Source organism: Comamonas sp. FG99, assembly GCF_057808605.1.
Window position 1 is genome coordinate 1 of record NZ_JBMDII010000020.1, and the last position, 100829, is coordinate 100829.

97 protein-coding genes, 1 tRNA gene, 3 pseudogenes and 1 riboswitch are annotated in these 100829 nt (G+C 67.6%); of the genes and pseudogenes, 31 read left to right on the forward strand and 70 right to left on the reverse strand.

The window, feature by feature from the left end; genetic code table 11:
- From ACODRX_RS14515 to aceE, 3 genes are all read right to left on the reverse strand, one after another.
- Window positions 1–292 (reverse strand): biotin/lipoyl-containing protein (locus ACODRX_RS14515; RefSeq protein WP_488872232.1); only part of this gene is annotated, 292 nt, incomplete at its 3' end.
- A 13-nt stretch (window positions 293–305) separates the two neighbouring features.
- Window positions 306–1955, reverse strand: coding sequence for a dihydrolipoyllysine-residue acetyltransferase (gene aceF / locus ACODRX_RS14520; RefSeq protein WP_488872233.1), 1650 nt, complete (start codon window positions 1953–1955; stop codon window positions 306–308).
- An 18-nt stretch (window positions 1956–1973) separates the two neighbouring features.
- Window positions 1974–4679, reverse strand: coding sequence for a pyruvate dehydrogenase (acetyl-transferring), homodimeric type (aceE, locus tag ACODRX_RS14525; protein ID WP_488872234.1), 2706 nt, complete (start codon window positions 4677–4679; stop codon window positions 1974–1976).
- Window positions 4680–4878: 199 nt separating this feature from the next.
- Between aceE and ACODRX_RS14530 the strand changes: the two genes are divergently transcribed.
- The 5 genes from ACODRX_RS14530 (at window position 4879) to ACODRX_RS14550 (ending at window position 12160) form a co-directional block, all read left to right on the forward strand.
- Window positions 4879–7371: a PAS domain S-box protein gene (locus tag ACODRX_RS14530; protein WP_488872235.1), complete on the forward strand. Its 2493-nt coding sequence runs from the start codon at window positions 4879–4881 to the stop codon at window positions 7369–7371.
- Window positions 7372–7387: 16 nt separating this feature from the next.
- On the forward strand, window positions 7388–8014 hold the full coding sequence (locus ACODRX_RS14535) for a response regulator transcription factor (protein WP_488872236.1): 627 nt from the start codon (window positions 7388–7390) through the stop codon (window positions 8012–8014).
- 81 nt (window positions 8015–8095) lie between these two features.
- On the forward strand, window positions 8096–8947 hold the full coding sequence (gene folD / locus ACODRX_RS14540) for a bifunctional methylenetetrahydrofolate dehydrogenase/methenyltetrahydrofolate cyclohydrolase FolD (RefSeq protein ID WP_488872237.1): 852 nt from the start codon (window positions 8096–8098) through the stop codon (window positions 8945–8947).
- Window positions 8948–9125: 178 nt separating this feature from the next.
- Entirely contained in the window at window positions 9126–11225 is a 2100-nt protein-coding gene (locus ACODRX_RS14545) for a M3 family metallopeptidase (RefSeq protein ID WP_488872238.1), read from the forward strand.
- A 2-nt stretch (window positions 11226–11227) separates the two neighbouring features.
- Complete coding sequence (locus ACODRX_RS14550; protein WP_488872239.1) at window positions 11228–12160, forward strand: 5'-methylthioadenosine/S-adenosylhomocysteine nucleosidase; 933 nt, start codon at window positions 11228–11230, stop codon at window positions 12158–12160.
- A gap of 112 nt (window positions 12161–12272) precedes the next feature.
- Here ACODRX_RS14550 and rpiA read toward each other — a convergent pair whose 3' ends face one another.
- The gene (gene rpiA, locus ACODRX_RS14555; RefSeq protein WP_488872240.1) at window positions 12273–12944 is read right to left on the reverse strand and encodes a ribose-5-phosphate isomerase RpiA; all 672 of its coding nucleotides are present in this window, start codon (window positions 12942–12944) and stop codon (window positions 12273–12275) included.
- A gap of 46 nt (window positions 12945–12990) precedes the next feature.
- On the opposite strand from rpiA, the gene ACODRX_RS14560 reads away from it, so the two are divergent.
- The gene (locus tag ACODRX_RS14560; protein WP_488872241.1) at window positions 12991–14040 is read left to right on the forward strand and encodes a quinone-dependent dihydroorotate dehydrogenase; all 1050 of its coding nucleotides are present in this window, start codon (window positions 12991–12993) and stop codon (window positions 14038–14040) included.
- A 6-nt stretch (window positions 14041–14046) separates the two neighbouring features.
- On the opposite strand, the gene bioB is transcribed toward ACODRX_RS14560, so the two are convergent.
- The 5 genes from bioB to ACODRX_RS14585 form a co-directional block, all read right to left on the reverse strand.
- Window positions 14047–15033, reverse strand: coding sequence for a biotin synthase BioB (bioB, locus tag ACODRX_RS14565; protein WP_488872242.1), 987 nt, complete (start codon window positions 15031–15033; stop codon window positions 14047–14049).
- Between the two features lie 83 nt (window positions 15034–15116).
- Entirely contained in the window at window positions 15117–15503 is a 387-nt protein-coding gene (locus ACODRX_RS14570) for a glyoxalase superfamily protein (protein ID WP_488872243.1), read from the reverse strand.
- 3 nt (window positions 15504–15506) lie between these two features.
- The gene (locus tag ACODRX_RS14575) at window positions 15507–15977 is read right to left on the reverse strand and encodes a VOC family protein (protein ID WP_488872244.1); all 471 of its coding nucleotides are present in this window, start codon (window positions 15975–15977) and stop codon (window positions 15507–15509) included.
- 86 nt (window positions 15978–16063) lie between these two features.
- Complete coding sequence (locus ACODRX_RS14580; RefSeq protein WP_488872245.1) at window positions 16064–18463, reverse strand: YgiQ family radical SAM protein; 2400 nt, start codon at window positions 18461–18463, stop codon at window positions 16064–16066.
- Window positions 18464–18661: 198 nt separating this feature from the next.
- Window positions 18662–18844 carry a hypothetical protein gene (locus ACODRX_RS14585; RefSeq protein WP_488872246.1) on the reverse strand — a complete coding sequence of 61 codons (183 nt, stop codon included), beginning with the start codon at window positions 18842–18844 and terminating at the stop codon, window positions 18662–18664.
- Window positions 18845–19040: 196 nt separating this feature from the next.
- Here ACODRX_RS14585 and ACODRX_RS14590 point away from each other — a divergent pair, with 196 nt between their 5' ends.
- Window positions 19041–19640: an IMPACT family protein gene (locus ACODRX_RS14590; RefSeq protein ID WP_488872247.1), complete on the forward strand. Its 600-nt coding sequence runs from the start codon at window positions 19041–19043 to the stop codon at window positions 19638–19640.
- A gap of 27 nt (window positions 19641–19667) precedes the next feature.
- On the opposite strand, the gene ACODRX_RS14595 is transcribed toward ACODRX_RS14590, so the two are convergent.
- A complete protein-coding gene (locus ACODRX_RS14595; RefSeq protein ID WP_488872318.1) occupies window positions 19668–20297 on the reverse strand; it encodes a Bug family tripartite tricarboxylate transporter substrate binding protein in 630 nt (209 codons plus the stop codon).
- A 257-nt stretch (window positions 20298–20554) separates the two neighbouring features.
- Window positions 20555–20896 (reverse strand): tripartite tricarboxylate transporter substrate-binding protein, encoded by a 342-nt coding sequence (locus tag ACODRX_RS14600; RefSeq protein WP_488872248.1) that lies wholly within the window; start codon window positions 20894–20896, stop codon window positions 20555–20557.
- A gap of 266 nt (window positions 20897–21162) precedes the next feature.
- Here ACODRX_RS14600 and ACODRX_RS14605 point away from each other — a divergent pair, with 266 nt between their 5' ends.
- From ACODRX_RS14605 to otnI, 7 genes are all read left to right on the forward strand, one after another.
- Window positions 21163–21930 (forward strand): FadR/GntR family transcriptional regulator, encoded by a 768-nt coding sequence (locus ACODRX_RS14605; RefSeq protein WP_488872249.1) that lies wholly within the window; start codon window positions 21163–21165, stop codon window positions 21928–21930.
- A 197-nt stretch (window positions 21931–22127) separates the two neighbouring features.
- Window positions 22128–23456: an MFS transporter gene (locus ACODRX_RS14610; protein WP_488872250.1), complete on the forward strand. Its 1329-nt coding sequence runs from the start codon at window positions 22128–22130 to the stop codon at window positions 23454–23456.
- A gap of 31 nt (window positions 23457–23487) precedes the next feature.
- Window positions 23488–24468, forward strand: a complete 981-nt coding sequence (denD, locus tag ACODRX_RS14615; RefSeq protein ID WP_488872251.1) for a D-erythronate dehydrogenase — start codon at window positions 23488–23490, stop codon at window positions 24466–24468.
- Window positions 24465–25373, forward strand: coding sequence for an L-threonate dehydrogenase (ltnD, locus tag ACODRX_RS14620; RefSeq protein WP_488872252.1), 909 nt, complete (start codon window positions 24465–24467; stop codon window positions 25371–25373). Before denD ends, ltnD begins: the two co-directional genes overlap by 4 nt.
- Window positions 25370–26650, forward strand: coding sequence for a 3-oxo-tetronate kinase (gene otnK / locus ACODRX_RS14625; protein ID WP_488872253.1), 1281 nt, complete (start codon window positions 25370–25372; stop codon window positions 26648–26650). The genes ltnD and otnK overlap by 4 nt, the downstream gene beginning before the upstream one ends.
- 8 nt (window positions 26651–26658) lie before the next feature.
- Window positions 26659–27321: a class II aldolase/adducin family protein gene (locus ACODRX_RS14630; RefSeq protein ID WP_488872254.1), complete on the forward strand. Its 663-nt coding sequence runs from the start codon at window positions 26659–26661 to the stop codon at window positions 27319–27321.
- A gap of 24 nt (window positions 27322–27345) precedes the next feature.
- Entirely contained in the window at window positions 27346–28152 is an 807-nt protein-coding gene (gene otnI, locus ACODRX_RS14635) for a 2-oxo-tetronate isomerase (protein ID WP_488872255.1), read from the forward strand.
- Window positions 28153–28270: 118 nt separating this feature from the next.
- Here otnI and ACODRX_RS14640 read toward each other — a convergent pair whose 3' ends face one another.
- The 8 genes from ACODRX_RS14640 to ACODRX_RS14675 form a co-directional block, all read right to left on the reverse strand.
- Complete coding sequence (locus ACODRX_RS14640; protein WP_488872256.1) at window positions 28271–28621, reverse strand: hypothetical protein; 351 nt, start codon at window positions 28619–28621, stop codon at window positions 28271–28273.
- Window positions 28622–28718: 97 nt separating this feature from the next.
- Window positions 28719–30221: a cobyric acid synthase gene (locus ACODRX_RS14645; protein ID WP_488872257.1), complete on the reverse strand. Its 1503-nt coding sequence runs from the start codon at window positions 30219–30221 to the stop codon at window positions 28719–28721.
- A 3-nt stretch (window positions 30222–30224) separates the two neighbouring features.
- The gene (locus ACODRX_RS14650; protein ID WP_488872258.1) at window positions 30225–31211 is read right to left on the reverse strand and encodes an aminotransferase class I/II-fold pyridoxal phosphate-dependent enzyme; all 987 of its coding nucleotides are present in this window, start codon (window positions 31209–31211) and stop codon (window positions 30225–30227) included.
- A complete protein-coding gene (gene cbiB, locus ACODRX_RS14655) occupies window positions 31204–32277 on the reverse strand; it encodes an adenosylcobinamide-phosphate synthase CbiB (RefSeq protein ID WP_488872259.1) in 1074 nt (357 codons plus the stop codon). The genes ACODRX_RS14650 and cbiB overlap by 8 nt, the downstream gene beginning before the upstream one ends.
- On the reverse strand, window positions 32274–32963 hold the full coding sequence (gene bluB / locus ACODRX_RS14660) for a 5,6-dimethylbenzimidazole synthase (protein ID WP_488872260.1): 690 nt from the start codon (window positions 32961–32963) through the stop codon (window positions 32274–32276). Before bluB ends, cbiB begins: the two co-directional genes overlap by 4 nt.
- 44 nt (window positions 32964–33007) lie before the next feature.
- Window positions 33008–33541: a methylated-DNA--[protein]-cysteine S-methyltransferase gene (locus ACODRX_RS14665; RefSeq protein ID WP_488872261.1), complete on the reverse strand. Its 534-nt coding sequence runs from the start codon at window positions 33539–33541 to the stop codon at window positions 33008–33010.
- 4 nt (window positions 33542–33545) lie between these two features.
- Window positions 33546–34115, reverse strand: coding sequence for a cob(I)yrinic acid a,c-diamide adenosyltransferase (gene cobO / locus ACODRX_RS14670; protein WP_488872262.1), 570 nt, complete (start codon window positions 34113–34115; stop codon window positions 33546–33548).
- Window positions 34116–34194: 79 nt separating this feature from the next.
- Entirely contained in the window at window positions 34195–34917 is a 723-nt protein-coding gene (locus tag ACODRX_RS14675) for a PAS domain-containing protein (RefSeq protein ID WP_488872263.1), read from the reverse strand.
- 313 nt (window positions 34918–35230) lie between these two features.
- Between ACODRX_RS14675 and ACODRX_RS14680 the strand changes: the two are divergent.
- The 4 genes and pseudogenes from ACODRX_RS14680 to ACODRX_RS14695 all read left to right on the forward strand — a co-directional run.
- Window positions 35231–36838: pseudogene (locus tag ACODRX_RS14680) on the forward strand (APC family permease); the annotation flags it as partial.
- A gap of 86 nt (window positions 36839–36924) precedes the next feature.
- Window positions 36925–37851, forward strand: coding sequence for a 4-hydroxyproline epimerase (locus tag ACODRX_RS14685; RefSeq protein WP_488872264.1), 927 nt, complete (start codon window positions 36925–36927; stop codon window positions 37849–37851).
- A 43-nt stretch (window positions 37852–37894) separates the two neighbouring features.
- Entirely contained in the window at window positions 37895–38842 is a 948-nt protein-coding gene (locus tag ACODRX_RS14690; protein WP_488872265.1) for a dihydrodipicolinate synthase family protein, read from the forward strand.
- A gap of 20 nt (window positions 38843–38862) precedes the next feature.
- Window positions 38863–40146, forward strand: coding sequence for an NAD(P)/FAD-dependent oxidoreductase (locus ACODRX_RS14695; protein WP_488872266.1), 1284 nt, complete (start codon window positions 38863–38865; stop codon window positions 40144–40146).
- 16 nt (window positions 40147–40162) lie between these two features.
- On the opposite strand, the gene ACODRX_RS14700 is transcribed toward ACODRX_RS14695, so the two are convergent.
- From ACODRX_RS14700 to ACODRX_RS14730, 7 genes are all read right to left on the reverse strand, one after another.
- The gene (locus ACODRX_RS14700; protein WP_488872267.1) at window positions 40163–40501 is read right to left on the reverse strand and encodes a hypothetical protein; all 339 of its coding nucleotides are present in this window, start codon (window positions 40499–40501) and stop codon (window positions 40163–40165) included.
- Window positions 40502–40506: 5 nt separating this feature from the next.
- Complete coding sequence (locus tag ACODRX_RS14705) at window positions 40507–41307, reverse strand: ABC transporter ATP-binding protein (RefSeq protein ID WP_488872268.1); 801 nt, start codon at window positions 41305–41307, stop codon at window positions 40507–40509.
- Window positions 41304–42275 carry a FecCD family ABC transporter permease gene (locus ACODRX_RS14710; RefSeq protein ID WP_488872319.1) on the reverse strand — a complete coding sequence of 324 codons (972 nt, stop codon included), beginning with the start codon at window positions 42273–42275 and terminating at the stop codon, window positions 41304–41306. Before ACODRX_RS14710 ends, ACODRX_RS14705 begins: the two co-directional genes overlap by 4 nt.
- 44 nt (window positions 42276–42319) lie before the next feature.
- Window positions 42320–43255 carry an ABC transporter substrate-binding protein gene (locus ACODRX_RS14715; RefSeq protein ID WP_488872269.1) on the reverse strand — a complete coding sequence of 312 codons (936 nt, stop codon included), beginning with the start codon at window positions 43253–43255 and terminating at the stop codon, window positions 42320–42322.
- Entirely contained in the window at window positions 43252–43836 is a 585-nt protein-coding gene (locus ACODRX_RS14720; protein ID WP_488872320.1) for a bifunctional adenosylcobinamide kinase/adenosylcobinamide-phosphate guanylyltransferase, read from the reverse strand. The genes ACODRX_RS14715 and ACODRX_RS14720 overlap by 4 nt, the downstream gene beginning before the upstream one ends.
- A gap of 5 nt (window positions 43837–43841) precedes the next feature.
- The gene (locus ACODRX_RS14725) at window positions 43842–45185 is read right to left on the reverse strand and encodes a cobyrinic acid a,c-diamide synthase CobB (RefSeq protein WP_488872270.1); all 1344 of its coding nucleotides are present in this window, start codon (window positions 45183–45185) and stop codon (window positions 43842–43844) included.
- Between the two features lie 149 nt (window positions 45186–45334).
- Window positions 45335–47197 carry a TonB-dependent receptor domain-containing protein gene (locus ACODRX_RS14730; protein ID WP_488872271.1) on the reverse strand — a complete coding sequence of 621 codons (1863 nt, stop codon included), beginning with the start codon at window positions 47195–47197 and terminating at the stop codon, window positions 45335–45337.
- 92 nt (window positions 47198–47289) lie between these two features.
- Window positions 47290–47540: riboswitch (cobalamin riboswitch) on the reverse strand.
- A gap of 38 nt (window positions 47541–47578) precedes the next feature.
- On the opposite strand from ACODRX_RS14730, the gene ACODRX_RS14735 reads away from it, so the two are divergent.
- From ACODRX_RS14735 to ACODRX_RS14745, 3 genes are all read left to right on the forward strand, one after another.
- On the forward strand, window positions 47579–47797 hold the full coding sequence (locus tag ACODRX_RS14735; protein WP_488872272.1) for a DUF904 domain-containing protein: 219 nt from the start codon (window positions 47579–47581) through the stop codon (window positions 47795–47797).
- Entirely contained in the window at window positions 47794–48120 is a 327-nt protein-coding gene (locus ACODRX_RS14740; RefSeq protein ID WP_488872273.1) for a cell division protein ZapA, read from the forward strand. The genes ACODRX_RS14735 and ACODRX_RS14740 overlap by 4 nt, the downstream gene beginning before the upstream one ends.
- 314 nt (window positions 48121–48434) lie before the next feature.
- The gene (locus tag ACODRX_RS14745) at window positions 48435–49262 is read left to right on the forward strand and encodes a sulfite exporter TauE/SafE family protein (protein ID WP_488872274.1); all 828 of its coding nucleotides are present in this window, start codon (window positions 48435–48437) and stop codon (window positions 49260–49262) included.
- Between the two features lie 103 nt (window positions 49263–49365).
- Here the strand turns inward: ACODRX_RS14745 and ACODRX_RS14750 are convergent, their stop codons facing one another.
- Together ACODRX_RS14750 and hemN are read right to left on the reverse strand one after the other, a co-directional pair.
- On the reverse strand, window positions 49366–50097 hold the full coding sequence (locus ACODRX_RS14750) for an urease accessory protein UreH domain-containing protein (RefSeq protein WP_488872275.1): 732 nt from the start codon (window positions 50095–50097) through the stop codon (window positions 49366–49368).
- Window positions 50098–50099: 2 nt separating this feature from the next.
- On the reverse strand, window positions 50100–51479 hold the full coding sequence (hemN, locus tag ACODRX_RS14755) for an oxygen-independent coproporphyrinogen III oxidase (protein ID WP_488872276.1): 1380 nt from the start codon (window positions 51477–51479) through the stop codon (window positions 50100–50102).
- A gap of 162 nt (window positions 51480–51641) precedes the next feature.
- On the opposite strand from hemN, the gene fnr reads away from it, so the two are divergent.
- Entirely contained in the window at window positions 51642–52367 is a 726-nt protein-coding gene (gene fnr, locus ACODRX_RS14760; RefSeq protein WP_488872277.1) for a fumarate/nitrate reduction transcriptional regulator Fnr, read from the forward strand.
- Window positions 52368–52401: 34 nt separating this feature from the next.
- On the opposite strand, the gene ACODRX_RS14765 is transcribed toward fnr, so the two are convergent.
- The 9 genes and pseudogenes from ACODRX_RS14765 to ACODRX_RS14805 all read right to left on the reverse strand — a co-directional run bounded on the left by ACODRX_RS14765 (window position 52402) and on the right by ACODRX_RS14805 (window position 60386).
- Window positions 52402–52704 (reverse strand): hypothetical protein, encoded by a 303-nt coding sequence (locus ACODRX_RS14765; protein WP_488872278.1) that lies wholly within the window; start codon window positions 52702–52704, stop codon window positions 52402–52404.
- 27 nt (window positions 52705–52731) lie between these two features.
- Window positions 52732–53016, reverse strand: coding sequence for a FixH family protein (locus ACODRX_RS14770; protein ID WP_488872279.1), 285 nt, complete (start codon window positions 53014–53016; stop codon window positions 52732–52734).
- A 41-nt stretch (window positions 53017–53057) separates the two neighbouring features.
- Complete coding sequence (ccoG, locus tag ACODRX_RS14775) at window positions 53058–54515, reverse strand: cytochrome c oxidase accessory protein CcoG (RefSeq protein ID WP_488872280.1); 1458 nt, start codon at window positions 54513–54515, stop codon at window positions 53058–53060.
- 9 nt (window positions 54516–54524) lie between these two features.
- Complete coding sequence (gene ccoP, locus ACODRX_RS14780) at window positions 54525–55445, reverse strand: cytochrome-c oxidase, cbb3-type subunit III (protein ID WP_488872281.1); 921 nt, start codon at window positions 55443–55445, stop codon at window positions 54525–54527.
- Between the two features lie 41 nt (window positions 55446–55486).
- Window positions 55487–55615, reverse strand: a pseudogene (locus ACODRX_RS14785) (cbb3-type cytochrome oxidase subunit 3); the annotation flags it as partial.
- 10 nt (window positions 55616–55625) lie between these two features.
- Window positions 55626–56258 carry a cytochrome-c oxidase, cbb3-type subunit II gene (gene ccoO / locus ACODRX_RS14790; protein ID WP_488872282.1) on the reverse strand — a complete coding sequence of 211 codons (633 nt, stop codon included), beginning with the start codon at window positions 56256–56258 and terminating at the stop codon, window positions 55626–55628.
- Between the two features lie 28 nt (window positions 56259–56286).
- Entirely contained in the window at window positions 56287–57750 is a 1464-nt protein-coding gene (gene ccoN / locus ACODRX_RS14795; protein ID WP_488872283.1) for a cytochrome-c oxidase, cbb3-type subunit I, read from the reverse strand.
- 63 nt (window positions 57751–57813) lie between these two features.
- The gene (gene ccoS / locus ACODRX_RS14800; protein ID WP_460479444.1) at window positions 57814–57951 is read right to left on the reverse strand and encodes a cbb3-type cytochrome oxidase assembly protein CcoS; all 138 of its coding nucleotides are present in this window, start codon (window positions 57949–57951) and stop codon (window positions 57814–57816) included.
- Between the two features lie 38 nt (window positions 57952–57989).
- A complete protein-coding gene (locus ACODRX_RS14805; RefSeq protein WP_488872284.1) occupies window positions 57990–60386 on the reverse strand; it encodes a heavy metal translocating P-type ATPase in 2397 nt (798 codons plus the stop codon).
- A gap of 171 nt (window positions 60387–60557) precedes the next feature.
- Between ACODRX_RS14805 and ACODRX_RS14810 the strand changes: the two genes are divergently transcribed.
- Window positions 60558–61001, forward strand: coding sequence for a universal stress protein (locus tag ACODRX_RS14810; protein ID WP_488872285.1), 444 nt, complete (start codon window positions 60558–60560; stop codon window positions 60999–61001).
- A gap of 152 nt (window positions 61002–61153) precedes the next feature.
- Here the strand turns inward: ACODRX_RS14810 and ACODRX_RS14815 are convergent, their stop codons facing one another.
- From ACODRX_RS14815 to ACODRX_RS14830, 4 genes are all read right to left on the reverse strand, one after another.
- Window positions 61154–62734 (reverse strand): malonate--CoA ligase, encoded by a 1581-nt coding sequence (locus ACODRX_RS14815; RefSeq protein ID WP_488872286.1) that lies wholly within the window; start codon window positions 62732–62734, stop codon window positions 61154–61156.
- Between the two features lie 68 nt (window positions 62735–62802).
- Window positions 62803–64005 carry a CaiB/BaiF CoA transferase family protein gene (locus ACODRX_RS14820; protein WP_488872287.1) on the reverse strand — a complete coding sequence of 401 codons (1203 nt, stop codon included), beginning with the start codon at window positions 64003–64005 and terminating at the stop codon, window positions 62803–62805.
- Complete coding sequence (locus tag ACODRX_RS14825; RefSeq protein WP_488872288.1) at window positions 64002–64976, reverse strand: Bug family tripartite tricarboxylate transporter substrate binding protein; 975 nt, start codon at window positions 64974–64976, stop codon at window positions 64002–64004. Before ACODRX_RS14825 ends, ACODRX_RS14820 begins: the two co-directional genes overlap by 4 nt.
- A 57-nt stretch (window positions 64977–65033) precedes the next feature.
- The gene (locus ACODRX_RS14830; RefSeq protein ID WP_488872289.1) at window positions 65034–65783 is read right to left on the reverse strand and encodes an enoyl-CoA hydratase/isomerase family protein; all 750 of its coding nucleotides are present in this window, start codon (window positions 65781–65783) and stop codon (window positions 65034–65036) included.
- A gap of 88 nt (window positions 65784–65871) precedes the next feature.
- Here ACODRX_RS14830 and ACODRX_RS14835 point away from each other — a divergent pair, with 88 nt between their 5' ends.
- The gene (locus ACODRX_RS14835; RefSeq protein WP_488872290.1) at window positions 65872–66546 is read left to right on the forward strand and encodes a GntR family transcriptional regulator; all 675 of its coding nucleotides are present in this window, start codon (window positions 65872–65874) and stop codon (window positions 66544–66546) included.
- A 21-nt stretch (window positions 66547–66567) separates the two neighbouring features.
- Here the strand turns inward: ACODRX_RS14835 and ACODRX_RS14840 are convergent, their stop codons facing one another.
- The 4 genes from ACODRX_RS14840 to lgt form a co-directional block, all read right to left on the reverse strand.
- Window positions 66568–67578, reverse strand: a complete 1011-nt coding sequence (locus ACODRX_RS14840) for a Bug family tripartite tricarboxylate transporter substrate binding protein (RefSeq protein WP_488872291.1) — start codon at window positions 67576–67578, stop codon at window positions 66568–66570.
- Window positions 67579–68011: 433 nt separating this feature from the next.
- Window positions 68012–69469 (reverse strand): malonyl-CoA decarboxylase, encoded by a 1458-nt coding sequence (locus ACODRX_RS14845; RefSeq protein ID WP_488872292.1) that lies wholly within the window; start codon window positions 69467–69469, stop codon window positions 68012–68014.
- Window positions 69466–70149 (reverse strand): GntR family transcriptional regulator, encoded by a 684-nt coding sequence (locus ACODRX_RS14850; RefSeq protein WP_488872293.1) that lies wholly within the window; start codon window positions 70147–70149, stop codon window positions 69466–69468. Before ACODRX_RS14850 ends, ACODRX_RS14845 begins: the two co-directional genes overlap by 4 nt.
- A gap of 269 nt (window positions 70150–70418) precedes the next feature.
- Entirely contained in the window at window positions 70419–71231 is an 813-nt protein-coding gene (gene lgt, locus ACODRX_RS14855) for a prolipoprotein diacylglyceryl transferase (protein ID WP_488872321.1), read from the reverse strand.
- A 222-nt stretch (window positions 71232–71453) separates the two neighbouring features.
- Between lgt and ACODRX_RS14860 the strand changes: the two genes are divergently transcribed.
- The 3 genes from ACODRX_RS14860 (at window position 71454) to ACODRX_RS14870 (ending at window position 74022) form a co-directional block, all read left to right on the forward strand.
- The gene (locus ACODRX_RS14860; protein ID WP_488872294.1) at window positions 71454–71723 is read left to right on the forward strand and encodes a hypothetical protein; all 270 of its coding nucleotides are present in this window, start codon (window positions 71454–71456) and stop codon (window positions 71721–71723) included.
- A 116-nt stretch (window positions 71724–71839) separates the two neighbouring features.
- Window positions 71840–73327: an ATP-binding protein gene (locus tag ACODRX_RS14865; RefSeq protein ID WP_488872295.1), complete on the forward strand. Its 1488-nt coding sequence runs from the start codon at window positions 71840–71842 to the stop codon at window positions 73325–73327.
- 2 nt (window positions 73328–73329) lie between these two features.
- Window positions 73330–74022 carry a response regulator gene (locus ACODRX_RS14870; protein ID WP_488872322.1) on the forward strand — a complete coding sequence of 231 codons (693 nt, stop codon included), beginning with the start codon at window positions 73330–73332 and terminating at the stop codon, window positions 74020–74022.
- 16 nt (window positions 74023–74038) lie between these two features.
- Here the strand turns inward: ACODRX_RS14870 and ACODRX_RS14875 are convergent, their stop codons facing one another.
- From ACODRX_RS14875 to rpsO, 22 genes are all read right to left on the reverse strand, one after another.
- Window positions 74039–74479 (reverse strand): DUF1178 family protein, encoded by a 441-nt coding sequence (locus tag ACODRX_RS14875; protein ID WP_488872296.1) that lies wholly within the window; start codon window positions 74477–74479, stop codon window positions 74039–74041.
- A gap of 43 nt (window positions 74480–74522) precedes the next feature.
- On the reverse strand, window positions 74523–74846 hold the full coding sequence (locus ACODRX_RS14880; protein ID WP_488872297.1) for a DUF2818 family protein: 324 nt from the start codon (window positions 74844–74846) through the stop codon (window positions 74523–74525).
- 34 nt (window positions 74847–74880) lie between these two features.
- Window positions 74881–76374 carry an NADH-quinone oxidoreductase subunit NuoN gene (gene nuoN / locus ACODRX_RS14885; protein ID WP_488872298.1) on the reverse strand — a complete coding sequence of 498 codons (1494 nt, stop codon included), beginning with the start codon at window positions 76372–76374 and terminating at the stop codon, window positions 74881–74883.
- 27 nt (window positions 76375–76401) lie between these two features.
- Window positions 76402–77871, reverse strand: coding sequence for an NADH-quinone oxidoreductase subunit M (locus tag ACODRX_RS14890; RefSeq protein ID WP_488872299.1), 1470 nt, complete (start codon window positions 77869–77871; stop codon window positions 76402–76404).
- Window positions 77872–77883: 12 nt separating this feature from the next.
- Window positions 77884–79926, reverse strand: a complete 2043-nt coding sequence (gene nuoL, locus ACODRX_RS14895) for an NADH-quinone oxidoreductase subunit L (RefSeq protein ID WP_488872300.1) — start codon at window positions 79924–79926, stop codon at window positions 77884–77886.
- A 28-nt stretch (window positions 79927–79954) separates the two neighbouring features.
- Complete coding sequence (gene nuoK / locus ACODRX_RS14900; protein ID WP_460479425.1) at window positions 79955–80263, reverse strand: NADH-quinone oxidoreductase subunit NuoK; 309 nt, start codon at window positions 80261–80263, stop codon at window positions 79955–79957.
- Entirely contained in the window at window positions 80260–80910 is a 651-nt protein-coding gene (locus tag ACODRX_RS14905; RefSeq protein ID WP_488872301.1) for an NADH-quinone oxidoreductase subunit J, read from the reverse strand. The genes nuoK and ACODRX_RS14905 overlap by 4 nt, the downstream gene beginning before the upstream one ends.
- A gap of 31 nt (window positions 80911–80941) precedes the next feature.
- Window positions 80942–81451 carry an NADH-quinone oxidoreductase subunit NuoI gene (gene nuoI, locus ACODRX_RS14910; RefSeq protein ID WP_488872302.1) on the reverse strand — a complete coding sequence of 170 codons (510 nt, stop codon included), beginning with the start codon at window positions 81449–81451 and terminating at the stop codon, window positions 80942–80944.
- A gap of 17 nt (window positions 81452–81468) precedes the next feature.
- Window positions 81469–82545 carry an NADH-quinone oxidoreductase subunit NuoH gene (nuoH, locus tag ACODRX_RS14915; RefSeq protein WP_488872303.1) on the reverse strand — a complete coding sequence of 359 codons (1077 nt, stop codon included), beginning with the start codon at window positions 82543–82545 and terminating at the stop codon, window positions 81469–81471.
- The gene (gene nuoG, locus ACODRX_RS14920) at window positions 82542–84668 is read right to left on the reverse strand and encodes an NADH-quinone oxidoreductase subunit NuoG (RefSeq protein WP_488872304.1); all 2127 of its coding nucleotides are present in this window, start codon (window positions 84666–84668) and stop codon (window positions 82542–82544) included. The genes nuoH and nuoG overlap by 4 nt, the downstream gene beginning before the upstream one ends.
- A 14-nt stretch (window positions 84669–84682) precedes the next feature.
- The gene (nuoF, locus tag ACODRX_RS14925) at window positions 84683–86038 is read right to left on the reverse strand and encodes an NADH-quinone oxidoreductase subunit NuoF (protein ID WP_488872305.1); all 1356 of its coding nucleotides are present in this window, start codon (window positions 86036–86038) and stop codon (window positions 84683–84685) included.
- A complete protein-coding gene (gene nuoE, locus ACODRX_RS14930) occupies window positions 86035–86526 on the reverse strand; it encodes an NADH-quinone oxidoreductase subunit NuoE (protein ID WP_488872306.1) in 492 nt (163 codons plus the stop codon). The genes nuoF and nuoE overlap by 4 nt, the downstream gene beginning before the upstream one ends.
- Window positions 86523–87776, reverse strand: a complete 1254-nt coding sequence (locus tag ACODRX_RS14935; protein WP_488872307.1) for an NADH-quinone oxidoreductase subunit D — start codon at window positions 87774–87776, stop codon at window positions 86523–86525. Before ACODRX_RS14935 ends, nuoE begins: the two co-directional genes overlap by 4 nt.
- Before the next feature lie 27 nt (window positions 87777–87803).
- Window positions 87804–88412: an NADH-quinone oxidoreductase subunit C gene (locus ACODRX_RS14940; RefSeq protein ID WP_488872308.1), complete on the reverse strand. Its 609-nt coding sequence runs from the start codon at window positions 88410–88412 to the stop codon at window positions 87804–87806.
- Between the two features lie 8 nt (window positions 88413–88420).
- Window positions 88421–88900, reverse strand: coding sequence for a NuoB/complex I 20 kDa subunit family protein (locus tag ACODRX_RS14945; protein WP_460479411.1), 480 nt, complete (start codon window positions 88898–88900; stop codon window positions 88421–88423).
- 22 nt (window positions 88901–88922) lie between these two features.
- Complete coding sequence (locus tag ACODRX_RS14950) at window positions 88923–89282, reverse strand: NADH-quinone oxidoreductase subunit A (RefSeq protein ID WP_488872323.1); 360 nt, start codon at window positions 89280–89282, stop codon at window positions 88923–88925.
- A 72-nt stretch (window positions 89283–89354) separates the two neighbouring features.
- A tRNA-Leu gene (locus tag ACODRX_RS14955) sits at window positions 89355–89439 on the reverse strand.
- 119 nt (window positions 89440–89558) lie between these two features.
- Window positions 89559–90053 carry a preprotein translocase subunit SecG gene (gene secG, locus ACODRX_RS14960; RefSeq protein WP_488872309.1) on the reverse strand — a complete coding sequence of 165 codons (495 nt, stop codon included), beginning with the start codon at window positions 90051–90053 and terminating at the stop codon, window positions 89559–89561.
- Window positions 90054–90095: 42 nt separating this feature from the next.
- The gene (gene tpiA / locus ACODRX_RS14965) at window positions 90096–90836 is read right to left on the reverse strand and encodes a triose-phosphate isomerase (RefSeq protein ID WP_488872310.1); all 741 of its coding nucleotides are present in this window, start codon (window positions 90834–90836) and stop codon (window positions 90096–90098) included.
- Entirely contained in the window at window positions 90833–91828 is a 996-nt protein-coding gene (locus ACODRX_RS14970) for an NAD(P)H-quinone oxidoreductase (protein WP_488872324.1), read from the reverse strand. The genes tpiA and ACODRX_RS14970 overlap by 4 nt, the downstream gene beginning before the upstream one ends.
- Before the next feature lie 97 nt (window positions 91829–91925).
- Window positions 91926–94118 (reverse strand): polyribonucleotide nucleotidyltransferase, encoded by a 2193-nt coding sequence (gene pnp, locus ACODRX_RS14975; protein ID WP_488872311.1) that lies wholly within the window; start codon window positions 94116–94118, stop codon window positions 91926–91928.
- A gap of 204 nt (window positions 94119–94322) precedes the next feature.
- On the reverse strand, window positions 94323–94589 hold the full coding sequence (rpsO, locus tag ACODRX_RS14980; RefSeq protein ID WP_460479401.1) for a 30S ribosomal protein S15: 267 nt from the start codon (window positions 94587–94589) through the stop codon (window positions 94323–94325).
- Between the two features lie 234 nt (window positions 94590–94823).
- Here rpsO and hemP point away from each other — a divergent pair, with 234 nt between their 5' ends.
- The 4 genes from hemP to ACODRX_RS15000 all read left to right on the forward strand — a co-directional run bounded on the left by hemP (window position 94824) and on the right by ACODRX_RS15000 (window position 99508).
- Complete coding sequence (gene hemP / locus ACODRX_RS14985; RefSeq protein WP_488872312.1) at window positions 94824–95027, forward strand: hemin uptake protein HemP; 204 nt, start codon at window positions 94824–94826, stop codon at window positions 95025–95027.
- 342 nt (window positions 95028–95369) lie between these two features.
- Entirely contained in the window at window positions 95370–96458 is a 1089-nt protein-coding gene (locus tag ACODRX_RS14990; protein WP_488872313.1) for a metallophosphoesterase, read from the forward strand.
- A 63-nt stretch (window positions 96459–96521) separates the two neighbouring features.
- Window positions 96522–97496: a tripartite tricarboxylate transporter substrate binding protein gene (locus tag ACODRX_RS14995; RefSeq protein WP_488872314.1), complete on the forward strand. Its 975-nt coding sequence runs from the start codon at window positions 96522–96524 to the stop codon at window positions 97494–97496.
- 176 nt (window positions 97497–97672) lie between these two features.
- The gene (locus ACODRX_RS15000; protein WP_488872315.1) at window positions 97673–99508 is read left to right on the forward strand and encodes a DUF3300 domain-containing protein; all 1836 of its coding nucleotides are present in this window, start codon (window positions 97673–97675) and stop codon (window positions 99506–99508) included.
- Window positions 99509–99515: 7 nt separating this feature from the next.
- Here ACODRX_RS15000 and ACODRX_RS15005 read toward each other — a convergent pair whose 3' ends face one another.
- The 3 genes and pseudogenes from ACODRX_RS15005 to ACODRX_RS15015 form a co-directional block, all read right to left on the reverse strand.
- Window positions 99516–99827, reverse strand: a complete 312-nt coding sequence (locus ACODRX_RS15005) for an AzlD domain-containing protein (protein WP_488872316.1) — start codon at window positions 99825–99827, stop codon at window positions 99516–99518.
- Window positions 99824–100495, reverse strand: coding sequence for an AzlC family ABC transporter permease (locus tag ACODRX_RS15010; protein WP_488872317.1), 672 nt, complete (start codon window positions 100493–100495; stop codon window positions 99824–99826). Before ACODRX_RS15010 ends, ACODRX_RS15005 begins: the two co-directional genes overlap by 4 nt.
- Before the next feature lie 50 nt (window positions 100496–100545).
- Window positions 100546–100829 (reverse strand): annotated as a pseudogene (locus tag ACODRX_RS15015) (hypothetical protein); the annotation flags it as partial.

Consider the following 100829-nt stretch of genomic DNA (forward strand, 5'->3'; position numbering starts at 1 on the left):
GGGCCGGCGCGGGCGCCGGGGCCGGCGCGGGCGCCGCAGCAGCGGCCGCACCTTCGGCGGCTTCGAGGCTCAGCACCACCGAGCCTTCGCTGACCTTGTCGCCGATCTTGACCTTCAACTCCTTGACCACGCCGGCATGGCTGGACGGGATCTCCATCGAGGCCTTGTCGGACTCGACGGTGATCAGGGACTGGTCCACGGCCACGGTGTCGCCGGGCTTGACCAGCAACTCGATCACGCCCACTTCTGCAAAGTCGCCAATATCGGGAACCTTGATGTCGATGACTGCCATGTCAGTATTCCTTTCAGAGCAGCACGCGGCGGAAGTCGGCCAGGATCTGGCCCAGGAAGGCGTTGAAGCGCGCGGCAGCGGCGCCGTCGATCACGCGGTGGTCCCAGGTCAGCGACAGCGGCAGCATCAGGCGCGGCTGGAACTGCTTGCCGTCCCACTTGGGTTCGGTCTGGCTCTTGCACACGCCCAGGATGGCCACTTCGGGCGCATTGATGATGGGCGTGAAGTAGCGCCCGCCGATGCCGCCCAGCGACGAGATGGTGAAGGTGGCGCCGCTCATGTCGGCCGGGCCGAGCTTGCCGTCGCGGGCCTTCTTGGCGAGGTCACCCATTTCCTGGCTGATCTGCAGCACGCCCTTCTTGTCGGCGTCCTTGATGACCGGCACGACCAGGCCGTTCGGCGTGTCGGCCGCGAAGCCGATGTGGTAGTACTGCTTGTAGATCAGCGCGTCGCCATCGAGCGAGCTGTTGAACTCGGGGAACTTCTTGAGCGCGGCCACGCTGGCCTTGATCAGGAAGGCGAGCATGGTGACCTTGACGCCGCTCTTCTCGTTCTCCTTGTTGGTGGAGACGCGGAAGGCTTCGAGATCGGTGATGTCGGCGTCGTCGTGGTTGGTGACGGCCGGGATCATGATCGCGTTGCGCGTCAGGTTCGCGCCGCTGATCTTCTTGATGCGCGAGAGCTCCTTGCGCTCGATGGGGCCGAACTTGGCGAAATCCACCTTGGGCCAGGGCAGCAGGTCGAGGCCGACGCCCGAGCCACCACCGGCCGGGGCCTTGGCGGCCTGGGCCTTGGTCTGCACCGCGCCCGCCATCACCTGCTTGGTGAAGCTCTGGATGTCTTCGGCGGTGATGCGGCCCTTCTGGCCGGAGCCCTTGACTTCCTCCAGCGGCACGCCCAGCTCGCGGGCGAACTTGCGCACCGACGGCGAGGCATGCGGCAGCTGGCCCGAAGGCGCCACCGTGGGATTGTGCGCGGGCACGGCTGCGGCGGCCACCGGGGCAGCCGCGGCCTGGGCCGCAGCCGCTGCGGGAGCGGCAGCCGGTGCGGCGGCGGCCGGTGCAGGTGCCGGGGCGGCTGCAGCCGCAGCCGCGGCCACGCCCTGGGCGCTCATCTGGCCGACCACGTCGCCCACGTTGACCTTGTCGCCGATCTTCAGCGTCAGCGCGGTGATGGTGCCGGCGGCCGGCGACGGGATCTCCATCGAGGCCTTGTCGGATTCAACGGTGAACAGCGACTGCTCGGCCGTCACGGTGTCGCCCACCTTGACCAGCAGCTCGATCACGGCCACATCCTTGAAGTCGCCGATGTCGGGCACCTTGATGTCCAGCGGGCCGGCGGCGGCTGCGGGCGCAGCGGCGGCCGGCGCGGGTGCCGGAGCTGCTGCGGCGGGCGCGGGCGCTGCGGCGGGCGCCGCGGCTTCGCCCGCGGCCTCCAGCTTCACGATCACCGAGCCTTCGGATACCTTGTCGCCGATCTTGACCAGAATTTCCTTGATCACGCCAGCATGGCTGGACGGGATTTCCATCGACGCCTTGTCCGACTCCACCGTGATCAGCGACTGCTCCTGGGCCACCGTATCGCCCACGTTGACCAGCAGCTCGATCACGCCCACTTCCGCGAAGTCACCGATATCGGGAACCTGAATGTCAATCAATGCCATTGTCTTGTCTCCTAGCGATCAGGCATACAGCGGGTTGATCTTGTCGGCCTGGATGCCGTACTTGGCGATGGCCTCGGCCACCTTCTGCGCCGGCAGCTTGCCTTCCTTGGCCAGGCAAGTCAGCGCGGCCACCACGATGTAGTGGCGGTCCACCTCGAAATGCTCGCGCAGCTTGCGGCGGAAGTCCGAGCGGCCGAAACCGTCGGTGCCCAGCACCTTGTACTGGCGGCCTTCGGGGATGAAGGGACGGATCTGCTCCGCATAGGCCTTCATGTAGTCGGTCGAGGCGATCACCGGGCCGCTGCTCTTGGCCAGCTGCTGGGTCACGAACGGCACGCGCGGGGTCTCCAGCGGGTGCAGCATGTTCCAGCGCTCGGCGTCCTGGCCGTCGCGGGTCAGCTCGTTGAAGCTCGGGCAGCTCCACACATCGGCGGCAATGCCCCAGTCCTTCTCCAGCAGCTCCTGGGCGAAGAACGATTCGCGCAGGATGGTGCCCGAGCCCAGCAGCTGCACGCGCTCCTTGGCGTCGCCGCCGGCCTTGGACAGGTACATGCCCTTGAGGATCTGCTCCTCGGTGCCGGGCGTGAGGCCGGGCATCGCGTAGTTCTCGTTCAGCAGCGAGATGTAGTAGAAGACGTTTTCCTGGTTCTGCACCATGCGGCGCAGGCCGTCCTGCATGATCACCGCCACCTCGTGCGCGAAGGTCGGGTCGTACGAGATGCAGTTCGGGATGGTGTTGGCCAGGATGTGGCTGTGGCCGTCCTCGTGCTGCAGGCCTTCGCCGTTGAGCGTGGTGCGCCCCGAGGTGCCGCCCAGCAGGAAGCCGCGCGCCTGCAGGTCGCCGGCCGCCCAGGCCAGGTCGCCGATGCGCTGGAACCCGAACATCGAGTAGTAGATGTAGAACGGGATCATGACGCGGTTGCTGTGGCTGTAGCTGGTTGCCGCAGCAATCCAGCTGGACATGCCGCCCGCCTCGTTGATGCCTTCCTGCAGGATCTGGCCTGCCTTGTCCTCCTTGTAGTACATCACCTGGTCCTTGTCGACCGGGGTGTACTGCTGGCCATGGGGGTTGTAGATGCCGATCTGGCGGAACAGGCCTTCCATACCGAAGGTGCGGGCCTCGTCCACCAGGATGGGCACCACGCGCGGGCCGATGGCCTTGTCGCGCAGCAGCTGGGTCAAAAAGCGCACATAGGCCTGCGTGGTCGAGATCTCGCGACCCTCGGGCGTGGGCTCGAGCACGGCCTTGAAGGTATCGAGCGCGGGCGCGGTGAACTGCTCGTCGGCCTTTTCGCGGCGGTGCGGCAGGTAGCCGCCCAGCGCCTTGCGGCGCTCGTGCAGGTACTTCATCTCCGGCGTGTCGTCGGCCGGCTTGTAGAACGGGAGCTCGGCCAGCTGGCTGTCGGGGATCGGGATGTTGAAGCGGTCGCGGAACTCGCGGATCGCGTCGTCGTCCAGCTTCTTGGTCTGGTGCACGTTGTTCTTGCCCTCGCCCACCTTGCCCATGCCGAAGCCCTTGACGGTCTTGACCAGCAGCACCGTGGGCTGGCCCTTGGCGTTGTTGGCTTCGTGGAAGGCCGCGTAGACCTTCTGCGCATCGTGGCCGCCGCGGCGCAGGTTCCAGATCTCGTCGTCGCTCATGTGCTCGACCATCTTCAGCGTGCGCGGATCGCGGCCGAAGAAGTGCTTGCGCACGTAGGCGCCGTCATTGGCCTTGAACGACTGGTAGTCGCCGTCGTTCACGTCCATCATCAGCTTGCGCAGCGCGCCGTCCTTGTCCTTGGCCAGCAGCTCGTCCCAGCCCTTGCCCCACAGCAGCTTGATGACGCTCCAGCCGGCGCCGCGGAATTCGCCTTCCAGCTCCTGGATGATCTTGCCGTTGCCGCGCACCGGGCCGTCCAGGCGCTGCAGGTTGCAGTTGATGACGAAGACCAGGTTGTCGAGGTTCTCGCGCGCCGCCAGGCTGATCGCGCCCAGCGATTCCGGCTCGTCCATCTCGCCGTCGCCGCAGAACACCCAGACCTTGCGGTTCTCGGTGTTGGCGATGCCGCGGGCATGCAGATACTTGAGGAAGCGCGCCTGGTAGATCGCCATCAGCGGGCCCAGGCCCATGGACACCGTGGGGAACTGCCAGAAATTTGGCATCAGCTTGGGGTGCGGGTAGCTGGAGACGCCCTTGCCGTCCACCTCCTGGCGGAAGTTCAGCAGCTGCTCTTCGGAGATGCGGCCTTCGAGGTAGGCGCGGGCATAGATGCCGGGCGAGACGTGGCCCTGGATGTACAGGCAGTCGCCGCCGTGGTTCTCGCTCTCGGCATGCCAGAAGTGGTTGAAGCCGGCGCCGAACATGTTGGCCAGCGAGGCGAACGAGCCGATGTGGCCGCCCAGGTCGCCGCCTTCGGGCGGGTGGATGCGGTTGGCCTTGACCACCATCGCCATCGCGTTCCAGCGCATGTAGGCACGCAGGCGCTGCTCGATCTCGAGGTTGCCGGGGCAGCGCGCCTCCTGGCCAGGCTCGATGGTGTTGACGTAGCCGGTGGTGGCCGAGAACGGCATGTCCACGCTGCTCTGGCGGGCGTGCTCAAGCAGCTCCTCCAGCAGCGCATGGGCATATTCCGCGCCTTCGCGGTCGATCACCGCGGACAGCGCGTCCATCCATTCACGAGTTTCCTGATCATCCGTACGAGGCGCTTGGGCCTGGGGGTTTTGCTCGGGCTGACTAGACATCTTGCACGTCTCCTTTTCACCTTAAGTGTTACATCGAAAACTAGGGGATGCAGGCGAGTTTCGCACAGTTCCGTTAAATTTCAAATAGCGATTTTGATTTTTATAATATGAAATTTTGTTGCGCTCGCACAATGAAGAACAGAGTTTCAATGCGCCACGCTGGCTGGCGCGGATTCGCCGCTCATCTACACTTGCGGCCATGAACCCGCCGGAAAAACCCACTGCCGCAGTTGACCTTTCGGCCGCGCCCCGCACGCCCTGGTGGCGCACCTGGTGGCGCGGGCTCTCGCCATCGCGCCAGGACCGCGTGGCCATGGCGGCGCCGCTGGTGGCGGTGGTGCTGTTCTTGATTGCCATGCTGGCGGTGTTCTGGTACCTGCGCTCGGAAGAGCTGGAGCGCGAGTACGACGCGCTGCGCCGCGACATGGAATACGCCCAGCAGCGCATCGGGCTGCGCCTGCTGGAGCGCCAGGACCAGGTGCTGCGGCTGGCGCGCGACCTGAGCAACCAGGACATCGAGAAAAACGGCTTCGTCGACCGCGCCGACACGCTGATCAGCCAGTACGCCGAGCTGCAGGCGCTGAGCTGGCTCGACAACAAGCGCCAGGTCAAGGCCACGCAGTTCGGCCCCAGCGTGGCCGCCAGCGAGCTGCTGACGGTGGGCGAGATCGTGCGCAAGAAAGAGGTGCTCGACCTGTTCGAGCTCACGCGCAACACCCAGCAGCCCATGTATTCGCAGCCCATGGTGGCGCCGAACGCGGCGCCCATGCTGCTGCTGGAGGTGCCGATCTCGGACCAGGGACGCTTTTCCGGCGTGGTGCTGGCCGAATTCTCGATCGACAACCTGCTGCGCTATGCCACGCCCACCGAGGTGCTGGCGCGCTACGCGGTCACCATGCTGGATGCGCAGGGCCACATCATCGCCGGCACCGCGCTGTCGCGCCGCGCCGCGGGCCAGCTGCTGCCCTGGCGCGCCGCGCCCAACCACTACGAGGTGCGGGTATTGCCGGTGGGCAACGGCCTGATCCTGCGCGCCCAGGCCTACCGCACCTCGCTGGGGCTGGTCGGCAACGGCCTGTTCTGGGTGGTGGGCGTGCTCAGCCTGATGACCGCCTGGCTGCTGGTGGCCACCTGGCGGCACACGCGCCGGCGCATCCGCACCCAGGCCGCGCTGCAAAACGAGATCAATTTCCGCCGCGCGATGGAGAACTCCATCCTCACCGGCATGCGCGCGCTGGACCTGCACGGCCGCATCACCTATGTGAACGCCGCGTTCTGCCAGATGACGGGCTGGAGCGAGCGGGATCTGGTCGGCCAGACCCCGCCCTACCCCTACTGGCCCGAGGGCGACCACAGCACCTACCACGACATGCTGATCGACGAGATGAGCGGCAAGGTGATCCCCGGGGGCTTCCAGCTGCGGGTCAAGCGCAAGAACGGCAGCACCTTCGAGGCGCGGCTCTATGTCTCGCCGCTGATCGACGGCCACGGCCGCCAGACCGGCTGGATGACCTCGATGACCGACATCACCGAGCCCAACCGCATCCGCGAGCAGCTCTCGGCCTCGTACGAGCGCTTCACCATCGTGCTGGAGGCGCTGGACGCCTCGGTCTCGGTGGCGCCGCTGGGCAGCTCCGAGCTGCTGTTCGCCAACAAGCTCTACCGCCAGTGGTTCGGCTCGCAGACCGCCGGCCACCTGCAGCTGGTGGCCCAGGCCGGCGTGCTGCCCGCCGCCACGCCCAGCGGCCCCGACGACGAGGACGGGCTGATGGGCCTGCCCAGCGACTCGCTCACCGCCAGCGTCAGCGGCAACGCCGAGATCTACCTGCCCGAGCTGGACAAGTGGCTGGAGGTGCGCTCGCGCTACCTCAACTGGGTGGACGGGCGCCTGGCGCAGATGGTGATCGCCAATGACATCACGGCGCGTCGCCGGGCCCAGGAGCAGGCCGCGCGCCAGGCCGAGAAGGCCGAGACCGCGAGCCGCCTCATCACCATGGGCGAAATGGCCTCCAGCGTGGCGCACGAGCTGAACCAGCCGCTGTCGGCCATCAGCAACTATTGCAGCGGCATCATCTCGCGCGTGAAGAACGGCCAGATGACCGAGGAGACCCTGCTCGGCGCGCTGGAGAAGACCGCGCACCAGGCGCAGCGCGCCGGCCAGGTGATCCACCGCATCCGCTCCTTCGTCAAGCGCAGCGAGCCCAACCGCACCTCGTCCGACGTGGCCGAGATCGTCGGCGAGGCGCTGGAGCTGGCCAACATCGAGCTCAAGCGCCACAACGTGCGCCTCACCCACCACATCGCCGCGCGCCTGCCGCGCATCATGGCCGACAGCATCCTGATCGAGCAGGTGCTGATCAATTTGATGAAGAACAGCGCCGAGTCCATCGCCAACGCCAGCCGCCCGCCGCACCAGCGCCTGGTGGAGCTGCGCGTGGTGCCCAAGAAAATCAATGGCGCCGATGTGATAGAGTTTTCCGTCCAGGACACCGGGCGGGGCCTCTCGCCCGAAGTGCTGGATCGCCTCTTCCAGGCCTTCTTCTCCACCAAGAGCGAAGGCATGGGCATAGGGCTGAACCTGTGCCGCAGCATTGTCGAGTCCCACCACGGCCGGATGCAGGCCGATAACCTCTACAATGGCGGCGACATCACGGGTTGCCGGTTCAGCTTCTGGCTCCCCGTGGGAAACTAGTCTGAAGGAATAGTGCATGAGCTTGATCCCGAAGAAGGGCACCGTTTACGTAGTGGATGACGACGAGGCAGTCCGCGACTCGCTGCAGTGGCTGCTGGAAGGCAAGGATTACCGGGTGCGCTGCTTTGAATCGGCCGAATCCTTTCTGGCGCGCTACGACCCCCGCGAAGTCGCCTGCCTGATCGCCGACATCCGCATGGGCGGCATGAGCGGTCTGGAGCTGCAGGACCGGCTGATCGAGAACAAATCCCCGCTGCCCATCGTCTTCATCACCGGCCACGGCGATGTGCCCATGGCGGTGGACACCATGAAGAAGGGCGCGCTGGATTTCATCCAGAAACCCTTCGACGAGGCCGCGCTGGTCACCCTGGTGGACCGCATGCTCGACAAGGCGCGCGAAGCCTTCGCCGGCCACCAGCAGGCCGCCAGCCGCGATGCGCTGCTGGCCAAGCTCACCGGGCGCGAATCGCAGGTGCTGGAGCGCATCGTCGCCGGGCGGCTGAACAAGCAGATCGCCGACGACCTGGGCATCAGCATCAAGACCGTGGAGGCGCACCGCGCCAACATCATGGAAAAGCTCAACGCCAACACCGTGGCCGACCTGCTCAAGATCGCGCTGGGCGGCGCCGCCGCCAAGGCCTGAAGCCACGAACATCTACTAATTTCATAGCATCATGCGCTGATACCATCTACGGTACAGCGCATTTTTCATTCAAGGCTCTACATGACCGCACAACTCATCGATGGCAACGCCCTCTCCCGCCAACTGCGCGCCGACGTCAAGACCCGCACCAAAGGCCTGAAGGCCCGGGGAATCACGCCCGGCCTGGCGGTGATCCTGGTCGGCGACAACCCCGCCAGCCAGGTCTATGTGCGCAACAAGGTCAAGGCCTGCGAGGACGTGGGCTTCTACTCGGTGCTGGAGAAGTACGAGGCCACCATGACCGAGGCCGAGCTGCTGGCCCGCGTCGAGGCGCTGAACAACGACCCCGGCATCCACGGCATCCTGGTGCAGCTGCCGCTGCCGGCGCATATCGACGGCCACAAGGTGATCGAGACCATCTCGCCCGCCAAGGACGTGGACGGCTTTCACGTCGCCTCGGCCGGCGCGCTGATGGTGGGCGAGGCCGGCTTCAAGGCCTGCACGCCCTACGGCTGCATGAAGATGCTCGAATCCATCGGCATGCAGGATCTGCGCGGCAAGCACGCGGTGGTGATCGGCCGCTCCAACATCGTCGGCAAGCCCATGGCCATGATGCTGCTGGCGGCCAATGCCACCGTCACCATCACCCATAGCGGCACGGCCGACCTGGCGGCGATGACGCGCCAGGCCGACATCGTGGTCGCGGCGGTGGGCAAGCGCAATGTGCTTACCGCCGACATGTGCAAGCCGGGCGCGGTGGTGATCGACGTGGGCATGAACCGCAACGACGAGGGCAAGCTCTGCGGCGACGTGGATTTCGACGGCGTGAAGCAAGTCGCCGGCTACATCACCCCGGTGCCTGGCGGCGTGGGCCCGATGACCATCACCATGCTGCTGGTCAACACGCTGGAATCCGCCGAGCGCGCCGCCTGAGCGGCAGGGGCGCAGGCGCGGCAGTCGCCATGCAATGCTTTGCACTCGGCACGGCAAAGGCCCATGGCGCGACCCGACAATCGGTTTGCGATCAAGATGCGTGCAGCGCGAACCATTGATTATTTATAGTCTGCAAGCAAGTTGATAGCAGACGATTCGTCTCCAACTACCAGGCACCATGACCCAATTCCAGCCCGCCCAGCCCGTCTTGTCCGCCCTCGCCGCCAATCCCCTGCTCGATTTTTCCGGCCTTCCGCTGTTCGACCAGGTTCGCCCCGAACACATCGCGCCGGCGGTCGACATCCTGCTCGCCGAATCCGAGGCGGCGCTCGCCAAGGTGACCGCGCCCGACTTCCCGGCGCAGTGGAGCGCCATCGCCCAGGTGCTGGACGTGGCCACCGAAAAGCTCGGCCGCGCCTGGGGCATGGTGGGCCACCTGAACTCGGTGGCCGACACGCCCGAGCTGCGCGCCGCCTACAACGCCCAGATGCCCAAGGTCACCGCGTTCTGGACCCGCCTGGGCGCCGACGAGCGCCTGTACGCCAAGTACAAGGCCATAGACCCCGCGAGCCTGAACGCCGAGCAAAGGCAGGCGCTGGCGAATGCGATCCGCAACTTCGTGCTCTCGGGCGCGGAGCTGCAGGGCGCCGACCGCGAGCGCTATGCCGAGCTGCAGGAAAAAATGGCCACCACCTGCCAGAAGTTCAGCGAAAACGCGCTCGACGCCACCGACGGCTTCGCCTACTACGCCCAGCTCGATGAGCTGCAGGGCGTGCCGCAGGACGTGATCAACGCCGCGCGCGCCGCCGCCGAGGCCGACGGCAAGAACGGCTACAAGCTCACGCTGCAATTTCCCTGCTACCTGCCGGTGATGCAGTTCGCCGCCAGCAGCGCGCTGCGCGAAAGGCTCTACCGCGCCTACACCACCCGCGCCAGCGAGCTGGGCGACGCCAAACTCGACAACACGCCGCTGATCGTCGAGATCCTGCGGATGCGCGAGGAAGAAGCCCGCCTGCTCGGCTACCCCAACTTCGGTGAACTCTCGCTCGCGCCCAAGATGGCCCAGTCGGCCCCGCAGGTGCAGGGCTTCCTGCAGGAGCTGGCCGCCAAGGCCAGGCCCCATGGCGAGAAAGACGTGCACGACCTGCGCGAATTCGCCCGCGCCGAGCTCGGCCTGGCCGATCCCCAGCCCTGGGACTGGAGCTATATCGGCGAAAAACTCAAGGAGGCGCGCTACGCCTTCAGCGAGCAGGAAGTCAAGCAGTACTTCACCGCGCCCAAGGTACTGGCCGGGCTGTTCCAGATCGCCGAGACGCTGTTCGACATCCAGATCCGCCGCGACCGGGCACCGGTCTGGAACCCGGCCGTCGAGTTCTACCGCATCGAGCGCCAGGGCCAGCTGCTGGCGCAGTTCTACCTCGACCCGCCCGCGCGCAGCGGCAAGCGCGGCGGCGCCTGGATGGACGACGCCCGCACCCGCTGGCTGCGCCCCGACAACGGCCAGCTGCAGACGCCCATCGCGCACCTGGTGTGCAACTTCGCCGCCGGCGTGGCGGGCAAGCCGCCGCTGCTCACGCATGACGACGTGATCACGCTGTTCCACGAGTTCGGCCATGGCCTGCACCACATGCTCACCCAGGTCAACGAGCGCGACGTCTCGGGCATTGCCGGCGTCGAATGGGACGCGGTCGAGCTGCCCAGCCAGTTCATGGAGAACTTCTGCTGGGAGTGGGAGGTACTGCGCCACATGACCGCGCATGTGGACAGCGGCGAGCCGCTGCCGCGCGCGCTCTACGACAAGATGATCGCCGCGAAGAACTTCCAGTCGGGCATGCAGACGCTGCGCCAGATCGAATTCGCGCTGTTCGACATGCGCATCCACACCGAGCTGCATGGCAGCGGCATCAGTGCCGCATCGGTCTATGGCGTGCTCGGCGAAGTGCGCCGCCAGGTGGCGGTGCTGCCCTCGCCCGCCTTCACCCGCACGCCCAACACCTTCACCCACATCTTCTCGGGCGGCTATGCGGCCGGCTACTACAGCTACAAGTGGGCCGAGGTGCTGTCGGCCGACGCCTTCGCCGCCTTCGAGGAAGCCGCCCAGGCCAAGGGCTGCGCCGACGTGGTGGACCCGGCCATCGGCCGGCAATACCTGCACGCCATCCTCGAAGCCGGCGGCAGCCGCCCGGCGATGGAGTCGTTCAAGGCCTTCCGCGGCCGCGAACCGCAGCTCGAAGCCCTGCTGCGCCACCAGGGCATGGCCGAGCCGGCAGCGGCCTGAGCATGGTGCAAGCCCTGCGCCGCAAGACGGCCGGCTGGGCGGCCGCGCTGGCCCTCGCGCTGAGCGGCTGCGCCACGGCTCCCGCCGATGGCGCGCGCCTCGACGCCACGCCGCGCGTGGCCGTGGTCTCCGCCTTCCAGCCCGAGCTGGCGCTGCTGCTCGGCCAGGTGCAGGGCGCGCGGCAGTACCGCGTCAACGGCGTGGAATTCACCACCGGCACGCTGCAGGGCAAGAACGTGGTGCTGTTCCTCTCGGGCATCAGCATGACCAATGCGGCCATGAACACCCAGCTGGTGCTCGACCGCTTCAAGGTCTCGCACATCGTGTTCTCCGGCATCGCCGGCGGCGTGAATCCCGGGCTGCACATCGGCGACGTGGCGGTGCCGCAGCAATGGGGCCAGTACCTGGAGGTGCTGATGGCGCGCGAGAGCGCGCCGGGCCGCTTCAGCCCGCCCGCGCGGATGAAGGACGCCACCTTCCCGCCATTCGGCATGCTGTACCCGCGCCCGGTCGAAGTGCGCAGCGCCGCCCAGCCCCAGCCCACGCGCCGCTTCTGGTTCGAGGCCGACCCCGGCCTGCTGGCCACCGCGCGCCAGGTGGCCCAGGTGCCGCTGCAGCACTGCGCCGCGGGCCACTGCCTGAGCCACCCGCCGCGCCTGGTGGTCGGCGGCAACGGCGTCTCGGGCCAGGCCTTCATGGACAACAAGGCCTACCGCGAATACACCTACCAGACCTTCCAGGCCAATGTGCTCGACATGGAGACCGCCGCGGTCGCCATGGTGGCCTACAGCAACAGCGTGCCCTACATCGCCTTCCGCTCGCTCAGCGACCTGGCCGGCGGCGGCGAGGGCGAGAACGAGATGAGCACCTTCATGCAGCTCGCGGCCGACAACTCGGCCAAGGTGCTGCTGGCGTTTCTTGCGGCCTGGAAATAGCCCAAGCCAAGAGCACCTCATAAAAAGATAGCTGCTAGCACCTACCCCATAAGGTTTTCAGATATAAAACTATTTGAAAACCTTGTGCAGCAAGCGCTTGCAGCTATGCTTTTCAGAACTCCAGCGTCTGCACGCCCTGCTCGGTGCCCAGCAGGCAGACCGCGGCCTTCTGGTGCGCGAACACGCCCACCGTCACCACGCCCGGCCACTGGTTGACCTCGGATTCGAAGCCCAGCGGATCGGCGATGGCCAGGCCGCTCACGTCCAGGATGTGCTGGCCGTTGTCGGTGACCAGCGGCGCGCCGTCCTTCAGCCGCAGCACCGCCTGGCCGCCCTTGGCCGCGAAGCGGCGCGCGATCTGCGCGGCGGCCATCGGGATCACCTCCACCGGCAGCGGAAAACGCCCCAGCGTCTGCACCTGCTTGGAGGCATCGGCAATGCAGATGAAGCGATCGGCCAGCGCGGCGACGATCTTTTCGCGCGTGAGCGCCGCGCCGCCGCCCTTGAGCATGTGGCCGCGGCCGTCGATCTCGTCGGTGCCGTCGATGTAGACCGACAGGCGCTCGACCTGGTTGGCATCGAGCACCTTCACGCCGATGGCGCGCAGGCGTTCGGTGCTGGCCTCGGAGCTGGAGACCGCGCCCGCGATCTGCTCCTTGATGGCGGCCAGCGCATCGATGAATTTGTTGACCGTGGAGCCCGTGCCCACGCCCACCACCTCGCCGGCTTGCACATATTGCAGGGCTGCGCGGCCCACTTCGGCCTTGAGTTCGTCTTGAGTCATAGGGTTATCAGCGAAAATCGGCAAACTCCGTGATTATCCCATCCCCATGTCCCTGATCCCCTACTCCCTGGCCCGCACCGTGCTTTTCGGCATGGAGCCGGAATCCGCGCACGAGCTGACGATGAACCTGCTGGCCTCGGGCCAGAACTCCGCGCTGGCCTGCGCCTGGCGCAATCCGCGCGTGCACGATCCGCTGACGCTCGCCGGCCTGCGGTTTCCCAACCGCGTGGGCCTGGCCGCCGGGCTGGACAAGAACGCGCGCTGCATCGACGGCCTGGGCGCCATGGGCTTCGGCTTCGTCGAGGTCGGCACCGTCACGCCGCTGGCCCAGCCGGGCAATCCCAAGCCGCGCATGTTCCGCATTCCCGAGAAGAACGCGCTCATCAACCGCCTGGGCTTCAACAACGAGGGGCTGGCCGCCTTTGTCGCCAATGTGCGCAAGGCGCGCTTTCGCCAGCAGCCCCAGCCGCTGCTGCTGGGCCTGAACATCGGCAAGAACGCCGCCACGCCGATCGAGAACGCCACCAGCGACTACCTCCAGTGCCTGGACGGCGTCTACCCGCATGCGGACTACATCACGGTCAACATCAGCTCGCCCAACACCAAGAACCTGCGCGCGCTGCAAAGCGACGCGGCGCTCGATGCGCTGCTGGGCGCGATGGCCGAGCGCCGCGAACAGCTGGCCGCGCAGCACGACCGGCGCAAGCCGGTGTTCGTGAAGATCGCGCCCGACCTCACGCCCGAGCAGGTGGCGGTGATTGCCGCCACGCTCAAGCGCCATGGCATGGACGGCGTGATCGCCACCAACACCACCATCGCCCGCGACGCGGTGGCCGGCCTGGCGCATGCCGAGGAGAGCGGCGGCCTCTCGGGCGCGCCGGTGCTCGAGGCCAGCAACGCGGTGATCCGCCAGCTGCGCGCCGAGCTGGGCGCGGGCTTTCCCATCATCGGCGTGGGCGGCATCCTGAGCGGCGCCGACGCGGTGCGCAAGATCGAGGCCGGCGCCGACGTGGTGCAGATCTACACCGGGCTGATCTACCGCGGCCCCGCGCTGGTGCTGGAGGCGGCGCGCGCGCTGCAGGCGCTCAAGCGCTAATCCTCGCTAAGCGGCGGCGCTGCCGCGCAGCCCGAGCTTGTCCAGCAACTGCCGGTCGGCCTGCACATCGGGGTTGCCGGTGACCAGCAGCTTGTCGCCATAGAAGATGGAGTTGGCGCCGGCCAGGAAGCACAGCGCCTGCACCGCATCGCCGAGCTGCTGGCGGCCGGCCGACAGGCGCACGCGCGCCCGCGGCATCAGGATGCGCGCCACCGCGATCACGCGCACGAAATCCAGCGGATCGACCGGTTCGCTGTCGGCCAGCGGCGTGCCCGGCACGCGCACCAGGCTGTTGATCGGCACCGACTCGGGATAGGGATCGAGGTTGGCCAGCTGCGCCAGCAGGCCGGCGCGGTGCACCGGCGCCTCGCCCATGCCCACGATGCCGCCGCAGCACACGCTGATACCCGCCTGACGCACATGGGCCAGGGTGTCGAGCCGATCCTGGTAGGCGCGGGTGCTGACCACGTCGGTGTAGTACTCGGGCGCGGTGTCGAGATTGTGGTTGTAGTAGTCCAGCCCGGCATCGCGCAGGGCCTCGGCCTGGTGCGCCTGCAGCATGCCCAGCGTGGCGCAGGTCTGCAGGCCCAGGTCCTTGACGGTGGCGATCAGCTCGGCCACGCGCTCGATGTCGCGGTCCTTGGGCGCGCGCCAGGCGGCGCCCATGCAAAAGCGCGTGGCGCCCGCATCCTTGGCGGCCTGCGCGGCCTGACGCACCTCGTCCACCGCCATCAGCTTGTTGGCCTGCACGCCGGTATCAAAAGATGCCGATTGAGGGCAGTAACCGCAGTTCTCGGGGCAGCCGCCGGTCTTCACCGACAGCAGCGTGGCCAGCTCGATATCGCCCTCGGGCCAGTGCTGGCGGTGCACACTCTGGGCCTGGTGCAGCAGGTCGAGGAATGGAAGTTCCAGCAAGGTCTGGACTGCATCGATCGTCCAGGGCCCGGCCACGGCGGGCGGCACTGGCTTGTCGTAGAACTGCAGGGGCTTCATCGTCGCTCCGTAGTGTCGAGAAACGGTGATTGTGCCCGCAACCGTCCTACCTTTCGCGATACCCAGGTTGCAAAACGAGCCAGTCAGGCCGGATCGGCATCCTCGAAGAACACCAGCTTGTTGCCGAACGGATCGTGGAGCCGCAGCTCGCGCATGCCCCAGGGCATGCGCTCCAGCCCCGGCCGGGCATAGCCGTACTGCCTGGCCTGCAGCTCGCGCTGCAAGGCCGGCAGATCCGGGCAGGCCAGGCGCACATTGGCGCCCGGGCAGGCATCGCCGTGGTGCTCCGACAGGTGCAGCACATAGCGCAGCCCGCCCCATTCCCGGCTGATCTGCTGGTACAGCGGCAGCGCCGGCTCGAAGCGGTGCTGCCAGTCCTGCGCGAAGCCCAGGAAGCCGAAGTAGAACTCCTCGGCCTTGCGCTGGTCAAAGCTGCGCAGCACCGGGATGATCGTCTGGCCGGGCGCCATCGCTCAGCCCAGCGCCGCGATCACCTCGGGCGGCGCCTGCACCAGCTCGATCAGCACGCCCTCGCCCGAGACCGGGAACTCGTCATTGCCCTTGGGGTGCAGAAAGCAGATGTCGTAGCCCGCCGCGCCCTTGCGGATGCCGCCGGGCGCAAAGCGCACGCCCTGGGCGCCGAGCCACTCCACCGCCTTGGGCAGGTCGTCGATCCACAGGCCGATGTGGTTCAGCGGCGTGGCATGCACCGCGGGCTTCTTGTCCATGTCGAAGGGCTGCATGATGTCCACCTCGACCGTATGCGCGCCCCGCCCCATGGCGAGGATGTCCTCGTCGACGTTTTCGCGTTCGCTCTGGAAGGTGCCGGTCTGGGCCAGGCCCAGCATATCGACCCACAGGCGCTTGAGGCGATTCTTGTCGGTGCCGCCGATGGCGACCTGCTGCATGCCCAGCACCCTGAACGGGCGCGCTGCTTGGCTCATGGAGTTCTCCTTTTTCCGATGGATGGCGCATTATCGGCAATCCGCCCCGCCCGCAACGGCCCGCAGGCGCACCTGGATGACAGGCGCTACTTCCTGCGCCCCTTGACGCCAGCCCTTGGCGGCAGGCCGGTGTGCTGGGTCAGGATCTGCCCGGGCTTGGGCTGCTCGCGGCGAAAACGCACGTCGCCGGCCGGCTCCTGCGAGGGGCGCCGGGGCGCCAGCGCCACCGGCTTGCCGTCCTTGTTGATGGCGTAGGCCTGGCCACTCCCTCTGGACTTCGCCGCGCCGGGCGTGCTGTTCTTCTTGCGCGCGCTCTGGTAGCCGCCATCCACCAGCGGCTGGAAGGTGGGGATCAGGTGGTGCTTGCCGTTGCCGATCAGGTCGGAGCGGCCCATGGCCTTGAGCGCCTCGCGCAGCAGCGGCCAGTTGTTCGGGTCGTGGTAGCGCAGGAACGCCTTGTGCAGGCGGCGGCGCTTTTCGCCGCGCACGATGTCCACGCTCTCGTCCTGTGCATCGCGCATCTGGCGGCGCACGCGGGTCAAGGGGTTGCGGCCCGAGTGGTACATGGCGGTGGCGGTAGCCATGGGGCTGGGGTAGAAGGTCTGCACCTGGTCGGCGCGAAAACCGTTCTTCTTGAGCCAGATGGCGAGGTTCATCATGTCCTCGTCGCTGGTGCCGGGGTGGGCGGCGATGAAGTACGGAATCAGGTACTGCTTCTTGCCCGCCTCTTCGCTGAACTTCTCGAACAGCTGCTTGAAGCGGTCGTAGCTGCCGATGCCGGGCTTCATCATCTTGGCCAGCGGGCCGGACTCGGTGTGCTCGGGCGCGATCTTGAGATAGCCGCCCACATGGTGCTGCACCAGCTCGCGCACGTATTCGGGCGACTTCACCGCCAGGTCGTAGCGCAGGCCCGAGCCGATCAGGATCTTCTTGATGCCGGGCAGCTTGCGCGCGCGGCGGTAGATCTTGATCAGCGGGCCGTGGTCGGTGTGCAGGTTCTGGCAGATGCCGGGGAAGACGCAGCTGGGCTTGCGGCAGGCGGCTTCGATCGCGGGGCTCTTGCAGCCCAGGCGGTACATGTTGGCGGTGGGGCCGCCCAGGTCGGAGATGGTGCCGGTGAAGCCCTTGACCTTGTCGCGGATGTCCTCGAGCTCCTGGATGATGGAGTCCTCGGAACGGCTCTGGATGATGCGGCCCTCGTGCTCGGTGATGGAGCAGAAGGTGCAGCCGCCAAAGCAACCGCGCATGATGTTGACCGAGGTGCGGATCATCTCCCAGGCCGGGATCTTGGTCGCGCCGTCGTGGCTGCCGCTCTGGTCGGCATAGCTCGGGTGCGGGCTGCGCGCATAGGGCAGGCCGAAAACCCAGTCCATCTCGGCGGTGGTCAGCGGGATCGGCGGCGGGTTCAGCCACACGTCGCGCGCCGTGGCGCCCTCGCCATGCGCCTGCACCAGCGCACGGGCATTGCCGGGGTTGGTCTCCAGGTGCAGCACGCGGTTGGCATGGGCGTAGAGGATGGCGTCGCCCTTGACCTGCTCGTAGCTGGGCAGGCGGATCACCGTCTTGTCGCGCGGCGGCTGCTTGCCCTTGGCGCGCAGCGAAAGATGGGGCACGAACTGAATCGGCTGCACGTCGGTCACCGTGGCGGCGCCGACCTCGTCCTTGGAGCAGGTCTGGCCCTGGGCCTCGGCCTGCTCGCTGGTGGTCATGTAGGGGTTGAGGTGCGGCTCGACCACGCCGGGCTCATCCACCGTGGTGGAGTCGAGCTCGTACCAGCTCGCATCCGAATGCCGGCGGATGAAGGCGGTGCCGCGCACATCGGTGATGCTTTCCACCGGCTCGCGCGCCGCGATGCGGTGCGCCACCTCGACCAGCGCGCGCTCGGCGTTGCCGTACAGCAGGATGTCGCACTTGCTGTCCACCACGATGGAGCGGCGCACCTTGTCGCTCCAGTAGTCGTAGTGGGCGATGCGGCGCAGGCTGCCCTCGATGCCGCCGAGCACGATGGGCACGTCCTTGTAGGCCTCGCGGCAGCGCTGGCTGTAGACGATGGCCGCACGGTCGGGCCGCTTGCCGCCCACATCGCCCGGCGTGTAGGCGTCATCCGAGCGGATCTTGCGGTCGGCCGTGTAGCGGTTGATCATGGAATCCATGTTGCCCGCGGTCACGCCCCAGAACAGGTTGGGCCGGCCCAGGGCCTTGAAGGCCTCGGCGCTTTGCCAGTCGGGCTGGGCGATGATGCCCACGCGAAAGCCCTGCGCCTCCAGCACCCGGCCGATCACCGACATGCCGAAGCTGGGATGGTCGACATAGGCGTCGCCCGTCACCAGGATGATGTCGCAGCTGTCCCAGCCGAGCTGGTCCATCTCGGCCCGGCTCATGGGCAAGAATGGTGCGCTGCCAAAGCGCTTGGCCCAGTACGGGCGGTAGCTGGTCAGCGGCTTGGCGGCGCGCTCGAAAAAGGAGACATCGATGGGAGCGCTCATGGCAAAGGGATCGCAAAGGGATCAGGCAAGAGTGGGCGCACAAGCGCGCGGACCGGCACAAAAAGGGCACAGGCAGGAGGGCCAATAGTTTAGCGGCATGCCCGCTTTGATGTGGGCGCACGGGTATACCCGTAGGCTATAAAGCCAATCGGCGCCGGGTGCAGCACCGGGCGCCGATTCAGATGCAGCGGCGGGTGTCTACCACTCGCCGCCTTCGCGCACGCGCTGCGCGAGGTCGACATAGGCGTTGCTGTCGTTGGCCGGATCGCCCCACTCGGCCGGCGGCAGCATCTGGATCGCATAGCTCGGAGGCTCCATGCCGGAGCGGCCAAATTCATGATCGTTCAGGGCATCGTCGGCGATGAGGCGGTGGGACTGCATGGCTGCTCCGAAAGTAATGCGCGATCGAATGGCAACGAACTTCCGGACAGGTGAGCTTTTGCCACTCGATTGCTGGGTAAGATGTCTTGCTCCGGCTGTGCAACCTGTCCGCCCCGCTATTGAAACAGGGCCATGTGTATAACGCATGACAAAGCCAAATCGTTGACCCGCCAGTTGCAAGAATTTGCTTCCCCGCATGCCCTTTTCCATCGCGCACCCCGTCCACAGCGAATTGACCATCAAGAAGAGCCGCTTCATTGGCTGCGTGCAGCCGGTGCGCGGCCGCCCGCATGCGCAGGAGATCGTGGATGCGCTGCGCGCCGAACACCCCGGCGCCACCCATGTCTGCTGGGCACTGCTGGCCGGCAGCGACGGCGCCGCCAATGACGACGGTGAGCCCAGCGGCACCGCCGGGCGGCCGATGCTGAACGTGCTGCGCCACCAGGATCTGCAGAACGTGCTGGCCACCGTGGTGCGCTACTACGGCGGCGTGAAGCTGGGCGCGGGCGGGCTGGTGCGCGCCTATACCGATGCGGTGGCGCAGGCGCTGCTGGCGGCCGAGAAGCTGCCGGTGCAGTCGTTCAGCGAGCTGGGCTGCCGCTTCGCCTACCCGCACGAGGGCCTGGTGCGCAGGCTGGCGGCCGAGGCGGGGGCCGAGATCCTCGAAGTGCGGCACGCAGCCGACGTGCACCTGCTGCTGCGCGTGAACGACCGCGAGCGCGCCGCGCTGCGCGCCGGCATCAGCAGCGCCACGCAAGGCCAGGCGCGGTTCGACGCCGACCCGGCCCCGGGCTGACGGCCCGCGCCGCGCCCCTTCAAGCACTCAATCCAGCGCGATGCCGGCCTTGGCGGCCAGCGCATTCCAGCGGGCGGCGTCGTCGCGCCAGAACTGGCGCAGCGCCGCCTGCTGCAGCAGATGGGGCTCCGCGCCCTGGGCCTGCATGGCCGAGACGATCTCGGGCGCCGCAACCGAATCGGCCAATACCTGGCGCAGCCGCTCAGCCACCGCGGCCGGCAGCCCGGCAGGCGCGGCGATGCCGAACCAGGCCGTCACGTCGAAGCCCGGCACGCCGGCCTCGATCATGGTCGGCACCTCGGGCAGGGCCGCGCTGCGCTCGCGCGCCGCGACCGCCAGCGCGCGCACCGAGCCCGCGCGGATGTGCGCCAGCGCCGCCGGCAGGTTGTCGAACATCGCATCCACCTCGCCGGCCAGCAGCGCCGTCATCGCGCCGGCCGCGCCGCGGTACGGCACATGGGTGATCTGCGCGCCGCTGATGCTCTTGTACAGCTCCATGCACAGGTGCAGCGAGGTGCCGTTGCCGTTGGAGCCGTAGTTCAGCTGCCCGGGCCTGGCCCCGGCCGCCTCGCCGAGCTGCGCCACCGTGTGCAGCGGGCTGCGTGCATGCACCAGCAGCACGTTCTGCACCCGGCCCAGCAGCGCCACCGGCTCGATCTGCCGTGGCTGGCAAGAGCGTGTTCAAAGTCTTTTCATGATGCCCGTTGCCGGGCAAAGGCCGTGGATGCAAGGCGCACGCCGCAAGCCGGGCTGGCGCCCGGCGAGGACGGGCAACGCCGCAGACGCGGCTTTTGCCCGGCAACCCTTCGGGCAAGGCAGCAAAAAGCCGCACTCGTCGTTGCCCACCTTGCCCAGGCAGTGAGCATGGGCTGCGGCGTGCGCCTAGATTGCGGCCTTTTGCTGCCTTGCGGGCACTATGAAAAGACTTTGAACACGCTCTCAGGCAGGGACTTGTAAACCGCCGGGCTGATGGTCAGCGGCGGCGAGGCCATCAGCAGCACCTGGCCATCCGCCGCCGAGCGGGCCACATCGGCCGCCCCCAGGTTGCCGCCCGCGCCCGGCTTGTTGTCTATCACCACCGGCTGCCCCAGGCTTTGCGCCAGCCGCGGCGCCAGCAGGCGCGCCATGCGGTCTATCAGCCCGCCGGGCGGAAAAGGCACCACCAGCCGTACCGGCCTTGCGGGCCAGCTCTGGCCCCGGGCCTGCGCCATGGCGGCTGCCGCCAGGCCCGCAACAATGCATTCACGTCTGAACACGACCTCGCCTCCTCATCTATGATGAATTAATTTTCATGTGATATTGTCATCATACAAATTTAAGAAGCAATTAAACCAAGGGTTTTCCCTTGCACATGATTTTAAAACAATAGCAGATAGCGCTTTAACTGCAATGAATTCGAATATATTTAATATTGAAACAAAGGTAGTACAAGCGCCAGCAGCTATGCTTTTTAGCGGCAAAGCGGCCGCGCATTCTGAGACAATGGGGCGCCCAGCCTGTCCATATCGCCCCACGCCCAGCCATGACGGTTTCCTTCTCTGCCGTTCAACCCAGCCTCAAGCTGGCCGACCAGGTCGCCCAGCAACTGGAGGCGCAGATCCGCGCCGGGCGCTTCCAGCCCGGCGAGAAGCTGCCGACCGAAGCGGTGCTGGTGCAGCAGCTGGCGGTGAGCCGCACCGTGGTGCGCGAGGCGCTGTCGCGGCTGAAGTCGCGCAACCTGATCGAGTCGCGCCAGGGCAGCGGCGTCTACGTCAGGGCGGTCGGCATCGAGCCGCTGAACTTCGACGGCCTGCCCTCCGCCAGCCAGGAGGCGGTGATCCAGATCGTCGAGGTGCGCCGCGCGCTGGAGTCCGAATTCGCCGAACTGGCCGCGCTGCGCCGCAGCCCGCAGGACCTGCAGCGCATCCGCCAGGCGATGCAGAGCCTGGCGGATGCCGTGCAGCTGGGCCGCGACGGCGTGGACGAGGACATGGCTTTCCACCGCTCCATCGCCCTGGCGGCCGGCAATCCCTTCCTGATCAGCACCTGGGACTACCTGATGCAGTTCCTGCTCAGCGCCATGCGCGTGACGCGCGCCAACGAGGCGCGGCGGCATGATTTCGCGGCCGCGGTCGACCAGGAGCACCTGCGCATCTTCGAGGCGGTTGCCGCTGGCGACGCAGCGGCGGCCCGCGCCGCCGTGGCCAGCCACATGAACAACGCGATCGCCCGCATCCGCAGCGCCGACGCCAGCTTCTGGCAGCAGGACGGCCAGCGCCTGGCGCAGGACATACTCAACCCCAGGCGCTGACGCGCCCGGCCCCGGCCGGCCCCGGCACTCCAGGCACGCCTACAAGGGTTTTTACCTATCTTTGCCGCGCCGTACAATTTGTATGATAACAATATCACATGAAAACTAATGCGCAGGCCGCGCCACGATGGCCACCGCTACAGCCACCGCCGCCGCAGTCACGGCACTTTTGCGGCACTTTTTTTCGGAGACTTTCCATGACCGCCCTTCCCATCGCGGCCGGCACCGCGCCGGCCACCGGCCAGCCCGAGCCGCTGCCAACCACGCGCGCCTATGCCAAGGTGTTCTGGCGCCTGGTACCCTTTCTGATGCTGTGCTATGTGATCGCCTACCTGGACCGCGTGAACGTGGGCTTCGCCAAGCTGCAGATGTCGCAGGACCTGGGCTTCAGCGAAACCGTGTTCGGCCTGGGCGCGGGCGTGTTCTTCATCGGCTACTTCCTCTTCGAGGTGCCCAGCAACCTGCTGATGCACAAGCTGGGCGCGCGCATCTGGATCGCGCGCATCATGCTCACCTGGGGCATGCTGTCGGCCCTGTTCATGTTCGTGGAGACGCCGACGGGCTTTTACATCCTGCGCTTCTTGCTGGGCCTGGCCGAGGCGGGTTTCTATCCCGGCGTGATCCTGTACCTGACCTACTGGTACCCGGCCCACCGGCGCGCGAAGATCGTGGCGCTGTTCATGTCGGCGATTCCGGTGGCCGGCATCTTCGGCAACCCGCTGTCGGGCTGGATCATGCAGGCCTTCCACGGCGACCATGGCCTGGCGGGCTGGCAGTGGATGTTCCTGATCGAGGCCATCCCGGCCCTGCTGATAGGCGTGGCGACCATCTTCTACCTGGACAACGGCATCGCCAGCGCCAAGTGGCTGAGCGACGAGGAAAAGCAGCTGCTGGCGCGCGAGATCGAGCACGACCAGCAGCAGGCCGGCAGCCAGCGGCATTCGCTCAAGGCGGTATTCGCCGACCGGCGCGTATGGTGGATGTGCCTGATCTACTTCGCCTTCGTCGCCGGCCAGTACGGGCTGACCTTCTGGATGCCCACGCTGATCAAGTCCACCGGCGTCACGGGCGCGCTCAATATCGGCCTGCTCAGCGCCATTCCCTTCCTGTGCGCCATCGTGGTGATGAACCTGCTGGGCCACAGCGCCGACCGCCGCCGCGAGCGCCGCTGGCACCTGATCGTGCCCGCGCTGATGGGCGCTGCAGGCTTTGCGATGACCGCCCTGTTCGCCCACAACACCGCCGCGTCGCTGGTGTTCCTGTCGCTGGCCGCTGCCGGCGTGCTGACCTGCGCCCCGCTGTTCTGGTCGCTGCCCACGGCCTTTCTCACCGGCACCGCGGCGGCCGCGGGCATCGCCATCGTCAACTCGGTGGGCAACCTGGCCGGCTTCGCCAGCCCCTACATGATCGGCTACCTCAAGGACCTGACCCAATCCACCCAGGCCGGCATGTTCGTGCTGGCCGCGGTGCTGCTGATCGGGGCCATCGCGGTGTGGCTCACGCCCGCCCGGATGGTGAATCGCTGACCGCTTCTTCAACCTCTGTCACACCGACCCCATGAAAGTACTGATCACCGGCGGCGCCGGATTCCTGGGCCAGCGCCTGGCCGCCAAGCTGCTCGAACAGGGCGGGTTGACGCTCGAAGGCCAGCGCCGCGCCATCACCCGCATCGACCTGCTGGACGTGGCGCGCAACGACGCCATCACCGATCCACGCGCGCATTCGCTGGTGGGCGACATCGCCGACCCGCAGGTGCTGCGCGGCGCCATCGCGCCGGACACGGCCGCGATCTTCCACCTGGCGGCGGTGGTCAGCGGCCAGGCCGAGGCCGATTTCGACCTGGGCATGCACATCAACCTCGACGCCTCGCGCGCGCTGCTGGACACCTGCCGCGCGCTGGGCCACCGGCCGCGCGTGGTGTTCACCAGCTCGGTGGCCGTCTATGGCGGCCAGCTGCCCGGCACCGTGATGGACGACACCGCGCTCAACCCGCAGTCCTCCTACGGCACGCAAAAAGCCATCGCCGAGCTGCTGCTGGCCGACTACACGCGGCGCGGCTTTGTCGACGGCCGCGTGCTGCGCCTGCCCACCATCAGCGTGCGGCCGGGTCAGCCCAACGCGGCCGCCTCGTCGTTTGCCAGCGGCATCATCCGGGAACCGCTCAACGGCGAGACCGCCACCTGCCCGGTGGCGCCGGGCACGCGGCTGTGGCTGCTGTCGCCCCGCCGCGCGGTCGAGGCGCTGGTGGCGGGCTGCGAGCTCGATGCCGCCGCGCTGGCCGACCGCCGCCCCATCAACCTGCCCGGCGTGTCCGTGACCGCGGGCGAGATGGTGCAGGCGCTGCGCGCGGTGGCCGGCAGCGAGGTGGCCGACCGCGTGCGCTGGCAGGCCGACGACAAGGTCGAGCGCATCGTCGGCAGCTGGCCGGGGCGCTGGGACACCACCCGCGCCGAACGGCTCGGCCTGCAGGGCGATGGCGATTTCGCCAGCATCGTCCGCGCCTACATCAGCGATGACCTGACCCCGCACCAGCCATGAAGCACAATAACTTTCCCCCCCGCGCCGTCGGCGTGATCGGCCTGGGCGCCATGGGCGCGGGCATGGCGCAAAGCCTGCGCCGCGCCGGCCACCATGTGCATGTCTACGACATCCGCCCCGAGGCGGCCCGGGGCTTCGCCGCCGCAGGCGGCACGGCCTGCGCCACGCTGGCCGAGATGGCCGCCGCCTGCGACATCGTCGTCAGCGTGGTCGTCAACGCCCAGCAGACCGAGGCCGTGCTGTTCGGCGCGGGCGGCATCGCGGCGGCGCTGCGCCCGGGCACGGTCTTCGTGATGTGTTCCACCGTGGACCCCAACTGGTCCATCGCGCTGGAAGCCCGGCTGCAGGCGCTGGGTGTGCACTACCTCGATGCGCCCATCTCGGGCGGCGCGGCCAGGGCCGCGGCCGGCCAGATGACCATGATGACGGCGGGCCGCCCCGAGGCCTACGCGGCCTGCGCGGGCGTGCTCGACGCCATGGCCGCCAAGGTCTACCGCCTGGGCGACAGCGCGGGCGCGGGTAGCAAGGTGAAGATCATCAACCAGCTGCTGGCCGGCGTGCATATCGCCGTGGCCGCCGAGGCCATGGCGCTGGGCCTGCGCGAAGGCGTCGATGCCGCCGCGCTCTACGAAGTCATCACCCACAGCGCCGGCAACAGCTGGATGTTCGAGAACCGCATGGCCCACGTGCTGGCCGGCGACTACACCCCGCTGTCGGCGGTGGACATCTTCGTCAAGGACCTGGGCCTGGTGCTGGACACCGCGCGCGCCAGCAAATTTCCGCTGCCGCTGGCCTCCACCGCCCACCAGATGTTCATGCAGGCATCGACGGCCGGCCACGGCCGCGAGGACGACAGCGCGGTGATCAAGATCTTTCCCGGCATCACGCTTCCGGAGGCGCCATGAGCATCCTGCTGGGCTGCATAGCCGACGATTTCACCGGCGCCACCGATCTGGCCAACAACCTGGTGCGCGCCGGCATGCGCGTGGTGCAGACCATAGGCGTGCCGCAGCAGCCGCTCGACGCCGAGGCGGATGCGGTGGTGGTCGCGCTCAAGTCGCGCACCATCGCGCCGGCCGAGGCGGTTGCGCAATCGCTGCAGGCGCTGCAATGGCTGCGGGGCCAGGGCCGCGATGGCCGTGCGCCGCAGATCTACTTCAAGTACTGCTCCACCTTCGACAGCACGCCGCAAGGCAACATCGGCCCCGTGGCCGAGGCTCTGATGGATGCCCTGGGCTGCGGCTTCACCATCGCCACGCCTGCCTTCCCCGACAACCAGCGCACGGTCTTCAAGGGCCACCTGTTCGTGGGCGATGTACTGCTCAGCGACAGCGGCATGCGCAACCACCCGCTCACCCCCATGGCCGATGCCAACCTGGTGCGCGTGCTGCAGGCGCAGGCACGGCGCAAGGTGGGCCTGATCGACCATGCAGCCGTGGCGGCTGGCGAAGCGGCCATCCGCGCGCGCATCGCGGCACTCCAGGCCGAGGGCGTGGGCATGGCCATCGTCGATGCCGTCTCCAACGCCGACCTGCTGCGCCTGGGCCCGGCGCTGGCCGACATGCCCCTGGTCACGGCCGGCTCGGGCGTGGCCATCGGCCTGCCCGCGAACCTCGGCATTCAGCCCACGGCCCAGGCCGCTGCCCTGCCACCCGCCACCGGCCTGCAGGCCGCGGTCTCGGGCAGTTGCTCGGTGGCCACCCATGCCCAGGTGGCGCATTTCATCGCCTCGGGCCGCCCGGCGCTGGCGCTCGATCCGCTGCGCATCGCCGCGGGCGAGGACGAAGCCGGCAAGGCCCTGGCCTGGGCCCGCCAGCACATCGCCGGCGGCCCTGTGCTCATCTACTCCACGGCCGAGACCTCGGCGGTGAAGGCCGTGCAGGGCCGGCTGGGCGTGGAGCAAGCCGGCGCCCTGGTGGAGCAGGCCATCGCCGCCATCGCCCGCGGCCTGGTCGAGATGGGCGTGCGCCAGCTCGTCGTGGCCGGCGGAGAAACCTCGGGAGCCTGCGTGCAGGCGCTGGGGATGGAACAGATGCGCATAGGCCCGCAGATAGACCCCGGCGTGCCGTGGTGCCATGCCGCTTCGCCCATGGCGCCGCAAGGCCTGCACATCGCGCTCAAGTCGGGCAACTTCGGCGACGGGGACTTCTTCACCAAAGCCTTTACCATGCTGAACCCATGAGCAGCTTCATGACGGAAAACCAGGCCCGCGACGAGATCGTGCGCGTGGGCCGCTCGCTGTTCGAGCGCGGCTATGTGCATGCCAGCGCCGGCAACATCAGCGTGCGGCTCGCGGATGGCTTTCTCATCACGCCCACCGATGCCTGCCTGGGCACGCTCGCGCCCGAGCGGCTGGCCCGGCTCGACCTGCAAGGTCGCCAGACCGGCGGCGAGCGCGCCAGCAAGACCCTGGCGCTGCACCGGCGCATCTACGAGGCCAGCGGCGCCACCGCCGCGCCCGCGCGCTGCGTGATCCACACGCACAGCACCCACCTCGTGGCCTGCTCGCTGCGCGCCAGCCCCGCCCAGGCCGAGCTGCTGCCGCCGCTCACGCCCTACTTCGTGATGAAGGTGGGCCGCGTGCCGCATATCCCCTACCACCGCCCGGGCGCGCCCGAGGCCGCCGAGGCGGTGGCCCAGGCCATCGCGCGCTATGCCGAGGCCGGCCGCCCGATACGCGCGGTGATGCTGGCGCGCCTGGGGCCCAATGTGTGGCACGACAGCCCGGCCGCCGCGATGGCCGCGCTGGAGGAGCTGGAGGAAACCGCCAGGCTCTGGCTGCTGGCCCCCGCCGGGCCGCTCACCGCGGCGCAGATCGACGAGCTGCGCCACAGCTTCCATGCCCGCTGGTAACACTGGAAAAGGACATCCGCCCCCATGCCCCGCTTTGCCGCCAACCTGTCCATGCTCTACAGCGACCTGGACTTCAGCGCCCGCTTCGCCGCCGCCGCCCGCGACGGCTTCAAGGCGGTCGAATACCTGTTCCCCTATGCCTATGCGCCGGCGCAGCTGGCCGATCTGCTGCGCGAGAACGGCCTGCAGCAGGTGCTGTTCAACGCCCCGCCCGGCGACTGGGACGCGGGCGAGCGCGGCCTGGCCTGCGTGCCGGGGCGCGAGGCAGAATTTGCCGCCGGCATCGCCCAGGCCATCGACTATGCGCTGGCCCTGGGCTGCCCGCGCATCCATGTCATGGCCGGCCTGCTGCCCGAGGCAAGCCAGGGCGCCGATGCGGCCACGGCGCACGCCACCTATGTGGCCAATGTGCGCCATGCGGCCCGGCAGGCGGCGCCGCATGGCCTGCAGATCCTGCTGGAGCCGATCAACCGCCGCGACATGCCCGGCTTCTTCCTCAGCCGCCAGGACCAGGCCCACGCGTTGCTGGCCGAGATCGGCGAGCCCAACGCCAAGGTGCAGATGGATCTGTACCACTGCCAGATCGTGGAGGGCGACCTGGCGATGAAGATCCGCCAGTACCTGCCCGGCGGCAATGTCGGCCACATCCAGATCGCCGGCGTGCCCGAGCGCCATGAACCCGATGTGGGCGAGATCAACTACCCCTACCTGTTCAAGCTGCTCGACAGCCTGGGCTGGGATGGCTGGATCGGCTGCGAATACCGGCCCGCGCGCGGTGCCGCGCCGCATGCCACCAGCGATGGGCTGGGCTGGCTCGGGCCCTGGCTGTAACAACTGCAAAAAGCAGTAAAAGACCCGCGAAAAGCGCCAGAAAAAAGGCTCCCAGCACCGTACATGCGGTGCTGGAAGCCATCTTTTCGCTGCCGGGCCCGTGGCCGGCGTACGGGCTTTACCGGCCTGCCGGCACGGTGTAGCTGTATTCGCGCAGCACGCCGCCGCCACTCACGCTGCCTTCAGCCACGGGCTGGCGCACGCGCTCCACGCAGGCGCGCTGGTCTTCCTGGGTCTTGAAGACCGAGCAGCGGGCCATCGCGTTGCGGCCATAGTCGTCGGGGTTGCCGACCCTGGTGGCCAGGCGGTCGGCATTGGCGGGCTCGCCATTGGGGCCGCTGCGGTCATGGTGGTGGCGCACCGGCGCGGGCTTCTTGGCCGGCGGTGCCGCATTGACTGCGGTGCCCGACAGCACCAGGGCTGCCGCAACAGCAACGGTTTGCGCGGAACGGATCCAGATCTTCTTCATGGCTGACCTCCTTGTTGATGCGATGAATCATACAAGCATGCGTGCCGGCATGCGACAAGCGCGTCGGCCGGGGTTTACAGGCCGCGCCAGATACGGACTACACGGCCGCGCCAAACCACTGCGACACGCCCTCGGCCATGCGCGCGAACACCGTCTCCAGCGTGGGCACCTGCGTGCCGAACAGCGCCTGCAGCACCGCCGGGCATTCGAACCAGCCGTGCATGTAGGTGCCCAGCACCGCCGGGTTGGCGCCCTGCCAGGCCAGGCCCGGCAGCAGCTCGGTGGCCGGGCTGCCGGCCTGCAATGCCTGCTCCTGCATGTCGGCGCGCAGCCGGGTGATGCCATGGTGGATCTCGTAGCCGCCGGCCTGCACGCCGGACAGCGCCGCCCACGGCGGCCGCAGCGCCGGCAGCCGCACGCGGCTGGGCCGCACCGTCTTGGCCGGATCGAACAGCGTGGCCAGCGGCAGCAGGCCCAGGCCCGCGGCATTGCCATCCACGCCATGCAGGTCGATCAGCGCCTCGCCCAGCATCTGTAGGCCGCCGCACACGCCCAGCACCCGCTTGCCGGCCTGGGCATGGGCCACGACCGCCGCATCCAGCCCCTGGGCGCGCATCCAGGCCAGGTCGGCCGCGGTGGCCTTGGAGCCCGGCAGGATCACCCAGTCGGCTGCCGCCAGCTGGGCCGGGCTGCGCGCCCAGACCAGGCGCACACCCGGCACCTGCAGCAGCGGCTGGAATTCGTCGAGGTTGCTGATGCGCGGATAGGCCACGATGGCGACCGTGGTGTGCACCGCCTGGCCCCCGCCGCTGCTGCCGCGCTCGTCGAACACGCCGTCTTCCTCGGGCAGGCCGTGCTGGAACTGCATCGGGATCGTGGCCACGGTGGGCACGCCGGTGCGCTCCTGCAGTAGCTGCGGCGCCGGCGCGAGCAAGGCGGCATCGCCACGGAACTTGTTGAGCACGAAGCCGCGGACCAGCGCCTGCTCCTCGGGCGGCAGCAGCGCCCAGGTGCCATACAGGTGTGCAAACGCGCCGCCGCGGTCGATATCGGCCACCAGCAGGCAATGCGCGCCGCAGTGGCGGGCCACGCGCATGTTGACCACGTCGCTGGCATGCAGGTTGATCTCGGCCGGCGAGCCGGCGCCCTCGATCACCACCACGTCGTTCTCGGCGCGCAGCTCGTCCAGCGCCTGCGCGATCTGCGGCCACACGCGGGCGCTGCGCCCACGCCAGGGCATGGCCGAGAGCTCCTCGCTCACCTGGCCGAACAGCACCACCTGGCTCCTGGTATCGGCCTCGGGCTTGAGCAGCAGCGGGTTCATGCGCACATCGGGCGTACAACCCGCCGCCAGCGCCTGCAGGTACTGGGCGGTGCCGATCTCGCCCCACTGGCCATCGGGCGTGGCCACCACGCGCGCGTTGTTGCTCATGTTCTGCGCCTTGAACGGCGCAACCCGCAAGCCCTGGGCCCGGTACCAGGCGCACAGCGCGGTGGCCACCCAGCTCTTGCCGGCGCCGCTGCTGGTGCCCAGCACCATCACGCACAGCGCCGGGCGCTGGCCGGGCGTGGGCCGCGGCAATCGAATCCTGTCGTTCATGTCCTAGCCCTCGATCTCTTTCCAGGCCCGCTCCAGCGCGGCCTGCGATGCGGGCGGCAGCACGCCCAGGCGCACATGGCCGGGCAGGCCGAAGCTGGCGCAGTCGCGCAGCTTGATGCCCTGCGCCCTGAGCTGCTCCAGGCGCCGCGCCAGCGCCGCGTCGGACAAGGGCATGCGCGCCACGAAGTAATTGGCCAGGTGGCCGGGCAGGACCTGCCAGCCCAACCGCTCGCACAGCGCCAGCTGCAGGCGCTTCCAGCCGCGCAGGGTCTGCAGGCTGTGCTCCAGCCACTGCTGGGCCTCGCCGCCGGCCCAGGCCTGGAGCATGGCCACGCCGTGCGCGCCCACCACCCAGGACGGCGCCAGCTCGCGCAGCGCGTCCAGCTCCGCCGGCGCCGCCAGCGCCGGCGCAATCGCGTAGGCGGCGCGCACGCCGGTCATGCCCAGCGCCTTGTTCGGCGTCCACAGCTGCCACAGGCGGTCCAGATCGCGCGGCGGCGGCCCGCCCTCCAGCCACAGTGGGCGGTAGGCGCAGTCGAGCACCGGCCAGCGCCGCGGGCCGCCGCCGGCCTCTTCGTCCGGGCACTCCTCATCCAGCCGGCCCAGCGGGCTTGATGGCTCGCACAGCCAGTGCAGCTCGCCGCGCGGCTGCGGCTGCAGCCCCCAGATGCGCGCCGCCTGCGCATAGTCGCCATAGTGGTGGCGTGGCAGCGCGACCGTGCCGGCGCCGCTGCGCGCCGCATGCTGGCTGAAGCGGTGGATCAGCTCGCTGCCGCTGCCGCCCACCAGGATGCGCCACTGCGCCACCGCATGGAAGGCCGCCAGCCGCGCGCGCAAGCCGGTGTAGAGCGGATCGGGGTACTGCGCCGCGTGCGCGGCCCGCAGCGCCGCCACGGCCGCGGGGCATGGCCCGCAGGCGTTGCGGTTGGTGGAGAAATCATGCGCCGGCACGCCCAGCGCATCGGTGCCACCGTGCATGGATTCAGCCATGCGCCCTCCAGCCCCATACCGCCAGCGCCAGCAGCGCCGCCAGCGCGCAGGCCACCTGGGCAGCGATCACATGCGCTGCCAGCCGCACCGCCCGCTGCAGATCACCGGCCGTGGGCGCGCGCCCCGGTGGATTGAGCTGGTACACGCCGGGCTTGGACAGGCGCACGCCCAGCGCCAGCGCCATCGCGCCCATGGGCCAGCCGCCATTGGGCGAAGGGGTGGTGCGGGCAGCGCGGCGCAGCGCGTGCCAGGGCAGGCCGCCGGCCAGCAGCAGCAGCCAGCAGGCGGTGAGGCGCGCGGGAATCCAGTTGAGCACATCGTCGGCCCGCGCCGCCCATTTGCCGGCCCACTGCCAGTGGCGGCGCCTGTCGCCCTCGCCGCGCCAGCCGGGATAGCCCCACATGGCGTCGGCCGTGTTGGCCAGCCGGTACAGCGCGGCGCCGGGCAGGCCGGCCACGGCAAACCAGAACAGCGGCGCGATGACCGAATCGCTCAGGTTCTCGGCCAGGCTTTCGATCGCGCTTTCGCGCACCGTGGCCGCATCGAGCTGCGCGGTGTCGCGGCTCACCAGCCAGGACAGGCGCTCGCGCCCCGCGGCCAGCGACTGCTGCAGCGCGGCTTCCACCGCCAGCACCTCGTGCCTGAGCATGCGCCACGACAGCAATGGCTTGAGCAACACGCCCATGAGCGCGCCGGCCAGCCACCAGGGCGCGCCCGGCAGCATGGACTGGAGCACGCCGTAGACAGCAAAAACCATAGCTGCCAGCACACACCAGACAATCATTCCCAATATAAATCTATTCCAATCCTTTTGCTGCTCTACGCAAGGCGCTATGTATTTTCCTGCAGCGCCAAGCAGCCGCCCCATATGGACCACCGGGTGCAACCAGGCCGGCGGCTCGCCCCAGAGGCGGTCCAGCGCCAGGGCCACGAGCAGCGCCAGCGCGGCGCACATCAACGGGCCCAGCCAGAGATGCCCGGCCCCCGGGCCATCGGTGCACAGCCGGTACAGCCAGATCAGCGGGCTGAAGGTCGAGGGCTGCAGCCCTGCGGCAAACTCCGTCATGGAGCGCGCGGCGCCTCGGTCCAGACATCGTCCATCAGCATGTCGGCCAGGGGCGCGCGGCAGGCCCATTTCTCCTGCTGCAGCATGGGCTCGGCATAGTAGGCATCGACCGGGCCCAGGCACAGCACGCCCAGTGGGTGCGCGCCCTCGGGCATGTGCAGCAGTGCCGCCAGCGCCTGCGGCTCGAAGATCGATACCCAGCCCATGCCCAGGCCCTCGGCGCGCACGGCCAGCCACAGGTTCTGGATGGCGCAGGCGGTGCTGGCGATGTCCATCTCGGGCAGGGTGCGGCGGCCGAAGATATGCGCCTCGCGCCCCGGCGGCATGGCCACCACCAGCACTTCGGCCGCATCGAGCACGCCCTGCACCTTGAGTTTCATGAAGTCTTCTTCGCGCTCGCCCAGTGCCTGGGCGGTACGCACGCGCTCTTGCTCGACCAGCGCGTGGATGGCCTGGCGCAGCGCGGGCGTTTTCACGCGGATGAAGCGCCACGGCTGCATGAAGCCCACGCTGGGCGCGTGGTGCGCGGCGCGCAGCAGGCGCAGCATCACCGCTTCGGGCACGCTGCCGCCGGCAAAGTGGCGCATGTCGCGCCGCTCGTAGATGGCGCGGTAGACGGCCGCGCGCTCGGCCTCGGTGAAAGGCGTGGCGGCGACCGTGGCGAGGTGGGGCGGGGTATCGGGCATGCTGCGATTGTGAACCTTTGCCAAGCCTGCGGGGGCGCGGCGGATCAAACGGCGTCGGCGATCCAGTCGCGCTGCGCCGCCCCGCCCTCCAGCGCCAGCAGCGCCTGCTTGCGCGGCAGGCCGCCGCCAAAGCCGGTGAGGCTGCCGTCGCTGCCGATCACGCGGTGGCAGGGCACGACGATGGAGACCTTGTTCTGCCCGTTGGCCGCCGCCACCGCGCGCGTGGCCGTGGGCCGGCCTATGGCGCGCGCCTGCTCGGCGTAGCTGCGCGTGCGGCCATAGGGAATGGCCAGCAGCGCCTGCCAGGCATCGAGCTGGAAGGGCGTGCCCACCAGGTCCAGCGGCACGCCGAAGGCCTGGCGGCGGCCGGCGAAATACTCAGCCAGCTCCAGCGCCAGCTGCCCGGTGGCGGCGTTCATGCCGGCGCGCGCCGGGCCGCCGCGCGCGGCCTCGACCTGGGCCAGCTCGCGCTCCACGCGCTGCTGGCTGTCGAATTCGAGCAGGCACAGGCCGCGCTGCGAGGCCACCGCCAGCATGCCGCCCAGCGGCGTGGGCAGATGGCAGTACAGCAAGGCCATGGATTCAGTCCTCGATGCCGCGCTGGGCCGGAATGCCGGCCTGGAAGGCATGCTTGACCAGGCGCATCTCGGTCACCGTGTCGGCCAGGTCGACGATCTCCTGCGGGCAGCGCCGGCCGGTGAGGCAGACGTGCACGTCCTTAGGCCGCGCGGCCAGCGTGTCGAGCACCTCCTGCAGCGGCAGCCAGCCGTAGATCAGCGGGTAGGTGACCTCGTCGAGCACCACGAGGAAGTACTCGCCCGACAGGATCGCCGCCTTGGCCTTTTGCCAGCCGTCGCGCGCCAGCTGGCCCGATTGCTCCAGGTCCTTGCTTTTCCAGCTGAAACCATCGCCCAGGCCCTCGACCGGCAGGCCCACCTGGTCGGCCAGGCGGTGTTCGCCAAAGCGCGCGCTGGGCACCTTCATGAACTGGAAGACCTTGACTGCCTTGCCCCGGCCGGTGGCGCGGAACGCCAGGCCGAAGGCCGCGGTGCTCTTGCCCTTGCCGTCGCCGGTGTTGACGATGACCAGGCCGCGGCGCTCGCCCTGGGGCTTGTCATAGGGTTTTTCCGTAGGGGCCTGTTCGATCTGCATTGCGTTCCATTTCCTCAAAATCTGCCTGTGCGGCGGCACGCCACTGTAACCGAGGCTGGCGCCAAAACCTGCCGCTAGCTCAGATCGATGCGCCCTTGCCCGCCGCACCACCGCGCCCGGCCGCATCGCGGTAGGCGCGCGGCGTGAGCCCGGTCAGCATCTTGAACTGGCGGGTGAAGGCGCTGTGGTCGGCATAGCCGCACTGCAGCGCGATTTCGGTGATGGGCATGCCGGTGTGCAGCAGGCGGTGCGCGTGCTCCAGCCGCACCTTGTGGATCATCTGCCGCGGCGTCAGGTGGAACACCCGCTTGCAGTAGCGCTCCAGCTGCGCCACCGACATGCCGGCGATGCGCGTCAGCTCCTCCATGCTGACCGGGCGGCTGAAGTGGCGGCGGATGTGCTCGTCCACCGCCGCCAGGCGCTGGTAGGCGGGATGGGCGCCGCTGGCCGCGGGCAGGTCGAGCGAGATGCCCATCAGGCCGATGATGGCGTCGCCGCGATCGCGGATCGGCCGCTTGTAGGTCAGGCACCAGCCGGGCTCGCGGCTGCCGAACAGGTGCAGCTCCAGCTGGTCCTGCAGCACCACGCCCTGCCGCAGCACGCGCCGGTCCTGCTCGGTATAGCCCGGCCCCAGCTGGGTGGGAAATACCTCGGCGCTGGTCTTGCCCAGCAGCGGCGCCAATTGCTTGAGCCCGCAGCGGCGCACCAGCGTGCGGTTGGCAAGAAGATAACGCGCCTGAATATCCTTTATAAATATCGCGGTGGTGGATATTTCATCCAGAATGGGCAGAAACATCAGCATGCCGGACACCACCTGCCCCATATTCTCCGGGCGGCTTGGCACATTTTCTCCATTCAGGATTTCCAACAAAGGCTGAATCATGGCCTTTCCCTCTTTGCTGCACTGCGCCCCTTTGGGCAGGCCAAATTATGCGCATGCGCCGCGCGGCGCGTCAATCTGCAGACCACCCCTTCAGCCGCGCCAGCATTGGAACTATGCCAACTTCGTCGTTCCCGGCAATAAAAAACATCAAGCGCCGCAAGGCCTGCAGGTTCAATAATTCATTCATCCACAAGCCATCAGAGAAATATCGAAAACACGCATCACCAAACCCATGGGTAATTGCGCCAATGAACTACCCACAAAACAAGGAGACAGCATGACAGGAAGAGGCAAGTTCAAAAAACAGCTCTCATTGACCGATCTTACATTTATCGGCCTTGGCGCCATATTCGGCTCGGGCTGGCTATTCGCGGCCAGCCATGTTTCGGCGATCGCGGGGCCGGCGGGCATATTCTCCTGGCTGCTGGGCGGGTTTGCGGTGCTGCTGCTGGGCATCGTCTATTGCGAGCTGGGCGCGGCCTTGCCGCGCGCCGGCGGCGTGGTGCGCTACCCGGTGTATTCGCATGGCCCGCTGCTCGGCTACCTGATGGGCTCGATCACCCTGATCGCGTTCTCCAGCCTGGTGGCGATCGAGGTGGTCGCCTCGCGCCAGTACGCGGCCGCCTGGTTCCCCGGGCTGACCCAGGCCGGCTCCAGCGAGCCCACGCTTGCCGGCTGGCTGGTGCAGTTCGGCCTGCTGTGCCTGTTCTTCCGGCTCAACTACCGCAGCGTGAAGACCTTCGCCAAGGCCAACAACCTGGTCAGCGTGTTCAAGTTCGTGGTGCCGCTGCTGGTGATCGGCGTGCTGTTCAGCTTCTTCAAGCCAGAGAATTTCACGGCTCAGGGCTTCGCCCCCTTCGGCCTCTCGGGCGTGGAGATGGCGGTGTCGGCTGGCGGCATCATCTTCGCCTACCTGGGGCTTACGCCCATCATCTCGGTGGCCAGCGAGGTGAAGAACCCGCAGCGCACCATTCCGATCGCGCTGATCCTGTCGGTGCTGCTGTCCACCGCCATCTACGTGCTGCTGCAGCTGGCTTTTCTGGGCAGCGTGCCCACCGGGATGCTGGCCCATGGCTGGGCCGGCGTCGCCAAGGAGCTGGCCCTGCCCTACCGCGACATCGCGCTGGTGCTGGGCGTGGGCTGGCTGGCCTATCTGGTGGTCGCCGATGCGGTGATCTCCCCCAGCGGCTGCGGCAACATCTACATGAATGCCACGCCGCGCGTGGTCTATGGCTGGGCGCAGAGCGGCACCTTCTTCAAGATATTCACCCGCATCGATGAAGCCTCGGGCATCCCGCGTCCGGCGCTGTGGCTGACCTTCGCGCTGTCGGTCTTCTGGACCCTGCCCTTCCCTTCGTGGGAGGCGCTGATCAACGTGGTCTCGGCCGCCCTGGTGCTGAGCTATGCGGTGGCGCCGATATCGGTGGCCGCGCTGCGCCGCAACGCACCCGGCATGCCCCGGCCGTTTCGGGTGCGCTGGATGGGCGTGCTCGGTCCGCTGTCCTTCATCATCGCCGCGCTGATCGTGTACTGGTCGGGCTGGAACACCGTGTCCTGGCTGCTGGGCCTGCAGATCCTGATGTTCGCGCTGTACCTGCTGTGCGGCCGGTTCGTGCCGACCGCCCACCTGGGCCTGCGCCAGCAGGTGCGCTGCTCGGCCTGGCTGATCGGCTTCTACGCCATCACCATCGCGCTGTCCTGGATTGGCAGCTTCGGCGGCCTGGGTCTGCTCGCGCATCCCTTCGACACGCTGGCGGTGGCGGCCTGCGCGCTGGGCATCTACCACTGGGGCGCGGCAACGGGCGTGCCCGCCCGGCAGCTGCAGCTGGACGAAGACGATGAAAGCGAGGCCGTGGCCGACGGCGCCATGCTCGGCGTGCGCGCCGCGCCCCAGGCCTGCGCCTAGCCCCCTCAAGCAACGAGCATATGAAACACATCCACATCATCGACTCCCATACCGGCGGCGAGCCCACGCGCCTGGTGATGAAGGGCTTTCCCGAGCTGGCGGGCGCCACCATGGCCGACAAGCGCGATGCGCTGCGCGCGCAGCACGACCATTGGCGCCGCGCCTGCCTGCTCGAACCGCGCGGCAGCGAGGTGCTGGTGGGCGCGCTGTACTGCGCGCCGCTATCGCCCGACGCCACCTGCGGCGTGATCTTCTTCAACAACGCCGGCTACCTGGGCATGTGCGGCCACGGCACCATCGGCCTGGTCGCCTCGCTGCGGTATCTGGGGCGGATCGGCCCGGGCGTGCACAAGATCGACACTCCCGTCGGCCCGGTCCATGCCACGCTGCACGAAGACGGCGCGGTGACCGTCGCCAACGTGCCCGCCTACCGCTACCGCCGGCAGGTGCCGCTCGAAGTGCCCGGCCACGGCCGCGTATACGGCGACATCGCCTGGGGCGGCAACTGGTTCTTCCTGGTCTCCGAGCATGGCCAGGATCTCCAGCTGGCCAACACGGCGGCCCTGACCGCTTTCACCTGGGCCATGCTCCAGGCCCTGGAGGCCCAGGGCATACGCGGCGAAGGCGGCGCCCCGATCGACCACATCGAGCTGTTCGGCGACGACGCGCAGGCCGACAGCCGCAACTTCGTCTTGTGCCCGGGCAAGGCCTACGACCGCTCGCCCTGCGGCACCGGCACCAGCGCCAAGCTGGCCTGCCTGGCCGCCGACGGCAAGCTCGCCCCCGGAGCCATCTGGACCCAGGCCAGCATCACCGGCAGCCAATTCCAGGCCCGCTACGAGCCGCTGGGCGAGCGCATTCGCCCCTTCATCACCGGCCGCGCCTACATGAGCGCCGACAGCACCCTGCTGATCGACGAGCAAGACCCCTTCGCGTGGGGCATCTGAGCCCGCGCCCTGTTTTCTTCCAGCCATCCAACCAGGAGCCACCATGAGCAACAACATCTTCACCGGCTGCATCCCCGCGCTGATGACCCCCTGCACCGCCGAGCGCAAGCCCGACTTCAATGCCCTGGTAGCCAAGGGCCGCCAGCTGGTCGATATCGGCATGAGCGCGGTCGTGTACTGCGGCTCCATGGGCGACTGGCCGCTGCTAACCGAAAGCCAGCGCCAAGAAGGCGTGGCCCGCCTGGTCGATGCCGGCATTCCCACCATCGTCGGCACCGGCGCGGTCAACACCCGCGAAGCCGTCTCGCACGCGGCGCACGCCGCCAAGGTGGGCGCCCATGGGCTGATGGTGATTCCGCGCGTGCTCTCGCGCGGTGCCTCGCCGGTGGCGCAGAAGGCGCACTTCTGCGCCATCCTGCAGGCCGCCAGCGCACTGCCGGCCGTGATCTACAACAGCCCCTACTATGGCTTCGCCACCCGCGCCGACCTGTTCTTCGCGCTGCGCCGCGAATTCCCCAACCTGATCGGCTTCAAGGAATTCGGCGGCGCCGCCGACCTGCGCTACGCGGCCGAGAACATCAGCTCGCAGGACGATGCCATCACCCTCATGGTCGGCGTGGACACCCAGGTGGTGCATGGCTTCGTCAACTGCAACGCCACCGGCTGCATCACCGGCATCGGCAATGCCCTGCCGCGCGAAGTGCTGCAACTGGTGGCGCTGAGCAAGCAGGCCGCCAAGGGCGATGCCCGCGCGCGCCGCCTGGCCCACGAGCTGGAGAGCGCACTGGCCGTGCTCTCGTCCTTCGACGAAGGCTGCGACCTGGTGCTGTACTACAAGCACCTGATGGTGCTCAACGGCGACAAGGAGTACACCCTGCACTTCAACGAGAGCGATGCCCTGAGCGAAGCCCAGCGCCGCTACGCCGAGCAGCAATACGCGCTGTTCCGCCAGTGGTACGCCCAGTGGTCGGCCGAGCACCAGCTCGCCTGAGCCGGCGGCCAGCAGCAGGCATGATGCCCGCCCGATCCGAAACCAGCGCCGAGCCCGAGCCGGCGGATATCGCCGTGGTTGGCGCCGGCATCATCGGCGTGGCCTGCGCCCTCGCGCTGGCCCGCCAGGGCCAGCGGGTGGTGCTCATCGACGGCCAGGGGCCGGGCATGGGCGCCTCATACGGCAATGCCGGCCACCTGGCGACCGAGCAGGTGTTTCCCATCGCCGAGCCCACCATCCTGAAGCGGCTACCCGCCATGCTCATGGACCCCATGGGTCCGCTGCGCCTGGACTGGAAATACCTGCCGCATGCCCTGCCCTGGTTCACCCGCCTGCTGCTGAACCTGCGCCCCGCACCTTTTCAGCGCACGGTGGCGGGCCTGCGCCAGCTCAACGCCAACAGCCTCGCTGCCTGGCAGCGCCTGCTGCAATCCATAGGCCATGCCGAACTGCTGCGCCAGCAAGGCTCCCTGCTGGTATTCGAGCAGGCCCATTCGCGCCCGGCCATCGAGGCGCTGCGCGCGCGCCTGCTGCGGCAGCAGGTCGCCGTCGACTGCTGGGATGCCCCGCTGCTGCGCAGCGCGGCGCCGCAGCTGAGCGCGCAGCTGCTTGGCGGCCTGTTCTTTCCCGAGACCGGCCACTTCATCGATCCCCATCAAGTGGTGCGCCACCTGGCCGAGGCCGCCCAGGCCAGCGGCGTGCGCCTGCTGCGCCAGCAGGTGCTGGCAGGGCGCCGGCATGCGGACGGGGTAATGCTGAGCACGCAGCAAGGCCCGCTGCACGCCCGCCGCGTGCTGATTGCCTGTGGCGCCCATTCCGCCAGGCTCACCGCGCAGCTGACCGGAGTCAAGGTGCCGCTGGACACCGAGCGCGGCTACCACCTGATGCTGCCGCGCGAGCACGGGCGGCTGCCATTCGCGGTGACCTCGCTGGAGCGCAAGTTCATCATGACGCCCATGGCCGGCGGGCTGCGGCTGGCGGGCACCGTCGAGTTCGCCGGCCTGCACCGCCCGCCGAACCTGGAGCGCGCCTGGCAGCTGCACCGCCTCAGCCAGGGCTTGTTCCACACGGCGCTCAATGCCGACGGCGCCAGCCCCTGGATGGGCTTTCGCCCCTCGCTACCCGATTCGCTGCCGGTGATCGACCAGACCTGCGACGGCCGGGTACTGCTCGCCTTTGGCCACCAGCACCTGGGCCTCACCCAGGCCGCGATCACCGCCGAATGGATGGCACAGCTGGCCGCGCCGCAGGCTTCGCAGTCGAGCATGCCCGATCTCTCGGCCTATCGGCTGGGCCGCTTCTAAGCGGCGCGGCCGCGCATCAGAGGCTTGATGCGTTTGCCCGCTCAGGAGGAGCCAGCTTCTTGGCCGCCACACCCCGCCGCTCTGGCGTCGATGGGGCGGGCGGCTCCACGGGGTACTGCTTTCGTTCGTAGGCCTCAATCCGCGAGACAAGCGCATCAAATGCCGCACCTTCTTCGGTATTCGGATCAAGCTCGGTTGCCGCATCAAAGCATGCTTCCGCCGCCTTCAAAGCAGCTTGATAGTCAGCCTCTGTGCGAATCGGCTTGAGTTGGAGTTTCATGCTTTGTGGCTCCACGGTTTCCACATCGATCCGGTCGTACTCCTGGTGGGTACCGACGAACTTGAGGTCGGCCATGGGCATCACCGCCCTCCCCCCAGCCTGGGCACCGCCAGCCATTGCCCGTCGAGCTGGCGCACCTGGATGCGGTGCCCGAACACCGCCTCCAGCGCCGCATGGGTGGCGGGGTCGGCGCAGGCGCCATGGTGCACCGCCTGGCCGGCCTGCAGGATCAGCAGGTCGTCGGCCTGCAGCGCCACCGACAGCTCGTGCAGCACGCTGACCACGGTGGTGCCCTGGGCCACCAGCTCGCGCACGATGAGCATCCAGTCGGCCTGGTGCGGCGGATCGAGGTTGGCCAGCGGCTCGTCCATCAGCAGCACCCGGGCCTGCACCGCCAGCGCGCGGGCCAGCAGCACGCGCTGGCGCTCGCCGCCCGAGAGCTCGGCCAGCGGGCGGTGGCGCCAGTCCCAGGCCTGGGTGGCCTGCAGGCTGCGGCGCACCACCGCATGGTCTTCGTCGCTGGGCGAGGCCAGCCAGGCCTGGTGCGGCAGACGGCCCAGCATGGCCACGTCGTAGCTGGTCAGCTCGTCGGTGGCGGTTTCGTTCTGGCCCAGCCAGGCGAGCGTGCGCGCGCGCTGCTGGCGCGGCCAGCGCTGCAGCGGCTTGCCCTGCAGCTGCACCCCGCCCTGCAGCGACTGCGCCGGCCACAAGCCGCACAACACCTTGAGCAGCGAGGACTTGCCCGCGCCATTGGGGCCGACGATGCTGGTCCAGCGCCCCGCGCCAAAGCGCACGCTGATGCCGCGCAATATGGGCCGCTGGTGCACGCTGGCACTGAGCTGCTCTGCGCTCAAGGCGATCTCGGAAGCGATCTCGGTCATGGCATCCTCGCCGAACGCCGGTGCATGCGCCACAGCAGGTAGGTTCCGCCCAGCGCCGCGGTGAGCACGCCCACCGGCAGCTCCTGCGGCGCGATCAGCCAGCGCGCCAGGATGTCGGCGGCCAGCAGCAGCACGCCGCCCATGCCGCTGGCCAGCACCGTGCTGCGGCCGTGGCCCACGCGCACCAGGCTGCGCACCAGGTGCGGCGCGGCCAGGCCGACGAAGGCGATCAGCCCGGTCTGCGCCACCGAGGTGCCGGTGGCCAGCGCCAGCACCAGCACCAGGCCGTAGCGCAGGGGCGCCAGCGGCAGGCCCAGGCTTTGCGCGGTGGCCTCGCCCAGCGTCAGCCCATCGAGCACACGCGAGAAGGCCCAGGCCGCCAGCGAGCACAGCAGCCATACGGCCAGCATCAGCAGGCAGCCGTCCCAGCCCACGAAGGCCGAGGTGCCGAGCACGAAGCTCTGCATGGCCTGCAGGATGTCGGGGTGGCGGATCTCGATCAGGTCGCGCACCGCGCCCAGCACCACGCCAACGATGACGCCCGCCAGCAGCAGGCGCAGCGTGTTCTGTACCTGGCCGGCCAGCGTTACCGTGAGCAGCACCGCGGCCGCCGCGCCGGCAAAGGCCACGCCGGTCATGCCCAGGCGGTGCCAGATATCCAGGCCGGTGAGCGCCGAGCCCATGGCCACCAGGCCGATGGCGCTGCCCAGCGCCGCGCCAGAGGCGCTGCCCAGCAGGTAGGGGTCGGCCAGCGGGTTGCGGAACAGCCCTTGCGCCACCGCGCCCGCCAGCCCGAGCAGCGCGCCGGCCAGCCAGGCGCCGGCCGAGCGCGGCAGGCGGATGTCGGTCACGATCTGCCAGGCCACCGGGTCTGCGCGCATGCGCAGCACGCTTTCCCAGCCGGTGCTGCCCACGCTGGCGCCCACCGCCAGCAGCAGCACGGTCAGCAGCGCCAGCGCGAGCGCCAGCCAGCGGCTGCGGGCCAGGGCTGGGCCCCGGTCGTGCAGTGCGCTCACTTGCGGGGGCCCAGCTTGTTCGCCAGGCAGGCCGCCATCAGCCGCGCGGCCTCGGCCATGCGCGGGCCGGGGCGCACGATGATGTCCGCCTCTTCCTGCGGGAAGATGCATACGCGCCCGGCCTTGACCGCGGCCAGCCGCTCCCAGCCCGGGTACGAGGTGGCCACCTGCATGCTGCGGCTGCCCATCATGATCACGTCGGGGTTGGCGCGCAGCAGGAACTCGGGGCTCAGGCGCGGAAACGGCCCCAGCTCGGCCGGCACCACGTTGCGCACGCCCAGGCGCGCCAGCGTCTCGCCGATGAAGGACTGCGGCCCCGCCGCATACGGCCCGCGGCTCACCTCGAAATACACGCGCGCATCTTTCGCCGCCGCGGGCATGGCCTGCGCCGCCGCGTCCACGCCGGCATTGATCTCGCGCCACACCTGCTGCGCATCGGCCTCGGGCACGCCCAGCAGCCGGGCCAGCCGCAGCAGCGACTGGTGGATGCCGTTTTGCGCATTGACCTCGGTGACCACCACGGTAAGGCCCAATGCTTCGAGCCGGGCGGCCACCTTGACCGCGGCGGCGCGCGACAGCAGCACCACCTCGGGCCGGGCCGCCACGATCGCCTCGACGTTCGGGTCCACCCCGCCGCCCAGCACCGGCAGCCGGCGCACCGCTTCGGGCCAGTTCGAATAGCGGTCCACGCCCACCAGCCGGTCGCACAGCTGCAGCGCGCAGACGCTTTCGGTCAGCGAGGGCACCATGCTCACGATGCGCCGTGGAGTCTGGGGCAGCTGTATGGCGCGGCCGCGGTCGTCGGTGATGGCCTGGGGCGGCACGAGCTGCACCGCGCCGGCCGACGCCGCCGCCGCGCCGGCCAGCGTGCCATGCAGCAGCAGTGCCGCGGCACAGCGCGCCAGCAGGCGCTTGAAGACAGAGTTTTTCATTTCAATTGCAAAGGCAGCCCCGCCGCCATCAAAGTCACCCGGTTGCACACCGCCGCGACACGCTGGTTCAGCGTGCCCAGCGCGTCGACAAAGGCCCGCACCTCGGCGCCCAGCGGAATCACCCCCAGGCCAATCTCGTTGCTCACCAGCACCACCGGCCCGCGCGCCTGCTGCAGCGCCTGCAAGAAAAGCGCCTGCTGTTCGCGCCATGCCTGTGCGGCAGGCGTATTCTGCGGCAAATCCCCTGGCGCCGGCATCAACCAGTTGGTGAGCCACAGCGTGAGGCAGTCGACCACCAGCAGGCGCTGCGGCTCGCTGTGCGCTGCCAGCGCCGCGGCCAGCGCGCGCGGCTCTTCGACGGTGCGCATGCCCGGCACGCGCTCGACGCGGTCGCGCTGGTGGCGGGCGATGCGCGCGCGCATCTCACTATCCCAGGCGGTGGCGGTGGCCAGCAGCACGGCCTCGTGGTCCGGCTGCCGGGCGAGCCATTGCGCCGCCAGCAGTTCGGCCTGGCGCGATTTGCCGCTTTTCTGCCCGCCCAGCAGCAGGGCGCGCAGGCCGGGGGTGATCGTGGTGTCCATGGCCGTCATTGTGGCAAGGCTCCGAGCAAGCCGGCCACCGCCTCGGGGCAAGAGGGAAACCAGGCATGGAAATAGCTGGCATGGATGCTGCCGTGCCGGTACCAGGCCTCGCCCGCATCGGCGCGCGGCGGCTGGCCCGGGCGGCTGGAGCGCGCCAGCACCTGCGCACTGCTGTCCAGGCGCGAATAATGAAAGGTATGCCCGCGCAGCAGACCCCAGGGCGTCTGCAGCTGCTGCATGCCCAGGCCCGCGAGGCGCTTTTGCATGCGTGCCTGCCCGGGCAGCAGGCGCCACAGCGGCCGCCAATGCCCTTCGGCATCGCTCAGGCCTTCGCACAGCGCCACCATGCCGCCACATTCGGCCCACACCGGCCGGCCCTGCTGCACGTGATTCTGCAGGTCGAGCTGCAGGCCCGCGTTGGCCTGCAGCGCCGCCAGGTGCAGCTCGGGATAACCGCCGGGCAGCCATAGTGCATCGCAGGCCGGCAGCCGCTCGCCGGCCAGCGGCGAGAAGAAGTGCAGCTCCGCCCCCATGGCCCGCAGGCAATCGAGGTTGGCGGCGTAGATGAAGCTGAAGGCCGCATCGCGCGCCACCGCCACGCGCCGCCCGGCCAGCAGGCGCGGCGGCGCGGCGGCGGGCTCGGGCGGCGGCGCGAACGCCACCGACCAGTCCGCCCGCCAGGCCGGCCAGGGCTTGCGGCCCAGCGGGGTCTGCGCCAGTGCATCGGCGGCGGCGTCGAGGCGGCGCTCGGCATCGGGCAGCTCCTGCGCGGCCACCAGGCCCAGGTGGCGCTCGGGCAGCAGGCTGGCGCCCTCGTCCACCGACACGCGCGGCAGCGCGCCCAGCCACAGGCCGGGCTCGCGCAGGCCCTGGCGCAGCAGCTCGGCATGGTGCTCGCCGGCCACGCGGTTGGCCAACACGCCGGCCAGCGGCAGGGCCTCGTCGTAGTGGCGCAGGCCGTGCGCCACCGCGCCGAAGCTGCCGGCCATGGCCGAGGCGTCGATCACCGCCAGCACCGGCAGGCCAAGGGCCTTGGCCAGGTCTGCGGCACTGCTCGGGCCGTCGAACAGCCCCATCACGCCTTCGATCAGGATCAGGTCGCAGCTTTGCGCCGCCGCGTGCAGGCGCTGGCGCAAATCGGCCTCGCCAGTCATCCAGCGGTCCAGCGCATGCACCGGCGCGCCGCTGGCCAGCTGCAGCCAGTGCGGATCGAGAAAATCCGGCCCGCACTTGAACACCTGCACCCGCCGCCCCTGGCGCCGGTGCAGGCGCGCCAGCGCGGCGGTAGTCGTGGTCTTGCCCTGGCCCGAGGCCATGGCCCCTACCAGCAGAGCTGCACAAGCTGCCATATCAGTTTTCTTCGAAGCTACGCAACAGCTACACCCCCTGAAACAGGCATGCCCGAGCCGCGGGATGGCCAGCAAGGGCCGCCCCGAAGCAAAGGCCGTCGTCCCCCTCCCAGGGGGAAGGCGCAAAGTGCCTCAGGGGGTAGTACATCTCAGCGCGGGGCCCAGCGCACGCCCACGTAGACCGAGCGGCCCTCGGTGGCATAGGTGCGGGCCAGCTCGTACTTCTTGTCAGCCAGGTTGTTCAGCCGCGCGACCAGGCTGAAGTCGCGGCTCAGCTGCCGGCTGGCCGACAGGTTCAGCAGCGTGTAGCCGCCCAGTACCTTGGTGTTGGCCGCGTCGTCGTAGCGCTTGCCGCTGGCCTGTACCTCGCCGCCCAGCGTCCAGCCCGCCAGCGTGGTGTCGGCCGACAGGCTGGCATGGCGCCGGGCGCGGCGGGCCAGCAGCTTGTCGCTGTCCTGGTCGCGCGGGTCCTGGAAGTCCACCGAGGCGCGCAGGTTGACCATGCCGATGCGGGTGCCGCCGGCCAGGGTCAGGCCCTCGTAGACCGCACGGCCCACGTTGGCATAGCAGCCGCCGTAGGGGCCGCTGTTGCCCACGCAGCTGCCGGTGCCGCCCACCCAGTTGATGAGGTTGCGCACGCGGTTGCGGTAGACGGTGGCCGAGAAGCTGTCGTGCCCGTTGGCCCAACGCAGTCCCAGCTCGGCATTGCGGCCCTCTTCAGGCGTGAGCGAGGGGTCGCCGTACATGCTGAAGCGCTGGTACAGCGTGGGCGCGCGAAAGGCCGTGCCCGCCGCCACGGTGGCACGCCAGTGCGGCACGAACTCGTAGCCGTACGAGGCGCTGCCCGTGGTCTTGCCGCCGAACTCGCTGTCGCTGTCGTGGCGCAGGTTGAGCTGCGCGCTGTGCTTGCCGCTGTGCAGGCCCCAGCCCAGCGCCAGCGCGTTCTGGAAGCGCTGGCGGTTGATGTCGCCGTTCTCCAGCTTGTCCTCGCGGCGCTCCAGCGCGGCGGTGAAGGTGTGGATGCCGAGCCGGTACTCGTTCTGGAACAGGTAGTTCTGCAGCCGCGTGTCGGTGAGGTAGGGCGAGGGGCGCGTCTCATAGCGGTCGCGCGACTGGGTGTACTGCAGCTTGGTGCTGTATTCCTTGGTCCACTGCGCCTGCCAGTTCAGACCCAGGGTCTGCAGCTTGTTGAGGCTGCGGTCGTCGGCGCTGGGGCTGAGGTCGTAGCCGGAGTTGGTGTCGGAGTACAGCATCGTCGCCTCGACGCGCTGCTCGCGGTTGATCTGGTAGCCCAGGCGCCCGGTCACCGAATTGCGGCGGTAGCCATCGTCGTCGGGGTTGGCGGTGGCGGTGGTGCGAGCATTGAAGCCGTGCGACTGCGCGCGCGCCAGGCCGATCGCATAGTCCCAGCCGTCGGAGGCGCCGCTCACGCCGGCTTCGGCGGTGAAGGTGCCGCGGTTGCCCACGCCCAGGCCCACATAGGGCTTGGGCGGCCCTTCGCCCTTCTTGGTGAAGATCTGCACCACGCCGCCCATGGCGTCGGAGCCGTAGACCGCGGCGGCCGGGCCGCGCAGCACCTCGATGCGGTCGATCTGCTCCAGCGGAATGTCCTGCCAGCTGGCACCGCCGGTGGACTGGGAATCGATGCGCACGCCGTCGATGTATACGGCGGTAAAACGTGTATCGGCACCGCGCAGGAACACGCTGGTGGTGGTGCCGGGGCCGCCGTTGCGCGAGATCTCGATGCCGGGCAGGCGGGCGAGCAGGTCGGCCACGCCCACCGCGCCTGCGCGCTCTATGGTCTCGCGGTCGACGATCGACATGTCGGCCACCAGGTCGGCCAGCGGCTGCTCGGTGCGGTTGGCGGTGACCACCATTTCGGACAGGACGGCTGCGCCATCCTGCGCAAGCGCGGGGGAGCAGAGCATCAGGGCGGCCGCGGAAACCGCGGACAGGCGGGCGGACAGGCACAGCGCGGCGCGCGCGTGGGCCGGCAAAGAAATCGAACTCATGGGGCAGAGAAATCCAGGAATGGCCCGTGCCGGCCTCCCCGCCGGCATGTGGGAAACAAGAAAGCGCCACCCCGATCGAGGGCAACCGGGGCGCGTCATTCGCATCGTTGGCCGGTATCCGGGCTGGCGACGTTACAGCACACGCCTTCCCAAGCACTTGTTCAAGGTGTTCAGTGGCTAGAATGTGGCTGCAGATAGCGTCACAACGCTATCAATCGCTTACCGTTGCGGGGGCAGCGCAGGTTGAGGGCATCCGGGCAAAAGGCCGGCGCACTTCCCTGCTTCCCGTTGAACTGCCGCGCTGTGAACCATTGCGGCGAGCACCAACGGATACAATTTTATCGCCGTTCGCGGTTGCTCTTTCTTATTCACTGTCTCCCTATGGTCACCACGTCGTCTTTGGACTTGATACTGGAACGGGTGCAAGCCCTGCTGGCCCGCCACGAAGCCCTGCAGCATGCCCATGCGCAACTGCAGGACAAGCTCGCCTCCCTCACCCAGGAGCGGGACTCCTTACAATCCCGGCTGAACGCGGCTCGCGCGCGCGTCGATGCGATGATCGAGCGCCTGCCCAAGACCTCGGAACAGGATGACGTATGAAGCAGATGGAAGTACACATCATGCAGCAGAGCTACATGCTGGGCTGCCCCGAAGGCCAGGAGGAGCGCCTGCAGTCGGCCGTCAAGCATGTGGACGCGGCCATGTGCGGCATCCGCGACAGCGGCAAGATCCGCGGCCGCGAGAAGATCGCGGTGCTGGCGGCGCTGAACATCGCCTTCGACCTGCTCGAATCTCAGGCCGCAGCGGCGGCCGCAGCGGCAGCGCCCGCCCCCGAGCCCGCACCGGCGGCGCAGGCCTCGCTGGACCTGGACGAGCCGCGCCTGCAGGCACTGCTGGAGCGGCTGGACTCGGCCCTCAAATAAGCAGGTATAGAAATTTAACCAGGCTCACGGCGCTGATAAATGAGTTTGCGCCGACGGCCCCTTTGCAGCGCATACAATGGAGTCGTTCGCAGCGCTGCCGGGCTTTATAGTTCCTTGAACCAATGCTCTACGAGCACGGGCTTGGTACATTGCTCCTCGAGCGTGATCGTCTCGCGTCAGATGAACCCAACGTTGAGCTGCCCTCGCCCACCTGAACCCCCGGTTCAGGATGACGGCCCGGTGGATGTTGCGAACACCTTTTTCCCCTGCAAAGGCCACCGGCAACGGTGGCCTTTGTTCTTTCCAGCCCCGCCATGCCCCTGATCGATCCCCTCACCATCGCCATGCTGGCCTGCCTGGGCCTGGTGGCAGGCTTTCTCGCGGGGCTGCTGGGCATCGGCGGCGGCATGATCCTGGTGCCGTTCATGAGCTACCTGCTCGGGCGCCAGTCGGTCGCGCCCGAGCTGGCCATCAAGATGGCGATCGCCACCTCCATGGCCACCATCGTCTTCACCTCGGCCTCCAGCGTGCGGGCGCACCACCGGCGCGGCGCGGTGCGCTGGGACATCGCCCTGCGCCTGGCGCCCGGCATCGTGCTGGGCGGCCTGGTGGCCAGCCTGGGCATCTTCGCGGTGCTCAAGGGCAGCTACCTGGGCATTTTCTTCGGGCTGTTCGTCGGCTATTCGGCGCTGCGCATGGTCTTCAAGCGCGAGGCCAAGGCCATGCGCTCCATGCCCGGCACGCTGGGCCAACTGGGCGCGGGCGGCTTGATCGGCTGCCTCTCGGGCCTGCTGGGCGCGGGTGGCGCCTTCATCAGCGTGCCGTTCATGACCTGGTGCAACGTGCCGATCCACAACGCGGTGGCCACCAGCGCGGCGCTGGGTTTTCCGATCGCGGTGACGAATGTGCTGGGCTTCATGCTCGCCGGCCTGCACCTGCAGGGCCTGCCGCCGGGCGCGGTGGGCTATATCTGGCTGCCGGGCCTGGTGTCGGTGGCGGCCTGCAGCGTGCTGACCGCGCCGCTGGGCGCCAAGGCCGCGCACCAGCTGCCGGTGGCCCAGCTCAAGAAGGTGTTCGCCGCGCTGCTGCTGTGCCTGGCCAGCTACATGCTCTACAAGAGCGCCGTGGCGCTGGTGCATTGAGATGCAAAAACAAGAGCTTTCAGCGCTCTTCAGGTATTGATCTCCAATACTTTTATACCTGAAAACCTTTAAACATCAGCGCTGGCAGCTCCCTTTTTAGATGCTAACACCACAGCACCGGCCCGTGCTGCATGGCATGCATCCACAGCGCCCAGCCGCTCATCAGCACCAGCACCGCGCCGGCCAGGCGGGTGCCCAGGTCTTGCCGCCAGCGGTTGGCCGCCCGGCCCGCGCGCGCCAGCAGCCACGGGCCCAGCACCAGCCACAGCGTGCCACCCAGGCCAAAGGCCAGCATGGCCGCCGCGCCGCCGGCGGCGCTGCCGGTGAGCGCCGCCACCGCCACCGCCGAATACAGCAGTCCGCAGGGCAGGCAGGCCCAGGCCAGGCCCAGCGCCAGCACCCGGCCGCGGCTCGCCAGGCCTTGCTGCACCCGCGACCACAGGCGCCGGCTGGCCTGTTCCATCCAGGCCGGCTGGCGTGCCCAGGCCAGCAGCGTCAGCCCCCACAGCAACACCAGCAGTTGCACCAGCGCCCACACGGGCCGCAGCGCCGCGGCCCATTGCACGCCCTGGGCAAAGCCGCCGATGGCGCTGGCCGCCAGCGCGCCCAGCGCCGCGTAGCCGGCAAGCCGCCCCGCATGCAGGGCGGCCAGGCGCATGGCATCCACCTGTGCCGCCGGCCATGCGGCGGGAGCGCCGGCGGGCGCCCAGGCAATCGGCTGGCTGCCGCCTTGCGGCGCGGCGATGCGCGCGCAAGGGGCTGCGCACATGGCCAGGCAGTGCGGCCCGCCGGCCAGCCCCATCAGCAAGGCGGTGACGGCTACGCCCCAGAGCATGTTCAGATGATCTTGGAAAACCGCGCGCGGTTGCGGTCGGCCTGCAGGTAGCGGTCGAACACCATCGCGATGCCGCGCACGAAATACCAGCCCATGTCGGTTACCGCGATCTCCTCGCCGCCCAGGCGCACCAGGCCCTGCTCCTGCATCGCGCGCAACTGCTCCAGCTCGGCCGCGAAGTAGCGGCCGAAGTCGATCAGCCAGGCCTGCTCGATGGATTCGATGATCAGGCTGCCCTGGCACATCAGCGCCATGATGACCGCGCGGCGGATCAAGTCGTCGCGCGACAGCGCCAGCCCGCGCACCACCGGGATCTGGCCCTGGTCGATCAGGTCGTAGTACTCCTCCAGCGTCTTGGCGTTCTGGCTGTAGGTGGCGCCGATGCGGCCTATGGCCGATACGCCCAGGGCCAGCAGGTCGCAGTCGGGATAGGTGCTGTAGCCCTGGAAGTTGCGATGCAGCCGGCCCTGGCGCTTGGCCACGGCGAGCGCATCCTGCGGCAGCGCGAAATGGTCCATGCCGATGTAGACATAGCCGCCGGCCTGCAGCGCATCCACCGCCTGGGCCAGCATGGCCAGCTTGTCGGACGGCGCGGGCAGATCCGCGGTGGCGATGCGCCGCTGGGCCTTGAAGCGCTCCGGCAGATGGGCGTAGGCGTAGAGCGCGATGCGGTCGGGGCGCAGCGCGCGCACCTGCTGCATGGTGCGTGCAAAGCTCTGCGGCGTCTGCTTGGGCAGGCCGTAGATCAGGTCGACGTTGATCGATTCGAAGCCCAGCTCGCGCGCCGCCCGCACCAGCTCGAACACCTGTTCGGCCGCCTGCTCGCGGTGCACCGCCTTTTGCACCGCGGGCTCGAAGTCCTGCACGCCGAAGCTCAGCCGGTTGAAGCCGAGCCCGGCCAGCAGCTGCAGGCGCTCGCGGGTGACGGTGCGCGGGTCGATCTCGATCGAATACTCGCCGCCGGGCACCAGGCGCAGGTGGCGGCGCAGCATGTCCATGAGGCGCTGGAGTCCGGTGTCGCTGAGAAAGGTTGGCGTGCCGCCGCCCAGGTGCAGCTGGCTCACCGCCTGGTCGCTGCCGCCGTGGCGCACATGCAGCGCCAGCTCGCGCTCCAGGTAGTCGAGGTACTGGTCGCCGCGCTCGGGGTGGCGGGTGACGATCTTGTTGCAGGCGCAGTAGTAGCACAGCGACTCGCAGAACGGGATGTGCACATAGACCGACAGCGGCTGCGCCCGGCCCGGGTGCGAGCGCCGCTGCTCCAGCGCGATGGCGTAGTCGCTCGCGCCGAAGGCCTCGACGAAGCGGTCGGCGGTCGGGTACGAGGTGTAGCGAGGGCCAGGCACGTCGAAACGGCGCAGCAGCTCGGGAGTCAAGGCAATCATCGCAGCATCTTCCATCAGAAAAACTACTATGCGCCGGCGTGCTCCGGCTGTCCTTGACCCAGATCAAGAAGGATTGGCGGCCCATGGTTCACAATACGGATACACAGGCTCCGGGTCATGCGCCAGCGGAGTTGATGAATGTCAAGCCAACGGAATCACTGCATGTCCACTACCGCCATCAAAGTCGCCTGCTCCAACTGCAACCTGCGCGAGCTGTGCATGCCCGTGGGGCTGCCGAGCGAGCAGATGCAGCGCCTGGACGAGGTCGTCTCCACCCGGCGCAAGCTCAAGCGCGGCGAGGCGCTGTTTCGCAACGGCGAGGCATTCACCTCGCTGTATGCGATCCGTACCGGCTTCTTCAAGACCTGCATCACCACCGAGGACGGGCGCGACCAGGTGACCGGCTTCCAGATGGCTGGCGAGATCATGGGGCTGGACGGCGTGGCCCGCGACCAGCATTCCTGCGACGCGATCGCGCTGGAGGATGCCGAGGTCTGCGTGATGCCCTACGAGCGGCTCGAAGAGCTGTCGCGCGAGGTGAACGCGCTGCAGCACCATGTGCACAAGATCATGAGCCGCGAGATCGTGCGCGAGCACGGCGTGATGCTGCTGCTGGGCAGCATGCGCGCCGAGGAGCGCCTGGCGGCCTTCCTGCTCAACCTGGTGCAGCGCCTGCATGCCCGCGGCTTCTCGCAGACCGAGCTGGTGCTGCGCATGACGCGCGAGGAGATCGGCAGCTACCTCGGCCTCAAGCTGGAGACGGTGAGCCGCACCTTCTCGAAGTTCGTCGACGAGGGCATCGTCGAGGTCAAGCAGCGCCATGTGCGCATCATCGACGCGGCCAAGCTCAAGGGCCTGGTCAACAGCAGCCAGGCGCCCTGCCACTGATTCCACTGCCATGCGCGCCTGAGCCCAAGGCATTTCAGCAGCACTTCTCTTGCGAATCGCCGCGCCGGCAGGCATCGGGCCGGTCGTCGCTCGGCACCGGGCAGCGGTTGACCTCGAACGGCGACAGCGACAGCAGCGTGGTCAGCGCGGTAGCCACCATCATCAGCGCCCAGAACACGAAGAACGCCACCGTGTAGATGCCGGTGCGGCTCAGCGGCAGCGGCTCGCCCGCCCAGGTCAGGTCGTGCGGATCGACCACCGCGAAGACCAGCATTTCCTGCACGCCCGCGAGCAAAAATGCAGGCCAGGCGATCCACATCCATCGTTGCAGCAGCATCTGCGTCTCCCCTTCTTGCTTGCCGCGCTATTGCGGCTGGTCCGATGCCGGCGTGGCCGTATGGTTGCGTGCCTTGAGCGCCGGTGCCAGGCTCTTTTGCGGCTGCGCGAGCCGCTGGTTGATGTTCAAGCCATTCTGGTAGTAGTTGTCGTCGACCACCGGGTCCTGGCCACGGACCGCGATCCAGGCCGTGGCCAGCCCGGCCACCACCACCAGGGCCGGCCCGGACAGCAGCAGCCAGACGGAGAGAAACTTCCACCAGGGCTTGCCGGCATCGGCGGCCGGCGCGGTTTGCGGCAGATTGCGGTTCATGGTCAGCTCCTTGCAATGCGATGGGATCGGGCGCGGGGCGCTCAGCGGGGCACGAGGAAGATGGACTTCTCCCGCACCTGCTCGGCATGGCCCTGCGCCTTGATGTCGAAATAAATGGTGTGCGAGCCGGCCTCCTGGCTACCCCAGCTCTCGTGCGGCAGCTGCAGCCGCACGGCCACCCAGCGCGCCTGGGCCGGCTCCACCAGAACCTCCGGCTCCGAGGCCACCTCCAGCCCCGGCAGGCCGCTGGCCGCGATGCGGTAGCTGCGCGCCGCCTCGGTGGCGTTCATGATCTGCAGGCGGTACACGTTCTCCAGCCGGCCGCCGGCCACGATGCGCGCCAGCGCGGCGCGGTCGCGCACCACGTCGACCTTGAGCGGCGTGCGCACATAGAGGCTGGCCACCATGGCCACCGACAGCGCCAGCAACACCGCGCTGTAGATCAGCACCCGCGGGCGCAGCACCCGGCGCATCATCTGCGCCGCACTCCAGCCCCGGGCCACCGCGTTCTGCGTGGAAAAACGGATCAGGCCGCGCGGGTACTGCAGCTTGTCCATCACCGTGTTGCAGGCGTCCACGCACAGGCCGCAGCCAATGCATTCGTATTGCAGGCCGTCGCGGATGTCGATGCCGGTGGGGCAGACCTGCACGCACAGCTTGCAGTCGATGCAGTCGCCCAGGCCCTTGGCGCGGTAGTCCACCGCCTTGGCGCGCGGGCCGCGGCGCTCGCCGCGCTGCGGGTCGTAGCTGACGATCAGCGTGTCCTTGTCGAACATCGCGCTCTGAAAACGTGCATAGGGGCACATGTACTTGCACACTTGCTCGCGCAGGTAGCCGGCATTGCCGTAGGTGGCAAAGCCGTAGAAGCCGACCCAGAACAGCTGCCACGAGCCCTGCAGCGCCATCAGCTCGGCCGCCAGCGTGCGGATGGGCACGAAGTAGCCGACGAAGGTGAAGCCGGTCCACAGCGCGATCGCGATCCACAGCAGCTGCTTGAGGAATTTCTTGCGCAGCTTCTCCAGGCTCCAGCCGCCCTGGTCCAGGCGCAGGCGCGCGCTGCGGTCGCCCTCCACCACCTTCTCGATCCACAGGAAGATCTCGGTGTATACCGTCTGCGGGCAGGCAAAGCCGCACCACAGCCGCCCCGCCACCGCGGTGAACAGGAACAGCGACAGCGCCGAGATCACCAGCAGCCCGGTGAGGTAGATGAAATCCTGCGGGTACAGCACCAGCCCGAAGATGTAGAAGCGCCGCGCGCCCAGGTCGAACAGCACCATCTGCCGCTCGCCCCAGGACAGCCAGGGCAGGCCGTAGAACACCAGCTGGGTGAGCCACACCATCAGCCAGCGCCAGCGCGAGAACAGGCCGCGGATCGAGCGCGGGTAGATCTTCTGGTGCGCCTCGTACAGCGATACCGAGGCGGCATCGTCGGGCGGCGCCGCGGCGATCGGGATCACCCGCTTGCCGGCGGACCCGCCAGGGTGCTCAGAACCGCTCATGGGCCCGCCCTACTTCGCCGCCACCGCGGCCGAGCCATTCGACAGGCCCCACACGTAGGCGGTGAGCACGCCGATCTGCTGCTCGGTCAGCTTGTCTTCCTGCGCGGGCATCTGGTTGGTCTTGCCGTTGTTGATCATGGCCACGATCGCGGCCTCGCCCCAGCCGTGCAGCCAGATGTCGTCGCTCAGGTTGGGCGCGCCCAGGGCCTGGTTGCCCTTGCCGTCCATGCCATGGCAGGCGGCGCAGGCGGTGAACTTGGACTTGCCCAGGCTGGCGCGCAGCGAATCGTGCGGGCTGCCCGAGAGGCTGAGCACATACTGCGCCAGGTTGCGCACGTCCTCGGACGAGCCCACCGCCGCGGCCATCGGCGGCATGGTGCCGATACGGCCCTTGGCGATGGTCTCGTGGATCTTGTCGGGCGTGCCGCCGTGCAGCCAGTCGCCGTCGCTCAGGTTCGGAAAGCCCTTGCTGCCGCGCGCGTCCGAGCCGTGGCACTGCGCACAGTTGTTCATGAACAGGCGCTCGCCAATCGCCATGGCCTGGGCATCCTTGGCCAGGGCCTCGGGCGCCATGCCGTCGAAGCGGGCATAAACGGGGGCCAGCTCCTTGGCGGCCTGCGCCACCTCGTCCTGGTAGCGCTGCGCCGAGGACCAGCCCTTCTGGCCGGCAAAGCTGCCCAGGCCCGGGTACAGCGCCAGATAACCGGCGGCGAACACGATGGTCAGCACGAACAGCCACATCCACCAGCGCGGCATGGGGTTGTTCATCTCGGTCAGGTCGCCGTCCCACACGTGGCCGGTGGTGTTGTCCGCGGTGGCCTGCACCTTCTTGCGCGAGGTGATGATGAGCAGCAGCAGGCAGGCCACGATGCCCACGACGGTGATGACGGTCACATACAGCGACCAGAAATTGCTTGCGAAATCACTCATGGCAGTTCTCGTTGTTGTTGTGGCGGCTCGGATTCGCCGTCCTGGAAGGGCAGCAGCGCATCCTGCTCGAAACGCTGGCGGTTGCGGCCGGCATAGGCCCAGGCGGCGATGCCGATGAAGCAGGCGAACGAAGCCAGGGTGGCGACTATGCGCATCGTGGTGATGTCCATGGCTGTGTCCTTACTTCAGCGTCTTGCCCATGACCTGCAGGTAGGCGATCAGCGCATCCAGGTCGGTCTTGCCCTTGAGCTCGGCGGGCGCGGCGGCGATCTCTTCGTCGCTGTAGGGCACGCCCACCTTGCGCAGCGCGCGCATGCGCGGCTGCACCGCCTCGGCATCGAGCTGGGCCGTGGCCAGCCAGGGATAGGCCGGCATGTTCGACTCGGGCACCAGGTCGCGCGGGTTCAGCAGGTGGATGCGGTGCCACTCGTCGCTGTACTTGCCGCCCACGCGGTGCAGGTCGGGCCCGGTGCGCTTGGAGCCCCACTGGAATGGATGGTCGTAGACGAATTCGCCCGCCACCGAGTAGTGGCCGTAGCGCAGCGTCTCGGCGCGGAAGGGCCGGATCATCTGCGAGTGGCAGTTGTAGCAGCCCTCGCGGATATACACGTCGCGGCCGATCAGCTGGGTCGCGGTATAGGGCTTGAGGCCGGCCACCGGCTCGGTGGTGGATTTCTGGAAATACAGCGGCACGATTTCCACCAGGCCGCCGATCGCCACCACCAGCAAGATGAGCACGATCATCAGGAAGTTGCTGGTCTCGACGCGCTCGTGGGTGAAGCCGCCGCTGCTATGTGCGTTGTTGTTCGCCATGGATAAACCTTTTCTTTCAAGCGGGGGCTCAGGCCTGCGCGGCCTGCACGGCGGGGACCGGCACCTGGACCGAGCGGCCGGAGATCGCCGTCATCCACACGTTCCAGCCCATGACCAGCATGCCGATCAGGTACAGCAGGCCGCCGGTGACGCGCACCACATAGAACGGATAGGTCGCCTTCACGCTTTCGACGAAGGTGTAGGCCAGCGTGCCGTCGGGATTCACCTCGCGCCACATCAGGCCCTGCATCACGCCGGCGATCCACATCGCGGCGATATACAGCACGATGCCCACGGTGGAGAGCCAGAAGTGCAGCTCGATGGCCGGCACCGAATGCATCTTCTCGCGGCCGAACAGGCGCGGCACCAGGTAGTACAGCGAGCCCATGGTCACCAGGCCCACCCAGCCGAGCGCGCCGGCATGCACGTGGCCGATGGTCCAGTCGGTGTAGTGCGAGAGCGCGTTGACGGTCTTGATCGACATCATCGGCCCCTCGAAGGTGGCCATGCCGTAGAACGACAGCGACACGATCAGGAAGCGTAGGATCGGGTCGTCGCGCAGCTTGTGCCAGGCACCCGACAGCGTCATCATGCCGTTGATCATGCCGCCCCAGCTCGGCGCCAGCAGGATCAGCGAGAACACCATGCCGACCGACTGTGTCCAGTCCGGCAGCGCGGTGTAGTGCAGGTGGTGCGGGCCGGCCCACATGTAGGTGAAGATCAGCGCCCAGAAGTGCACGATGGACAGGCGGTAGCTGTACACCGGCCGGCCGGCCTGCTTGGGGATGAAGTAGTACATCATCCCGAGGAAGGCGGTGGTGAGGTAGAAGCCCACCGCGTTGTGGCCGTACCACCACTGCACCATCGCGTCCTGCACGCCGGCATAGGCCGAGTAGCTCTTCATCCAGCTCGCCGGGATGGCCGCGCTGTTGACGATGTGCAGCAGCGCCACCGCGATGATGAAGGCGCCGAAGAACCAGTTGGCCACATAGATGTGCCTGACCTTGCGGATGCCCACGGTGCCGAAGAACACGATCGCATAGGCCACCCAGGTGACCGCGATCAGGATGTCGATCGGCCATTCGAGCTCGGCGTATTCCTTGCCCTGGGTGTAGCCCAGCGGCAGGCTGATGGCGGCCGCCACGATCACCGCCTGCCAGCACCAGAAGGTGAAGCTCGCCAGCTTCGGCAGGAACAGCCGCGTCTGGCAGGTGCGCTGCACCACGTAGTAGCTGGTGGCGAACAGCCCGCAGCCGCCAAAGGCAAAGATCACCGCGTTGGTGTGCAGCGGCCTGAGGCGCCCGTAGCTCAGCCAGGGAATGCCGAAGCCCAGCTCGGGCCAGGCCAGCTGGGCGGCGATGAACACGCCCACCGCCATGCCGACCACACCCCACACCACCGCCATGATGGTGAACTGCCGCACCACGGTGTCGTCATAGTGCACGGCCGGTGCTTGCGCGGCAGCAGCTGCTTGTGAATCTGTCGCAATCATCGTAGTCCTCGTAGATGTTGCAAACAGTGTCAAGCAAATGCCGCCGGGCGGCCTTGACGCATGTCAAGGCTCTTGAAGAATGCGCTCCGCCTCCTGGTCCACGCTCTCGAACTGGCCACGGTACACGGCCCACCACAGCGCCGCCACCACCAGCAGCACCAGCACCACCGACAGCGGAATCAGCAAATACAAGATATCCATCGACTGCCCTTTTTCCTGCTCGCGATTCAAGCAAAGGCTCAGGAAGCCACCAGCGCCGGCTGCGCCGGCGCCACTGCCCCATCGGGCCGAGGGCCCGCCCGCGCGGCCTGCGGCCAACGCGCCAGCCGCGCCGCATTGCCCACCACCAGCAGCGAGCTCAGCGCCATACCCAGGCCGGCGAGCCAGGCGGGCATCCAGCCGGCGATGGCCAGCGGAATGCAGACCGCGTTGTACAGCAAGGCCCAGGCCAGGTTCTCGCGCACCACGCGCAGCGCCCGGCGCGCCTGCGCGAAGGTGTGCAGCAGCTGCCGCAAATCGCCGCTGGGCACGGCCACGTCGGCCTGCGCCTGCGCCAGCGGCACCGCCGTGCCCATGGCGAACGACACATCGGCCCCGGCCAGCACCGGGCCGTCGTTGAGCCCGTCGCCCACCATGGCCACGCGGCGGCCCTGGCGCTGCAGCCCTTGGAGCAGCGCCAGCTTGGCATCCGGCGCGCACTCGCCGCGCGCATTCTCTATACCCAGCTCGGCCGCCAGCTGCTGCACCGCGGCCTCGCGGTCACCCGACAGCAGCCAGACCTGCATGCCCTGCGCCTGCAAGGCCTGCACCAGCGGCCGCGCCTGCGGCCGCTGCGTCTCGGCCAGCTCGAAAAAGGCCCAGGCCTGCCAGGGCTCGCCGGGCCGCGCCCCCCGCCTCCGGCCAGCCAGCACCACACGGGCGGCCTCCCCAGCCTGCTGCGTGAAGGCCGGCGAGCCCAGCCTCAGCTCCCAGGCCGCCACAGACTCGCCCGCGCCGGAGCACTCCAGCGCCACGGCCTGGAGCCCCTGGCCAGCGTGCTCCTGTACATCGCTCAGCCGCCAGTCCCCGGCCTGCGCAAGCTGCCCTGCAGCCGCCAGCGCACATGCCGCGGGATGGCGCGAATGCCGGGCCAGCGCCGCGGCCAATTGCACGGCCTGCTCCTGCGGCAGCGGCCCGCCCTGGGGCAGCCGCACCTGGCGCAGCTGCGGCACCCCGCCGGTCAGGGTGCCGGTCTTGTCGAACACCACGGTATCGACGCCGGCCAATGCCTCCAGCGCCTGCAGGCGCCGCACCAGCACGCCATGGCGGGCCGCGGCGCCGGCCGCGCTCAGCAGCGACACCGGCGCCGCCAGCGACAGTGCGCAGGGGCAGGTCACGATCAGCACCGCCACCGCCGCCATCCAGGCCCGCGCCGGATCGCCCTGGTACAGCCAGCCCCACAGCAGCGCCGCCGCGGCGCACAGCAGCACGCCCCACAAAAAGGGCCGCGCCACGCGGTCGGCCATGCGCACCAGCGCCGGTTTTTGCGTGGCGGCCGCGCGCATCAGCGCCACCATGCCGGCATAGACGGTCTGCTCGCCCAGGCGCTCGACGCGCAGCTCCAGCACGCCGCCGCCGTTGCAGCTGCCGGCCACCACCGCATCGCCCGCGCCCTTGGGCACGGCGGTGGCTTCGCCGGTCAGCAGCGATTCATCCACCTGCGATGCGCCGCGCAGCACGGTGCCGTCGGCGGCAAGGCGCTCGCCCGGCAGCACCCGGAGCACATCGCCCAGGCGCAGCTCGCGCAGCGCCACGGCCTCGGCCGAGCCGTCGGCTTGCACGCGCAGCGCGCTGTCGGGCAGGCGGTTGAGCGCCTGCTCCAGCAGCCCCAGGTTGCGGTGGCGCAGGCGCTGCTCCAGCAGCCGCCCCGACAGCAGGAAGAACACGAACATGGTGAGCGAGTCGAAATACACCTCGCGGCCGAAGATGCCGCCCGGCTCGAAGGTGCCCAGCGTGCTCACCGCGAAGGTGATGCCCATGCCCAGCGCCACCGGCAGGTCCATGCCGATGCGCCGCTGGCGCAGGTCGCGCCAGGCGCCGCGAAAGAACGGCCCGCAGGCGAACAGCACCACCGGCAGCGATATCACCCACGAAGCCCAGCGCAGCAGCGACTCCATCTCGGCGCTCAGGTCGCCGGGCGCTGCCACGTAGGCCGGCCATGCGTACATCATCACCTGCATCATGCAAAAGCCGGCCACCAGCCAGCGCCACAGCGACTGGCGCAACTCGCGCCGCCGCACCTCGCGCAGCGCGGCGTCCATGGCCGGCTGCACCCGGTAGCCGGCGGCTTCGATGGCCGCCATCCATTGCGACGGCAGGACCTGGCGCGCATCCCAGACGACGCGGGCCCGCTCGGCCGCAGCGCTCACCTCGGCCGACTCCACGCCGGGCACCGCCTTGAGCGCCGCCTCGATGGCCAGCGCGCAGGCCGCGCAGTACATGCCGCCCAGCACCACATGCGACTCCCAGCGCGCGCCAGCCTCATCCAGGCTGCGGCCGAAGCGCGGCCATTCCTGCCGATCGTCCAGCAGCAAGGCGCCGCCAGCCGGCGCGGCGAGGCCGGGCTGCGGCGGGGCAAGGGAAGGCGTAGTCTGCATGCTGTACAGGGTAGCCAGCCGGCGGCGAACATGTCTTGACCTGCATCAAACTACGGAATGTGCGTTTTTTCTTACATTGGCAGCACAGCGATGCGGTTACAAGTAAGGTATGACTGCCGGCAGCGCCACGGCGGCGCCCGCATCCCGTTCACTGCAAGAAAGGAGAGTGCCATGTACCAACATATCCTCATCGCCACCGACGGCTCCGAGCTGTCGGAGCGGGCCGTGCAGCACGGCCTGGCGCTGGCCAAGCTCTGCGGCGCCAAGGTCACCGCGCTGAAGATCGCGCCCCACTACCCGCGCAGCTACTACGAGGGCGGCATGACCCAGGGCCCCGACGAGGTGCACCGCATCGAGGCCGAGTGGCGCGCCGAGTCGCAGAAGGTGGTGGACAAGATCGTGCCCCAGGGCGCGCAGCAGCAGGTGCCGGTGACGCCGGTGGTGGAGCAGTCGGACTTCGTGGCCGAGGCTATCCTGCAGGTGGCCGAGCGCGAGCACTGCGACCTGGTGGTGATGGCATCGCACGGCTACCGGGGCCTCAAGCGCCTGCTGCTGGGCAGCGAGACCCAGCATGTGCTGACGCATGCGAAGATTCCGGTGCTGGTGCTGCGCTGATTCCAGCTTTTTCCGGCAAAAAGATGCCCCTCTCGCAGGGGCGTCTTTTTTTGCTGCCGGGCCGCCCCAAGGCAAAAAAGCGCCCCCTTGGGGGGCAGCGGCTACACGCGGTGGGCAAAAGCGTGGAGGCCCTTTTTCGAGTTGTCCCGCGCCTATGCGAACAAGCCCTTGTGCTGCTCGCGCAGCAGGTTCTTCTGTACCTTGCCCATGGTGTTGCGCGGCAGCTCGGTGGCGACGAAGCAGCGCTTGGGGATCTTGAAGTTGGCGAGCTGGCTCTTGAGGGCGGCAACGATCTGCTCGCCGTCGAGCTCGGCGCCGGGCTTGGCGATGACCACGGCCACGCCCACCTCGCCGAAGTCCGGGTGCGGCACACCCACCAGCGCGCTTTCGGCCACGCCGGGCAGCTCGTTGATGTAGCCCTCGACCTCGGCCGGGTAGACGTTGTAGCCGCCGGAGATGATCAGGTCCTTGCTGCGGCCGACGATGGTGACATAGCCGCGCTCGTCGAGCTTGCCCACGTCGCCGGTCTTGAACCAGCGGCCGCCGTGCGCATCGGTGGTGAATTCCTCGGCCGTCTTCTCGGGCATGCGCCAGTAGCCTTGGAACACGTTCGGGCCCTGCACCAGAATGTTGCCGATCTCGCCGGCCGGCATCGGCTGGCCGTCGTCGCCCAGCACGCGCACGCCAACGCCCGGCAGCGCAAAGCCCACGGTGCCGCCGCGGCGCTCGTCCTGGCCGCCGAAGCGCGCATCGGCGGCGTAGGGGTTGGAGGTGAGCATGATGGTCTCGCTCATGCCGTAGCGCTCGAGGATGGTATGGCCGGTGCGCTGCTGCCATTCGCGGAAGGTTTCGATCAGCAGCGGCGCCGAGCCCGAGATGAACAAACGCATGTGGCTGGCGGCCACCCGGGTCAGCGCCTTTTCGGCCAGCATGCGCACATAGAGCGTGGGCACGCCCATGAAGACGGTGGCGCGCTGCATCGCGGCGATCACCGCCTTGGGCTCGAACTTGGCGAACCAGATCATCTTGCTACCGTTGATGAGCGCGCCGTGGATGGCCACGAACAGGCCGTGCACATGGAAGATGGGCAGCGCATGGATGAGCACGTCGCCGCCCTGCTGCGGGCTTCTCCAGCCCCAGTATTCCTTGAGCATGGCGGCGTTGGACAGCAGGTTGCCGTGCGTGAGCATCGCGCCCTTGCTGCGGCCGGTGGTGCCGCTGGTGTAGAGGATGGCGGCGATGTCGTCGGCCGCGCGCAGCGCCGGCTGGTGCTCGTCGCTGCAGTGCAGCGCGCGTTCGAGCAGGCTGCCGTTGCGGTCGTCGCCGAGCGTGAACACATTCTGCGTGCCGCTGGCGAAGGCGATCTTGGACACCCAGCCGAAATTCTCGGGCGTGCACACCACCACGGCCGGCTCGGCGTTGCCGACGAAGTATTCGATCTCGGCGCTTTGGTAGGCGGTGTTCAGCGGCAGGAAGACATAGCCCGCGCGCAGCGTGGCCAGGTACAGCGCCAGCGCCTCGACCGATTTCTCCACCTGCACCGCGACGCGGCTGCCCTCTGGCAGCTTCAGCGAAGCCAGCAGGTTGGCGATGCGGCTGCTGGCGCGGTCCAGGTCGCGCCAGCTGTAGTGCAGCGCCTCGCCCCGGGGCGAGGTGGTTTCGATGGCGATCTGGTCGAGATCGGCGGGGAAGGCGGCGCGCAGCGCGGTGAACAGGTTGCTGTTGGAGCTCATTCGGATATCTCTCTACTCTTTTCGGAAACGGCTGAATTTCTCGGTCCGCGATATTACTGATTTATTGCCTATTCGCGTGTCGCCGCACCAGTGTCGGCGATCAGGAAATCCCGCAGTATGCGTTCCCGGTCGCCGTTTAGCACTGGGGGATTACGCCGTACCACCGGCTGCACCTGGCCAGCGGCGGCTGCCGCGGCCATGAGCGGGTTGGCGGCAACGCGCAGCGCCTGGCCGCCCGGCGCCTGCACGGTCGCGATCATCCCGCGCTGCGCCACCTGCGGATGCTCCATCACCTCGGCCACCGTCTGGTACTCGCCATTGGGGATGCCGTTTTGCGCCAGCAGCTGCAGCCAGTGCGCGCGCGGCTCGCGGCGCAGCCGGGCTTCGAGCAGCGGCTTGAGCTGGGCCTCGTGCGCGCAGCGCTGTGCATTGGTGGCGAAGCGCTCGTCCTGCGCCAGCCCCGGCAGGGCCAGCAGTTCGCACAGGCGCTTGAACTGGGTATCGCTGCCGACGGCGATCACGAACCAACCGTCCTTGGCGGAGAACACGTCGAACGGCGCCATCGACGGATGGCGCGAGCCGATCGGCCCCGGCACGCTGCCGGTCGCGCCCAGCCGGGCGATCGGGTTTTCCAGCAGCGCCAGCTGGCAGTCGAGCATGGACACATCCACGCGCTCGCCGGCGCCGGTGCGCGCCCGGCGGATCAACGCGGACTGCGTGCCGATCACCGCGTACAGCCCCGCGCCCAGGTCGCCGATGGAGACGCCCACCCGGCATGGCCCGGCCTGGGCGTGGCCGGTGACGCTCATCATGCCGCTCATGGCCTGCACGACCATGTCGTAGGCCGGCTTCTCGCGGTACGGGCCGGTCTGCCCGAAGCCCGAGACGGAGACCATGATCAGCCGCGGAAAGCGCCGGTGCAGCTCGTCCCAACCGTAGCCGAGCTTTTCCATGGTGCCGGGGCGGTAGTTCTCGACCAGCACGTCGGCGCGCGCGAGCAGGCTCTCGAAGATGCTGCGCTCCTCGGCGGCCTTCAGGTCCAGCGCGATCGACTCCTTGTTGCGGTTCACCGACATGAAGTACGCCGAGGTGCCGTCGATGAACGGCCCGATGGCGCGCGCGTCGTCCCCCACCCCGGGCTGCTCCACCTTGATCACCCGCGCCCCCAGGTCGCCCAGCATCTGGGTGCACATCGGCCCGGCCAGCACGCGGGTGAGGTCGACCACGGTCACGCCCGCAAGCGGCAAGGGCTGATTGCTGTCCTGCGTCATTTGCCTGCCCCTCCCTCGCTGGCCGAGCGTTCGGTGATGGCCTTGTAGCGCTGGCCGTCGCTGGTCGCCCAGGCCTTGAATGCCTGCGCCGATGCCGACGGCCAGGCAAGGTTGCCCTGCTTTTCGAGCCTGGCCTTCACATCGGGATCGCTCAAGGCCTGCGCGCTGGCTTCGAACAGCCGGCGGCTCACCGGCTCCGGCAGAGCGGCCGGGCCATAGAGGCCGAACCAGAGGCTGAAGTCGTAGTCGCCGATGCCCGACTCCTTCATGCCCGGCAGATCGGGAAACAGCGGCGAGCGCTCGGCGGTGGTGACCGCCAGCAGCCGCAGCTTGCCGCTTTGCACCATGGGCAGCACGGATGGCGGGGTGCCGAAGGTCATGTCCACGTCGCCCGCGCCGACCGCCTGGATAGAAGGCGCGCCGCCCTTGAACGGCACGTGCAGCATGTCGATGCCGGCGGCGTGCGAGAACGAGGCGCCGGCCAGGTGGGTGACCACGCCGGTGCCCGAGGACGAGTAGCTCAGCTTGCCCGGATGCTTGCGTGCCTGCGCGATCAGGCCCGGCACCGTGTTTTCCGGAAAGTCCTTCTTCACCGCCAGCAGCATCGGTGAATTCGTCCAGCGCGCGATCGGGGTGAAGCTTTTCACGCCGTCGTAGCGCGCGCTCTTGTACAGCAGCTGGTCCGAGCCATAGAGGTTGGCGCTGCCCAGCAGCAGCGTGTAGCCATCGGCAGGCGCGCGCGCAACCAGCTCGGAGGCGATGGTGGTGCCGGCGCCGGGGCGGTTGTCGACCACGATGGGCTGCTTCAGCTCGCGCGCCAGCCGCTCGCTGACGATGCGCGCCACCGCATCCGCGCCGCCACCCGGCGGAAAGCCGACGACCAGCGTGATCGGGCGAGAGGGATAGCCGTCGGCGAGCGCGGCAAGGCTTGCGGCGGCGGCAAGCGCCGCCAGTACCATCTTCTTGATCATGTCCTTGTCTCCTTGATGTAGCTCTTGGGTGAATCGGCGGGTGCGGCGGGTGCGCCGTCAGCGCCCCTTGAATACCGGCTTGCGCTTTTCGCGCCAGGCTGCCCCGCCCTCCTTCAGGTCCTCGGAATGGACCGTGCGCAAGACATCGTGCGCAATCGCCTCGGCGTCATGCCGGCCGCGCGCGATCAGGTTCAGGTGTTTCTTCATGCCGAAAAGCGGCAGCGGCGCCATGGCGCTGAGCGTGTCGGCGAGGGCCGCGACCGTCTCCTCCAACGCCTCCGGCTCCACCAGGTGCGTGAGAAAGCCGCAGGACTTCATCTCGGCGGCATCGAGGCGCTCGCAGGTGAGGAAGAGCCGCTTGGCGGTATCCACGCCCAGGCGAGTCACATAGCGCTCCAGCCCCGCCTGGTAGAAATGCAGCCCGAGGCGCGCCGCCGGCATGAACATCTCGGCCGCGCTTGAGCCGACGCGGAAATCGCAGGCCAGCGCCATGTCGGTGGCGCCGCCATAGACGCCGCCATGGATGGCGGCAATGGTCACTGCGCGGCATTGCTCGATGGCATCCACCATTTCGCCGAAGCTGCTGCCTTCTTTCTGGCTGCCCTGAACCTCTGATATATCATAACCACTGCAAAAATACTTGCCCTCGCCACGCAGCACCACGACGCGCACGCCATCCAGCCCGTTGACATGTTGGATGTGCCCGATGATCGCCGGCAGGTCTTCCGGCGCCAGGCGGTTGGCCACGCCGGGCCGCTGGAAGGTGATGGTGGCAACGGGTTCTTGCAGATGCAGTGAAGGCTTCATATGTATCATTCTTCATAATAGATATATCTATAATTAGAAAATGAATCAGCATTCGCCACAAACAGAGAAAACCCTAGGGTTGCAGAGCATGCAGGACCGGATTCGCCTGGCGCTGGAGCAGGACTTGCGCAGCGGCGCCCTGCTGCCGGGCGCGCCGATCGACGAGCAGCAGCTTTGCGAACGCTTCCAGGCTTCGCGCACGCCGGTGCGCGAAGCGCTGCTGCTGCTGTCCGCCAAGGGCATGGTCAGCATCGTGCCGCGGGCCGGCATCTATGTGCGCCAGTTCAAGGTGCGCGAGCTGATTGCGATGATGGAAGCCCTCGCCGAGCTGGAGGGCGTGGTTGCGCGGCTGGCCGCCAGCCGCATCACCGAGCCGCAGGTCACGCTGCTGCAGCAGGCCCTGAAGCAGACCGCAGGCTGCGCAGCCCGCGCCGACTCCGGCGGCTACGAGCGGGGCAACGTGGTGCTGCACGATCTGATATATCAATCATGCGGAAACGACTATCTGGTCGAGCAAACGCGCGAGGCCCGGCTGCGGGTTGCACCCTACCGCGGCAAGATGTTCGAGAAGCCCGAGCGGCTGCTGCGCTCGCAGGCCGAGCACGAGGCCGTGGTCCAGGCCATCATCCAGGGCGACAGCGAGGGCGCGGCGGAGGCGATGCGCAACCACATCTCCGCAGGCGGGCGGGCGTTTGCCGACATGGTGCTGGGCGCGCCGCCGCTGGCACCACTGCAGCCGCGCAGGCGCCGGCGCAAGGCATAGGAACGCAGGGCGCCCCCGGGGCTATTCGAGCTTCACATTGGCCGCCTTGACCACCTGGGCCCAGCGGCGCACCTCGTCGTGCACGAAGGCGGTGAACTGCGGCTGGGTCAGGTTGCCGTACTCGGCGCCGTTCTTGGCCCAGACCGCGCGGATATCGGGTGCTTCGCCCATTTTGCGCACCTCTTCCAGCATGCGGTCTTGCAGCGGCTGCGGCGTGCCCTTGATGGCCCACAGGCCATACCAGGTAGCGACGTTGTAGTCCGGCAGGCCGACCTCGGCGGCGCAGGGCACCTCGGGCAGCGAGGGATTGCGCTGGCCGCCCGCCACCATCAGCGCCTTGATGCGCCCGGCCGCGATGTGCGCGGCGGACGAGCCCAGGCCGTCGAACAGCATGTCCACCTCGCCCGCGATCAGCGCCTGCAGCGCCGGCCCGGCGCCCTTGTAGGGCACGTGCAGGATGTCGGTCTTGGTCTGGATCTTGAACAGCTCGCCCGCGAGGTGGTGGCTGCTGCCGGTGCCGGCCGAAGCGTAGGTGAGCTTGCCGGGGTTGGCGCGGATCTGCGCCAGCAGCTCCTGGTAGCTGGCGGCCTTGGTCTTTCTGGGGTTGACCACGATCACCTGCGGCACATTGGCCAGCAGCGCCAGCGGCACCAGGTCTTTCTCGATGTCGTAGTCCAGCTTGGGGTAGACCGAGGGCGCGATCACATGGTGCGCGCCGCCCATGAAGAAGTGGTAGCCGTCGGCCGGCTGGCGGGCCGCATAGCTCGCGCCCAGCGTGCCGCCTGCGCCGCCCTTGTTGTCGATGACCAGGGTCTTGCCGGCGGTCTTGGCGAACTGCGAGGACAGCGGCCGGGCGAACGCATCGGTGCCGCCGCCCGCGGGAAAGGGCACGACCCAGGTCACCGGTTTGCTGGGCCATTCCCTGGCGCTCTCGGCCTGGGCCCAGGGCCCTGCCAGCGCCAGTCCGGCCCCGGCGGCGGCCCGGGTGAGAAAATGCCTGCGGCCGCGCTGCGGCATAGCGGATGGGTGCATGCTTGTCTCCTTGGTTGTGATGCGCCGAGCCGCTCATGCATGCGGCGCCGGCAGGGATATGCCTCGATCAGCCTCTTTTTAAAAAGTGAGCACCCTGCGCTCACCCATCAATGATTTCAATTACTTTTCACATTGAAATCAATGCACGGCAAGCGCCAACTGCTCTCTTTTTTATCGCCGGGCCGCCCCAAGATAAAAAGCCCCCCTCTCGGAGGGGCAGCGACCCAACGCAGTGGGAAGCGTGGGGTGCCATTTTTTATCGCCGGGCCGCCCCAAGATAAAAAGCGCCCCCTCTCGGAGTGGCAGCGACCCAACGCAGTGGGGAGCGTGGGGTGCCATTTTTTATCGCCGGGCCGCCCCAAGATAAAAAGCCCCCCTCTCGGAGGGGTAGCGACCCAACGCAGTGGGGAGCGTGGGGAGCCATTTTTATTACTCACGGTTTGAGCAGCGCCTCGACCGCCGATGATACGGGGATCTTGCCCTGCGCCAGCTGTGCGCGGTGGCGGTCCAGGCGCTTGAGGTCGTAGAGGTAGTTCACCATCAGCCCGAACGACTGCTTCATGCCCTTGGCGGACGGGTCGCCGGCCCAGTTCAGTCGCTCCACCCGGGCGCCGTTGCCCAGGTGAAAGCGCGCCACCGCATCCAGCGGCCGGCCGCTATCGAGGCCCCGCCCCAGGTACAGCGCCGCCGCATGCAGCAGCGCGCGGCTGGCCGGCTCGTCGACCTGCAGCGACAGCGCCGACTCGGCCGCGGCCAGCCAGTCGGCCGCGCCGGCCTCGGGCTGGCCCAGCGCCTTGGACAGCTCTTCCTTGCGCCGCTTGTCCATGCCCTCCCACACGCTGGCCGCGTTCTTGCCCAGCCAGCTGCGAAAGCCCGGAATCGGCGACAGCGTGGCGAACTGGCGCAGCTTGGGAAAGTCCTGCAGCAGCGTGTCGACCACATGCTTGATCAGCGAGTCGCCGAAGCTCACGCCGCGCAGCCCCACCTGGGTGTTGCTGATCGAGTAGAAAATGGCCGTGGTGGCGCGCGCCAGGTCGGCATCGGCGGCCGATTCGTCCAGCAGCGGCGTGATGCTGTCGGACATCTTGTCCACCAGCGCCACCTCGACGAAGATCAGCGGCTCGTTGGGCAGGCGCGGATGGAAGAACCCGTAGCAGCGGCGGTCGCTGTCCAGGCGGTTCTTCAGGTCGGACCAGCTGCGGATATCGTGCACCGCCTCGTACTTGATGAGCTTTTCGAGCAGCGATGCGGGCGAATCCCAGGACAGGCGCCTAAGTTCGAGGAAGGCCACGTCGAACCAGTTGGAGAACAGGTACTCCAGCTCGGCATCCAGCGCCAGCAGGCGCTTGTCGCCCTTGAGCTGGGGCAGCATCTCGGCACGCATATCGAGCAGAAAGCGCATGCCCTGCGCCGGCACCGCAAAGCGCTGCAGCAGCCGGGTGCGCGGCGTGGCCAGGGTCTGGCGCAGCTGGCGCTCGGCGGCGCCGGCCTCGGCGGTGCCCAGCGCCTGCTCGTATTTCTGCCGCGCCGCGCGGATCTGCTCCACGTCGGGCACGAACTGCTCGCACATCAGCAGCCAGAAATCCTTGCGCTCGGGCGCTTTGGCGGCCGCATACCACTGCATCAGCTGCTCGGCCAGCCGGCCACCCTCCACATCGCTGAGCTCGCCGGCGCTGGCCGCCTGCATCTCGGCCAGCAGGCGGCGCAGCTCGCGCGGCGACAAGGCCTCGGCGCCGCGGCGCAGCGTGGCCTTGAGCCGCTCGCCGGTCGCCCGTTCAGGTTCGGCCGCGGCCTTCTTCGCACCGCCACGCTCGGTGTTGATGCCCACGGAGCGCAGCAGCGCGGAGCTGCGCTCCAGCCAGGATGCGGTGGGGGAGGTGGTTTCAGTCATCGGGCTATCCTCGACAAGGTCAACGAAGTCATGCGCTGCAGGGCGCGGCGCTGCTGCAGCAAGTGGTTGCGCATGGCGGCTTCGGCAGCCTCGGGGCTGCCCGCGCACATGGCGGCGTAGATCTCCTGGTGTTCGCGCAGGCTGTGCAGCAGCCGGCCCGGCTCGCTGAGCTGCTGCTGGCGCGCCAGCCGCAGGATGCGGCGCAGATCGGCGATGGTCTGGGCCAGCCAGCGGTTGTCGGCCAGGGTGATGAAGGCCTCGTGGATCTGGTGGTTCATGCGGTAGTAGGCCTCGATGTCGCCGGCAGCGGCATACTGCGCGAGCTGCTCGTGCATCACATCCAGCACGACCTGGTCGGCGGCCGTCATCTTGCTGGCGGCCTCATGGGCCGCCCGCCCCTCCAGCAGCGCGATCACCGGAAAGATCTCGTCCAGGTCGCGCTCGGTGACCTCCTCGACAAAGCAGCCGCGCCGCGGCTCGTGGCGCAGCAGCCCCTCGGCCACCAGGATCTTCAAGGCCTCGCGCAGCGGCGTGCGCGACACGCACAGCCGGTCGCACAGCGCCTTCTCGTCAAGAAACTGCCCCGGACGCAGGCCGCCGCCGAAGATCAGCTCGCGCAGCTGCGCGGCGGCTTCGTTGTGCAATGGCTGTATGGACGCTGTCACCGCAACTCCTTGCATCGCAATCGGCACCAAGGCGGACCGGCCCCCGGCATTCGCCACCACCTGGGACTCTACCCTGGCCTTGATTCTGGCATCCAGCCTGGCTTTCGCACTGGGCTAGGAATGGATTATTCTGCATTCCTACGCATAATTATGGGAAATAATTTGATCTCCAAGGCTGGTGTTTCTACCGACTTGCATCACCGCCCTATCACACGCCCCATCACCTGCCCAAAAAGAAAGAGCATGCCTGTCGCATGCTCTCGAAGCGCGGCGGGCAAGCCCGCTCAGACTGGCCGCCCGCGCCACCACAGGTACAGGCCGGCGAGCACCATCGGCACGCACAGCCACTGGCCCATGCTCAGGCCCAGCGACAGCAGGCCCAGAAAATCGTCGGGCTCGCGGAAATACTCGGCCGCGAAGCGCAGCAGGCCATAGCCGATCAGGAACACGCCGGCCACCTGCCCCTGCCCGCGCGGCTTGCGCGCATACAGCCACATCACCACGAACAGCAGCAGCCCCTCCATCAGGAACTGGTAGATCTGCGACGGATGGCGCGGCAGCATCGATCCGCTTTGCGGAAATACCATTCCCCAGGGCAGGTCCACCGGTGCAAAACGGCCCCACAGCTCGCCATTGATGAAGTTGCCGACACGCCCCGCCGCCAGGCCCAGCGGAATGCAGGGTGCCACGAAATCAGCCACCTGCAGCCAGGGACGGCGGCGCCAGCGGGCGTACAGCACCATCGCGGCGATCACGCCGAGCAGGCCGCCGTGAAAGCTCATGCCGCCCTGCCATACCGCGAAGATTTCCAGCGGATGGCTGAGGTAGAAGCCCGGCTTGTAGAACAGGCAGTAGCCCAACCGGCCGCCGAGGATCACGCCCAGCACGCCGTAGAACAGGATGTCCTCGACATCCTTGCGCGTCCATGGCGCGGGATCGGTCACCGAGGCGAAGGGCTGGTGCCTGAGCCGGCGCACACCCAGCAGCATGAACAGCGCAAAGCCCGCCAGATAGGTCAGGCCATACCAGTGCACAGACAAAGGACCGATCTTCACGGCCACCGGATCAATGTGGGGATACATCAACATGCCCGGCATTGTGCCCGAGTTCACCATGCCTCCATGGGCTTTACCTGCCGTGCGGCATGCAGAAACATTCGCTACATGCCAGGCCCAAGTTCCTCCTCAATTGATCACTACAGTGAAGGCTCAGGCACCGAAAACACACTCCAGTGAATTTGCTCCTGAACCGGCATCGCCCCCTGCCACGAGGGTGGCGATGCCAACTTCGATTTAACAACCATCTTTTGGAGGATCCGCATGCACCGAAGCATCCATTCCACCGCATTCCTGGGCACCCTGGCGGTCAGCGCCGCCATGCTGCTGGTTGGCCACAGCCAAGCTGCCACAGCGGCATCGACCGAGGCTGCTGCGCCATCGGCGCAGGCCATCGCCACCTGCACCGGCAAAAAGGAAGGGGCAGAAGTGAAGATCACCTTGAAAAATGGCCAGCCCGGCGACGGCATCTGCGTGATGCGCGGCAATACCCTGGTTGCGATACCCAAGCCCCCTATCGGCTCCGGGCCGTGACAAAGGCTACCATCCAGCCAGCCGCCAGCATTGGCACAATCCTGTGAATACCTGACGCCCACGCCAGCCAGAGCTTGCCCGCGCGCAAGCCCTGGCGCGACTCTGCCCCGGAGCCCATGCCCTCACCTCGACTGCGAACCCGTATCTTTGTCGCGCTGACCCTGCTGTTGCTGGGGCTGCTGCTGGGGTTTGGTGTTTTTTCCTACTGGAGCCTGCTGCGCGGGCTGGGGCCCTATGTGGCCCAGATCGAACTCGGGCGCCTGGAGTATCTGGAAAGCCAGTTGCGGCAGGACTATCTCGCGCGGCAAAACTGGGAATCCATAACCCCGGAAAGATGGCAGCGCCTCATTTCGGAAGGCAAGAGTGGCAGCAGCAGCTGGGTTTCCGATGCGCCGTCCGAACCGATGAAGATAGCGGCCGGCCCGGGAGGCGGCCAGTTGCACCCCATCGACCGCTATCCGATACAGGAACGCCTGGGCCTGCTGGACAAGAACGGTAATCTGGTGGCCGGTGTGCCGATGGCGCCAGGAAGCGCACGCAACCCCTTGCTGGATTCCAAGCGCCAGCTGATAGGCACCCTGCTGCTGCGGCCGCCGCCGGTCATGAAAAACCAGATCGACAGCGCCTTCCTGCGTGAATACCTGGTGTTTCTGCTCGCGGCCGGCGCCTTGGGCCTGCTGGCGGCCATGGCGCTGTCGTGGCGGCTGAGCCGGCGCTGGATGCAGCCCATAGACGCCCTCTCCCAGGGCGCGCAGTCCTTTGCCGCGGGCCAGCTGGGCTACCGCATCCCGGTACGCGGCAATGACGAGCTGGCCCAGCTGGCCATGCGCTACAACCATATGGCCGAGCAACTGCAATATGCCCAGGAGCAGCAGATGGACTGGCTCAGCCAGGTGGCCCACGAGTTGCGCACGCCACTGGCCGCGATACGCGCCGAGATCGAGGCGCTGCAAGATGGCATACGGCGCTTCGACGACAAGACCGCCGACCGGCTCCATGGCCAGACCATGCGCCTGACCCGCCTGGTCGAAGACCTGCGCGCCAGCCTGAACGCGAACGGCGCCGGTGCCGCCGCATCGCCGCCGCATACCCAGGAGCTGGACATCCGCGCCCTGGTCATGGACAGCGTCGATGGCATGCGGGCCCGCTACGAACGCGGCCATATCGGGCTGCCCCCTGCGGCCGCGCTGGAGCAGCGCATCATGCCGGCCACGGTGCAGGGCAATGCCGAGCAGCTGCACCAGGTATTTGCCAACGTGCTGGAAAACAGCCTGCGCTATACCGATGCCGGCGGGCAGCTCGACCTCCATGCGCGGCTGGTGACCGAGCCTGCCGCCGCCGCGCCACGCTCCTGGTGGGAAATCATCGTGGACGACACCGCCCCCGCGGTGGCCGATCCGCATCTGCCGCGCCTGTTCGAACGGTTCTTCCGCGCCGACGACTCGCGCAGCCGCGCCAGCGGCGGCTCCGGGCTGGGGCTTGCGATCTGCCGCAGCATCGTGCAGGCACACGGCGGCGACATCCTGGCCGCGCACTCCCCGCTCGGCGGCCTGCGCATCTGCATCCGGCTGCCACTGGCGGCCATACAGACACCGACCCCATGAGCATGCCCACGCCACGCATTGTCCTCGCCGAAGACGAGGCCGACATCGCCTCCGTCATCGTCGACTACCTGCGCCACGCCGGCTACCGGGTGGAGCACTTCAGCGACGGCAGCCAGGCACTGGATGCCCTGCGCGAATCCCCTCCCGAGCTGGCGATCCTCGATCTGATGCTGCCCGGAACCAACGGCCTGGCCATCCTGGAGGCCTGCCAGCAGGAGCGGCTGTGCCCGGTGATCTGCGTCACCGCCAAGGTCGAGGAAGTGGACCGGCTGATCGGCCTGGAGATGGGCGCGGACGACTATGTGTGCAAGCCATTTTCTCCGCGTGAACTGGTGGCGCGAGTCAAGGCCGTGCTGCGCCGTGCCACGCCGGCCCGCGCGCCGCAGCCCGGCGCGCCCGGCGCCACGTGGCTGCTGGACGAAGACAGCTTCCAGGCCAGCTGGAAGGGCCAGCTGCTGCCGCTGACCCGGCGCGAATTCACGCTGCTGCGCATCCTGCGCTCCAAGCCCGGCAAGATCTATTCGCGCAGCCAGCTGCTGGACCTGGCCTATGCCGACACGCTGGACGTCAGCGACCGCGCCATCGACAGCCATGTCAAGAACCTGCGCAAGAAGCTGCGCGCCGCCATGGGCGAGGACACCGACTGCATCCGCTCGGTATACGGCGTCGGCTTCGTTTTTGAAGAAACGCCCTGAGCCTCGGCCCGCCCGGCTATTGCAAGGTCTGCTTGGCGGATTCCGGCAGCCACAGCGGCATGACCTCGATACCCTCGTCGGCCAACGCCGCATGCTCGGAGCCGGACAAGGTGCCGCGGATCGCGCGCTGCTCCAGCTCGCCGCGGTGCATCTGGCGCGCCTGCTCGGCGAACTCCGCCCCCACATCGTCGCTGTGGGCCACCACCTGCCGCGACCATTCCAGCCAGCGGCGCATCACCTCCTGGGAGGCAGCGGCGGCGGACGGCGCGGGTTGCGGCTCGGCCCTGGGGCCTTTGAGGTTCAGGCGGGGGGCGCTCAAGCCCTTGGCGATCTCGCCCGCACCGCAGATGGGGCAAGTCAACAAGCCACGCTGCTGCTGGTCTGCGAAATCCGCTTCGGATGCAAACCATCCCTCGAAGACATGCTGCAAAGGACAGACGAGGTTGAATACTTTCATGGATCGCGGCCCCGGCGCAGGCCCTGCGCCTGAGCAACCTATCTTAATTGGATCCTGAATGCCTGGACCGGCGCAGCAGATACTGGTAGGTGAAGCCTGGAAATGCCAAGGTCAGGAACAAGGCCGCGGTGATCGCATAGAACTCCCAACCCTGGGCGCTGCGCTGGCTCAGCCGCCCCTCCAGCAAGCCGGCCACCAGGCCGACCGCGACATACAGCACCAGCATTTCCAGCAGCCGCCAGGCCAGCGCCTTGCGCCTGCCCGGCTGCCGGGGGCCAGGGCCTATGGCAAACCAGCGCTGGTTGATGAAGGGCAGGTTCGCCGCCACCAGCGCCAGCACGATCACCAGCCAGACCGAGGCCGTCATGCCAACATCCCGCCAACAGCGCAGCCGATAAGCATCAGGTGGCCAGCGCGCGCAGCACTGCGTCGGCGCACAGGCTCATCAGGCTGCCGGGCATGATGCCCAGCACCAGCACCAGGGCGCCATTGACCACCAGCACGGCGCGCACATCCAGCGATGCCGACACCTGGGTGGCGGTGATGGGTGCATCGAAATACATCACCTTCACCACGCGCAGGTAGTAGAAGGCGCCGATCAGCGACATCAGCACCGCGAACACCGCCAGCGCCACGTGCAGCCCGCTGCCCGAGGCCACCAGCGCCTGCAGCACCGACAGCTTGGCGTAGAAGCCCACCAGCGGCGGAATGCCGGCCATCGAGAACAGGCAGATGGCCATCACCGCAGCGTACAGCGGGCTGCGCTGGTTCAGGCCGGCGAAGTCGGCGATCTCCTCGCTCTCGAAACCCTCGCGCGCCAGCAGCAGGATCACGCCGAAGGCGGCGAGCGTGGTCAGCACATAGCTCACCACATAGAACATCGCCGAGCTGTAGGCGTTGCCTGCCGCCATGGCCTCGACATTGCCGTTGACCACGCCCGACATCAGGCCCAGCAGCACGAAGCCCATCTGCGAAATGGTCGAGTACGCCAGCATGCGCTTGAGGTTGCTCTGGGCGATGGCGGCCAGGTTGCCGATCAGCAGCGAGCCGATGGCCAGCACCGCCAGCATCTGCTGCCAGTCGATGGCCAGCGGCAGCAGGCCATCCACCAGCAGCCGGATGGCGATCGCGAAGGCGGCGAACTTGGGTGCGCCGCCGACGATGGCGGTCACCGCGGTGGGCGCGCCCTGGTACACGTCGGGAATCCACATGTGGAACGGCACCACGCCCAGCTTGAAGGCCAGGCCGGCCACCACGAACACCAGGCCGAACACCAGCACCTGGTGGCGGATCTGGCCGGAATTGACCGCCTTGAACACCTCGCCCAGGTCCAGCGAACCGGTGGCGCCATAGATCATCGACAGGCCGTAGAGCAGGAAGCCGCTGGCCATCGCGCCCAGCACGAAGTACTTCATGCCGGCCTCGGTGGACACGGCATGGTCGCGGCGCAGCGCCACCAGTGCATAGCTCGACAGCGTGAGCAGCTCCAGGCCCAGGTAGATCACCAGGAAGTTGTTGCCCGAGATCATGATGTTCATGCCCAGCAGCGCGAACATCGACAGCGAGAAGTACTCGCCGCCGCGCAGCATGTCGCGGTCCGCGGCATAGGGGCGGCCATAGATCAGCGTGACCGCCATCGCAATGGCGGAGAAGCACTTGAGCCAGTTGCCCATGGCGTCGCTGACGACCATGTTGCCGAAGGCATAGAAGGTGTTGCCATTGCTGGCGTACATGCCTTCGAGCACCGCCACCAGGAGCAGGGTCAACAGGGTCAGCACATAGGTCAGGGTGCGGCCCTTGCTGCGCACGCCCAGGTCGACCAGCGTGATGACGCAGGCCATGACAAGCAGAACAATTTCTGGATAGATAGCCAGCCAGCTGATGTTATCAATCATCTCGAGTCTCTCAATTCGTTCTGCGCATCACAGCTTGGAAACGGCCACATGCTTGAGCAGATCCGCCACCGAAGCGTTCATCACGTCGGTGAACGGCGCCGGATACACGCCCATGACCAGCACCGCGACCGCCAGGATGGCCAGGATCAGGAATTCGCGGCAGCCGATATCGGACAGCTCCTTCACATGGTCGTTGGCGACCGGGCCCAGGTAGACCCGCTTGTACATCCACAGCGTGTAGGCTGCGCCCAGGATCAGCGCCGTGGCCGAGGCCACGCCGATCCAGAAGTTGAACTGCGTCGCGCCCAGGATCACCATCCACTCGCCCACGAAACCGGCGGTCGCCGGCAGGCCGCAGTTGGCCATCGAGAACAGCAGCGCGAAGGCAGCGAACTTCGGCATGGTGTTGACCACGCCGCCGTAGGCGGCGATCTCGCGGGAATGCACGCGGTCGTACAGCACGCCGATGCACAGGAACATCGCGCCCGAGACGAAGCCGTGCGCAATCATCTGCACCAGGCCACCGGCGATGCCGATGTCGTTGAAGATGAAGAAGCCCAGCGTCACGAAGCCCATGTGCGCCACGGACGAATAGGCCACCAGCTTCTTCATGTCCTTTTGCACCAGGGCCACCAGGCCCACGTAGATCACCGCGATCAGCGACAGCGCGATGATCAGCCAGGCCCAGTGGTGCGAGGCGTCGGGCGCGATCGGCATCGAAAAACGCAGGAAGCCGTAGGCGCCGAGCTTCAGCATGATGGCCGCCAGCACGGCCGAGCCGCCGGTGGGTGCCTCCACGTGCACATCGGGCAGCCAGGTATGCACCGGGAACATCGGCACCTTGACCGCGAAGGCCGCGAAGAAGGCGAAGAAGATCAGCGTCTGCTCTTGCATCGACAGCTTGAGCTGGTGCCAGGCCAGGATGTCGAAGCTGCCGGCCTTGTTGTACAGGTAGATGATCGCGATCAGCGTCAGCAGCGAACCCAGCAGCGTGTACAGGAAGAACTTGAACGCGGCATAGATGCGGTTCGGGCCGCCCCAGATGCCGATGATCAGGTACATCGGGATCAGCGTGGCTTCGAAGAACACGTAGAACAGCAGGCCGTCCAGCGCGCTGAACACGCCGATCATCAGGCCCGACAGGATCAGGAACGCGCCCATGTACTGGTTGACGCGCTCGGTGATGGACTCCCACGACGCCAGCACCACGATCACCGTGATGAAGGCGGTCAGCGGCACGAACCAGAACGAGATGCCGTCCACGCCCAGGTAGTACTGGATGCCGAAACGCGGAATCCACGAGGCCTTCTCGACGAACTGCATGGCCGAGGTGCCGAGCTCAAAGCCCTGGTACAGCGGCAGCGTCACCAGCAGCCCGACGATGGCGCCGATCAGCGCGATCCAGCGCACCAGCCTGGCCTGCTCCTGCTTGCCGAATGCCAGGACCACCACGCCGAAGACGATCGGGGTCCAGATTGCAAGACTCAACAATCCCATTTTTCTTCTTCCTTACTTGTTGAGCAGCACGAAGTAGGTCATGAGCAGGAAGATGCCCAGAATCATGACCAGTGCGTAGTGGTAGACATAACCCGACTGCAGCCAGCGGATCACCGAGGCGATGCGGCCCACGATCTTCCAGGAGCCGTTGACCACCAGGCCATCGATCAGGGTCTGGTCGCCAGCCTTCCAGAACACCGTGCCCAGCGCGCGGCCGCCGCGGGCGAAGATGTTCTCGTACACCCAGTCCACGCCGTACTTGCCTTCGAGGGCCTGGTAGATGCCGACCTTTTCCATGGCGCGCTTGATCGCCGCCGGCCATTCGGGCTTGAGCATGTAGAACACGTACGAGAGTACGACACCGGCCAGCGCCAGCCAGAACGGCAGCGCGGTGAAGCCGTGCAGCGCCATCGACACCCAGTCGTGGATCTCCTCGCCCAGCTCGGCCATTGCATGGTGCTTGCTGCCGTCCACCGTGATCACGCCCTTGAAGAAGTCGCCCAGCACCATCGGCGCCAGCGCCAGCGCGCCGATCACCACCGAGGGAATCGCCAGCAGCATCAGCGGGCCGGTGACCACCAGCGGCGACTCGTGCGGCTTGGCATCATGGCCATGGCCGTGGTGGTCGTCGTGGCCATGGTGATGGTCGTCATGGTGCGCATCCGGGTTCTGGTCGTAGCGCTCCTTGCCGTGGAAGACGATGAAGTACAGGCGGAACGAGTAGAACGCGGTGATGAACACGCCCGCCAGCACGGAAAAGCTGGCAAAGCCGGCGGCCGGCAGGTGCGAGGCGTGCACCGCCTCGATGATCGCATCCTTGGAATAGAAGCCGGCGAAGAACGGCGTGCCGATCAGCGCCAGGTTGCCCAGCAGGAAGGTGATCCAGGTGATGGGCATGTACTTGCGCACGCCGCCCATCCAGCGGATGTCCTGGTTGTGGTGCATGCCCATGATGACCGAGCCGGCGCCCAGGAACAGCAGCGCCTTGAAGAACGCGTGGGTCATCAGGTGGAACACCGACACCGAGTAGGCCGACACGCCGAGCGCCACCGTCATGTAGCCCAGCTGCGACAGCGTCGAATACGCGATCACGCGCTTGATGTCGTTCTGGATGATGCCCAGGATGCCCATGAACAGTGCCGTGATCGAACCGATCACCAGTATGAAGTTCAGCGCGGTGTCCGACAGCTCGTACAGCGGCGACATGCGGCTGACCATGAAGATGCCGGCGGTCACCATGGTGGCCGCGTGGATCAGCGCCGAGATCGGGGTCGGGCCCTCCATCGAGTCGGGCAGCCAGGCGTGCAGCGGGAACTGGGCCGACTTGCCCATCGCGCCGATGAACAGGCAGATGCCGATCACGGTCACCAGCATCCAGCCGGTGCCCGGCATGGTCGCGGCCTGCAGCTCGGGCAGCTTGGCGAAGATCTCGCCGTAGTTCAGCGTGCCGGTGTAGGCGGCAATCAGGCCGATGCCCAGGATGAAGCCGAAGTCGCCGACCCGGTTCACCAGGAAGGCCTTCATGTTCGCGAAGATCGCCGATTCCTTCTTGAAGTAGAAGCCGATCAGCAGGTACGACACCAGGCCCACCGCTTCCCAGCCGAAGAACAGCTGCAGCAGGTTGTTGCTCATCACCAGCATCAGCATCGAGAAGGTGAACAGCGAGATGTACGAGAAGAAGCGGTCGTAGCCGTCGTCTTCGGCCATGTAGCCGATGGTGTAGATGTGCACCATCAGCGACACGAAGGTCACCACGCACATCATCATCGCGGTCAGGCTGTCGATCAGGAAGCCGATTTCCATCTTCAGCGTGCCGACCTGCATCCATTGGTAGATGGTCTGGTTGAAGGTCGCGCCTTCGAAGACCACCTGCTGGAACGTCAGCGCAGACAAGATGAACGCGATCAGCACGCTGCCGATGGTGAGGGTGTGGCTGCCCACGCGGCCGATGCGGTTGCCACCGAACGCCGTACCGAAAATGCCCGCCAGCGCGGAGCCCACCAGCGGTGCCAGGGGGACCGCCAGCAGTGTTGAAGCAGAGAGGGTTTGACTCATTCTTCTGGACCTTGCAATTACTGGTGCCTCAACCCTTCAGGGCATTGAGATCTTCCGCATCGATGCTGGACTTGTTGCGGAACAGCAGCACCAGGATCGCGAGACCGATGGCCGATTCCGCGGCAGCGACCGTGAGGATGAAGAACACGAAGATCTGGCCGTGCATGTCGCCCAGGTAGTGGGAGAAGGCCACGAAGTTCATGTTGACCGCCAGCAGCATCAGCTCGATGGCCATCAGCAGCACGATCAGGTTTCTGCGGTTCAGGAAGATGCCGACGACGGCCATGGCAAACAGCATGGCCCCCAGCGTCAGGAAATGGCCGAGTGTCAGTGTCATGCTTGCTTCTCCTCCACCGCCGGCGCGGGCGCCACCGCGGCGGCCACCTTCACCAGCGCAACACGGTCCGCGGCGCGCACGCGCACCTGGTCGGACGGATCCACCGTCTTCGTATCCTTGCGCTGGCGCAGGGTCAGCGCGATCGCGGCGATCATCGCCACCAGCAGGATCACCGCGGCGATTTCCACCGGGTACAGGTATTCGGTATACAGCAGGGTGCCCAGCGCCTTCACGTTGCTGAACGGCACCACCTGGCCTGCGCTGTCGACGACGGTCGCCACCGGCTTGGCCTCGTCGATGGAGCCGAAGCCGCCGATCAGCACCAGGCCCATCTCGAAGGCCACGATCGCGAAGATCACCGCCGCCATCGGGAAGTACTTCCAGAAGCTGCGGCGCAGCGCATCGATGCGGATGTCCAGCATCATCACCACGAACAGGAACAGCACCATCACCGCTCCCAGGTAGACCATCACCAGCACGATGGCCAGGAATTCAGCCTTCAGGATCAGCCAGATGCCGGCTGCCTGCGAGAAGGCCAGAATCAGATGCAGCACGGCATGCACAGGGTTCTGCGCCGTGATGACCCGGAATGCCGCGTACAGCAGCACGACCGAGAACAGATAGAAAAAACCAGTTGTAACGTCCATGTGGGGCTCTTTTCAATCCATCTGCGCCGGTTCAGCGGTACTTGGCATCCGCGGCCTTGGCCGCAGCGATTTCCTTCTCGTAGCGGTCGCCCACTGCGAGCAGCATTTCCTTGGTGAAATACAGATCGCCACGCTTCTCGCCGTGGTACTCCAGGATCTGGGTTTCCACGATGGAGTCGACCGGGCAGCTTTCCTCGCAGAAGCCGCAGAAGATGCACTTGGTCAGGTCGATGTCGTAGCGCGTGGTGCGGCGGCTGCCATCCTCGCGCACATCGGACTCGATGGTGATCGCCATGGCGGGGCACACGGCCTCGCACAGCTTGCAGGCGATGCAGCGCTCTTCGCCATTGTCATAGCGGCGCAGCGCATGCAGGCCACGGAAACGCGGCGACAGCGGCGTCTTCTCTTCCGGGAACTGCACGGTGACCTTGCGCGCGAATGCGTAGCGGCCGGTCAGCGCCATACCCTTGAAGAGCTCCCACAGCATGAAGCTCTTGATGAAATCCTTTACCGAAAAGGCACGAGCAGCAGCAACAGTCATGGTATGTGTCCTCCCGCTTACTTCCAGATATTCCATGGCGACAGCAGCCAGCCGCCCACCAGGATCAACCACACAAGGGTCACGGGGATGAAAATCTTCCAGCCCAGGCGCATGATCTGGTCATAGCGAAAGCGCGGGAAGGTGGCGCGAATCCAGATGAACATCGACACCACGACAAAGGTCTTGATCGCCAGCCAGATCCAGCCGGGGATGAAGCCCAGGAACTCGAACGGAGGCAGCCAGCCGCCGAGGAACATGATCACCGCCAGGATCGACACCAGCCACATGCTGGCGTACTCGGCCAGGAAGAAGATGGCGAAGCCCATGCCCGAGTACTCGACCATGTGGCCGGCCACGATCTCGGCCTCGCCCTCCACCACGTCGAACGGGTGGCGGTTGGTTTCGGCCACGCCCGAGATCAGGTACACCAGGAACATCGGCAGCAGCGGCAGCCAGTTCCACGACAGGATGCCGGCGCCCGCGCTGGCAAACATGCCCTTGCCCTGGCCCAGGACGATCTCGGTCAGGTTCATGCTGCCGGTGACCATGATGACCACCAGGAAGCAAAAGCCCATCGCGATTTCGTAGCTCACCATCTGGGCCGACGCGCGCAGCGCGCCCAGGAAGGCGTACTTGGAATTCGAGGCCCAGCCCGCGATGATCACGCCATAGACCTCGATCGAGGTGATGGCCATCACCAGCAGCAGGCCCACGTTCACGTTGGACAGCGCCACATCGGGGCCGAAGGGAATCACCACCCAGGCGGCCAGGGCCGGCATGATGGCCATGATCGGCCCGAGGCGGAACAGCCCGGGGCTGGCAGCCGACGGCGAGATGATTTCCTTGGTCAGCAGCTTCAGGCCGTCGGCCAGCGGCTGCAGCAGGCCGAACGGGCCCACGCGGTTGGGGCCGTGGCGCACCTGCATGAAGCCTAGCAGCTTGCGCTCCCACAGCGTCAGGTAGGCGACCGCACCCATCAGCGGCGCAATGATGCAGACGATCTTGATCAGGTTCCAGATCACCGGCCAGATGATGGACGCCCACCAGCTGGCGGCCACCAGGTTCAGACCACCGTTGTAAATCGCGTCGATCATGGTGCGACGGCCTCCAGGGATTGGCGGGCATCCGCCGTCAATTGCAACGAAGAGGCGCGGCGCACGATGCCATCGAGCTGGTAGATGGCAGCCACCATCGGCGCCTGCGCTGCAGCTGCCGAGACCGCCATGTTGGTCTTGGTGGCATTGCTCAGCACCGTGGCCGGCACCTGGGTCTGCGAGCCCACGGCCTTGGCCAGCACGTCCTGCGACGATTCAAACGCCATGTCGGGCAGGTTCAGCAGATTGCCCAGCACGCGCAGCACCTTCCAGGCCGGACGCGCCTCGCCCTGCGGTTTGACCACCGCGTGGAAGCTCTGCAGCCGGCCCTCGGCATTGACGAACGAGCCCGAGGTCTCGGTGAAAGGCGCGATCGGCAGCAACACATCGCTGAACGCCATGTTGGCCTTGAACGGACTGAGCGTGACCACCATCTCCGCGGACTCCAGCGCCGCGGCCGCATGGGCGCCGGCGGCCGAGTCGAACTCGGGCTCGTTGTTCAGCAGGATGGCGGCCTTCAGCTCGCCAGCCAGCATCTGGCCGGCATTCAGGCCGTTCGCGCCGGGCATGGCGCGCACCCACTGGGCGCCCACGGTATTCGCGGCCTCGGTCAGGAAGCCGACGCTGGCGCCGGTCTGGCCCGCGATCCACTGGGCGATGGCCAGCAAGGTGCCGGCCTGCGCATGGTGGGCCACGGCATTGCCCAGCAAGATGGCCTTCCTGTCGCCGTTTTGCAGCGCACGGGCGATCTCGGTGGCCTGCTCGCTCACGCTGCCGGCATTGTTCGGCGCCGCGATGCCCTTGGACTGGGCGACCGCCGCGGCAATCGACGACAGCGCATAGGTCCACTGCTCGGCCGGTGCCAGCAGCTCATGGGCCACCGGCATGGCCAGGTCGTGGTGGCTGGCATTGAGCGTGGTCACCACGCAGCCCCTGCGGGTCGCGGCCTGGCGAATGCGCTGGGCAAACAGTGGGTGTTCCTTGCGGATGTTCGAGCCCACCACCAGGGCGGCGTTCAGGTTCGACAGCTCGGCGATGCTGCAGCCGAGCCAGCGCACACCATCATGGCTCTCGAACTCGGCATGGCGCAGGCGGTAGTCGATGTTCTCGCTGCCCAGGCCGCGCACCAGGGCGCCGGCCAGGTATAGCTCCTCCAGCGTGCTGTGCGGGCTGACCAGGGCGCCGATGCTGGCCGCGCCATGGTCGCGCTGCACGCTCTTGAGGCCGTTGGCCACGTATTCGAGCGCGACCTGCCAGCTGACCTCGGTCCACTGGCCGCCTTGCTTGATCATCGGCTGGGTCAGGCGCTCTTCGCTGTTCAGCGCTTCGTAGGAGAAGCGGTCGCGATCGGCGATCCAGCATTCGTTGACCGCATCGTTCTCGAACGGTACGACACGCATCACGCGGTTGTTCTTGACCTGCACCACCAGGTTCGCGCCGGTGGAGTCGTGCGGGCTGACCGACTTGCGGCGCGACAGCTCCCAGGTGCGGGCGCTGTAGCGGAAGGGCTTGCTGGTCAGCGCACCGACCGGGCAGATGTCGATCATGTTGCCCGACAGCTCGGAGTCCACCGTGTCGCCGAGCACCGTGGTGATCTCGGAGTGCTCGCCGCGGTTGATCATGCCCAGCTCCATCACGCCGGCGATCTCCTGGCCGAAGCGCACGCAGCGGGTGCAGTGGATGCAGCGGCTCATCTCTTCCATCGAGATCAGCGGGCCCACGTTCTTGTGGAACACCACGCGCTTTTCTTCCTCGTAGCGCGAGGCCGAGCCGCCGTAGCCCACGGCCAAGTCCTGCAGCTGGCATTCGCCGCCCTGGTCGCAGATGGGGCAGTCCAGCGGATGGTTGATGAGCAGGAACTCCATCACCGATTGCTGGGCCTTGACCGCCTTGTCGGAGGCGGTGCGCACGATCATGCCCTGCGTCACCGGGGTGGCGCAGGCGGGCAGCGGCTTGGGCGCCTTTTCCACGTCAACCAGGCACATGCGGCAGTTGGCCGCGATCGACAGTTTCTTGTGGTAGCAGAAATGAGGAATGTACTTGCCTGCAGCCTCGGCCGCATGCATCACCATGCTGCCTTCGGCAACCTCGACCTTCTGACCGTCTAATTCAATTTCAACCATATGCTCTCTCGCGATCAGGAGGACAGCGCACCCTGCTTGGCAGCAGCGTTGATCTTGGCTTCGAACTCATGGCGGAAGTGCTTGATCATGGCGCGCACCGGCATCGCTGCCGCATCGCCCAGCGCACAGATCGTGCGCCCCATGATGTTGCCCGCCACCGAATCCAGCGTGTTCAGGTCTTCCGCGCGACCCTCGCCGCGGTTGATGCGGTCCACCATGCGCCACAGCCAGCCCGTGCCTTCACGGCACGGCGTGCACTGGCCGCAGGATTCGTGCTGGTAGAAGTACGACAGCCGCAGCAGCGATTCCACCATGTCGCGCGAATCGTCCATCACGATCACCGCGCCCGAGCCCAGCATCGAGCCGGCCTTGGAGATGGAGTCGTAGTCCATCGTGCATTCCATCATGATGGCAGCCGGCAGCACCGGGGCGGACGAGCCGCCGGGGATCACCGCCTTGAGCTGGCGGCCGGTGCGCACGCCGCCGGCAAGCTCCAGCAGCTTGGAAAACGGCGTGCCCAGCGGTACCTCGTAGTTGCCGGGCTGGTTCACATCGCCGCTCACCGAGAAGATCTTGGTGCCGCCGTTGTTGGGCTTGCCGCACTCCAGGTACGCAGCGCCGCCGTTGCGGATGATCCAGGGCACCGCCGCGAAGGTCTCGGTGTTGTTGATGGTGGTCGGCTTGCCGTAGAGGCCGAAGCTGGCCGGGAACGGCGGCTTGAAGCGCGGCTGGCCCTTCTTGCCTTCCAGCGATTCGAGCAGTGCAGTCTCTTCGCCGCAGATATAGGCGCCGAAGCCATGGTGCGCATGCAGCTGGAAGCTGAACTTGCTGCCCATGATGCTGTCGCCCAGGTAGCCCGCGGCACGGGCCTCTTCCAGCGCGGCCTCGAAGCGCTCGTAGACCTGGAAGATCTCGCCGTGGATGTAGTTGTAGCCCACCGAGATGCCCATGGCATAGGCGGCAATCGCCATGCCCTCGATCACGATGTGCGGGTTGAACATCAGGATGTCGCGGTCCTTGCAGGTGCCCGGCTCGCCCTCGTCCGAATTGCAGACCAGGTGCTTCTGGCCCGGGAACTGGCGCGGCATGAAGCTCCACTTCAGGCCGGTCGGGAAGCCCGCGCCGCCGCGGCCGCGCAGGCCCGACTCCTTGACGATGGCGATCACCTGGTCTTGCGTCAGGCCTTCGCCGCCGTCCTGGCCCAGGATCTTGCGCAGCGCCTGGTAGCCGCCACGGGCCTCGTAGTCCTTGATGGACCAGTTGCGCCCGTTCAGCTCGGCATAGATCTGCGGCGTGATGTGGCGGTCATGGAAGCAGGTCTCCAGGCCGGTGGCCTGGAACTGGTTCAGGATCTGTGCGGATGTAGTCACTTGCTGTCCTCCGCTGCGCGCAGGCCGTCCACCAGCTGGTCGAGCTTGTCGTTGTCCATGAAGCTGCACATGTGGCGGTCGTTGACCAGCATCACCGGCGCATCGGCGCAGGCGCCCAGGCATTCGGACTGCTGCAGCGTGAACACGCCGTCGGCCGTGGTCTCGCCCATGTGGATGCCCAGCTTGGCCTCCAGGTGCTTGAGCGCCTCCTGGCCGCGGCGCAGCTGGCACGGCAGGTTGGTGCAGACGTTCAGCTTGTACTTGCCCACCGGATGCTGGTTGTACATGTTGTAGAACGTGGTCACTTCGTGCACCGCGATCTCGGGCATGCCCAGGTACTCGGCAATCACCGCCTCGCTCTCCTGGCTCACATGGCCCTGCTCCTGCTGCACGATGGACAGGCATGCCATCACCGCCGACTGCTTCTGCTCGGGCGGGTATTTGGCCACTTCGCGTGCAAAGCGCGCTTTGGTCGCTTCGGTAATCATCGGTCAATCTCTCCGAACACGATGTCCATGGTGCCAATGATGGCCACCGCATCGGCCAGCATGTGGCCGCGGGACATTTCATTGAGGGCTGCCAGGTGCACGAACCCCGGAGGACGGATCTTCAGGCGGTACGGCTTGTTGGCGCCATCGCTGACCATGTAGATGCCGAACTCGCCCTTGGGGTGCTCGACGGCGGCATAGGCCTCGCCCTCGGGCACGCGGAAGCCCTCGGTGAAGAGCTTGAAGTGGTGGATCAGCTCTTCCATGTTGGACTTCATCGACTCGCGCGACGGCGGCGCCACCTTGTGGTTGTCGGTGATCACCGGGCCGGGGTTGGCGCGCAGCCAGTCCACGCACTGCTTGATGATGCGGTTGGACTGGCGCATCTCCTGCACGCGCACCAGGTAGCGGTCGTAGCTGTCGCCGGTCTTGCCCACCGGGATGTCGAAATCCATCTTGGCGTAGCAGTCGTAGGGCTGCTTCTTGCGCAGGTCCCAGGCCACGCCGGAGCCGCGCAGCATCGGGCCGGTCAGGCCCAGGTTCAGCGCGCGCTCGGCTTCCATCACGCCGATGCCGACGGTGCGCTGCTTCCAGATGCGGTTGTCGGTCAGCAGGGTCTCGTATTCGTCCACGCACTTGGGGAAGCGCTGCACGAAGTCGTCGATGAAGTCCAGCATCGAGCCCTGGCGGTTGCGGTTCAGCAGCTCGACGCCCTTGGCGTTGCGCACCTTGCTGGCACGGTACTGCGGCATGCTCTCGGGCAGGTCGCGGTACACGCCGCCCGGACGGAAGTAGGCCGCGTGCATGCGGGCGCCGGAAACCGCCTCGTACATGTCGAACAGGTCTTCGCGCTCGCGGAAGGTGTAGATCAGGATGGTGGAGCTGCCGCAGTCGTTGCCGTGCGAGCCCAGCCACATCAGGTGGTTCAGCAGGCGCGTGATTTCGGAGAACATCACGCGGATGTACTGCGCGCGGATCGGCACCTCGATGCCCAGCAGCTTCTCGATGGCCAGGCAGTAGGCGTGCTCGTTGCACATCATCGACACGTAGTCCAGGCGGTCCATGTAGGGCAGCGCCTGGATGTAGGTCTTGTATTCGGCCAGCTTCTCGGTGGCGCGATGCAGCAGGCCGATATGCGGGTCGGCGCGCTGCACCACCTCGCCGTCGAGCTCCAGCACAAGACGCAGCACCCCGTGTGCCGCGGGGTGTTGGGGACCGAAGTTGAGTGAGTAGTTCTTGATTTCAGCCATGGTGTTTCATCGTGAGGACCTTGAGCCTCAGTGCAGGCCTCCGTAGTGATCTTCACGGATGATACGGGGGGTGATCTCGCGCGGCTCGATCGACACCGGCTCGTAGATCACGCGACGCTGCTCGGCGTCGTAGCGCATCTCCACATGGCCCGACAGAGGGAAGTCCTTGCGGAACGGATGGCCGATGAAGCCGTAGTCGGTGAGGATGCGGCGCAAGTCCTGGTGCCCGTCGAACACCACGCCATACAGATCGAAGGCCTCGCGCTCGAACCAGTCGGCCGAGCTCCACAGCCCGGTCACCGAAGCCATCACCGGGAAATCGTCGTCCTGGCAGAACACCTTGACGCGCACGCGCTGGTTCAGGCTCACCGACAGCAGGTGCGACACCACCGCGAAGCGCGGCCCATCGGTGCCCACTTCCTTGTAGGCCGAATAGTCCACCGCGCACAAATCGATCAGCTGCTCGAAGCGGCACTCGGCATGCTCGCGCAGCATCTGCATCGCGGCCAGATAGTTCTCGGCGCCCACCTCGACCGTCACTTCATCCAGCGCCAGCGTGACCTTGCGGGCCAGCTCGCCCAGGACGCGCGCGACATTGTCTTGCAGCGCGGAAGGCTGTATCAGTTCAACACTCATGCGGACTCCTAGGCGCGCGCGATGGTATGGGTGCGGCGGATCTTCTGCTGCAGCTGGATGATGCCGTAGATCAGCGCCTCCGCGGTCGGAGGGCAGCCCGGCACATAGACATCGACCGGCACGATGCGGTCGCAGCCCCGCACCACCGAGTAGCTGTAGTGGTAGTAGCCGCCGCCGTTCGCGCACGAGCCCATGGACAGCACCCAGCGCGGCTCGGCCATCTGGTCGTAGACCTTGCGCAGGGCCGGCGCCATCTTGTTGCACAGCGTGCCGGCCACGATCATCAGATCGGACTGGCGCGGGCTGGCCCGAAACACCTCGGCGCCAAAGCGGCCGATGTCGTAGCGCGCCGCCGCGGCATGCATCATCTCCACCGCGCAGCAAGCCAGGCCGAACGTCATGGGCCACAGCGACCCGGTCTTGGCCCAGTTCACCACCGCATCATAGCTGGTGGTGACGAAGCCCTTTTCCATCACGCCTTCAATCATCGTGCACCTTTGTGATGTCTGGTTATTCCCAGTTCAACGCGCCCTTTTTCCATTCGTAGGCAAAGCCCACGACCAGCACGGCCAGGAAAATCAGCACGGCGACAAACCCGGTCACGCCCACTTCCTGCAGCGATACCGCCCAGGGGAAGAGGAAAGCGATTTCCAGGTCGAACAGGATGAACAGGATGGCCACGAGGTAGTAGCGCACATCGAACTTCATGCGCGCGTCTTCAAATGCCTCGAAGCCGCATTCGTAGGGAGAATTCTTGGCCGCATCCGGGCGATTGGGCCCGAGGATATACCCCAGCACCAGCGGGGCCAGGCCGACTGCGGCGCCCACCAGAATGAACAGAAGGACTGGGAGGTATTGATTGAGGTTCATCTTGAGGTCACTCACCGCAGAAGGCCAACCCGAGTAACCACACAATGTAACCCAGGCAGCCCTGATTTGTGCTGGTGCCGTCGGCGAGACTCGAACTCGCACAGCTTTCGCCACTACCCCCTCAAGATAGCGTGTCTACCAATTTCACCACGACGGCAATTTGCTATTTGTCTTAGAGACAGGAGGCATAGAGATTTGCAACTACATGCTTCCTGACAGACTCAGATTCTACTCTGTAAAAACCCTAGTATTCGAGCACTTGAAAAAATAGTTGCGTTATTTGGCCACCGGCTCAGGCGCCGCCGACCCCGCCGCAGCAGGAGCGTCGGCAGCCGCCGGCGCCGGGGCAGCCGCGCCGGCAGCGGGCGAAGATGCCGGCGAAGACGCAGGCGCGGCGGCCGGTGCGGGCACCGATTCCGCGGCCGGAGCAGGCGCCGGGGCCGCGGGCGCGGCGGCCGGCGGAATCGTGCTGTCCACCGGCGCCGACGACTGGGGAATCGCCGCCGCGGGCGACTCCAGCACGCTGCCGGCCGTGTTGGGACGGGCATTGCCGAAATACGCCAGCGCCAGGGTTGCCACGAAGAACACCGTGGCCAGCACCGCCGTGGTGCGCGACAGGAAGTTGGCGCTGCCGCTGGCACCGAACAGGCTGCCGGAGCTACCGCTGCCAAAGGCCGCGCCCGCATCCGCACCCTTGCCGTGCTGCACCAGAATCAGGCCAATCATGCCCAGTGCCGCCAGCATCTGGACTGCCAGAATAATCGTAACCATCATTGATCCTTCTATGAATGAGATAGCAAGCAGTCCGCCTTTTTATTGGGCTGCATCAATAATCTTCAAAAAATCCTGCGGCTTGAGCGCTGCCCCGCCGATCAAGCCTCCGCCGATGTCGGGCTGGGCCAGCAGCTCGGCCGCGTTGGCCGCGTTCATGCTGCCGCCATACAGCACCGGCACCTTGGCCGCATGCGTGGTGGCCGCGGCCAGCTGCGCCCGCAGCACCGCATGCACCTGCTGCGCCTGCTCGGGCGTCGCGGTCTTGCCGGTGCCGATCGCCCACACCGGCTCGTAGGCCACGACGATCTCGCTCACGCACTGCCCCACCTGGTGGATCACCGCGGCCAGCTGCCGACGCACCACCGCCTCGGTCTCACCCGCCTCGCGCTGCGCCAGCGTCTCGCCCACGCACACGATGGGCGCGATGCCCGCATTCAGCGCCTTCTGCGCCTTGGCCGCCACCACGGCATCGGTCTCGCCGTGGTACTGGCGCCGCTCCGAGTGGCCGACCAGCACATGGCGCACGCCAAAATCGCACAGCATGGCGGCCGACACCTCGCCGGTATAGGCGCCCGCGTCGTGGGCCGACACGTCCTGGGCCGCCAGCTGCACCGGCGAGCCCTGCAGCAGGCCGCGCACCTGGGCCAGGTAGACCGCCGGCACCGCCACGGCAACCGCGCATGCCGGCTGCCCCAAACCATCGGCAATCCCCTTCAGCAGGGCCTCGTTGGCCGCGAGGCTGCCGTTCATCTTCCAATTGCCCGCAATCAGCTTTTTCATTGATCTTCCCATGTCAGCACGATCTTGCCGATGTGCTGGTTACTCTCCATCAACGCATGCGCCTGGGCGGCCTGCGCGGCGGGGAAGCGGCTGTGCACCAGCACCTTCACCCGGCCGTCGGCCAGCAGCGGCCACACCTTGGCCTGCAGCGCCCGCGCGATCTCGGCCTTGAAGGCCACCGGGCGCGGCCGCAGCGTCGAGCCGGTGATCACCAGGCGCTTGCGCAGCACCAGGCCGGCATTGAACTCCGCCTTCACCCCGCCCTGCACCGCAATGATGACCAGGCGGCCATCGTCGGCCAGCGACTCCACCTCGCGCGCCACATAGTCCCCGGCCACCATGTCCAGGATGACGTCCACCCCTTTGCCAGCGGTGATGCGCTTGAGCTCGGCAACGAAGTCCAGCGCCTTGTAGTTGATGGCGTGGTCCGCCCCCAGCTCCACGCAGGCCCGGCATTTCTCGTCCGAGCCGGCGGTGGCGATGACCACGGCGCCATGCGCCTTGGCCAGCTGGATCGCGGTAACGCCGATGCCGCTGGTGCCGCCCTGGATCAGGATGGTCTCGCCCGCGCGCAGCTGGCCGCGGTCGAATACATTGCTCCAGACGGTGAAAAAGGTCTCCGGCAGGCAAGCCGCCTCCACATCCGACAGCCCTTCGGGCACCGGCAGACACTGGGCCACCGGCGCCACGCAGAACTGCGCATAGCCGCCGCCAGCCACCAGCGCGCACACGCGCGCGCCGATGCGCAAGCCCCGCTCCTGCATCGCCGCCTCGTCGCCAGAGACGACGACGCCCGCCACCTCCAGCCCCGGCAGGTCGGATGCGCCGGGCGGAGGCGCGTAGTGCCCCTTGCGCTGCAGCACGTCCGGGCGATTCACGCCACTGGCCGCCACCCGAATGCACAGCTCGCCCTTGCCCGCGACGGGCATGGGACGGCTGGCGAGCTGCAGCCCCTCGGGCGCACCAAAGGAGGCGATTTCCACGGCTTGCATCATTTCCACACCAACATCCTTTGCACCGGCGAAACCGCCGGCAAAAACGCCAGGCCGCGGACGGTTTGCCCGCGCCTGGCCGCTTCACTTGCAGCGCTTATTGCTGCTGCTGTTGCTGCTGCTGGTCGGGGGCCGCCTCCTGGCTGCGGCGTTCGCGACGCTCGCCGCGCTCGGCGGGAGCAGGACGATCACCCGCCGGACGGTCCAGCAGCGCCTTCATCGACAGCTTGACGCGGCCCTTGTCGTCGGTCTCCAGCACCTTGACTTTCACGACCTGGCCTTCGGTAAGGTAGTCCGACACCCTCTCGACGCGCTCGTGCGCGATCTGGCTGATGTGCAGCAGGCCGTCCTTGCCGGGCAGCAGGTTGATCAGCGCGCCGAAGTCGAGGATCTTGACCACCGGGCCTTCGTAGACCTTGCCGATCTCCACCTCGGCGGTGATTTCCTCGATGCGGCGCTTGGCTTCGTCAGCCTTGGCGCTGTCGGTTGCGGCGATGGTGATCGTGCCGTCTTCGGCGATGTCGATCTGGGTGCCGGTTTCCTCGGTCAGCGCACGGATGGTGGCGCCGCCCTTGCCGATCACGTCGCGGATCTTCTCGGGATTGATCTTGACGGTGTAGAGCTTGGGCGCGAAGCTGGACACCTCGGTCTTGGCCTCGCCCACAGCCTCCTGCATCTTGCCCAGGATGTGCATGCGCGCTTCCTTGGCCTGGGCCAGCGCCACCTGCATGATTTCCTTGGTGATGCCCTGGATCTTGATGTCCATCTGCAGTGCGGTGATGCCGTTGGTGGTGCCGGCCACCTTGAAGTCCATGTCGCCCAGGTGGTCCTCGTCGCCCAGGATGTCGGTCAGCACCGCGAACTTGTTGTCCTCCTTGATCAGGCCCATGGCAATACCCGCCACATGCGCCTTCATCGGCACGCCGGCATCCATCATCGACAGGCAGCCGCCGCACACCGAAGCCATCGACGAGGAGCCGTTGGACTCGGTGATTTCCGACACCACGCGGATGGTGTAGGGAAACTCGTCCTTGCTCGGCAGGCAGGCCACCAGGGCGCGCTTGGCCAGGCGGCCGTGGCCGACCTCGCGGCGCTTGGTCGAGCCCATGCGGCCCACTTCGCCAGTGGCGAAGGGAGGCATGTTGTAGTGAAACAGGAAGCGGTCTTCGTATTCGCCGGCCAGCGCGTCGATGCGCTGCGCATCGCGCTCGGTGCCCAGCGTGGACACCACCAGCGCCTGCGTTTCACCACGGGTGAACAGGGCCGAGCCATGGGTGCGCGGCAGCACCGAGGAGCGGATCTCGATCGGGCGCACGGTGCGCGTGTCGCGGCCGTCGATGCGGGGCTCGCCCGCCAGGATCTGGCTGCGCACGATACGCGCCTCGATGTCGAACAGCATGGCATCGACCTTCACGCCATCGAACTCCACCCCCTGCTCGGCCAGGCCCGCCTTGACTGCCGCATAGGCTTCGCGGCAGGCCTGCGTGCGGCTTTGCTTGTTGCGGATCTGGTAGGCGTCGCGCAGCTTGGCCTCGCCCAGCTCGGACACCTTGGCGATCAGCGGCTCGTCCTTGGCGGGCGGCTGCCAGTCCCACACCGGCTTGCCGGCATCGCGCACCAGCTCGTGGATGGCGTTGATCGCCACCTTGCCCTGCTCGTGGCCGTACACCACGGCGCCCAGCATCACTTCCTCGGGCAGCTGCAGCGCCTCGGACTCCACCATCAGCACGGCCGCCTCGGTGCCGGCGACCACCAGGTCCATCTGGCTGTTCTTGCGCTCGGTCTGGCCGGGGTTGAGCACGTATTCGCCGTTGATGTAGCCCACGCGCGCGGCGCCGATCGGGCCGTTGAAAGGAATGCCGGAAACCGACAGCGCGGCAGACACGGCAATCATCGCGGCGATGTCGGCATCCACCTCGGGGTTCAGCGAGACGGTGTGGATGACCACATGCACCTCGTTGTAGAAACCCTCGGGAAACAGCGGGCGGATCGGGCGGTCGATCAGGCGGCTGGTCAGCGTCTCCAGCTCGCTGGGCTTGGCTTCGCGCTTGAAGAAGCTGCCGGGAATCTTGCCGGCGGCATAGGTCTTCTCGATGTAGTCGACGGTCAGCGGGAAGAAGTCCTGGCCGGGCTTGGCCGACTTCGAAGCCACCACCGTGGCCAGCACCACGGTATCGTCGATGTTCACCAGCACGGCGCCGGAGGCCTGGCGGGCGATCTCGCCCGTCTCCATGGTCACCTGGTGCTTGCCCCACTGGAAGGTCTTGGTTACTTTGTTGAACATGCTCATTTCAGCTCCTCGATGAATAGCTGGATGCACTCATCCAGCTTGGTTTTGGAGGACAAACAGAACACGATGCCATTCCAGTGCTGCACTTGCAGCTACAAATTTCGCAGCACTGGAATGACACAGCTTCGCTCTGCCGTATACCCTCCGAAGTAAAAAACGCCTGAGCTAGCGTGCTAACTCAGGCGTTCCCATTAAATACCAGGCTTACTTGCGCAGGCCCAGCTTGGCGATCAGCGCGGTGTAACGGTCAGCGTCCTTGGACTTGAGGTAGTCCAGCAGCTTGCGACGACGGCTCACCATGCGCAGCAGGCCGCGGCGACCGTGGTGGTCCTTGGCGTGTTGCTTGAAGTGAGGGGTCAGTTCGTTGATGCGTGCGGTCAGCAGTGCGACCTGCACTTCCGGGCTGCCCGTGTCGCTAGCGGAACGTGCGTTGGCCTTGACGACTTCGGCCTTGATGGAAGAGGCGATCATTGGTTTTTCCTTGTTGGAACGCAGCGCGCCGCGTTCATGTTACTTGCGCCAGCGCTGGAAAAGCGTCTGGCGTGCGTCTTGCACCATGCAAAACCCAATGATTATAAACGATCGCGCCACGGCCGCCGCCCAGGCCGCCCTGCCGCAGATATCCCTATGCCCAGCACAGGCATTGCTTGCCCCATAAATGAGAACTATTATCATTATCGAAAATCTTTTGCCACCTACCCAGCCATGAACGCCATGCACACCTCTCCCAGCGCGCTTTCGGCCACAGGCAGCCGCCAGGGCCATGCCGCCAACCATGCGCCCGCGCTGCCGCAGCTGCTCGACAGCCAGGACCTGCTGCGCGGCAACAAGGCCGTGACCATCCAGCACAACGGCTCCATCTACCGCCTGCAGGCCACCAAGCTCGGCAAGCTGATCCTGACCAAATAGAGTTTCATCGTGGGGCGACCTCAAGGTCGCATTGGCCAGCCAACGGATTGGCCGCACAGCCAAGCCTTTTTTGCCGCCGGGCCGCCCCAAGGAAAAAAGCAACCCCCTCGGGGGGCACCCGGCGTAGGGGCAGCGGCTACACGCAGTGGGCAAGCGTGGAGGCATTTTTAAACCCACGCGCATGGCGCCCCCGGCACGTGCCTAAAATGGGGGCTGCGAGACCTGCCGCGCTTACAGCCCGCACCGCTCTTGCACAGCTACCCTCCGCCGCATCCACGCGCCTTCAAGACTCAAACCCATTTGATTTCCGCGCCGGCTGTGGCCACAGCCTGAAAGGAGCTTATGAGTTTGGTTCGACCGCTGCCCGAGGGGCCCCTGGACATCGTTGGCGACATCCACGGCGAATATGGCGCATTGATGCAATTGCTGCATCACCTGGGCTATGACGCCGATGCGCACCACCCCGAGCAGCGCACGCTGGTCTTCGTCGGCGATTTCTGCGACCGCGGCCCCGACAGCCCGGCCGTGCTGCACAAGATCGGGCAATGGGTCGATGCCGGCAGGGCGGCCGCCGTGCTCGGCAACCACGAAATCAACCTGCTGCGCGGCGATGCCAAGGATGGCGCCGGCTGGTACTTCGACGAGCGAGTGGAATCCGACAACCACAAATACGCCCCCTACGTGCGCACCACCCAGACCGAGCGGCTCGCCATCCCGGCCTTCCTGCAGCAGTTGCCGCTGGCCCTGGAGCGCGACGACCTGCGCGTGGTGCATGCCGCCTGGATAGATTCAAAGATCGCCACTGCCCGCATGCTCACGCCCGGCAGCATCGCCAGCGACTATGACGCGCTCGAGGAAGCCGCGGCCGCCCATGCGCGCATGCTCGGCATCCGTGAGCGCATGGACGGCGAGAAGGCCGCCTGGCCGCACAGCATCGAAGACGAGCAGTTCGCCCCGCCCTTCATGGCAGCCCATGCGGACAACGAGCTCAACAAGTCGATGTTCAACCCCCTCAAGGTGCTGACCTGTGGCGTGGAGCGGCGCGGGCGCGAGCCCTTCTTTGCCGGCGGCAAGTGGCGCTTCGTCGAACGCGTGGCTTGGTGGGACGAATACGCCGACCCCACGCCCGTGGTGGTGGGCCACTACTGGCGCCGGGTGCAGCCGGTGGACCGCAAGCTGCTGGGCAAGGGCGACATGGACATGTTCGCCCACATCGCCCCGTTTGCCTGGCATGGCAAGCGCCACAATGTGTTTTGCGTCGACTACTCGGTCGGCGCCCGCTGGACCGCCCGGCGCGCCGGCCGCGCGCCGGAGCTGGACTTCAAGCTCGCCGCGCTGCGCTGGCCCGAGCGCCAGCTCATGTTCGACGACGGCCGGCTGGTGGACACCTCCAGCTTCGCGGCCGACAGCGCGCTGGCCACGGCAAAATAGGCATCCGGCGCGCCTGGCGGCTGCGCCGGATGCCCGTTCATATCCAACCCGAAAGGCACATAAATGCACACAACTCGCCGTTCACTCATCGCCTGCGCGGCCCTGGCCGCCACGGCCTGCATCGCCGCGCTGCCGGCCCAGGCGGCCGATGCATGGCCGGACAGGCCCATCCGCTTCGTCGTCCCCTTCTCGGCCGGCGGCGCCAATGACCTGATGGCGCGCGCCGCCGCCGAAGGCGCCTCCAAGGTACTGGGCCAGCCCATCGTGGTGGACAACAAGCCCGGCGCCGGCGCGGTGCTGGGCACCGACATCGTCGCCAAGGCCAAGCCCGACGGCTACACCTTCCTGATCAGCGCGGCTGGCGTGGTCTCCAACAGCATGATCCGCAAGGTGCCCTACAAGGACGGCGACCTCACCCCAGTGGCGATGATCGGCCTGGCGCCGTCGGTCATCATCGTGCCGGCCAACTCGCCCTACAAGGACCTGAAGGACTTCGTCGAGAAATCCAAGGCCGGCCAGGGCCTGCACTTCGGCACCGCCGGCATCGGCAGCACGCCGCATTTCGTCGAAGGCATACTCGCATCCCAATATGGCGCCAAGCTCGACCTGGTGCCCTACAAGAGCGGCTCCGAGTCGGTGGCCGCCGTGCTGGGCAACCAGATCGAGGCCACCTCCGAAGCCAGCATCGTCGTGCTGCCCTACCTCAAGAGCGGCAAGCTCAAGGCGCTGGCCACCACCTGGTCGCAGCGCATCTCCGCCTATCCGCAGCTGTCCACCGCCGGCGAGCAGGGTTTTGGCAACCTGAAGATCGCCCACTGGGCCGGCGTGCACGCGCCGGCCGGCACACCGGCCGCCATTCTCGACAAGATGGCCACGGCGGTGGACAAGGCGATGAAAGACCCGGCAACCGTCGAACGCCTCAAGGGCGTGGGCATCGAGCCCATCGGCGGTGACCGCGCCGCCTTCGTCAAATTCGTCGACGAGGAGCGCGCCCGCCTGGGGGCGGTGGTCAAGGCCACCGGCATGAAGGAAGACTGATACCGGCCGGCAAGTGCCCCGCCCATCTGAGGCCAGGCTTAAAGAAGTGCAAAGCCCGGGTGAAACCGAACTTGCCTGACGCCGCATCGTCAACCGCAGCAGCACCATTCCGTTGAGCAAGCAGGGCGGCGCCGGCAAGCGGGCCGCCACCATCTGCCTGCCCTCAGGAGAGCACCATGCTTCATGCCGTTGACCGCTGCGCCGCCCCGGGCGCCGCAGCCCCCTCCCCCCGTCCCGCCCGCGGCGGCTTCCGTATCGGGCTCGTGGCGCTGGCCGCGGCGCTGGCCCTGGCCGGATGCCATGACGACAGCGCAGGCAAGGCCGCCAGCGCCCCGGCCGAACCCGCCGCCGCCAGCCCGGCCCCCGCGGCGCAGCCCGCCGTGGTGCAGGCGGCCTACACCCCGCCCTCGGCCGAGGTGCTCTACCAGATGGTGGCGCCCATCGCGCTGTACCCCGACAAGCTGGTCGCGCAGATCCTGGCCGGCTCCACCTACCCCGACCAGGTCAGCGCCGCCGAGGCCTGGCTGGCGCAGAACCCCGGGCTCAAGGCCGCCGCGCTGAGCGACGCCGCCAACGCCCAGCCCTGGGATCCATCGATCAAATCGCTCACGCTGTTTCCCAACGTGCTGGGGCAGATGGCATCGAACCTGCCCTGGACCACCGCGCTGGGCAAGGCCTACTACAACGACCCGGCCGATGTGATGAACGCCATCCAGGTGATGCGCGGCCGTGCCTACAAGGCCGGCTCGCTCAAGGACTCCAGCCATCTGAAGGTCAAGCTCGTCAGCGATGCCCAGCCGGTAGAAAGCTATACGCCCTCCGACGCCACGCCCGCCCTGCCGGTGAGCGCACCGGTGATTGCGCCGCCGCCGCAATTCTTCGAGATCGCGCCCAGCGAGCCGTCCACCGTCTACGTGCCGCAGTACAACCCGGCCGTGGTCTATGGCGACCCCATGCCGGTCTACGGCGGCTACAGCTATATCGCCGCCCCGCCTCCGCCCGTGCTGGCCGGCGGCATCGCCACGCCGGTGGTGGCCGGGCTGATCGGCTTTGGCGTGGGCGTGGCGGTCACCCAGGTGATCGACCACCCCCGCCCCTGGGGCTGGGATTCGTGGCGCATGCACTGGGGCGAGCCGGGCCGGCCCGGCTACTGGCGCCAGGGCGAGCGCCCGCCGCCGCCATTGGCCCGCCCCGCCGTGGTCTACAACCACCAGACCTATGTATCGAACTCCACCACCGTGGTGGAAAACATCCACAACATCAACAACGTACGGGTGAACAACCACGGCGCCGACGCGGGCCGCCCGGCCCAGGCGCTGGCCGAGCCCCCCGGCCATGGGCCCGCGATCAACGCCGCTGCTGCCGCGGCGGCGGCTGCCGGCGTAATGGGCGGCTCCGCGCTGGCCCAGCGCCACCCGCCGCAACCGGCCGCGGCGCCCCCCATGCAGGCCGCCCCCGGCGCCCAGCCGCCGCGCGGCCTGAGCATGGCGCAGCAGCTGCAGCGCCAGCAGCCCTCCGCCATGCCGCCAGACCAGGCGCGCCAGCAGCATCTGATGCAGCAGCAGGCCCGCGACCAGGGCCGCCAACAGCAGATGGCGCAGCAGCATGCCCAGCAAGATCAGATACGCCAGCAGCAAATGGCCCAGCAGCGCGCCCAACAAGAGCAGATGCGCCAGCAGCAAATGGAGCAGCAGCGTGCCCAGCAAGAGCAGATGCACCAGCAGCAAATGGCCCAGCAGCATGCTCAGCAGGATCAGATGCACCAGCAGCAGATGGCACAGCAGCGTGCCCAGCAAGAGCAAATGCGCCAGCAGCAAATGGCACAGCAACGTGCCCAGCAAGAGCAGATGCACCAGCAGCAGATGGCCCAGCAACACGCTCAGCAGCAGGCCATGCAACAGGCCCAGCAGCAGCAGATGCGCCAACAGCAGATGAACCAGCAGGCCCACCAGCAGCAGGCCTTCCACCAGCAGCCGCGCGAAGGCCGGCGCGGCGACCGCCACGAGCGCTAGGCCACGGCTACCACCACCGCAGCACGGCGGCGGCGGCCGCGCCCAGCACCACCACCGCCAGGAACGGCAGGCGCGCCCACAGGGCCAGCGCCGCCGCCGCGAGGGCCGCCAGCCGGGCATCGGCCACCACGCGCTGGCCGTCGGCCATGGTGTTCAGCGCGGTCAAGGCCGCCAGCAGCGCCACCGTCAGCGCCCCGGCCATGCGGGCCATGCGCGGGCTGTGCAGCCAGCGCGCCGGCAGCAGGTAGCCCAGCATCTTGGTGCCCCAGGCCACCAGGGCCGCCAGCACGATCCACCACCACAGGCCGGCGCCGCTCATGGCCGGCCTCCAGCGCTGGAGTGGGCCGCGGCCTTTTCGCCATTCGAGCAGCAGCCCCATATGGCACCAGCGAGTGCCGCTATCAATATAGGCATCCCTGGTGCCACCCAGGGTACGGCCAGCACGGCGATCGTGGCGCTCAGCACCGCCAGGGCCACCGGCTCGCGCGAGCGCAGCCGCGGCCACAGCAGGCCCAGGAAAGCGGCTACCGCCGCGCCGTCGAGCCCGAACCGGCGTGGATCGCCCAGCGCGTCGCCGGCCAACGCGCCCAGCGCGGTGAACAGATTCCACAGCAGGTACACGCCCACGCCGGCCGTCCAGAAGCCCCGGCGCCGCTCCTCGGGCGTGGCCTGGCCGGCCGCGGTGGCGGCAGACTCGTCGATGCTCAGCTGCGCGGCCAGCAGCCGGGCCAGGCCCCGGGGGCCCAGCAGCGCGGCCATCTGCATGCCGTAGACCGCATTGCGCACGCCCAGCAGGCTGGCGGCCGACAGCGCCGCGGCGCCGCCCCCGCCGCCGCCGATCACGCCGATGAAGGCAAACTGCGAGCCGCCGGTGAACATCAGCAGGCTCAGCGCGCAGGCCTGCCACACCGACAGGCCCGAGGCCACGGCCAGCGCGCCGAACGAAATGCCATACAGCCCGGTGGCCACGCTGATGGACACCCCCATGCGAAACGCGGGGGACTGCCGCCACAGCGCCCCGATCCGTGCCGGCGCGATCACCGCGGCACCAGCAATTGCAGGCGCTGCCGCGCCTGGGCGGCCAGCGCCGCATCGCCCTGCTTCTGCGCAAGGCGCTGCTGGTTGAGCAGCCATGCCATCAGCGGCCGGCTCCAGCCCTGGGCCGAAGCGGTGTCCACCGCCTGCTGCACCACCGCCATGGCGACCGGGCCGCGCGCAGCCAGCGCGCCGGCCGCCACCAGGCGCGCCAGCGGATCGGCCATGCCGGCCAGTGCCGCTGCCGCCGCCTGCGGCCCCGCACCCGCTGCCGCGGCCACGGCCT

Coding starts and splice junctions, on each gene's coding strand:
- aceF (WP_488872233.1), bottom strand. CDS start 1,955: ATGGCATTGATTGACATTCAGGTTCCCGATATCGGTGACTTCGCGGAA.
- aceE (WP_488872234.1), bottom strand. CDS start 4,679: ATGTCTAGTCAGCCCGAGCAAAACCCCCAGGCCCAAGCGCCTCGTACG.
- ACODRX_RS14530 (WP_488872235.1), top strand. CDS start 4,879: ATGAACCCGCCGGAAAAACCCACTGCCGCAGTTGACCTTTCGGCCGCG.
- ACODRX_RS14535 (WP_488872236.1), top strand. CDS start 7,388: ATGAGCTTGATCCCGAAGAAGGGCACCGTTTACGTAGTGGATGACGAC.
- folD (WP_488872237.1), top strand. CDS start 8,096: ATGACCGCACAACTCATCGATGGCAACGCCCTCTCCCGCCAACTGCGC.
- ACODRX_RS14545 (WP_488872238.1), top strand. CDS start 9,126: ATGACCCAATTCCAGCCCGCCCAGCCCGTCTTGTCCGCCCTCGCCGCC.
- ACODRX_RS14550 (WP_488872239.1), top strand. CDS start 11,228: ATGGTGCAAGCCCTGCGCCGCAAGACGGCCGGCTGGGCGGCCGCGCTG.
- rpiA (WP_488872240.1), bottom strand. CDS start 12,944: ATGACTCAAGACGAACTCAAGGCCGAAGTGGGCCGCGCAGCCCTGCAA.
- ACODRX_RS14560 (WP_488872241.1), top strand. CDS start 12,991: ATGTCCCTGATCCCCTACTCCCTGGCCCGCACCGTGCTTTTCGGCATG.
- bioB (WP_488872242.1), bottom strand. CDS start 15,033: ATGAAGCCCCTGCAGTTCTACGACAAGCCAGTGCCGCCCGCCGTGGCC.
- ACODRX_RS14570 (WP_488872243.1), bottom strand. CDS start 15,503: ATGGCGCCCGGCCAGACGATCATCCCGGTGCTGCGCAGCTTTGACCAG.
- ACODRX_RS14575 (WP_488872244.1), bottom strand. CDS start 15,977: ATGAGCCAAGCAGCGCGCCCGTTCAGGGTGCTGGGCATGCAGCAGGTC.
- ACODRX_RS14580 (WP_488872245.1), bottom strand. CDS start 18,463: ATGAGCGCTCCCATCGATGTCTCCTTTTTCGAGCGCGCCGCCAAGCCG.
- ACODRX_RS14585 (WP_488872246.1), bottom strand. CDS start 18,844: ATGCAGTCCCACCGCCTCATCGCCGACGATGCCCTGAACGATCATGAA.
- ACODRX_RS14590 (WP_488872247.1), top strand. CDS start 19,041: ATGCCCTTTTCCATCGCGCACCCCGTCCACAGCGAATTGACCATCAAG.
- ACODRX_RS14605 (WP_488872249.1), top strand. CDS start 21,163: ATGACGGTTTCCTTCTCTGCCGTTCAACCCAGCCTCAAGCTGGCCGAC.
- ACODRX_RS14610 (WP_488872250.1), top strand. CDS start 22,128: ATGACCGCCCTTCCCATCGCGGCCGGCACCGCGCCGGCCACCGGCCAG.
- denD (WP_488872251.1), top strand. CDS start 23,488: ATGAAAGTACTGATCACCGGCGGCGCCGGATTCCTGGGCCAGCGCCTG.
- ltnD (WP_488872252.1), top strand. CDS start 24,465: ATGAAGCACAATAACTTTCCCCCCCGCGCCGTCGGCGTGATCGGCCTG.
- otnK (WP_488872253.1), top strand. CDS start 25,370: ATGAGCATCCTGCTGGGCTGCATAGCCGACGATTTCACCGGCGCCACC.
- ACODRX_RS14630 (WP_488872254.1), top strand. CDS start 26,659: ATGACGGAAAACCAGGCCCGCGACGAGATCGTGCGCGTGGGCCGCTCG.
- otnI (WP_488872255.1), top strand. CDS start 27,346: ATGCCCCGCTTTGCCGCCAACCTGTCCATGCTCTACAGCGACCTGGAC.
- ACODRX_RS14640 (WP_488872256.1), bottom strand. CDS start 28,621: ATGAAGAAGATCTGGATCCGTTCCGCGCAAACCGTTGCTGTTGCGGCA.
- ACODRX_RS14645 (WP_488872257.1), bottom strand. CDS start 30,221: ATGAACGACAGGATTCGATTGCCGCGGCCCACGCCCGGCCAGCGCCCG.
- ACODRX_RS14650 (WP_488872258.1), bottom strand. CDS start 31,211: ATGGCTGAATCCATGCACGGTGGCACCGATGCGCTGGGCGTGCCGGCG.
- cbiB (WP_488872259.1), bottom strand. CDS start 32,277: ATGACGGAGTTTGCCGCAGGGCTGCAGCCCTCGACCTTCAGCCCGCTG.
- bluB (WP_488872260.1), bottom strand. CDS start 32,963: ATGCCCGATACCCCGCCCCACCTCGCCACGGTCGCCGCCACGCCTTTC.
- ACODRX_RS14665 (WP_488872261.1), bottom strand. CDS start 33,541: ATGGCCTTGCTGTACTGCCATCTGCCCACGCCGCTGGGCGGCATGCTG.
- cobO (WP_488872262.1), bottom strand. CDS start 34,115: ATGCAGATCGAACAGGCCCCTACGGAAAAACCCTATGACAAGCCCCAG.
- ACODRX_RS14675 (WP_488872263.1), bottom strand. CDS start 34,917: ATGCTGATGTTTCTGCCCATTCTGGATGAAATATCCACCACCGCGATA.
- ACODRX_RS14685 (WP_488872264.1), top strand. CDS start 36,925: ATGAAACACATCCACATCATCGACTCCCATACCGGCGGCGAGCCCACG.
- ACODRX_RS14690 (WP_488872265.1), top strand. CDS start 37,895: ATGAGCAACAACATCTTCACCGGCTGCATCCCCGCGCTGATGACCCCC.
- ACODRX_RS14695 (WP_488872266.1), top strand. CDS start 38,863: ATGATGCCCGCCCGATCCGAAACCAGCGCCGAGCCCGAGCCGGCGGAT.
- ACODRX_RS14700 (WP_488872267.1), bottom strand. CDS start 40,501: ATGGCCGACCTCAAGTTCGTCGGTACCCACCAGGAGTACGACCGGATC.
- ACODRX_RS14705 (WP_488872268.1), bottom strand. CDS start 41,307: ATGACCGAGATCGCTTCCGAGATCGCCTTGAGCGCAGAGCAGCTCAGT.
- ACODRX_RS14715 (WP_488872269.1), bottom strand. CDS start 43,255: ATGAAAAACTCTGTCTTCAAGCGCCTGCTGGCGCGCTGTGCCGCGGCA.
- ACODRX_RS14720 (WP_488872320.1), bottom strand. CDS start 43,836: ATGGACACCACGATCACCCCCGGCCTGCGCGCCCTGCTGCTGGGCGGG.
- ACODRX_RS14725 (WP_488872270.1), bottom strand. CDS start 45,185: ATGGCAGCTTGTGCAGCTCTGCTGGTAGGGGCCATGGCCTCGGGCCAG.
- ACODRX_RS14730 (WP_488872271.1), bottom strand. CDS start 47,197: ATGAGTTCGATTTCTTTGCCGGCCCACGCGCGCGCCGCGCTGTGCCTG.
- ACODRX_RS14735 (WP_488872272.1), top strand. CDS start 47,579: ATGGTCACCACGTCGTCTTTGGACTTGATACTGGAACGGGTGCAAGCC.
- ACODRX_RS14740 (WP_488872273.1), top strand. CDS start 47,794: ATGAAGCAGATGGAAGTACACATCATGCAGCAGAGCTACATGCTGGGC.
- ACODRX_RS14745 (WP_488872274.1), top strand. CDS start 48,435: ATGCCCCTGATCGATCCCCTCACCATCGCCATGCTGGCCTGCCTGGGC.
- ACODRX_RS14750 (WP_488872275.1), bottom strand. CDS start 50,097: ATGCTCTGGGGCGTAGCCGTCACCGCCTTGCTGATGGGGCTGGCCGGC.
- hemN (WP_488872276.1), bottom strand. CDS start 51,479: ATGATTGCCTTGACTCCCGAGCTGCTGCGCCGTTTCGACGTGCCTGGC.
- fnr (WP_488872277.1), top strand. CDS start 51,642: ATGTCCACTACCGCCATCAAAGTCGCCTGCTCCAACTGCAACCTGCGC.
- ACODRX_RS14765 (WP_488872278.1), bottom strand. CDS start 52,704: ATGCTGCTGCAACGATGGATGTGGATCGCCTGGCCTGCATTTTTGCTC.
- ACODRX_RS14770 (WP_488872279.1), bottom strand. CDS start 53,016: ATGAACCGCAATCTGCCGCAAACCGCGCCGGCCGCCGATGCCGGCAAG.
- ccoG (WP_488872280.1), bottom strand. CDS start 54,515: ATGAGCGGTTCTGAGCACCCTGGCGGGTCCGCCGGCAAGCGGGTGATC.
- ccoP (WP_488872281.1), bottom strand. CDS start 55,445: ATGAGTGATTTCGCAAGCAATTTCTGGTCGCTGTATGTGACCGTCATC.
- ccoO (WP_488872282.1), bottom strand. CDS start 56,258: ATGGCGAACAACAACGCACATAGCAGCGGCGGCTTCACCCACGAGCGC.
- ccoN (WP_488872283.1), bottom strand. CDS start 57,750: ATGATTGCGACAGATTCACAAGCAGCTGCTGCCGCGCAAGCACCGGCC.
- ccoS (WP_460479444.1), bottom strand. CDS start 57,951: ATGGATATCTTGTATTTGCTGATTCCGCTGTCGGTGGTGCTGGTGCTG.
- ACODRX_RS14805 (WP_488872284.1), bottom strand. CDS start 60,386: ATGCAGACTACGCCTTCCCTTGCCCCGCCGCAGCCCGGCCTCGCCGCG.
- ACODRX_RS14810 (WP_488872285.1), top strand. CDS start 60,558: ATGTACCAACATATCCTCATCGCCACCGACGGCTCCGAGCTGTCGGAG.
- ACODRX_RS14815 (WP_488872286.1), bottom strand. CDS start 62,734: ATGAGCTCCAACAGCAACCTGTTCACCGCGCTGCGCGCCGCCTTCCCC.
- ACODRX_RS14820 (WP_488872287.1), bottom strand. CDS start 64,005: ATGACGCAGGACAGCAATCAGCCCTTGCCGCTTGCGGGCGTGACCGTG.
- ACODRX_RS14825 (WP_488872288.1), bottom strand. CDS start 64,976: ATGATCAAGAAGATGGTACTGGCGGCGCTTGCCGCCGCCGCAAGCCTT.
- ACODRX_RS14830 (WP_488872289.1), bottom strand. CDS start 65,783: ATGAAGCCTTCACTGCATCTGCAAGAACCCGTTGCCACCATCACCTTC.
- ACODRX_RS14835 (WP_488872290.1), top strand. CDS start 65,872: ATGCAGGACCGGATTCGCCTGGCGCTGGAGCAGGACTTGCGCAGCGGC.
- ACODRX_RS14840 (WP_488872291.1), bottom strand. CDS start 67,578: ATGCACCCATCCGCTATGCCGCAGCGCGGCCGCAGGCATTTTCTCACC.
- ACODRX_RS14845 (WP_488872292.1), bottom strand. CDS start 69,469: ATGACTGAAACCACCTCCCCCACCGCATCCTGGCTGGAGCGCAGCTCC.
- ACODRX_RS14850 (WP_488872293.1), bottom strand. CDS start 70,149: ATGCAAGGAGTTGCGGTGACAGCGTCCATACAGCCATTGCACAACGAA.
- lgt (WP_488872321.1), bottom strand. CDS start 71,231: ATGCCGGGCATGTTGATGTATCCCCACATTGATCCGGTGGCCGTGAAG.
- ACODRX_RS14860 (WP_488872294.1), top strand. CDS start 71,454: ATGCACCGAAGCATCCATTCCACCGCATTCCTGGGCACCCTGGCGGTC.
- ACODRX_RS14865 (WP_488872295.1), top strand. CDS start 71,840: ATGCCCTCACCTCGACTGCGAACCCGTATCTTTGTCGCGCTGACCCTG.
- ACODRX_RS14870 (WP_488872322.1), top strand. CDS start 73,330: ATGCCCACGCCACGCATTGTCCTCGCCGAAGACGAGGCCGACATCGCC.
- ACODRX_RS14875 (WP_488872296.1), bottom strand. CDS start 74,479: ATGAAAGTATTCAACCTCGTCTGTCCTTTGCAGCATGTCTTCGAGGGA.
- ACODRX_RS14880 (WP_488872297.1), bottom strand. CDS start 74,846: ATGACGGCCTCGGTCTGGCTGGTGATCGTGCTGGCGCTGGTGGCGGCG.
- nuoN (WP_488872298.1), bottom strand. CDS start 76,374: ATGATTGATAACATCAGCTGGCTGGCTATCTATCCAGAAATTGTTCTG.
- ACODRX_RS14890 (WP_488872299.1), bottom strand. CDS start 77,871: ATGGGATTGTTGAGTCTTGCAATCTGGACCCCGATCGTCTTCGGCGTG.
- nuoL (WP_488872300.1), bottom strand. CDS start 79,926: ATGAGTCAAACCCTCTCTGCTTCAACACTGCTGGCGGTCCCCCTGGCA.
- nuoK (WP_460479425.1), bottom strand. CDS start 80,263: ATGACACTGACACTCGGCCATTTCCTGACGCTGGGGGCCATGCTGTTT.
- ACODRX_RS14905 (WP_488872301.1), bottom strand. CDS start 80,910: ATGGACGTTACAACTGGTTTTTTCTATCTGTTCTCGGTCGTGCTGCTG.
- nuoI (WP_488872302.1), bottom strand. CDS start 81,451: ATGACTGTTGCTGCTGCTCGTGCCTTTTCGGTAAAGGATTTCATCAAG.
- nuoH (WP_488872303.1), bottom strand. CDS start 82,545: ATGATCGACGCGATTTACAACGGTGGTCTGAACCTGGTGGCCGCCAGC.
- nuoG (WP_488872304.1), bottom strand. CDS start 84,668: ATGGTTGAAATTGAATTAGACGGTCAGAAGGTCGAGGTTGCCGAAGGC.
- nuoE (WP_488872306.1), bottom strand. CDS start 86,526: ATGATTACCGAAGCGACCAAAGCGCGCTTTGCACGCGAAGTGGCCAAA.
- ACODRX_RS14935 (WP_488872307.1), bottom strand. CDS start 87,776: ATGGCTGAAATCAAGAACTACTCACTCAACTTCGGTCCCCAACACCCC.
- ACODRX_RS14940 (WP_488872308.1), bottom strand. CDS start 88,412: ATGAGTGTTGAACTGATACAGCCTTCCGCGCTGCAAGACAATGTCGCG.
- ACODRX_RS14945 (WP_460479411.1), bottom strand. CDS start 88,900: ATGATTGAAGGCGTGATGGAAAAGGGCTTCGTCACCACCAGCTATGAT.
- ACODRX_RS14950 (WP_488872323.1), bottom strand. CDS start 89,282: ATGAACCTCAATCAATACCTCCCAGTCCTTCTGTTCATTCTGGTGGGC.
- secG (WP_488872309.1), bottom strand. CDS start 90,053: ATGGTTACGATTATTCTGGCAGTCCAGATGCTGGCGGCACTGGGCATG.
- tpiA (WP_488872310.1), bottom strand. CDS start 90,836: ATGAAAAAGCTGATTGCGGGCAATTGGAAGATGAACGGCAGCCTCGCG.
- ACODRX_RS14970 (WP_488872324.1), bottom strand. CDS start 91,828: ATGCAAGCCGTGGAAATCGCCTCCTTTGGTGCGCCCGAGGGGCTGCAG.
- pnp (WP_488872311.1), bottom strand. CDS start 94,118: ATGAGCATGTTCAACAAAGTAACCAAGACCTTCCAGTGGGGCAAGCAC.
- rpsO (WP_460479401.1), bottom strand. CDS start 94,589: ATGATCGCCTCTTCCATCAAGGCCGAAGTCGTCAAGGCCAACGCACGT.
- hemP (WP_488872312.1), top strand. CDS start 94,824: ATGAACGCCATGCACACCTCTCCCAGCGCGCTTTCGGCCACAGGCAGC.
- ACODRX_RS14990 (WP_488872313.1), top strand. CDS start 95,370: ATGAGTTTGGTTCGACCGCTGCCCGAGGGGCCCCTGGACATCGTTGGC.
- ACODRX_RS14995 (WP_488872314.1), top strand. CDS start 96,522: ATGCACACAACTCGCCGTTCACTCATCGCCTGCGCGGCCCTGGCCGCC.
- ACODRX_RS15000 (WP_488872315.1), top strand. CDS start 97,673: ATGCTTCATGCCGTTGACCGCTGCGCCGCCCCGGGCGCCGCAGCCCCC.
- ACODRX_RS15005 (WP_488872316.1), bottom strand. CDS start 99,827: ATGAGCGGCGCCGGCCTGTGGTGGTGGATCGTGCTGGCGGCCCTGGTG.
- ACODRX_RS15010 (WP_488872317.1), bottom strand. CDS start 100,495: ATGGGGGTGTCCATCAGCGTGGCCACCGGGCTGTATGGCATTTCGTTC.